The organism is Massilia sp. CFBP 13721 (genome assembly GCF_014842025.1).
In the GTDB taxonomy this organism is placed as follows: Bacteria; Pseudomonadota; Gammaproteobacteria; order Burkholderiales; family Burkholderiaceae_D; genus Telluria.
The window spans coordinates 171,722-287,064 of the sequence record NZ_JACYUY010000001.1 but is presented as its reverse complement, the minus strand read 5'-3'; the positions used below and the strand labels follow the sequence as shown (position 1 = coordinate 287,064).

85 protein-coding genes (2 of these 85 running past the window's edge) are annotated in these 115,343 nt (G+C 66.9%); 37 read left to right on the top strand and 48 right to left on the bottom strand.

Going from position 1 to position 115,343, the window contains the following annotated elements; all coding sequences use genetic code 11:
- The 6 genes from IFT60_RS01165 to IFT60_RS01140 all read left to right on the top strand — a co-directional run.
- Positions 1-171, top strand: partial view of an acetyl-CoA C-acyltransferase gene (locus IFT60_RS01165; protein ID WP_192048572.1) — the 3' end only. The gene continues 1,011 nt to the left of window position 1, outside the view; only the last 171 of its 1,182 coding nucleotides appear in the window; its start codon lies off the left edge, out of view; its stop codon occupies positions 169-171.
- Between the two features lie 23 nt (positions 172-194).
- Complete coding sequence (locus IFT60_RS01160; protein WP_192048570.1) at positions 195-1,403, top strand: acyl-CoA dehydrogenase family protein; 1,209 nt, start codon at positions 195-197, stop codon at positions 1,401-1,403.
- Positions 1,404-1,415: 12 nt separating this feature from the next.
- Positions 1,416-2,555: an acyl-CoA dehydrogenase family protein gene (locus tag IFT60_RS01155; RefSeq protein WP_192048568.1), complete on the top strand. Its 1,140-nt coding sequence runs from the start codon at positions 1,416-1,418 to the stop codon at positions 2,553-2,555.
- Positions 2,552-3,346 carry an oxepin-CoA hydrolase, alternative type gene (locus tag IFT60_RS01150; protein WP_192048566.1) on the top strand — a complete coding sequence of 265 codons (795 nt, stop codon included), beginning with the start codon at positions 2,552-2,554 and terminating at the stop codon, positions 3,344-3,346. The genes IFT60_RS01155 and IFT60_RS01150 overlap by 4 nt, the downstream gene beginning before the upstream one ends.
- Positions 3,347-3,392: 46 nt before the next feature.
- Positions 3,393-4,598, top strand: coding sequence for a CaiB/BaiF CoA transferase family protein (locus IFT60_RS01145; RefSeq protein ID WP_192048564.1), 1,206 nt, complete (start codon positions 3,393-3,395; stop codon positions 4,596-4,598).
- A gap of 200 nt (positions 4,599-4,798) precedes the next feature.
- Positions 4,799-5,188, top strand: coding sequence for a CzcE family metal-binding protein (locus IFT60_RS01140; RefSeq protein WP_229510624.1), 390 nt, complete (start codon positions 4,799-4,801; stop codon positions 5,186-5,188).
- Positions 5,189-5,197: 9 nt separating this feature from the next.
- On the opposite strand, the gene IFT60_RS01135 is transcribed toward IFT60_RS01140, so the two are convergent.
- The 5 genes from IFT60_RS01135 to IFT60_RS01115 form a co-directional block, all read right to left on the bottom strand.
- The gene (locus tag IFT60_RS01135) at positions 5,198-6,379 is read right to left on the bottom strand and encodes an ABC transporter substrate-binding protein (RefSeq protein ID WP_192048562.1); all 1,182 of its coding nucleotides are present in this window, start codon (positions 6,377-6,379) and stop codon (positions 5,198-5,200) included.
- 69 nt (positions 6,380-6,448) lie between these two features.
- Entirely contained in the window at positions 6,449-7,156 is a 708-nt protein-coding gene (locus IFT60_RS01130; protein ID WP_192048560.1) for an ABC transporter ATP-binding protein, read from the bottom strand.
- Positions 7,143-7,907, bottom strand: a complete 765-nt coding sequence (locus IFT60_RS01125) for an ABC transporter ATP-binding protein (protein ID WP_192048558.1) — start codon at positions 7,905-7,907, stop codon at positions 7,143-7,145. Before IFT60_RS01125 ends, IFT60_RS01130 begins: the two co-directional genes overlap by 14 nt.
- On the bottom strand, positions 7,900-8,913 hold the full coding sequence (locus tag IFT60_RS01120; RefSeq protein WP_192048556.1) for a branched-chain amino acid ABC transporter permease: 1,014 nt from the start codon (positions 8,911-8,913) through the stop codon (positions 7,900-7,902). The genes IFT60_RS01125 and IFT60_RS01120 overlap by 8 nt, the downstream gene beginning before the upstream one ends.
- Positions 8,913-9,776 carry a branched-chain amino acid ABC transporter permease gene (locus IFT60_RS01115; protein WP_192048554.1) on the bottom strand — a complete coding sequence of 288 codons (864 nt, stop codon included), beginning with the start codon at positions 9,774-9,776 and terminating at the stop codon, positions 8,913-8,915. The genes IFT60_RS01120 and IFT60_RS01115 overlap by 1 nt, the downstream gene beginning before the upstream one ends.
- 509 nt (positions 9,777-10,285) lie before the next feature.
- Here IFT60_RS01115 and IFT60_RS01110 point away from each other — a divergent pair.
- Both IFT60_RS01110 and IFT60_RS01105 read left to right on the top strand, forming a co-directional pair.
- Positions 10,286-11,104 carry an IclR family transcriptional regulator gene (locus IFT60_RS01110; RefSeq protein ID WP_192048552.1) on the top strand — a complete coding sequence of 273 codons (819 nt, stop codon included), beginning with the start codon at positions 10,286-10,288 and terminating at the stop codon, positions 11,102-11,104.
- A 131-nt stretch (positions 11,105-11,235) separates the two neighbouring features.
- Positions 11,236-11,715 (top strand): hypothetical protein, encoded by a 480-nt coding sequence (locus IFT60_RS01105; RefSeq protein ID WP_192048550.1) that lies wholly within the window; start codon positions 11,236-11,238, stop codon positions 11,713-11,715.
- A gap of 71 nt (positions 11,716-11,786) precedes the next feature.
- Here the strand turns inward: IFT60_RS01105 and IFT60_RS01100 are convergent, their stop codons facing one another.
- From IFT60_RS01100 to IFT60_RS01070, 7 genes are all read right to left on the bottom strand, one after another.
- The gene (locus tag IFT60_RS01100; protein WP_192048548.1) at positions 11,787-11,930 is read right to left on the bottom strand and encodes a hypothetical protein; all 144 of its coding nucleotides are present in this window, start codon (positions 11,928-11,930) and stop codon (positions 11,787-11,789) included.
- Positions 11,931-12,141: 211 nt separating this feature from the next.
- Positions 12,142-14,415 (bottom strand): putative bifunctional diguanylate cyclase/phosphodiesterase, encoded by a 2,274-nt coding sequence (locus IFT60_RS01095; protein WP_192048546.1) that lies wholly within the window; start codon positions 14,413-14,415, stop codon positions 12,142-12,144.
- A 150-nt stretch (positions 14,416-14,565) separates the two neighbouring features.
- A complete protein-coding gene (locus IFT60_RS01090; RefSeq protein ID WP_192048544.1) occupies positions 14,566-15,021 on the bottom strand; it encodes a PaaI family thioesterase in 456 nt (151 codons plus the stop codon).
- Between the two features lie 97 nt (positions 15,022-15,118).
- A complete protein-coding gene (locus tag IFT60_RS01085) occupies positions 15,119-16,240 on the bottom strand; it encodes a porin (protein WP_192048542.1) in 1,122 nt (373 codons plus the stop codon).
- A gap of 347 nt (positions 16,241-16,587) precedes the next feature.
- Positions 16,588-18,093: a tripartite tricarboxylate transporter permease gene (locus tag IFT60_RS01080; protein ID WP_192048540.1), complete on the bottom strand. Its 1,506-nt coding sequence runs from the start codon at positions 18,091-18,093 to the stop codon at positions 16,588-16,590.
- Between the two features lie 9 nt (positions 18,094-18,102).
- Positions 18,103-18,564, bottom strand: coding sequence for a tripartite tricarboxylate transporter TctB family protein (locus tag IFT60_RS01075; protein ID WP_192048538.1), 462 nt, complete (start codon positions 18,562-18,564; stop codon positions 18,103-18,105).
- A gap of 159 nt (positions 18,565-18,723) precedes the next feature.
- The gene (locus IFT60_RS01070; protein ID WP_192048536.1) at positions 18,724-19,698 is read right to left on the bottom strand and encodes a tripartite tricarboxylate transporter substrate binding protein BugD; all 975 of its coding nucleotides are present in this window, start codon (positions 19,696-19,698) and stop codon (positions 18,724-18,726) included.
- A 322-nt stretch (positions 19,699-20,020) separates the two neighbouring features.
- Between IFT60_RS01070 and IFT60_RS01065 the strand changes: the two genes are divergently transcribed.
- On the top strand, positions 20,021-21,274 hold the full coding sequence (locus IFT60_RS01065) for a sialidase family protein (RefSeq protein ID WP_192048534.1): 1,254 nt from the start codon (positions 20,021-20,023) through the stop codon (positions 21,272-21,274).
- 340 nt (positions 21,275-21,614) lie between these two features.
- Here the strand turns inward: IFT60_RS01065 and IFT60_RS01060 are convergent, their stop codons facing one another.
- Both IFT60_RS01060 and IFT60_RS01055 read right to left on the bottom strand, forming a co-directional pair.
- A complete protein-coding gene (locus IFT60_RS01060; RefSeq protein WP_192048532.1) occupies positions 21,615-22,754 on the bottom strand; it encodes an acetyltransferase domain-containing protein in 1,140 nt (379 codons plus the stop codon).
- A gap of 24 nt (positions 22,755-22,778) precedes the next feature.
- Positions 22,779-24,830, bottom strand: a complete 2,052-nt coding sequence (locus tag IFT60_RS01055; RefSeq protein ID WP_192048530.1) for a TonB-dependent receptor — start codon at positions 24,828-24,830, stop codon at positions 22,779-22,781.
- A gap of 273 nt (positions 24,831-25,103) precedes the next feature.
- On the opposite strand from IFT60_RS01055, the gene IFT60_RS01050 reads away from it, so the two are divergent.
- On the top strand, positions 25,104-26,504 hold the full coding sequence (locus IFT60_RS01050; protein WP_192048528.1) for a GntP family permease: 1,401 nt from the start codon (positions 25,104-25,106) through the stop codon (positions 26,502-26,504).
- Between the two features lie 153 nt (positions 26,505-26,657).
- Complete coding sequence (locus IFT60_RS01045) at positions 26,658-27,488, top strand: alpha/beta fold hydrolase (RefSeq protein ID WP_192048526.1); 831 nt, start codon at positions 26,658-26,660, stop codon at positions 27,486-27,488.
- 385 nt (positions 27,489-27,873) lie between these two features.
- Here the strand turns inward: IFT60_RS01045 and IFT60_RS01040 are convergent, their stop codons facing one another.
- From IFT60_RS01040 to IFT60_RS01005, 8 genes are all read right to left on the bottom strand, one after another.
- Complete coding sequence (locus IFT60_RS01040; RefSeq protein ID WP_192048524.1) at positions 27,874-30,081, bottom strand: NADP-dependent malic enzyme; 2,208 nt, start codon at positions 30,079-30,081, stop codon at positions 27,874-27,876.
- Between the two features lie 154 nt (positions 30,082-30,235).
- Positions 30,236-33,610, bottom strand: coding sequence for an EAL domain-containing protein (locus IFT60_RS01035; protein WP_192048522.1), 3,375 nt, complete (start codon positions 33,608-33,610; stop codon positions 30,236-30,238).
- Positions 33,611-33,787: 177 nt separating this feature from the next.
- Positions 33,788-34,381 carry a class I SAM-dependent methyltransferase gene (locus IFT60_RS01030; RefSeq protein ID WP_192048520.1) on the bottom strand — a complete coding sequence of 198 codons (594 nt, stop codon included), beginning with the start codon at positions 34,379-34,381 and terminating at the stop codon, positions 33,788-33,790.
- Between the two features lie 28 nt (positions 34,382-34,409).
- Positions 34,410-35,804: an APC family permease gene (locus tag IFT60_RS01025; RefSeq protein ID WP_192048518.1), complete on the bottom strand. Its 1,395-nt coding sequence runs from the start codon at positions 35,802-35,804 to the stop codon at positions 34,410-34,412.
- 380 nt (positions 35,805-36,184) lie between these two features.
- Positions 36,185-37,762 (bottom strand): aldehyde dehydrogenase (NADP(+)), encoded by a 1,578-nt coding sequence (locus IFT60_RS01020; protein WP_192048811.1) that lies wholly within the window; start codon positions 37,760-37,762, stop codon positions 36,185-36,187.
- 87 nt (positions 37,763-37,849) lie between these two features.
- Positions 37,850-38,764, bottom strand: coding sequence for a 5-dehydro-4-deoxyglucarate dehydratase (kdgD, locus tag IFT60_RS01015; RefSeq protein ID WP_192048516.1), 915 nt, complete (start codon positions 38,762-38,764; stop codon positions 37,850-37,852).
- Between the two features lie 282 nt (positions 38,765-39,046).
- On the bottom strand, positions 39,047-40,894 hold the full coding sequence (locus IFT60_RS01010; RefSeq protein ID WP_192048514.1) for a glycoside hydrolase family 28 protein: 1,848 nt from the start codon (positions 40,892-40,894) through the stop codon (positions 39,047-39,049).
- An 83-nt stretch (positions 40,895-40,977) separates the two neighbouring features.
- Entirely contained in the window at positions 40,978-41,709 is a 732-nt protein-coding gene (locus IFT60_RS01005; RefSeq protein WP_192048512.1) for a FadR/GntR family transcriptional regulator, read from the bottom strand.
- A 166-nt stretch (positions 41,710-41,875) separates the two neighbouring features.
- Between IFT60_RS01005 and garD the strand changes: the two genes are divergently transcribed.
- The 3 genes from garD to IFT60_RS00990 all read left to right on the top strand — a co-directional run bounded on the left by garD (position 41,876) and on the right by IFT60_RS00990 (position 45,884).
- A complete protein-coding gene (gene garD, locus IFT60_RS01000) occupies positions 41,876-43,465 on the top strand; it encodes a galactarate dehydratase (protein ID WP_192048510.1) in 1,590 nt (529 codons plus the stop codon).
- A 110-nt stretch (positions 43,466-43,575) separates the two neighbouring features.
- Positions 43,576-45,000, top strand: a complete 1,425-nt coding sequence (locus IFT60_RS00995; RefSeq protein ID WP_192048508.1) for an MFS transporter — start codon at positions 43,576-43,578, stop codon at positions 44,998-45,000.
- On the top strand, positions 45,000-45,884 hold the full coding sequence (locus IFT60_RS00990; RefSeq protein WP_229510622.1) for an SMP-30/gluconolactonase/LRE family protein: 885 nt from the start codon (positions 45,000-45,002) through the stop codon (positions 45,882-45,884). The genes IFT60_RS00995 and IFT60_RS00990 overlap by 1 nt, the downstream gene beginning before the upstream one ends.
- Before the next feature lie 409 nt (positions 45,885-46,293).
- Here IFT60_RS00990 and IFT60_RS00985 read toward each other — a convergent pair whose 3' ends face one another.
- The 3 genes from IFT60_RS00985 to IFT60_RS00975 form a co-directional block, all read right to left on the bottom strand.
- A complete protein-coding gene (locus IFT60_RS00985; RefSeq protein WP_192048506.1) occupies positions 46,294-46,941 on the bottom strand; it encodes an FMN-binding negative transcriptional regulator in 648 nt (215 codons plus the stop codon).
- A 96-nt stretch (positions 46,942-47,037) separates the two neighbouring features.
- The gene (locus IFT60_RS00980; RefSeq protein ID WP_192048504.1) at positions 47,038-48,264 is read right to left on the bottom strand and encodes a BT3233 family polysaccharide utilization protein; all 1,227 of its coding nucleotides are present in this window, start codon (positions 48,262-48,264) and stop codon (positions 47,038-47,040) included.
- A gap of 15 nt (positions 48,265-48,279) precedes the next feature.
- Positions 48,280-49,680, bottom strand: a complete 1,401-nt coding sequence (locus IFT60_RS00975; protein ID WP_192048502.1) for a glycoside hydrolase family 88/105 protein — start codon at positions 49,678-49,680, stop codon at positions 48,280-48,282.
- A 190-nt stretch (positions 49,681-49,870) separates the two neighbouring features.
- Between IFT60_RS00975 and IFT60_RS00970 the strand changes: the two genes are divergently transcribed.
- Genes IFT60_RS00970 through IFT60_RS00960 form a run of 3 tightly spaced genes read left to right on the top strand, consistent with a single transcriptional unit; the run spans position 49,871 to position 52,649 of the window.
- On the top strand, positions 49,871-50,719 hold the full coding sequence (locus IFT60_RS00970) for an NAD-dependent epimerase/dehydratase family protein (protein WP_192048500.1): 849 nt from the start codon (positions 49,871-49,873) through the stop codon (positions 50,717-50,719).
- Positions 50,720-50,727: 8 nt separating this feature from the next.
- Complete coding sequence (locus IFT60_RS00965) at positions 50,728-51,630, top strand: aldose 1-epimerase (RefSeq protein ID WP_192048498.1); 903 nt, start codon at positions 50,728-50,730, stop codon at positions 51,628-51,630.
- Positions 51,627-52,649 carry an alpha/beta hydrolase gene (locus IFT60_RS00960; protein ID WP_192048496.1) on the top strand — a complete coding sequence of 341 codons (1,023 nt, stop codon included), beginning with the start codon at positions 51,627-51,629 and terminating at the stop codon, positions 52,647-52,649. Before IFT60_RS00965 ends, IFT60_RS00960 begins: the two co-directional genes overlap by 4 nt.
- Before the next feature lie 292 nt (positions 52,650-52,941).
- On the opposite strand, the gene IFT60_RS27005 is transcribed toward IFT60_RS00960, so the two are convergent.
- The 4 genes from IFT60_RS27005 to IFT60_RS00940 all read right to left on the bottom strand — a co-directional run bounded on the left by IFT60_RS27005 (position 52,942) and on the right by IFT60_RS00940 (position 60,192).
- Entirely contained in the window at positions 52,942-54,030 is a 1,089-nt protein-coding gene (locus tag IFT60_RS27005) for a pectinesterase family protein (RefSeq protein WP_374011010.1), read from the bottom strand.
- Between the two features lie 285 nt (positions 54,031-54,315).
- The coding region (locus IFT60_RS27000) for a pectate lyase family protein (protein ID WP_374011008.1) at positions 54,316-56,344 on the bottom strand (2,029 nt) is incomplete at its 3' end.
- Positions 56,345-56,396: 52 nt separating this feature from the next.
- A complete protein-coding gene (locus IFT60_RS00945) occupies positions 56,397-57,197 on the bottom strand; it encodes a rhamnogalacturonan acetylesterase (protein WP_192048490.1) in 801 nt (266 codons plus the stop codon).
- Between the two features lie 166 nt (positions 57,198-57,363).
- Entirely contained in the window at positions 57,364-60,192 is a 2,829-nt protein-coding gene (locus tag IFT60_RS00940; RefSeq protein WP_192048488.1) for a TonB-dependent receptor, read from the bottom strand.
- Positions 60,193-60,762: 570 nt separating this feature from the next.
- On the opposite strand from IFT60_RS00940, the gene IFT60_RS00935 reads away from it, so the two are divergent.
- Positions 60,763-61,353 (top strand): PEP-CTERM sorting domain-containing protein, encoded by a 591-nt coding sequence (locus IFT60_RS00935; RefSeq protein WP_192048486.1) that lies wholly within the window; start codon positions 60,763-60,765, stop codon positions 61,351-61,353.
- 56 nt (positions 61,354-61,409) lie between these two features.
- Complete coding sequence (locus IFT60_RS00930) at positions 61,410-64,958, top strand: pectinesterase family protein (RefSeq protein ID WP_192048484.1); 3,549 nt, start codon at positions 61,410-61,412, stop codon at positions 64,956-64,958.
- Between the two features lie 298 nt (positions 64,959-65,256).
- On the opposite strand, the gene IFT60_RS00925 is transcribed toward IFT60_RS00930, so the two are convergent.
- Positions 65,257-65,955: a FadR/GntR family transcriptional regulator gene (locus tag IFT60_RS00925; RefSeq protein WP_192048482.1), complete on the bottom strand. Its 699-nt coding sequence runs from the start codon at positions 65,953-65,955 to the stop codon at positions 65,257-65,259.
- Positions 65,956-66,188: 233 nt separating this feature from the next.
- Entirely contained in the window at positions 66,189-66,926 is a 738-nt protein-coding gene (locus IFT60_RS00920; protein WP_192048480.1) for a FadR/GntR family transcriptional regulator, read from the bottom strand.
- Between the two features lie 269 nt (positions 66,927-67,195).
- On the opposite strand from IFT60_RS00920, the gene IFT60_RS00915 reads away from it, so the two are divergent.
- The 3 genes from IFT60_RS00915 (at position 67,196) to IFT60_RS00905 (ending at position 70,729) form a co-directional block, all read left to right on the top strand.
- On the top strand, positions 67,196-68,161 hold the full coding sequence (locus tag IFT60_RS00915) for a Bug family tripartite tricarboxylate transporter substrate binding protein (protein ID WP_374000171.1): 966 nt from the start codon (positions 67,196-67,198) through the stop codon (positions 68,159-68,161).
- A 93-nt stretch (positions 68,162-68,254) separates the two neighbouring features.
- Positions 68,255-69,607, top strand: coding sequence for a glucarate dehydratase (gene gudD / locus IFT60_RS00910; RefSeq protein WP_192048478.1), 1,353 nt, complete (start codon positions 68,255-68,257; stop codon positions 69,605-69,607).
- A 39-nt stretch (positions 69,608-69,646) separates the two neighbouring features.
- Positions 69,647-70,729: a porin gene (locus IFT60_RS00905; protein ID WP_192048476.1), complete on the top strand. Its 1,083-nt coding sequence runs from the start codon at positions 69,647-69,649 to the stop codon at positions 70,727-70,729.
- Between the two features lie 99 nt (positions 70,730-70,828).
- On the opposite strand, the gene IFT60_RS00900 is transcribed toward IFT60_RS00905, so the two are convergent.
- Both IFT60_RS00900 and IFT60_RS00895 read right to left on the bottom strand, forming a co-directional pair.
- Entirely contained in the window at positions 70,829-75,151 is a 4,323-nt protein-coding gene (locus IFT60_RS00900) for a DEAD/DEAH box helicase (RefSeq protein ID WP_192048474.1), read from the bottom strand.
- A gap of 276 nt (positions 75,152-75,427) precedes the next feature.
- Positions 75,428-76,336 carry an alpha/beta fold hydrolase gene (locus IFT60_RS00895; protein ID WP_192048472.1) on the bottom strand — a complete coding sequence of 303 codons (909 nt, stop codon included), beginning with the start codon at positions 76,334-76,336 and terminating at the stop codon, positions 75,428-75,430.
- A 281-nt stretch (positions 76,337-76,617) separates the two neighbouring features.
- Between IFT60_RS00895 and IFT60_RS00890 the strand changes: the two genes are divergently transcribed.
- From IFT60_RS00890 to IFT60_RS00875, 4 genes are all read left to right on the top strand, one after another.
- The gene (locus tag IFT60_RS00890) at positions 76,618-77,430 is read left to right on the top strand and encodes a creatininase family protein (protein WP_192048470.1); all 813 of its coding nucleotides are present in this window, start codon (positions 76,618-76,620) and stop codon (positions 77,428-77,430) included.
- 77 nt (positions 77,431-77,507) lie between these two features.
- Positions 77,508-78,689, top strand: coding sequence for a YncE family protein (locus IFT60_RS00885; protein WP_192048805.1), 1,182 nt, complete (start codon positions 77,508-77,510; stop codon positions 78,687-78,689).
- Between the two features lie 122 nt (positions 78,690-78,811).
- Positions 78,812-79,612, top strand: a complete 801-nt coding sequence (locus tag IFT60_RS00880; protein WP_192048467.1) for a ferritin-like domain-containing protein — start codon at positions 78,812-78,814, stop codon at positions 79,610-79,612.
- 88 nt (positions 79,613-79,700) lie between these two features.
- Entirely contained in the window at positions 79,701-79,895 is a 195-nt protein-coding gene (locus IFT60_RS00875; protein WP_192048465.1) for a YqaE/Pmp3 family membrane protein, read from the top strand.
- 14 nt (positions 79,896-79,909) lie between these two features.
- On the opposite strand, the gene IFT60_RS00870 is transcribed toward IFT60_RS00875, so the two are convergent.
- The gene (locus IFT60_RS00870; RefSeq protein ID WP_192048463.1) at positions 79,910-81,139 is read right to left on the bottom strand and encodes an MFS transporter; all 1,230 of its coding nucleotides are present in this window, start codon (positions 81,137-81,139) and stop codon (positions 79,910-79,912) included.
- A gap of 105 nt (positions 81,140-81,244) precedes the next feature.
- On the opposite strand from IFT60_RS00870, the gene IFT60_RS00865 reads away from it, so the two are divergent.
- The 3 genes from IFT60_RS00865 to IFT60_RS00855 all read left to right on the top strand — a co-directional run bounded on the left by IFT60_RS00865 (position 81,245) and on the right by IFT60_RS00855 (position 83,629).
- Positions 81,245-82,189, top strand: coding sequence for a LysR family transcriptional regulator (locus IFT60_RS00865; protein ID WP_192048461.1), 945 nt, complete (start codon positions 81,245-81,247; stop codon positions 82,187-82,189).
- Positions 82,186-82,770, top strand: a complete 585-nt coding sequence (locus IFT60_RS00860; protein WP_192048459.1) for a flavin reductase family protein — start codon at positions 82,186-82,188, stop codon at positions 82,768-82,770. Before IFT60_RS00865 ends, IFT60_RS00860 begins: the two co-directional genes overlap by 4 nt.
- A gap of 157 nt (positions 82,771-82,927) precedes the next feature.
- Positions 82,928-83,629 (top strand): pirin family protein, encoded by a 702-nt coding sequence (locus IFT60_RS00855; RefSeq protein WP_192048457.1) that lies wholly within the window; start codon positions 82,928-82,930, stop codon positions 83,627-83,629.
- A gap of 419 nt (positions 83,630-84,048) precedes the next feature.
- On the opposite strand, the gene IFT60_RS00850 is transcribed toward IFT60_RS00855, so the two are convergent.
- The 3 genes from IFT60_RS00850 to IFT60_RS00840 form a co-directional block, all read right to left on the bottom strand.
- Complete coding sequence (locus IFT60_RS00850) at positions 84,049-89,529, bottom strand: AAA domain-containing protein (protein ID WP_192048455.1); 5,481 nt, start codon at positions 89,527-89,529, stop codon at positions 84,049-84,051.
- Positions 89,526-90,710, bottom strand: a complete 1,185-nt coding sequence (locus IFT60_RS00845; RefSeq protein ID WP_192048453.1) for a M48 family metalloprotease — start codon at positions 90,708-90,710, stop codon at positions 89,526-89,528. Before IFT60_RS00845 ends, IFT60_RS00850 begins: the two co-directional genes overlap by 4 nt.
- 90 nt (positions 90,711-90,800) lie before the next feature.
- On the bottom strand, positions 90,801-91,712 hold the full coding sequence (locus IFT60_RS00840) for a LysR substrate-binding domain-containing protein (RefSeq protein ID WP_192048803.1): 912 nt from the start codon (positions 91,710-91,712) through the stop codon (positions 90,801-90,803).
- Between the two features lie 249 nt (positions 91,713-91,961).
- Here IFT60_RS00840 and IFT60_RS00835 point away from each other — a divergent pair, with 249 nt between their 5' ends.
- From IFT60_RS00835 to IFT60_RS00825, 3 genes are all read left to right on the top strand, one after another.
- Positions 91,962-93,113 carry a TRAP transporter substrate-binding protein gene (locus tag IFT60_RS00835; protein ID WP_192048451.1) on the top strand — a complete coding sequence of 384 codons (1,152 nt, stop codon included), beginning with the start codon at positions 91,962-91,964 and terminating at the stop codon, positions 93,111-93,113.
- A gap of 85 nt (positions 93,114-93,198) precedes the next feature.
- On the top strand, positions 93,199-93,783 hold the full coding sequence (locus IFT60_RS00830) for a TRAP transporter small permease subunit (protein ID WP_192048449.1): 585 nt from the start codon (positions 93,199-93,201) through the stop codon (positions 93,781-93,783).
- The gene (locus IFT60_RS00825) at positions 93,780-95,753 is read left to right on the top strand and encodes a TRAP transporter large permease subunit (protein ID WP_192048447.1); all 1,974 of its coding nucleotides are present in this window, start codon (positions 93,780-93,782) and stop codon (positions 95,751-95,753) included. Before IFT60_RS00830 ends, IFT60_RS00825 begins: the two co-directional genes overlap by 4 nt.
- Before the next feature lie 114 nt (positions 95,754-95,867).
- Here the strand turns inward: IFT60_RS00825 and IFT60_RS00820 are convergent, their stop codons facing one another.
- Positions 95,868-96,950, bottom strand: coding sequence for an AI-2E family transporter (locus IFT60_RS00820; protein ID WP_192048445.1), 1,083 nt, complete (start codon positions 96,948-96,950; stop codon positions 95,868-95,870).
- Positions 96,951-97,262: 312 nt separating this feature from the next.
- On the opposite strand from IFT60_RS00820, the gene IFT60_RS00815 reads away from it, so the two are divergent.
- Together IFT60_RS00815 and IFT60_RS00810 are read left to right on the top strand one after the other, a co-directional pair.
- On the top strand, positions 97,263-98,027 hold the full coding sequence (locus tag IFT60_RS00815; RefSeq protein WP_192048443.1) for a hypothetical protein: 765 nt from the start codon (positions 97,263-97,265) through the stop codon (positions 98,025-98,027).
- A 239-nt stretch (positions 98,028-98,266) separates the two neighbouring features.
- The gene (locus IFT60_RS00810; RefSeq protein WP_192048441.1) at positions 98,267-98,881 is read left to right on the top strand and encodes a PKD domain-containing protein; all 615 of its coding nucleotides are present in this window, start codon (positions 98,267-98,269) and stop codon (positions 98,879-98,881) included.
- 47 nt (positions 98,882-98,928) lie between these two features.
- Here IFT60_RS00810 and IFT60_RS00805 read toward each other — a convergent pair whose 3' ends face one another.
- The 3 genes from IFT60_RS00805 to IFT60_RS00795 all read right to left on the bottom strand — a co-directional run bounded on the left by IFT60_RS00805 (position 98,929) and on the right by IFT60_RS00795 (position 104,186).
- Positions 98,929-99,921 carry a tyrosine-type recombinase/integrase gene (locus tag IFT60_RS00805; protein WP_192048439.1) on the bottom strand — a complete coding sequence of 331 codons (993 nt, stop codon included), beginning with the start codon at positions 99,919-99,921 and terminating at the stop codon, positions 98,929-98,931.
- 2,370 nt (positions 99,922-102,291) lie between these two features.
- On the bottom strand, positions 102,292-102,891 hold the full coding sequence (gene wrbA, locus IFT60_RS00800) for an NAD(P)H:quinone oxidoreductase (RefSeq protein ID WP_192048437.1): 600 nt from the start codon (positions 102,889-102,891) through the stop codon (positions 102,292-102,294).
- Positions 102,892-103,016: 125 nt separating this feature from the next.
- On the bottom strand, positions 103,017-104,186 hold the full coding sequence (locus IFT60_RS00795; protein WP_192048435.1) for a tyrosine-type recombinase/integrase: 1,170 nt from the start codon (positions 104,184-104,186) through the stop codon (positions 103,017-103,019).
- A gap of 111 nt (positions 104,187-104,297) precedes the next feature.
- On the opposite strand from IFT60_RS00795, the gene IFT60_RS00790 reads away from it, so the two are divergent.
- On the top strand, positions 104,298-104,900 hold the full coding sequence (locus IFT60_RS00790; protein ID WP_192048433.1) for an isochorismatase family protein: 603 nt from the start codon (positions 104,298-104,300) through the stop codon (positions 104,898-104,900).
- A 63-nt stretch (positions 104,901-104,963) separates the two neighbouring features.
- On the opposite strand, the gene bcaP is transcribed toward IFT60_RS00790, so the two are convergent.
- From bcaP to IFT60_RS00775, 3 genes are all read right to left on the bottom strand, one after another.
- Complete coding sequence (gene bcaP, locus IFT60_RS00785; protein WP_374000179.1) at positions 104,964-106,361, bottom strand: branched-chain amino acid transporter BcaP; 1,398 nt, start codon at positions 106,359-106,361, stop codon at positions 104,964-104,966.
- Positions 106,362-106,715: 354 nt separating this feature from the next.
- On the bottom strand, positions 106,716-107,111 hold the full coding sequence (locus tag IFT60_RS00780) for a DUF2784 domain-containing protein (RefSeq protein ID WP_307729655.1): 396 nt from the start codon (positions 107,109-107,111) through the stop codon (positions 106,716-106,718).
- The gene (locus IFT60_RS00775; RefSeq protein ID WP_374000181.1) at positions 107,108-109,612 is read right to left on the bottom strand and encodes a flavin-containing monooxygenase; all 2,505 of its coding nucleotides are present in this window, start codon (positions 109,610-109,612) and stop codon (positions 107,108-107,110) included. Before IFT60_RS00775 ends, IFT60_RS00780 begins: the two co-directional genes overlap by 4 nt.
- A 235-nt stretch (positions 109,613-109,847) precedes the next feature.
- Between IFT60_RS00775 and IFT60_RS00770 the strand changes: the two genes are divergently transcribed.
- The gene (locus tag IFT60_RS00770; RefSeq protein ID WP_192048432.1) at positions 109,848-110,225 is read left to right on the top strand and encodes a hypothetical protein; all 378 of its coding nucleotides are present in this window, start codon (positions 109,848-109,850) and stop codon (positions 110,223-110,225) included.
- Positions 110,226-110,270: 45 nt separating this feature from the next.
- Here the strand turns inward: IFT60_RS00770 and IFT60_RS00765 are convergent, their stop codons facing one another.
- From IFT60_RS00765 to IFT60_RS00755, 3 genes are all read right to left on the bottom strand, one after another.
- The gene (locus IFT60_RS00765; protein WP_229510621.1) at positions 110,271-110,780 is read right to left on the bottom strand and encodes a pyridoxamine 5'-phosphate oxidase family protein; all 510 of its coding nucleotides are present in this window, start codon (positions 110,778-110,780) and stop codon (positions 110,271-110,273) included.
- Positions 110,781-110,882: 102 nt separating this feature from the next.
- Positions 110,883-112,550 (bottom strand): FAD-binding oxidoreductase, encoded by a 1,668-nt coding sequence (locus tag IFT60_RS00760; RefSeq protein ID WP_192048430.1) that lies wholly within the window; start codon positions 112,548-112,550, stop codon positions 110,883-110,885.
- The gene (locus tag IFT60_RS00755; protein WP_192048428.1) at positions 112,547-113,299 is read right to left on the bottom strand and encodes an N-acyl amino acid synthase FeeM domain-containing protein; all 753 of its coding nucleotides are present in this window, start codon (positions 113,297-113,299) and stop codon (positions 112,547-112,549) included. Before IFT60_RS00755 ends, IFT60_RS00760 begins: the two co-directional genes overlap by 4 nt.
- Before the next feature lie 452 nt (positions 113,300-113,751).
- Here IFT60_RS00755 and IFT60_RS00750 point away from each other — a divergent pair, with 452 nt between their 5' ends.
- Complete coding sequence (locus tag IFT60_RS00750; protein WP_192048426.1) at positions 113,752-114,942, top strand: glycosyltransferase; 1,191 nt, start codon at positions 113,752-113,754, stop codon at positions 114,940-114,942.
- Between the two features lie 208 nt (positions 114,943-115,150).
- Here IFT60_RS00750 and IFT60_RS00745 read toward each other — a convergent pair whose 3' ends face one another.
- Positions 115,151-115,343: the final stretch of an asparagine synthase-related protein gene (locus IFT60_RS00745; RefSeq protein ID WP_192048424.1), read on the bottom strand. 1,658 nt of this gene lie beyond the right edge of the window; the window shows 193 of its 1,851 coding nt (coding positions 1,659-1,851); its start codon lies beyond the right edge, outside the window — the gene reads right to left on this strand; the stop codon is at positions 115,151-115,153.

The following is a 115,343-nucleotide window of genomic DNA, read 5'->3' as shown; positions in this document are numbered from 1 at the left end:
CTGAACGTCAACGGCGGCGCGATTTCGATCGGCCACCCGTTCGGCATGACCGGCGCGCGCCTGGCGGGCCACATCCTGCTGGAAGGCCGGCGTCGTAAAGCGAAGTATGCCGTCGTCACGATGTGCATCGCCGGCGGCATGGGCGCGGCCGGCCTCTTCGAGATTTTCTAACAGGATCGCATTTAAGGAATCCCATGGACCTGAATTTCACCCCGCAAGAAGAAGCCTTCCGCGCCGAAGTGCGCGCCTTCCTGGCCGAGAAGCTGCCGGCGCGCCTGTCCAATAAAGTCGCTGAAGGCCAGCACCTGAGCAAGGCCGACATGGAAGAGTGGCACGCCATCCTCAACGAGCGTGGCTGGCTGGCGAACCACTGGCCCGAGGAATACGGCGGCCCGGGCTGGAGCGCCGTCGAAAAATTCATCTTCGAGAACGAGAGCGCCATTGCCCACGCGCCGCGTATCGTGCCCTTCGGCGTCAACATGCTCGGGCCGGTGCTGATTAAGTACGGCAATGAAGCGCAGAAGGCCTACTGGCTGCCGCGCATCCTGAACGGCGACGACTGGTGGTGCCAGGGTTATTCGGAACCGGGCGCCGGTTCGGACCTGGCGGCCGTGAAAACCACCGCCGTACGCGGCACCGACGCCCAGGGCGAGCACTACATCGTCAATGGCCAGAAGACCTGGACCACGCTCGGCCAGCATGCCAACATGATCTTCTGCCTGGTGCGCACCGACCGCGAAGCGAAGAAGCAGTCCGGCATCAGCTTCCTGCTGATCGACATGAACTCGCCCGGCATCGAGGTGCGTCCGATCATCACGCTCGACGGCGAGCATGAAGTCAACGAAGTGTTCTTCACCGACGTGCGCGTGCCGCTTGAGAACCTGGTGGGCGAGGAAAATGCCGGCTGGACCTGCGCCAAGTACCTGCTGACCTACGAGCGCACCAACATCGCCGGCGTCGGCTTCTCGGTGGCGGCGCTGGCGCGCTTGAAAAAGATCGCCGCGCGCCAGACGCGCAACGGCAAGCCGCTGCTGGAAGACCCGTCGTTCGCGTCGCGCCTGGCGCGCGTCGAGATCGACCTCGAGAACATGAAGACGACCAACCTGCGCGTGATCGCGGCGGTGGCCGGTGGCGGCGTGCCCGGTGCGGAAAGTTCGATGCTCAAGATCCGCGGCACCGAGATCCGCCAGGAGATCACTTCGCTGGCGCGCCGTGCGATGGGCGTGCATGCGCGGCCGTTCAGCCAGGACATGCTCGACGCCGACTACCAGGGCGAGCAGTTCGGCCCGGACTTCGCGGCCGCCGCTTCGGCCCAGTACTTCAACAACCGCAAGCTGTCGATCTTCGGCGGCTCCAACGAGATCCAGAAGAACATCATCTCGAAGATGATCCTGGGCCTGTAAGGGGTAGCAGATATGAACTTTGAACATACCGAAGAACGGCGCATGCTCGCCGACAGCCTGAACCGCTTCATCGCCGAGCGCTATGGCTTCGAAACCCGCAACAAGATCGCGGGCAGTGCCGAGGGTTATTCGCCCGAGATGTGGAACCACTTCGCCGAACTGGGCGCCATCGGCGTGCTGATGCGCGAGGAAGATGGCGGCTTCGGCGGGGCCGGTTTCGACATCGCCGTCGTCTTCGAAGCGCTGGGCCGCGGCCTGGTGGTCGAGCCGCTGCTGGCTTCCGCCGTGCTGGCGGGCGAAGCGATCGCCGCCGCCGGCAGCGAGGCGCAGCGCGGCCTGTTGGAAGGCATCGCCGACGGCAGCACGATCGCCAGCTTCGCCCACGACGAGCCGGATACGCATTACGAACTGGCGCGCGTTGGCCTGATGGCCACACGCCAGGGCGAGGGCTGGGTGCTGAATGGCGTGAAATCGACCGTGCCGCTGGGCGAACAGGCGGCGGTCTTCGTCGTCTCGGCGCGCACCGCCGGCGCGGTCGACGACGAAGCCGGCATCTCGCTGTTCCTGGTCCCGGCCGGTACGGCCGGCGTGACGGTACGCGGCACGCCGACCATCGACGGCGGCCACGTGGCCGAGCTGCGCTTCGAAGACGTGCTGCTGGAAGGCGGCGCGCTGCTGGGCGCCGAGGGCGAAGGCTTTGCCACGCTCGAACGCGCGACCGGGCGCGGCATCCTGGCGCTGTGCGCGGAGGCCCTGGGCGCGATGGAAGCGGCCAAGGCGGCCACGCTCGACTACCTGCGCACCCGCAAGCAGTTCGGCGTCCCGATCGGCAGCTTCCAGGCGCTGCAGCACCGCATGGCCGACCTGCTGCTGGAAATCGAGCAGGCGCGTTCCGCCGTCATCAACGCCGCCGCCGCGCTGGACGCGGACCGGATCACGCGCGAGCGCGCCCTGTCCGCCGCCAAGATGAGCATCGGCCGCATCGGCACGCTGGTGGCCGAGGAATGCATCCAGCTGCATGGCGGCATCGGCATGACCTGGGAACTGCCGCTGGCACACTACGCCAAGCGCCTGGTGATGATCGATCACCAGCTGGGCGATGAAGACCATCACCTCGAGCGCTACATTGCCTTGGGACGGCAGGCCGCATGAGCGGGCTGCTGATCCGCACTGAAGGCGCGGTGCGGGTGCTGGTCAACAGCAACCCGGCCGCACGCAATGCGATCACGCCGGCGCTGTACGACGCCTTGCCGGCGGCGCTGGAAGAAGCCGCTGCCGATCCGGCGGTCGGCGCCATCGTCTTCACCGGCGACGGCGACTTCTTTTGCGCCGGCGGCGATTTGCGCCAGCTGGCCACGCGGCGCGACCTGAGTGTGCCCGAACGGCTGGACAAGATCGGGCGCCTGCACGCGCAGATTCGCGCGCTCCAGGCCTGCCCGAAGCCGGTGATCGCGGCGGTCGAGGGCGGTGCGGCCGGCGCCGGCATGTCGCTGGCGCTGGCTTGCGACCTGGTCGTCGCTGCCGAGAATGCCTTCTTCACGATGGCGTATGTGAAGGTGGGCCTGAGTCCGGACGGCGGCGCCACGGCCTTCCTGTCCGAATTCCTGTCGCGCCAGCAGATGATGGAGCTGTGCCTGCTGGGCGAGCGGATTCCGGCCGAGCGCCTGCATGCGCTGGGCGTGGTGAACCGGCTGGTAGCGAAAGGCAGCGCGCTGGCCGAAGCCTTGACGCTGGCCGAACGCATCGCCGGCGGGCCAGCGAATGCCGCCGCGCGCATCAAGCGCCTGTGCGCCCATGCCGGCCACGCCAGCCTGGACCAGCAGCTCGACCTGGAAGCGCAGCTGATGGCCGAATCGCAGGGCGACGACGAGGCGCAGGAAGGCATCAACGCCTTTTTCGAGAAACGCGCGCCGGATTTCGCCGCCTTGCGCGGTAAGAAATAAGAATACGGCCGGGCGCCACGGTGCCCGGCGATACTGGAGACACATCGTGACAAACAAATCCTCCCTGCCGCTGGCCGGCGTGCGCGTCCTCGACCTGTCGCGGGTGCTGGCCGGACCCTGGTGCGCCATGGTGCTGGGCGACATGGGCGCCGAGGTGATCAAGGTCGAGCATCCGCAGCGCGGCGACGATACGCGCGACTGGGGTATGCGCGTCGGCGACACCGAGACGGCTTACTTCAACAGCGTCAACCGCAACAAGCGTTCGGTTTGCCTCGACCTCAAGACCCCGGAAGGCCAGCAGATCGCGCGCGATTTGATCCGCAAGAGCGACGTCGTCATCCAGAATTTCAAGTTCGGCGACATCGAGCGCCTCGGCCTCGGCTACGACGAACTGGTGAAAGAGCAGCCGGGCCTGATCTACTGTTCCATCACCGGCTACGACCGCACCGGACCGGAAGCGGCGCGTCCCGGCTACGACCTGGTGATCCAGGGCGAGGCCGGCCTGATGGCCCTGAACGGCGAGCCGACCCAGCCGCCGCTGAAGTTCGGCGTCGCCGCGGTCGACATGATGACCGGCATGTACGCGGCGCAGGGCGTGCTGGCGGCGCTGTTCGACCGCGAACGCACGGGACTGGGCCGCCACGTCGGCATGGCCCTGTTCGATTGCGGCCTGATGATCACGGCCTACTATGGCCTGGAAGCGCTCTTGCGCGGCAACGACCCGCCGCGCTACGGCAACGCGCACCCGTCGATCATGCCGTATGGAGTCTACGAAGCCGAGGACGGCCCGCTGGTGATCGCGGTCGGTAATAACAGCCAGTACCTGCGCTTTTGCACCGAGGTCATCGAACGGCCGGACCTGGCCAGCGACGAGCGCTTCAAGACCAATCTCGAGCGCACCAAACACCGCGAGGAACTGGCGCCGCAGCTGCGCGCGGCGGTCGCGGCGCGCAAGCGCAAGGACCTGCTCGAACGGATGAGCCAGGTCGGCATTCCCTGCGGCGAAGTGGCCGGCCTGCACGAGGCGATGACCTCGAAGCGCGCGGTCGATTCGGGGCTGGTGACGCAGATGGCGCATCCGGTGGCCGGGACGGTCGACGTGATGGCTTCGCCGTATCGCTTCAATGGCGAGCGCCTGCCGGTGCGCAGCGCGCCGCCGACGCTGGGGGAGGGGACGGGGCAGGTGCTGGCGGAGCTGCTGGGGCTGTCGGAAGAGAAGTTGCAGGGCTTGAAGGAACGCGGCGTCGTTTAACATCGAGGCCGCGTTGGTGTGGGCGGTGTATGGCGGGCATGCCCGCCGGTTCGCGCCGATGTGAACCGCGATACATGCGCCGTCGAAACGCCGCACATTCCGCCCGCCAACACCCCAAATTATTTGTTCCTGTCGCGCTTTAACTCCCGCGCACCGCGGCCTAGAGTGAATGGACGTCGTCCGTTCATGGGAGCCGCATCATGTCTTCACGTCCGTTTTTTCCGGCCGTCATCGTCACGCTGTTGACGGCCTGTATGTCGGCCACGGCGGTCCAACCGCGCGCCGATCTGCTCGGTACGGCGGTGCCGGCGAGCGCCGCGACCCGTGTCGTCAATCTCGGTGCGGATACGCATTATGTAAATGTCGTTGCCGGCGATACCATTCGCTTCGTGAACGGTTCCGGCGAGTTCGGCTGGAGCTTCAACGTCAGCCCGATCGTGCAAGTGTTCGACCTGAACCAGGTGGCGCCAAGCGGTGCGCTGGGCCACGAGGTGCGCGTGTATGTGCTGCCCGATCCGCGCTATTCCGAGCGGACCGAGTTCAACAGCCACGACCGCCAGGACGCGCGCGCCCCGGCGGTGATTCGCTGACGCTACCGCTTATTTACCCGCGTTCAAGGCACGCAAGAACTGCCCCTTGATCTTGCCGCCCTCGACCGTGCCCAGGATGACGTTGGCGATGGTGCCGCCCTTGCTGTCCAGGCCGTCGATGTCGTTCGGGTTGTACATCGCCGGCAGGGAAGTAAACGCCTTTTCCATCTGGCCGCGGATGGCGGTGGCGTCGGTCGTGGTGCCGGCCAGTTTCATGGCGGCCACGGTCGCGTGCACGGCCGAATAGTTCAGGCTGATCTCCGTGCTCGGGTCCTTGCCGGGATTCAGTTTGCGGTAGCGCTCGGTAAAGGCGACCGCTTCCGGACGGGTGTCGTTTGCCAGCGGCATCACGCCGATCGCGCCTTCCAGCGGTGCGATGCCGCCGACCACTTTCGCCATTTCATCGAGCTTGGCCTGGTCGAGCACGATGAAGCCGCCCTTGAAGCCCAGTTCGCGCGCCTGCTTGGCCACCAGCGCAGTCGGTTCCGAAGCGCCGCCGATGAACATGACGTCCGGCTTCGACTGCATCGCCCGCGAGACGCCGCTGTAGAAATCGGTCGCCTTGTTGTACGACATCGGGTTTTCCGCGACGATCTTGCCGCCGGCGGCTTCCCAGGCCGGCTTGAAGGCGGCCGACCAGGCTTTGGCGTAGTCGTGGTCGGCCTGGACCATGGCGACGTTCTTGCCGAAGCGTGTCATCATCGCCTTGGTGAACGGCGCGATGTAGCCGGTGAAGTCGGGCGGGATGCGGATGGTGAGCTTGTTGCCGCGCTCGGTCACCTGCGGCAGGCTGGTATAGGCCAGCAGCAGCAGGTTCGAGCGCTCGTTCATGCCCTGCACCGCGAACACGCCGCCCGAGTGCGGCACCAGCACGGCCGCGGTCTTGTGCTGCTGCACCAGGCGCTGGACGTTGATGCCGGTTTCGGCCGGGTTGTACTTGTCGTCGAGGGCCACGATCTCGACCTTGTAGTTCTTGCCGCCGATCTGCAGCGGCTTGGCATTGATCTCGGCGGCGGCCATTTCCATGCCACTGAGAACGTTCTTGCCATAGAGGGCGGCGCCGCCGGAGAGCGGACCGGAGTAGCCGATCTTGATGACTTCCTGGGCCTGGGCGGCGCCGGTGGCGAATGCCATGGCGGCGGCGGCCGCGGCCAGCAGGGTACGGCGGGTGAATTTGGCTTGCACTTTCATTTTTGCGTCTCCTAAGTTCTACTTGTTGTGGTTGCTACTGGGGTGGGTTGGCGTCTGTGCGCCACGGGTCTATGCCCCGATATACGCCTTGCGCACTTGCGCGTTATTCAATAACTCGTCGCGGCCACCTTCCATCACGATGTGACCCTGTTCGATCACATACGCGCGGCTGGCGATGTTCAGTGCTGCATACGCGTTCTGCTCGGCCAGCAGCACCGTGGTGCCGGCCTTGTTGATGCGCGCGATCACCTCGAACATCTGTTTCACCACCAGCGGCGCGAGACCCAGCGAGGGTTCGTCCAGTAGCAGCGCCTTCGGCCGGCCCATCAGCGCGCGGCCGATCGCCACCATCTGCTGCTGGCCGCCGGAGAGCGAGCCGGCCGGCATGTCCTTTTTCTCGTGCAGGATCGGGAACAGGCCGAACACTTCCTCGAGCGACTTTTTCGTCCCTGCCGCATCGCGCCGGTGCACGTAGGCGCCCAGCGTCAGGTTCTTCAGCACCGACATGCCGGGGAAGAGCTTGCGCCCTTCCGGGCAGTGCACCAGCCCGTCGGCCACGATCTGCGAAGGCTTGCGCCCGACCAGTTCGTGGTTGCCGAAGCGGATGCTGCCCGTGCTGGCGCGCTGCAAGCCGCTCATGGTAAGGAAGATCGAGCTTTTGCCGGCGCCGTTGGAGCCGAGCAGCACCACCAATTCGCCTTCGTCGGCATGGATCGAGACGTCGTGCAGGGCGCGGAAACTGCCGTAGGAGAGCGAGACCTTGTCAAGCCGCAACATGTTCGCTCCCCAGGTAGGCTTCGATCACGACCGGGTTAACGCGGATTTCGGCGGGCGTGCCGGCGGCGATCTTTTCGCCGTAGTTAAGGACCAGGATCTGGTCGGCGAGGTTCATGATCATGTCCATCTTGTGTTCGATCAGGCAGACGGTCAGCCCGCTGGCGGCCATCTTGCGGATCAGGTTCGCCAGGCCCACCGTCTCTTCGGGATTGACGCCGCCGGCCGGTTCGTCCAGCAGCAGCAGGGTCGGATCGGTCGACAGCGCCAGCGCAAAGGCGACGCGCTTCCTTTCCTCCTGCGAGATGTCGCCGGCGATGCGGTTTTCCACGTGGCCCAGGCCGACGAAATCGAGCGCCGCGCGCGCCTTGTCGCGGCAGATGCGCTCCTCTTCCTTCAGGCGTTTCGAGCCGAGGATGACGTCGAGCAGGCCAGATTGCGTGCGCAGGCGGTGGCCGACGATCAGGTTGTCGAGCACGGTCGCGGTATCGAACAGGGTCGTCGACTGGAAGGTGCGCGCCATGCCGAGCCGCGCCACCTGGTCGGCGCGCAATCCGGTGACATCGCGGCCGTCGAAGGTCACCTTGCCCGAGGTCGGGGCGATGGCGCCGCTGACCAGGTTGAAGAAGGTGGTTTTACCCGCGCCGTTCGGGCCGATGATGGCGTTGATCGTGCCGCGCTCAAAACGAACGCTGACGTCGTTGACGGCCGCCAGGCCGCCAAAGCGCTTGGTGAGCGAATCGATTTCAAGCATGGGTCGCTCCTTTCGCGGTGGTGAGCGGCGCGACGGCCGGCGCCGCAACAGGCGCCGCCGCTAATGCTTCCTTGCGACGTTTGCGGTTCATGTAGGTGCCGACGATCCCGTACGGCAGGAAGATCACCAGCAGCACCAAGAGCGGCCCGAAGACGACGAAGCGGTAATCCTGCAGCACCTGCAGGTACTGGGTCAGCCAGGGCACGCCGATCGCGCCGAGCAGCGGGCCGAGCAGGGTGCCGATGCCGCCGACCAGCATGTACATCGTCATGTCGAAGGTATGCTCGACGCTGGCCACGCCGGGGCCGATGAAGCGCACGAAGCCCGCGTACAGGCCGCCGGCCAGGCCCGAGAAGAACACCGAGAGCATGAACGCGAGCAGCTTGTTGCGCATCAGGTTGATGCCGAGCGCCTGCGCCAGGTCGTCGCCGTTGCGGATCGCCATGAAGGTGCGCCCCAACAGCGAGCGCACGATGCGGTGCATGATCCAGAGACTCAGTACGAGGAACAACAGCACCAGGTAGTACTGCGGGCGCGGCGCCGAAAAATCGATGCCGGCGATCGACTCCGGCGCCGGGATGCCGATGATGCCGACCGTGCCGTGGGTCAGGCTTTCCCATTTCTCGATCACGAGGTACATGATGTAGCCGACGCACAGGGTGAAGATCGAGAAGAAGTGGGTCTTCAGGCGCAAGGACACCAGGCCGACGAAAAAGCCGAGGAAGGCGGCGACCACGCCGGACAGGGCGAACGCGATCCAGAACGGCACCTGGTGGTCCACCGTCAGGATGCCGACCGTGTAGGCGCCGACGGCCATGAAGCCGCTGTGCGCCAGGTTGTACTGGCCGGTATAGCCGGTGATCAGGTTCAGGCCGATGGTGGCGATGGCGTAGATGTACGCCGTCGACATCACGGTCAGGTGGTAGTCGTTCCCGGCCAGGAAGGGAAACAGCAGGGCCAGCACCAGCAGCAGGCTCCAGCCGACGGTTGGGTTGAACAATTTCATCAGTGGGCCCCCTTGGCGAACAGGCCTTGCGGGCGCACCGACAGGATCAGCACCAGGATCGCGAAGGCGATGATGTCCTTGTAGTCGGTCGAGATGTAGAAGGCGCCGAAGGCTTCGGCAAAGCCGAGGATCAGGCCGCCGACGATCGCGCCCGGCACGCTGCCCATCCCACCGAGCACGATGATGACGAAGGCCTTGGTGATCACCAGGTTGCCCATCGAGGTGTAGACCAGGTTGATCGGCGCATACAGCACCGCGGCCACGCCGGCCAGCGCGCCGGCGATGGCGAAGGTGAGCATCGCCACGCGGGTGGCGTCGATGCCGACCAAGGCCGCGCCTTCGCGGTTCTGCGCCATGGCGACGATGGTCGCGCCGGTGATCGTCTTCTTCAGGAACAGCTGCAGCAGGGCGACCAGCAGGAACGCCGCGGCGATGATCAAGAGGCGCTGCGCCGGTAACGTAAGCCCGCCGAATTCGAGCAGCTGGTTGTACGGCGTCTCCATGCGGTGGAAGTCCGCACCCCAGATCGCCTGGGCGCCGGCTTCCAGGAACAGCAGGATGCCGATCGAGGCGATCATGTGGTGCAGGTAGGGGGCCTTGCGCAGCGGATGGAACACCAGGCGTTCGGACAGCACCGAGATCAGCGCGACCACGACGGCGGCGCCGAGCATGCCCCACCAGTAGCCGAGGCCCAGCTTGTTCATGATGAAAAAGGCCGAGTAGGCACCCGCCATGTAAAAGGCGCCGTGGGCGAAGTTCGGCACGTGCAGGATGCCGTAGACGAGCGTGAGCCCGAGTGCGACCAGGCTGTAGACCCCGCCCAGGGTCAGCCCGTTGAGGACTTGTTGCAGGAAAAGCTCCAAAATCGTGTCTCCATTATTGGTGTGATCGTTTTTTGATTTGGATGCTGCCGGCGAGGCACATAATTACCGCATGACGGCACCTCGTGGCATGGAACGGATGAGGGAGGAGAAGGCGGGGCCACAGTAGGTTGAGCTACAGGACAGGGCCGCACGGGCAAGGCTGCCCGCGTTTATATTCGCCAACACATGATGCGTGAACATGCGACTCCTCGGCAGTAGATGCGCACGCGGCGCACCAGGTGGATTCAGCGATTTGGTTTTGCTACGCGAAACTGCAGGGTGTAAAATGGAACGAAAAAAGGATACGATAATTTCAGGTGAGTAGCAACGTTTTGTTGTCTGTACACAATCGTGGCAAACATAAGGCGAAGTGCCGCGTGTTGATGATTGTGTATTGATACAGCTCATCTGCCAGTACGGCAAGGGCAGTGTGCCATGCCTTGCGTTCCGCGGCAAAGCCTCTTTCAGAAGGCAAGCCGGCTTCACAACGTCCACACCGGGATCCATCCATGCAAGCGAACGACACCAATACGGCCGGGTCCGATCCTGGAGGCGAAGACATCCTTGATCCTGCGCGCAAGAACGAGGAGCGCTATTTCATCACGGCGCTGGCGCGCGGGCTCGAGGTGCTGTCGTGCTTCCGCTCGGCCGACAAGGGCCTGACCAACCAGCAGATCGCCGAGCGCTGCGGCCTGCCGAAATCGACTGTCACCCGTTTTACTTATACGCTCACGCGCCTGGGCTACCTGGTGCAGGAAAGCGGCGGGCGCTTCGTGCTCGGCACCGCCACCCTGGGCCTGGGCAGCGCGATGCTGGCGCGCCTCGACATCCGCCAGATGGCGCGTCCGATGATGCAGGAACTGGCCGATTTTTCCGGCACCACGGTCTCGATCGCGGTGCGCGACCGGCTCTCGATGATCACCGTCGAAGTCTGCCGCAGCACGGCGGCGCTGGCGCTGTCGCTGCAGGTCGGCTCGCGCATGCCGCTGGCGGTGTCGGCGATCGGCCGCGCCTACCTGGTGCGGGCCAGCGAGCAGGAAAAGCGCGACATCCTGGCGCGCTACCAGGAACTCGACGAGATGGCCTATAAAGCGCTGGTCGAGGCGATCGCCCGCGGCACGCGCGACTACGCGCAATATGGCTGCACCACTTCCTTCGGCGAGTGGCAGAAGGACGTCAACGGCATCGCCGCCGGCTTCTATCCGATCGGCGGCAACCAGCTGATGTCGATCAACTGCGGCGGACCGTCCTCGAGCGTGTCGCAGGAATTCCTGCTCGACGAGGTACGCCCGCGCCTGATCGAGATTGCGGCAAGGCTGGAGTCCTAGGATGGCGTCGCAGGCGTTCGGGTGACCATGACTCCTTTCGCGGGCCGGCTTGCCTCATCCTGCAAAACGTTCTCGTCATTTTGGTGTCCAAGAGGGGAAGCTCCGACGACAAGGACGGTGGAGGACATGCCATGGCTGACGCTACCGATCATGAGAAGCAATTGCTCAAGCTTGAAATCGAAAAGCATGCGCACGAACGCTGGTGGCAAGAAGACGAACTGGTCAATCAGCGGACGACCTGGCTCCTGACCACGCAGGCAGTGCTCGGCACTGCCTACGGATTCCTGCTGTATCGAATTGCAGAGGTGAGATACAGTTTCGCGGATCCCCCCGTCGCCAATGCCGCGCATTACATCGATGTGCTGTTGATGCTGACGCATTTTTTGGCCGTGATCGGCATCGGAAGCGCGACCATGTCCATGGCGGGCATTTTCGCGGCTTGCCGCGCCCAATATGCCTTGCGCAACAATTCGCCCTTCCTGGGGGTGACGCCGGGGACGACGGCGGTAGGCCAGCTCGTCGCCGTCGGAACCCCCGTCCTGTTCATCATGGCATGGATTGGGAGCTTCCTGTTAACGTGGCTGGTTTCCGATTGGACGCCCGGTCGCTGAGCGCATCTACGGCCGTTACGCTATAGCCGGCCGGTCGTCATGCCCTGGCCGATCGCGCGGTAGTCCTGACCCTAGCGCCGGAGCCTCGCCAGCGGCGCCGCCAGCACGCGCCGCGCGACCGCGGCATCCACCCGCATGACACGCATGAAGATCCTGGCGGCGCTCTCTCCGAAGACGGCGCGGATGAGCTGCGCGCGGTAGACCAGCGTCGACATCCGCCCGTCGCACCGGGCATAGCGCTGCCCGGCGTCATAGGATGGGCTATCGGGCACCGGAAGGGTCCCGAGATTTCAATGTGGTCATGGGCGAACGGTTTTTCATGGCGTGGTCGTCGAGGAAGTGGGCCAGCGCGTCATTACAAATGAAACCCGCTCCCGTATCCAGTGCCGTCCCTGTAAGAATCGTTACCAAACGTCTCAATCCATCTCAGGCGGAGGCCATGCGCCCGGCATCCAGTTGCGCGACCAGCTGCGCCAGCGGCACCGGGCGGTGGTACAGGAAGCCCTGCATGCAGGCGTCGCCGTGCTCGGCCAGGTAGCGCGCCTGCGCCTGGGTTTCGATGCCTTCGGCCACCACGCGCAATCCCAGGTGGCCGGCCATCGACAGGATCGACTGCACGATCGCGGTATCGTTGCGGTCGCCAGGGGTATTGTCCATGAAGCCCTTGTCGATCTTGAGTTCGTGCAGCGGCATCTTGCTGAGGTAGGCCAGGTTCGAGTAGCCGGTGCCGAAGTCGTCGATCGAGAAGCGCACGCCCAGGCCGGCCAGTTCGTGCATGCGCGCGATGGTCTGGCCGATGTCTTCGATCAGCAGGCCTTCGGTGACTTCGAAGATGAACTGCTGCGGCGCGGCGCCGGTTTCCGCCAGGATGGCGCTCACTTGGCGCACGAAGTCGGGCTGGCGGAACTGCAGCGGACTGACGTTGATCGACAGCGGCAGCGGGTGGCCGGCGCGCTCCAGGGCGAGCGAGGCGGCGCAGGCCTGGCGCAGCGCCCAGGTGCCGAGCGCGACGATCATGCCGCTCGATTCCGCCACCGGGATGAACACGTCGGGCCGCACCCAGCTGCCGTCCGCGCGCTGCCAGCGCATCAGGAGCTCGGCGCCGACCGGCGCGCCGTCGCGGTCGACCTGCAACTGCAGGTGCATCGCCAGTTCGCCGCGTTCCAGCGCCTGCGCCAGGTCGCGCTCGAGCATCAGCTTGTGCTGGGCCTCGGCCAGCATGGCGCTTTCGTACAGGACGACGCCGTTGCGTCCGGCCGCCTTGGCGTGGTACATCGCGGTGTCGGCGGCGCGCAGCAGGTCGGGCGCGCTCGCTCCCGGATGGGGTGGCAGGGCGACGCCGATGCTGGCCGTGACCAGGCAGGGCTGGCCTTCCAGGTCGAGCGGCGCGGCCAGCGCGCGGCTGACCCGGCCGGCCACGTCCAGTGCGCGGCGGGTGGCGCCGGCGCTGTCGAGGTCGAGTCCCTCGAGCAGGACCACGAATTCGTCGCCGCCGATGCGCGCCACGGTGTCGCCCGGGCGCACTGCCTGCGCCAGGCGCGCCGCGGCATGCCCGAGCAGGGCGTCGCCCACCGCATGGCCGCGCGCATCGTTGACGTTCTTGAAGTTGTCGAGGTCGAGGTAGAGCACGGCGCCGGGCGCGCCTCCACTCCTGGCGGCGGCGAGGACGGTGTCGAGTCGCTCCATGAAGTAACGCCGGTTCGGCAGTCCGGTCAGGACGTCGTAGAAGGCGAGGCGGTGGATCGCGTCAGCCGCCGTGCGCCGTTCGGTGATGTCGCGGCCGACGACCACCCAGTGGCTGGCTTGCTCGCCGGCGTGCGCGAACGGCACCGCCTCGAGCTCGACCCAGAAGGCGTCGCCGTCGCCCGTATAGATCATCAGTTCGGCATTGCAGGGTTGGCCGGCGCCCATCGCCGCGAGAATGCGCGCCAGTACCGCCGGATCGGTGTCCGGCCCGCGCAGCAGGTGCAGGCTGCGCCCGACCACCTGGTCGCGGGCGTAGCCGGTGCGGCGCAGGAAGGCGTCGTTGACGAAGGTGATTGGCTGGAATGTGCCCGAACTTGTGCCCGAACTTGTACCCGCATGCGGACCCGGATTGCCGCTGGCCCGCGTGATCAGCACCATGTCGTTCAGGCGCGACACCGCCGCCGAAGTCAGCTCCAGTTCTCCCAGCGAGCGTGCCAGTCCCTTGAGGAGGGTGGTACAGGTGATCGTCAGCATCAGGCCGATGGTGGCGTAGTTCAGTGCCGCGACCACCGAGGATTTGAAGGGTTCATGCTCCCAGCCGGGCACGTTCAGGCCGACGTGGCCGACCGTGCCGAGCGCGACCAGCGAGACGGCGCCGAGCGCCAGCGCCAGCAGGGCCGGACGCAAGCTCAGCAGGATGGCCGCGATCAGCGGCGGCCCCAGCAGGTAGCTCAGGCTGGCCGGCCCGACGAACAGCATCAGCACGATTCCGAGCAGGTAGATCACCGCCAGGAAGTGAAACACCCGCGCTTCGTACGACAGGCGTTGCAGGCGCCAGATCGCGAAGATCCAGAGCAGGGCGACGGTGTCGGCAAGCACCACCGGCCACATCCCCACCTGGAGCAGGAAAGGGATGATCGTGAGCGTCGAGGCGGTGCCGCCGATCAGGACGACGACCAGCAGGGAAGAAAAAATGCGCTCGCGCCAGCCGGCGAAATCGTTGACAGTGACCATGCGTCGGTTGCAATGTACGCCACGAGAGCGCGGCGGTACTCGGTTCATTGGAACTGAGAATGATAAATTGCCTAGACGTAACTGTCACGACATTTCCGCCTGGCGCAGCGCATTGCGTCCACAGAAGATGCGTGGTGTTGTTTCGTGCTGCTAATATCCGGCGTCGAGCTGGGTTGCCGTCAGGGCCTTCATCACCGCGAACACGCCGCTCGCGCGCAGGATGCGCCGCTCGCCCACCACCAGGTCGCATTCGGCAAAAGCGACGCGCGCGCCGATGCGGCCGATGCGCACCCGGGCTTCGAGCCAGTCGCCGGGCCGGGCGGCGTCGAGGAAGTCGGTGCCGAGGTTGACCGTCACGAACGAGTTGCGCCCTTCGCAGGACATCTGCAAGCCCAGGCCGAGGGCGGAATCGGCCAGGCTGGCCAGCATGCCGCCGTGGACGATGCCGCGCATGTTGGCATGGCGTTCAGTCATCTGCATGGCGATCGTGATCGCCTCGCCGTCGCGCCGGCAGTACAGGTCGCCCAGGCTGGCCATGTAGGGGCCGCCCCGCTTGAGGCGTTCGAATCCTTGCGGCACACTGCCGCCGTTCTGTTGTGGTGTCATGTTCACTCGTGTTGCTGAAAAAGATACGGCGGCCCGAAGGCCGCCGTGCGTGCTGCATCTTACCCGCATCGTACCTGATGCGGGCCGGAGCCCGTCATCAGAACATGTGCATGATGCCGGCCGTGGCGCGGTTGGCCGAGTCGCTGCCCGGGGTGACGATGCCCTGCGCCAGGTTGATGATGCCGGCGCCGAAGCCCGCCGCCGTGCCCGAGGCCAGGTCGACCACGTTGCTGGTGTTGGCGCGGCTGTACGCGGTGTAGAACGTGGTGCGCTTGCTCAGCGCATAGCGCGCGATCAGGTGGTACTGCTGCGAATCTTCGTTGAGGCGGTCGCCGTAGCGCTTGGTGTGGTAGACCGCGCCGGTCAGGGTCAGGGCAGGGGCCACCGGCACGTCGACGCCGACGCCGAGCACGGCAATCGTGCGGTTGGTGCTGTCGACTTCGTTGCGGATGTAGGTGCCCTTGATCACGGCCGCCGGCATGCTGTACTTGGCGCCGACGCCGTAGGAAGTCAGCAGGTCGCTATCCAGGTTGTTCTTCATGCGCGCGTAGGCGCCGGCGGCGCCGAACGGGCCGGCGTTGTAGAACAGCGAGGCGCCCTGGTAGGAGCTGCGCTGGATGCCCTCGCCCTGCTCGCCGAAGGCGCGCATCAGGCCGACGCCGAAGCCGGCGAAGGTCGGCGACACGTACTTGATCGAATTGGTCTGGCGCAGGGCGCTGTTGCCGGCGCCGTTGGCGCCGAAGGTGCCATAGACCGCGCCGAAGTTCATCGCGCCGAACAGCACGTTCGGGCTGGTGGCCGCGAATGCCAGGCCCATCGGGTCGGCCAGGCCGACCGAACCGATACCGAGGATGTTCTGGCGGCCGATGTCGATCGAGCCGAAGGCGCCGGTCAGGCCAACGGTGGCTTCGCGGTCGAACAGCGAGGTGGTCGGCGGCGTGCCCGAGTTGACGCCGGCGGCGCCAGTATCGTTCAGCAGGGTGCCCTCGAGGGTGAAGCGGGCCTTGAGGCCGCCGCCCAGGTCTTCGGTACCCTTGAAGCCCCAGCGCGAGACCTGCATCTGGCCGGCTTCGACGGTGGTGCGGTCGCCCGTCGTGCCGTCGTTGGTGACGTGGGTGACGCCGGCATCGACGATGCCGTAGATGGTGACGCTGGTCTGCGCCGAAGCGGTCGACATGCAAGCGGCGAGCGCGGCCATTGCAAGGATGGTCTTCTTCATTAGTGCGGTCTCCTGGTTTTCGGTGTGCTCCGGCCCCGACGAGGCCGGATGGCAATGCTGCAGGGTATAGCGGCGGCGTTTCTCTTGGTGGAACTGTGCCATCTATAATGAAACTGTATTTTCTTGGATCAATATTGTCAACGACTTAATGCCGCCTGCGAAGGCTTTGTGCAATTTCGCACAGGAATAGTTGTTCAAGATGATAGAGATCATCCACGATTACGCGCAGCAATGACAGGGGCAGGCGCGCTCATCTTCGCCGAATGTACAAAAAAACAACGGGCAGCCACATAAGATGCGGCTGCCCGTCGGCTTGGATGCGGGGCGAGTAGCCCCGCGGGTCGGAATCAGTCTTCCTCGTGGAAGGCTTCCTCGCGCTTCTTGCGCAGCGACGGCGACAGCACCACCGCCATGGCCAGCGCGGCCAGGCCGAGCATGACGGCGCTGATCGGGCGCTGGACGAACACCAGCGGATCGCTGTGCGAGAGCAGCAGCGCGCGGCGCAGGTACTCTTCCATCATCGGACCGATGATGAAGCCCAGCAGCATCGGCGCCGGCTCGGCGCCCAGTTTTGCGCAGATGTAGCCGAACAGGCCGAAGATCGCCATCAGGTAGACGTCGAACTCGTTGTTGTTCAGGCTGAAGACGCCGATCGCGCAGAACATCAGGATCGCCGGATACAGGCGGTGGTAAGGCACCATGATCATCTTGACCCAGAGGCCGATCATCGGCAGGTTCAGCACCACCAGGAACAGGTTGCCGAACCACATCGACACGATCAGGCCCCAGAACAGCGCAGGCTGCTCGGTCATCACGGCCGGACCCGGCTGGATGCCCTGGATGATCATCGCGCCGATCATCAGCGCCATCACCGGGTTCGACGGAATGCCGAGGGTCAGCATCGGGATGAACGAGGTCTGGGCGCCGGCGTTGTTGGCCGATTCCGGCGCCGCCACGCCCTCGATCGCACCCTTGCCGAAATTGGCCGAGTTCTTCGAGATCTTCTTTTCGATCGAGTACGACGCGAACGAGGCGAGCATGGCGCCGCCGCCCGGCAGGATACCGAGGGCCGAGCCGAGCACGGTGCCGCGCAGGACCGGCGCGATGATGCGCTTGAAGTCGTCCTTGGTCAGCATCAGGCCCTGCACCTTCTTCATCATCACCGAGCGCGATTCGTCGTGCTCGAGGTTGCGGATGATCTCGCCGATACCGAACATGCCCATCGCCACGATCACGAAGTTGACGCCGTCGGCCAGTTCCGGCAGGTCGAAGGTGTAGCGCGCCAGGCCCGAGTTGACGTCGGTACCGATCAGGCCGAACAGCAGGCCGAGGATGACCATGCCGATCGCGTTCAGGAGCGAACCGCTGGCCAGCACGACCGACGCCACCAGGCCCAGCACCATCAGCGAGAAATACTCGGCCGGGCCGAATTTCAGCGCCAGTTCGGCCAGCGGCGGCGCGAACAGGGCCAGCAGCACGGTGGCGACCGAACCGGCGAAGAAGGAACCGATTGCGGCCGTGGCCAGCGCCTTGCCGGCCTGGCCATTGCGGGCCATCTGGTAGCCGTCGATGGCGGTCACGACCGAGGACGATTCCCCGGGCAGGTTGACCAGGATGGCGGTGGTCGAGCCCCCGTACTGGGCGCCGTAGTAAATGCCCGAGAGCATGATGAGTGCCGACACCGGCGGCAGGCCGAAGGTGGCCGGCAGCAGCATCGCGATGGTGGCGACCGGACCCAGGCCCGGCAGCACGCCGACGGCAGTGCCGACGAACACGCCGATCAGGCAGTAGGCGAGGTTGGTGAGGGTAAAGGCGGTTTCGAGACCCAGCCCGAGATTAGCAAAGATTTCCATGATGTCTTCTTAATTACCGAACCAGGGGCCGAGGATGGGCATCGGCAAGCCGAGCAGCTTGACGAACATGAGCACGGCGAACGCGGCCAGGCCAACGGCCAGCACGATGTTGGCTTTCCAGGTGAACTTGGGACTGGCGTACGCGGCCATCAGCACCAGCACCAGCACGGCCGGCACCAGGCCCGCTTTGCGCATCAGGAAGCCGAACAGCAGCACGGCGACCAGCACCAGCACCAGTTCCTTGATGTGGAACCTGCCGATCGCTTCGCCGTTGCGCACGAAGGAGCGGATCACGCCGACCAGGCCGACCAGGCTCAGCAGGGCGCCGAGGACGACCGGGAAATAGGCCGGACCCATGCGGCCGGCCGAGCCCATCGGGTAGTCGAGGCCGATGATGATGGCGGCCAGCCCGAAGAACAGGAAGATGATGCCGGTCCAAAAGTCTTTGGGGTGGCGGATGAAAGATGGCACTGCGCGCTCCTTTGCTTCTTATAAAAAAGCGTTACTTGATGAATGCGGTCGAGCTCGGCGTCGCGGCGGCAGGGGTGTCTCCATCCCGTCGCTGTACGCGCAGCGGACCGGCCGCGGGAAGTGATCCCGCGCGGCAGTCCGCCCCTGCTTCTTTACGGGTCAGTCGGCGTAGACGCCGGCCTTGGTGATGATCGGCGCCCAGCGCTCGATCTCGGACTTGACGTGGGCGCGCAGCGCTTCCGGCGTCGCGCGTTTTTCCGCCACCGGCTCGGTGCCGAGGTCGGCGAAACGCTGCTTGACGTTCGGATCCTTCAGGGCCGTCTGCAGGGCGCTGGCAAGGGTGTCGACGATCGGTTTCGGCGTGCCTTTCGGCGCGTACAGGCCGTGCCAGACCGCGACCTCGAAGTTCGGCAGGCCCGATTCGTTCAGGGTCGGCAGTTCCTTCATGAACGGCAGGCGCGCCTTGGTGGTCACGCCGTAGGCCTTGATCTTGCCGCTCTTGACCTGGCTGGTGGTGTTGGTGGTCTGGTCGCACATGAAGTCCACCTGGCCGCCGAGCAGGTCGTTCATCGCCGGGCCGGTGCCCTTGTAGGGCACGGTGGTGAGGTCGGTGCCGATCGCCGTCATGAACAGCATGCCGCACAGGTGCGAGGCCGAGCCGACGCCGGCGTTGGCGTAGGTGACCTTGTCCTTGTTCGCCTTGACGTAGGCCAGCAGTTCCTTCATGTCGCGCGCCGGGAAGTCCTTGCGTGCGACGATCATCATCGGCACGTCGGTCACCAGTCCGATCGGCTCGAAGTCGGTCTGCGCGTTATAGCTCAGCTTGCGGTAGAGCGAGGGCGCGGTCGAGTGGCCGATGTGGTGCAGGAACAGGGTGTAGCCGTCCGGAGCGGCCTTGGCGACGCGCGCGGCGCCGATCGTGCCGCCGGCGCCGCCGACGTTCTCGATGATGATCTGCTGCTTGAGCTTGGTGCCCATCGACTGGGCCACCAGGCGCGCGACGGTGTCGGTGGGGCCGCCGGCGGCGAACGGAACGATCATGGTGATCGTCTTGGTCGGGTAGTTCTGGGCATGCGCCAGTGCGCTGCCAAACAATGCCAGGCATGCGGCGGCGCGCATCAGGGTGATTTTCATGGTGTCTTCCTCGGTCTCTGTTTATAAGTTATGCCCAACCGTCCACCCGATTCACGCGATTCTCCGGCAGGCCGGGGCCCGCGCTCGGATCTTGTTGAACAGGTATGTACTCAGGCTTCGGTTGTACCAGTAAATAATCTTATTTGCAACTAAGGGAAAACCGCAATTGCATGCCATGCAACGCTCATCCATATTTGCCCGGCAAGCTGAAAACCCGGGGCGTGCGACACTCATCCATATTAGTGCGAAGGCGGTTTGAACGGCGCGCGGATTGTGCAGCGGCGCTGCGCCGGTGGTGCTAGCCTCGGGACGGGAGGTGATCATGAAAGCGCTGTTCCTGCTCGCATCGCTTGGCGCCGCCGCCGTCCCGGGGTGGGAAGCGCCGCTCGAGATCGCCGCCGGGCGCGGCGACAAGGGGCCATGGCGCCAGAACGCGTCGCGCTACGACTATGTCGACGACGCCACGGTCGCTGCCGCTGGCGCTGCGGCACCCGGCGGCGGACACCTCATGGCCTGGGCCGACCAGAAGGGCAAGGACGTCTGGCTGCGCCATATCGGTGCCGGCGGCAGGCCAGGTCCGGCCGTCAACGTCTCGCGCAGCCCGGCCACGTTTTCCTGGCTGCCGCGCATCGCCGTCGACCCGGCGCGCGCGGGCCGCGTCTACCTGCTGTGGCAGGAAATCATTTTCTCGGGCGGCTCGCACGGCGGCGACATCCTGTTCGCCGCCTCGCACGACGGCGGCCAGACCTTCGCGGCGCCGCGCAACCTGTCGCGTTCGATCGGCGGCGACGGCAAGGGACGGCTCGACCGCCGCACCTGGTCGAACGGCAGCCTCGATCTCGCCGTCGGCGCCGACGGCACGCTGTTCGCGGCCTGGACCGAATACCACGGCGCCCTGTGGCTGGCGCGCTCGCGCGATGGCGGCGCCGCGTTTTCGGCGCCGCGCCGGATCGCCGGCGACGGCGCGCGGCCGGCGCGCGGGCCGTCGCTGGCCGCCGGACCTGGCGGCGCCATCCACCTCGCCTGGAGCGTGGGCGAGGACCCGCAGGCGGCCATCCGCGTCGCCGCCTCGCGCGACAACGGCGCCAGCTTCGCCGCGCCGCAGCTGGTCGGCGCCGGCGAGGGCAGGCCCGATGCGCCGCGGCTGGCGTCCGCCGGCGGGCGCCTGCACCTGGTGTACGCGCGCCAGCGCGCGCCCGGCGCCCGGTCCGACATCCGCTACACGAGCGCCACCGGCGGCCGCTTCGGCGCCGCGCGCACGCTGTCGGCGGGCGGCGCGGCCTACCCGATGCTGGCGGGCGACGGCGGTACCGGACTGGCCGTCGCCTGGGAAAACCTGGGCGCGGACGGCCGCGCGCAATCGCTCGGTTTCGTGCGCTCGGTTGATGCCGGCCATCGCTTCAGCACGCCGTCCGTGGTTCCCGGCAGCGCCGCCCCAGCGGGTGGCAGCAACGGCAGCCAGCAGGGGCTGCTCGGACAGAAGCTCGCCCTCGGCCGCGATGGCCGCATTGCCATCGTCAACAGCAGCCTGCAGCCGGGCGTGCGCAGCCGGGTCTGGCTGATGCGTGGGCGTTGATTGAATGTAGGGTGGACCGCGCGGCGGACCGCTCCGTCCACGCGGTGCAAAGTATCCGGGCCACGTACGGCGTTTCGACCAAGGAACCGTGCGTAACGCGTGGACGAAGTCCACCCTACGTACGCGACTGTTCGGGGTAATGTAGGGTGGACTCCGTCCACGCGGTGCAAAGCGTCCGGGCCACGTACGGCGTTTCGACCAAGGAACCGTGCGTAACGCGTGGACGAAGTCCACCCTACGTACGCGACTGTTCGGGGTAATGTAGGGTGGACTTCGTCCACGCGCTGCAAAGTGTCTGAACCACGTACCGCGTTTTGACCAGGGAACCGGCCGGTGACTGTCAAAAATACCTGACCCACGCCTTGCCGCTCTCGCGCTTGTAGCGCCCGAAGCGCCGGGTCGGCCACCACAGCGCCGCGGCCAGCAGCGCGCTCAGCGCCCAGACCTGCCAGACCGTCGCGAGGTCGGCACGCGCCACGCCCAACATGCTTGCTGCGATCCGCTGCAGCACCAGCAGCGCGTACAGGTGCAGCAGGTAATAGAACAGCGGCGCGCCGCCGAACACGGCGGCCATGTGCGTGAATGCGTTGTCGACGGATTCTATCGCGGCCAGCACCAGCAGGCCGCAGCCGAGGGTCAGCAGCAGGAAGTCGAGCGAAGGCGGGTACTTGGTGAAGTTCAGGAACGACATCAACGTGCGCACGGCCTCGTCCTGCACCGACCACGGCACTGGTTCGCCGTACAGGTTCGCGCCGCGCAGGAGCACGAGCAGCAGCAGGCAGGCCACGCCGCCCCAGGCCAGGCGGCGCCGGCGCAGGTTTGCGGCATCGAGCCGCGTGCTGCGCGCATACAGCGGGCCGCAGGCATAGCCGAGCAGGATCACGCCGATCCAGGCCAGCACCGGATAGCTGACTTTGACCTTCAGGGCGCCATTCATCAGCAAGCCGCGGTTCTCCAGGATCGTCCATGCCGCGGCCTTGATGCCGCCTGGTTCGAACGACACGCCGGCCAGCGGATTATGGCCGCCGACGATGACGATGCCAGTTAGCGCCAGTAGCGGTAGCGGCAGACGGTGCAGCAGAGCCAATGCCAACATCGCCAGGCCGATGGCCCAGATCACCTGCAGGTACAGGATCGAGGGGGTGAGGCTGCCGCTCCAGGCGAAGTTCACGACCACCAGCTCGAGTCCGATCAGCAGCGCGCCGCGCTTGACGAGAAAGCCGGTGGCGTCGCGCGGCGCGCCTGGCGGATGCGCATACAGCCAGGCCGACAGGCCGGTGAGGAAGACGAACATCGGCGCGCAGAAATGGGCGGCCAGGCGCGTGAAGAACAGGGCGGGATCGACCGTGGCGGCGTCCATCGGGTCGCTCACCTGGTGCTGCAGGAAGAAAGTCTCGCGCACGTGGTCGACCGTCATCAAGAGCATGACGAGGCCGCGCACGACGTCGATCGAAGCGATGCGGTTACTGGGCTTTTGCATGGGATTCCAGGAGTGGCGTGATGACTACAGCTTGACGTTCAGCGCCAGGTGGACGGTGCGTCCCGGACCCGCCGAAAACATCGGCTGGTAAGCGTCGGCAGGCCAGAAAAAATGATCGTACCAGACGTACTCGACGTCGCGGCCGGTGACGTTCTTGACCTGGACGTCGATGCTGGTGCGTCTGGTGAGTGCGTAGCGCAGGCTGGCATCGAGCACGGCAAAGCCGCCGAACTTGCCTTCCCGGTTCGGGCTGTCGATGAAGTAATCGCCCTGCGCACGGCCCTGCAGGCCCAGGCGCAGGCTGTCGCTGGCGCGGTATTCCAGTCCGGCGTTGCTGATGAAGCGCGGCGTGGAGAACACTTCCTTGCCGGCCAGCGAAACGCCGTCGGCGCCGAAGGCGCTGATCACTTCGGCTTTTTGCAGCGAGTGCGACAGCCACAGGTTCAGCCTGGGCGTGGCTTGTCCGGAGACCTGGAAATCGACGCCCTGGCGCCGCGTTTCGCCCAGGCCGACGGTAGTGCCAGTGGCCGGCATGTTGGCCACTTCGCCGGTCGCATCCTGGCGCCAGGCGGCCAGGCGCAGGTCGGTACCGGGCACCAGCTTGAACTTGACGCCGAGCTCCTTGCCGGTATTGATCGACGGTGCAAAGGCAGCCTGGCCGGGCACCAGATAAGCAGGCGCGCCCGAGCCGGTCAGCACCTGGAAGGTACGGCCCCAGTTGCCATAGATGCTGACGCTCTTGAGCGGGTTGTAGACCATGCTCAGCTTCGGTTGGTCGATCCAGCCGTAGTCCTGCAAGGGCGCGCGCGCGCCGGTCAGGTTGGCGCGATTGCCGCCGCTGAACTTGTCGACCCGGAAGCCCGGAATGATTTTCAGGGTGGCGGACGGGCGCAGCACGGCTTGCAGGTAGGCGCCGGTATTGTCGAGACTGTAGGTATCGTCGTTCTGCGTGCCGGCAGGCGTGCTGAAATCGGTCGGGCTGGCAAACGTGAAGCGCTCGCGCCGGTAGCGATTGTCCTGCCGTTCGACGTTCACACCGCCCTCGAGCACCACGGTGTCGGCGAGGCGCCAGGTCAGCGTGGACAACAGGCCGCGTTGCTCCTCGTCCCAGCGGCGCCGCTGGCGCGGGGCGGTGCCGGCGGGATTGCTGGTGAAGGTCACGCGCCGGTCGTCGGCATAGCTGTTGAAGTAGGCTTTGCTGCTGAGGAAAGCGTCGGGCGTGATCTGCCAATCGACATGAAAGCCGGCATGGCGCATCGTGCGCGCGCTGGCGTCGTTGGCGTTTTTCGCCGGCGCCTGGCGCCGGTCGGCGCGCAGTTCGGCCGCCGTCAGGAAGCCCGGCTCGCCGGCATCGTGTTGATAGGTGCGCAGCACCAGGCCAGCCTTGAGCGTCTTGTCGGCGGAGGCGAGGAACCATTTGGCGCCGGCCGAACGCTTGTCGGAACCGCTGCCGCGGTACTCGTCGGATCGTTGTTTGGCGAAGAAGTAGTTTTGCGCCAGCGCGCCGCTTTCGCGGCCGAGCGCAAGCTGCAGCTCGCGCGTGTCGTAACTGCCGACACCCAGGCGGGCATCCGTATAGTTGCCGCCCTGGCGCGTGCCGAAATTGATATTGCCGCCGATGTTGTGCAAGCCGTAGCGCGGATCGTTGGTGCCGCGCACGACCTCGATATAGTCGATCTCGAGCGGGAAGATCATGTCGATGAAGCGCTGGTTGCCGCTGTTGACGTTGCTCGGAATGCCGTCGATCAGCACCTTGATGCCGTTGATGTAGCCCTCGCCGTTAAAGGCGCGGAAGGTGGCCTTGCCGGACTCGGCGCCCATGCGCGTTTCGGTCAGCTGGACGCCAGGCAGCTGGCCGATCAGCTCCCAGCTGTCCATGACGTTCTTGTCGTCGATCTTGTCGGCGCCGAGCACATCGACCGAGGTGAGCACGCGGTTGGTCAGCAGCGGACCGCCGCTGCGCTGCGCACTGACGCGCACCTCGCCCATCACGATGGCCGGGTCCTCGGCCAGCGCGAATCCAGCGACCAGCGACAGGACAGGGGCCAGCATGGTGGGCAGCAGCGGTTGTTTCATCTTCAGGAACCTTGTTTGTTGGGGACGGACGACATCGGACCGCACATGTTTGCCCGTTTTGCCACTCAGAAGATAATGATAGAGCATTATCATTAGCGAGCGCAAGAGCGCCGCTGTTCCATACGGTAGTTCTACGTATTTCATTTACAGCAACAATCGCCAATAATCATGCCGCCCCATGCGGCCCGACGCCCCACGCGCGCGTCGAAAAATGCAAGCCGCCGTCCCGCACCACGCGATCGGCCATCAAGTAAAAAGAGAAGAGGAGCACCCGTGTCATTCCTGATCGTTCTCGCCGCCCTGGCGTTCCTGATGTTTGCCGCCTACCGCGGCTACAGCGTCATCCTGTTCGCACCGATCGCCGCCCTTGGCGCCGTGCTGCTGACCGAACCGGCGGCCGTCGCGCCGGTGTTCTCCGGCATCTTCATGGAAAAGATGGTTGGCTTCGTCAAGCTGTACTTCCCGGTGTTCATGCTGGGCGCCGTGTTCGGCAAGCTGATCGAGCTGTCCGGCTTCAGTGAATCGATCGTGGCCGCCGCCATGCGCTACATCGGCCGCTCGCGTGCGAATGCCGTGATCGTCGCGGTATGCGCGCTGCTGACCTATGGGGGCGTGTCGCTGTTCGTGGTTGTATTCGCGGTGTACCCGTTCGCGGCCGAACTCTACCGCCAGAGCAACATCCCGAAACGCCTGATGCCGGGCGCGCTGGCCCTGGGCGCGTTCTCGTTCACGATGGATTCGCTGCCGGGGACGCCGCAAATCCAGAACATCATCCCGACCACCTTTTTCGAGACCACCTCGTGGGCCGCGCCGATCCTCGGCACGCTCGGCTCGCTGTTCATGATCGTGGTAGGCCTGAGTTACCTGGAATGGCGTCGCCGCGCGGCGATGGCCAGGGGCGAGGGCTACGGCACGGTACTGCAGAACGAGCCGGAGCGGACCGAGTCCGCCGCGCTGCCGAACCCGCTGCTGGCGCTGCTGCCGCTGATCCTGGTCGGCGTCGCCAACTTCGTGCTGACGAAGATGATCCCCGAATGGTATGGCGCCTCGTTCACGGTCGCGCCCGACATCCTGCCGGGCCTGAAGGCGCCGGTAACGACCCCGATTAAGACCGTGGTGGCGATCTGGGCGGTGCAGGGCGCGCTGCTGCTGGGCATCCTGCTGGTGGTGGCGACCGCCTTCGCGCGCCTCAAGGACCGCTTCGCGGCCGGCTCGAAAGCGGCCGTCGGCGGCGCGCTGCTGGCCGCGATGAACACGGCCTCGGAATACGGCTTCGGCGGCGTGATCGCCGCGCTGCCGGGTTTCGTGGTGGTCGGCAATGCCCTGAAAAGCATCCCCGACCCGCTGGTGAATGCCGCCGTCTCGGTCAGCTCGCTGGCCGGCATCACCGGTTCCGCCTCGGGCGGCATGAGCATCGCGCTGGCCGCCATGTCCGACCTGTTCATCCAGGGCGCGAATGCGGCGCAAATCCCGCTCGAAGTGCTGCACCGCGTGGTGGCCATGGCTAGCGGCGGCATGGACACGCTGCCGCACAACGGCGCCGTCATCACGCTGCTGGCGGTGACCGGGCTGACGCACAAGGAATCGTACAAGGAAATCTTCGCGGTGACCGTCATCAAGACGCTGGCGGTGTTTTTCGTGATCGCGGTGTATTACCTGACCGGGCTCGTGTAAAGGTATCCAAACAGCGCATGCAGTAAATCCGGCGCCGGCGCGGTCGAAGCAGAAGGCCTGCCGGCGGGCGCTTTCACCAGCAGCGGTCGGCAAGCCGACGACAGTTCAGTGCCACAGCAACATGGGCAGCTAACCTATCGAGGAGCAGCGATCATGGCATTTGTCACCACGCAGGATGGCGTCGATATCTTCTACAAGGACTGGGGGCCGCGCGGCGCCCCGGTCATCCACTTCCACCACGGCTGGCCGCTCACTGCGGACGACTGGGATGCGCAGATGCTGTTTTTCCTCGGCCAGGGCTTCCGGGTCGTGGCGCACGACCGGCGCGGCCATGGCCGATCCAGCCAGGTGTCGGAAGGCCACGACATGGACCATTATGCCGACGACGTGGCGGCGGTCGTGCGCCACCTGGGCACGCAGGGTGCGACCCACGTCGGCCATTCGACCGGCGGCGGCGAGGTGGTGCGCTACGTCGCCCGCCATGGCGAGGATCCGGTCGCCAGGGCGGTCCTGATCAGCGCGGTGCCACCCCTGATGCTCCAGACCGACGCCAATCCCGACGGTACGCCAAAGGAGGTGTTCGACGACTTCCAGGCGCAGACGGCGGCCAGGCGCGCGGCCTTCTACCACGAGATCGCGGCCGGCCCGTTCTATGGCTACAACCGCGCGCCCGAAACCGCCCTGGAGCCGGTCATCCTCAACTGGTGGCGCCAGGGCATGATGGGCGGCGCCAAGGCGCACTACGACGGCATCGTCGCCTTTTCGCAGACCGACTTTACGGAAGACTTGCGGCGCATCGCGATCCCGGTGCTGGTCCTCCATGGCGACGATGACCAGGTGGTGCCGTATAAAGCGTCGGCGCCGCGCACGGCGGAGCTGCTGCGCAATGGCGTGCTGAAGACCTATCCGGGCGCGCCGCATGGGCTGCCGACGACGCACGCGGAGCAGGTCAACGCCGATATCATGGCGTTTGTGCGGGGTTGAAGCCCGACTGCCGGTCGCTTGTGCTGCGCCAGCGTTTGCCAGCGCAGCCGGCGTTGACACGCGCGATGTCTTGTTGACCATCGCGTAACGTAGGGCGGGCTCCTGAGTCCACGCGTTACGTGCGCATGCCTTTACCGACTGCTGCAAATACCCACTCATAGACAATTCGACGCAGGCATCGCGAGTATTTGTAGCCACCGGAAACCATGTGAGCGAACATTCGGCGCCGCGTATTCTTGAGACGCACGTAACGCGTGGACTCGGGAGTCCACCCTACGCTATTAATCAAGTCAACGCCGTCGCCATGCCCATCTCCGCATCGCCAGGAGCGAAACGTCGGCGGGTAGTGGCCGGCCCCATCGACGTGGCCGGCCCATCACGGTGTCTACTGGCCCACGCCCGCCACCGCCAGCGCCGTCATGTTGACGATGCGGCGCACGGTCGCGCTTGGACTGAGGATGTGCACCGGCTTGGCCGCGCCCAGCAGGATCGGGCCGACCGTCACGCCCTTGCCCGACGAGACCTTCAGGATATTGAAGGTGATGTTGGCGGCGTCGAGCGAGGGCATCACCAGCAGGTTGGCGCTGCCGGCAAAGGCGCCGGTGCTCTGGTAGACCTGGCGGATGTCTTCGGACAGGGCGGCGTCGCCGTGCACTTCGCCGATCACGGCCAGCCCGGGGTCGGAGGCTTCGAGCAGGGCGCGGGCTTCGCGCATCTTGCGCGCCGACGGGCGTTCCGACGAGCCGGCGGTGGAGTGCGACAGCAGCGCGACCTTCGGCTCCAGGCCGAAATGGCGCAACTCGGTAGCCGCCAGGCGCGTAATCGCGGCCAGCTCGTCGGCCGACGGGCTGTCGTTGACGTAGGTGTCGGTGATGAACAGGGTCAGCTTGTCGAGCACGAGCGCGTTCATCGCCGCCAGCACGCCGGCGCCCGGCGCCATGCCGATGACCTCTTTCACATGCGCCAGGTGGCTGTCGTAGCTGCCGCGCATGCCGCAGATGAGGGCGTCGACGTCGCCGGACGCCAGCAATTGCGTGCCCTGCAGGGTCGTGTCGCCTTCGGCCGCGACCAGCGTGTAGTCGACGCCTTCGCGCAGGCGCAGGCCGTTCTGCTTGATCGCGGCCGCGATCTCGGCGGCGCTGCCGATCAGCACCGGCTGCGCCAGTGCGCTGTCGACCACGGTCTGCACGGCGCGCAGCACGCGCGCATCGTTCGCTTCGGCATAGGCCACGCGGCGCGGATTGGCCTTGGCCTTGGCGAACACCGGCTTCATGAAGAAGCCGGTGTGATAGATCATCTCGGCCAGGCGCTCGCGGTAGGCTGCCATGTCGGTGATCGGGCGCGCGGCCACCCCCGACTGTTCGGCGGCGATGGCCACCGCCGGTGCGATGGCGGCCATCAGGCGCGGATCGAAGGGTTTCGGGATGATGTAGTCGGGCCCGAAGCTGAGGTCTTCGCCGGCATAGGCGGCGGCCACGGCGTCGTTGGCTTCGGCTTCGGCCAGGTCGGCGATCGCCGACACGCAGGCCAGCTTCATCTCGTCGGTGATGCGCGTGGCGCCGCAGTCGAGCGCGCCGCGGAAGATGTAGGGGAAGCAGAGCACGTTGTTGACCTGGTTCGGATAGTCCGAGCGGCCGGTGGCGATGATGCAGTCGGGCCGCGCCGCGCGCGCCACTTCGGGACGGATTTCCGGTTCCGGGTTGGCCAGCGCCAGGATCACCGGCTTGTCGGCCATGGTCTTGACCATCTCGGCCGAGAGCACGCCCGCGGTCGAGCAACCGAGGAAGACGTCGGCGTCCTGCACGATGTCGGCCAGCGTGCGCGCGCCGGTCTCCTGCGCGAAGCGCGCCTTGTTCTCTTCCATTTTCGCGTCGCGGCCCACGTAGATGACGCCTTTCGAGTCGGCCACGTAGATATTCTCGCGCTTGACGCCCATGCTGACCATCATGTCGAGGCAGGCGATCGCCGCCGCGCCGGCGCCGCTGGCGGCCAGTTTGACGCTGCCGATGTCCTTGCCCACGACCTTCAAGGCATTCAGCAGGGCGGCGCTGGAGATAATCGCGGTGCCGTGCTGGTCGTCGTGGAAGACCGGGATGTTCATCCGTTCGCGCAGCTTCTTCTCGATGTAGAAGCATTCCGGCGCCTTGATGTCTTCCAGGTTGATGCCGCCGACGGTGGGTTCCAGCATGGCGATGGCGTCGACCAGCTTGTCCGGATCGAGTTCGTCGAGTTCGAGGTCGAACACGTCGACCCCGGCGAATTTCTTGAACAGGCAGCCTTTGCCTTCCATGACCGGCTTCGATGCCAGCGGTCCGATATTGCCCAGGCCGAGCACGGCGGTGCCGTTGGAAATGACGGCGACCAGGTTGCCGCGCGACGTGTACTCGGCGGCCTTGGCCGGGTCGGCCGCGATTTCCTCGCAGGCGTAGGCCACGCCCGGCGAATACGCCAGGGAGAGGTCGCGCTGGTTCGACAGCGGCTTGGTGGCGACCACCTCGATCTTGCCGCGCACGGGGCTGCGGTGGTATTCGAGTGCGTCGGCACGCAATTGGGTGTCGCGGGATTCGTCCTGGTTGCTGCTTTCGGTGCTCATGTGGTCTCCTTGTCGGGGCCTGAGCGCGCTCGCGCGCACAGGAATCATGCGGCGCGCATGGGGCGGCCCCTGGTCGTTGGCGAAATGCTCATCATACGTGAATGGGCAAAATTCTGCGCATGGCAAGGCCGGCAGGACAGTGACCTTGCCACGCTTAGTGCACCATCTGCCGCTCCAGGAAACGCTCGAAGGCGTCGCGCGGCACCGCCGGCGAACAGTGCCAGCCCTGGATGTAGTCGCAGCCCAACGCCGCCAGGATGTCGCGCTGGGCGCCGGTCTCGACGCCTTCGGCGATCGCCTCGATGCCGAGCCGGTGCGCCAGGTCGACGATGGCCTCGGTCAGGGCGCGGTCGCTGCCGTCGCTGCTCAGGTTGTCGATGAAGGACTTGTCGATTTTCAGGTAGTCGACGTCGAAATGCTTCAGGTAGGAGAGCGAGGAAAAGCCGGTGCCGAAGTCGTCGATCGAGACGCGCGCGCCGGCCGCGTGCAGGGCGTCGAGGCAGCGCGTGACCTGGCCGGCGTCGCTCACCAGCACGCCTTCGGTGATCTCGATCGTGATGCTGTTGGGCGGCAGCCCGGCGTTTACGACCCGGTTCAGCCAGGTCAGGCGCGCATGCTGCTCGAACTGGACCGGTGACACGTTCACGGACAATTCCACGTGGACGCCGTACACGCGTTGCCAGCGCTCGATGCTGGCGATGGCTTCGTCGAGCACCCAGGCGCCGATCTCGTGGATCAGGCCCGCTTCCTCGGCCAGCGGGATGAAGCGCGCCGGGCTGACCATGCCATGCTCGGGGTGCTGCCAGCGCAGCAGGGCTTCGGCCTTGCGGATGCGCCCGCTGTCGGTCTCGACGATCGGCTGGTAGTGCACCTGCAGCTGGTTGCGCGCCAGCGCCGCGCGCAGGTCGTTGGTCAGGCTCAGCTTGTCGCGCGCGTGTTGCTGCAGCGCCGGCGTGAAATACTGGAAGCGGCCGCGCCCGGCGCTCTTGGCCAGGTATACCGCCTGTTCGGCGTTGCGCACCAGTTCCGCCGCGTCCGCCCCGTCGTCCGGGAACACGCTGATGCCGATGCTGGCCGACACGTAGGCCACGGCATCGGAACCGGGTCCGAGTTCGAGCGGCGCGGCGATCGCGCCGATGATGGCGTCGGCCGTCATCTCGAGGTGGCGGCGGCCATCGAATTCTTCGGCCACCAGCGCGAACATGTTGCTCCCGAGGCGGGCAATGGTCGCGTCCGGCGCGACGCAGCGGCCCAGGCGCCGCGTCAGTTCGACCAGCGCGGCATCGCCCTGCGCATGGCCATAGCTGTCGTTGATGTCCTTGAAGCGGTCGAGGTCGAGCAGCAGGACACCGAGACCCTGGCCCGCGCCCTGCGCCTTTTTCAGATCCTGGGCCAGGCGGTCGAGGAACAGGCGCCGGTTCGGCAGGCCGGTAAGGGCGTCGAAATTGGTCTGCCGCCAGATCAGCTCGTCCTTTTCCTTTTGCTCGCTGATGTCGTGGAACTGCAGCACGTGGCGGTGCACACGTCCGTCGGGATGGCGGATCACGCGCATGTCGACGTAGCTCGCGGCGAAGCTGCCGTCGCGGTTGCGGTCGAGGATTTCGCCTTCCCAGTGGTCGTTGGCCAGCAGGTCCTGCCACAGGCGCGCGTAAAAGCACTTGTCGTGGACGCTCGACTCGAACAGGGCCGGCCGGGTGCCGAGCACCTCGGGCAAGGCGGCGCCGGTCTGCCGGCAGAATGCCGGGTTGGCGTCGACGATGCGGTTGTCCTCGTCGGTGACGGCGATCGCTTCCAGACTGGTCTGGTAGATGAGGTTAGCCATGCGCATCGATTCCTCGAGGTCGCGCCGCTGCGTCACGTCCTGGACCGTGCCGCGCAGCTTCACCGGGCGGCCGTCCTCCATCACGGCGCTGCAGACCGAGCGCACCCACTTGCGCCTGCCGGCGCCGCTGACCATCTCGAGTTCGATCGTGAACGGCCGGCCCTCGCTGGCGGCGGCGTCGAGCGTGCGGCCGATGAGCGCGCGGTCGTCGTCGTTGTAGCAGGCGGTGCAGGTGGCCGGCGTGACCGGCAGGCCGGCCGGGATCTCGTAGATCCGCATCAGCTCGGCGGTATAGTGGAAGCTGCCGTCGGCAAGATCGATTTCCCAGGCGCCGACCTGCGCCAGGCTGCTCATTTCGGTGAGCAGGCGCTCCTGCTCGCGGATCGTGCGCTCCTGCTGGCGCCGTTCGCTGATGTCGCGCGCCACGCCGAGCACGCCGATCACGCTGCCGTCGGGCCGGGTCACCGGGGTCTTGATGGTTTCGAACACCTGCCGCTCGAAGTCGCCGGGCGGCGCCGTCTCTTCGAACGTGAGCGAACCGCCCGCGCGCAGGGTGGCCTTGTCGTCGCGGTTGAAGTGGTCCGCGGTCTCGGCGTCGAACAGGTCGATGTCGCGCTTGCCCAGGATGGCCTCGCGCGGCCTGCCGAATACCGTCGCGGTCTGCGCATTGCATGCCAGGTAGACGCCGTCGAGGTCCTTCAGCCAGACGGCGTCCGGGCTGTTTTCCAGCAGCGTGCGCAGCTGCGCCTGTTCGCGCTCGAGTTCGGCGGTGCGGCTGCGTACCGCGCGCCGCACCGAGGTCAACCAGGCGCCCAGCAGCAGCACCAGCGCGCCGAGTACGACCAGGACCTGCACCAGGCGCTCGGCGTAGCGCGTGGGCACCAGCGGACGGCCCATCCATTTGTCGTGCAGGGCATCGCGCTCGGCGGCCGTCACCTGCGCCATACCGCGCTCGACCAGCGCCAGCGTGGCGGCGTCGCCCTTGCGCACCGCGCGCCGCAAGGGGTCGCGCGTGACCTCGAAAGCCTGTACGTAGCTGCGATGCAGGCCGAGCCGGTACAAGTGGTAATCGGCCGAGTTCTCGTCCATGCACAGCAGCTTGAGTTCATGGCGCACGGCCGCGGCCATCAGCGTGTCGTAGCTGGGAAACACGCGGACGTGCTTGATGCCTGCGCGCGCCAGCTGCTCGGCGCAGGCGTCGCCCTGCTGGACGCCGACCTCGAAGCCGCGCAGGCTGCCCATGTCGTGGATGCCGCCGATCGATGCCTCGGCGTAGATGCCGGTCGAGACGGCGCCATACGGCGGCGAAAAATCGAAGCGCGCCAGGCGCGCCGGGGTCAGGAAGATCGGGTCGATCACGTCGGCGCGGCCGCTCTCGAGCATCGGCTGCACCTGCGCCCAGTTGGCCGGCACCAGTTCGACGGCCCGCCCGGTCTTTTGCTGCCACAGGCGCCACAGGTCGACCGTGTACCCCTCCAGCTTGCCTTGCGCGTTGCGGGAGGAGTAGGGCGGGTAGTTCTGGTCCATTCCTACACGCAAGGGCGGTAAAGGCGCGCGTTGGGGCTTGTGATCGGGCGCACCCGATGGCGCACCGGACTGCACGTTCAGCTGCGCACCTGGTGGCGCGTGCGGCGGCGCTGCCGGCGCGGCGTGGGCGGGCAGGGCCAGACAGGCGATCAGCAGTGTGCGGACGAGTGTCCCCGACATATCGTCTCCGGAAACGCCGGCGCCGCACCTTGCGGCCGCGCCCGCTCCAGGCGCAGTCCGGCACGCCGGCCAGTTGTCATGACGATAGCATAATGCCCGATATGACGACGCAACGGTCCGCTTGCATGCACTGCACCGCCAGCGTCGGGCACCGGAGAACAATTGTCCGCAGCCAGCTCAGGCCTTGGCCGCCGCGCGCTTGTGCGCCTCCTTGATGGTCCAGTAATAAATGGTGCGGCCCTCGACGCTCTCGGTTTTTTCGGGCGGCCATTCCGGACCCATGTCGAAGGCGTGCGACACGACGCGCGCGCCGACCTTCAGCTGTTTCCATAACTGGGGGCGCAGCCGGGTGTTGATGTTCGGCAGCAGGTAGAGCGTGACGACCGACGCCGGCGACACGTCGGTCTCGAACAGGTCGGCCACCTTGAAATTCACCTGCTTGGTCACCCCGGCCTGCTCGGCGTTCTTGCGCGCCTCGCTGATGCGCTCGGGGTCGATGTCGATGCCGGTGCCGCGCGCGCCGTGCGCCTTGGCCGCGGTGACCACGATGCGCCCGTCGCCGCAGCCGAGGTCGAACAGGACGTCGTTCTTGCCCACCTTGGCCATCTGCAGCATGCGCTCGACCACTTCCTGCGGCGTGGGCACGTAGGGAACGTCGAGCGCCGGCGGCGTGGCGGTCGGCTGGGCCAGCAGGGGTGCGGCGGGCAGGAGCAGACCGGCGGCACTGGCGCCGAGGCGGGCCAGGGTGTGGCGGCGTGGTAGCGAAGTCATCGAGGGTCTCCTTGGTAGGTGAGTGGGGTCACTGTCTGGATTCAGGATCCGGTTGCGTGCGCAGCCAGGGCAGCAGCAGCAGGCCGATCGCCAGCACCGCCACGCCGATCCAGGCGGCATTCATGCCGCCGAGCGACTGGCTGCTGACGTACGACAGGCTCGAGTACAGCATCCAGGCGCAGGTGCCGCAGAACAGCAGCGGCAGCAAGGGGAAGAGCGGCACCTTGTACGGACGCGCCAGCGCCGGTTCGCGCCGCCGCAGCACGAACAGCGACAGGCCGGCCAGGAGAAAGAAAAGCCAGAACACCGGCGCCGTGAATTCGACCATCGACTTGAAACCGCCGCCGAAGGCCGTGCCCAGGCCGACCAGGAGCAGGGCGGCGACGCCCTGCACCAGCATCGCCGGCGCCGGGGTGCCGCGCTCGCCGTCCCAGCGCCCGAAGCGGCGCAGGCGCTGCCAGTCGCAGCCCATGGCGTAGCCCGAACGGGCGCCGACGATCATCGTCGCATTGATCGAAGTGAGGGCGGACACGGCCACCAGCAGCGAAATCGCCTTTTCGCCGCCCGCGCCCACGGTCTGGCGCATGACGTCGGCGGCGAGCGTCTCGGACGCGGCCATGCCGCCCAGTCCCAGGGTTTTCCAGCATGCCCAGGTGACGAGCAGGTAGAGGGTGGTGATGATCAGGATCGAGAGCATGAGCGCGCGCACCATGTTGCGCGGCCCGTCGCGCACCTCGGCGCTGATATACGCGGCCTCGTTCCAGCCGCCGTAGGTGAGCAGCACGAAGACCATCGCCATGCCGAAGGAGACGCTGCTGTCGCTTGCCGGCGGCGGCTGGGCCGGACCGGGGCCGGCGAACAGCAGGGCGGCGGCTGCGACCAGCAGCAAGCCGCCGACCTCGACCAGCGTCAGCCAGTTCTGCGTGGCCGCGCCGCTGCGCAAGCCGCGCAGGTTGACCAGCGAGAGGATGGCGATCACCGCGCAGGCGTAGGCGGCCGTGCCGAACGCCGGCGCCAGGCCGGGCAGGGGCCAGGCCTGCTGCATGTAGTCGCCGAACACGAAGGCGAGCAGGGCGATGGAGCCGGTGGTGATCACGGAAAAGCGCGCCCAGCCGAAGAGGAAGGCGACCGGGCGCCCGTAGGCACGGCGCAGGAAGTGGTAGTCGCCACCCGGATGGGCGCAGGACGTGGCCAGTTCCGCATAGCACAGCGCCCCGGCCAGCGACACCAGGCCGCCCAGCAGCCACATGCCGAACATGCCGCCGGCGCTGCCGGACAGGCCGGCGACGATCGACGGCGCCTTGAAGATGCCGGCGCCGATGACGACACCGACGATCAGGGCGATCGCTTCGCGCAGGCCGAGCAGCGGACGCGGGCCTGCGGCGCTGGTTTCGATAATCGGCTCTGCTGCGTTGCGGTCCATGGCGCGCGATCGTAGTGACGGCTGCTGCCCGTCGATGGAGGTTCGACGCTGTTGAGCGTGATTGGTTCCGTATTTAGCCGGCCGGTGTGTGCGTGTTTGCCAAGGTGCGCATTACCCGTAAGGTGGGCGGCTACACCTGGGCGGCTGTTCGGCCGCTGCCTGAACGCCGCCCACGCGTTCAACCGCATCCTGAAACTTCGCGACGATGCAACGGCTGGTTGAACGCGTGGGCGGCGCAAACGCTGCGGCCGCACAAACTGAAAGGTGTAGCCGCCCACCTTACGTGTCCGTGCATCGTTATCGAACGGAATTGTTCGCACAAACCAAAACGCCCGGTCGAAAGACCGGGCGTCGGATACAAACAAGACTAGCCTAAGGTCTTAACCCTTGACCAGCTCGCCGTCCTTAATGCGATGCAAGCCCAGTGGATTCGCATCCTGCAGCGCTTCCGGCAGCAGCCAGGCCGGCAGGTCCTGGTAGCTGACCGGACGCAGGAAGCGGTCGATCGCGCCGGCGCCGACCGAGGTGCTGCGGCTGTCCGAGGTGGCCGGGAACGGGCCACCGTGCACCATGGCGTGCGAGACTTCGACGCCGGTCGGGTAGCCGTTGATCAGGATACGGCCGGCCTTGCGTTCCAGCACAGGCAGCAGCGCCAGCGCGGCGTCGCGGTCGTTTTCGGTCAGGAACACGGTGGCGGTCAGCTGGCCGTCCAGGTGCTCGGCGACTTCGCGGAACTGTTCCAGGCTGGCGCAGCGCACGATCAGCGACGAGGCGCCGAAGATTTCGTCTTCCAGCGCCGGGTTGGCGATGAAGTTGGCGGCGTCGGTTTCGAACAGCGCGGCCTGGCCGGCGCACACGGTGGTGCCGCACTGGCCGCGTGCGACCAGGGTGACGCCCGCTTCCTTGCGCAGCTTCTCGACGCCGCTGTTGAAGGCGGAGTGGATGCCTGGCGTCAGCATGGTGCTGCCGACCTTGCTTTGCAGGGCAGTCGCGGCGGCTTCACGGAAGGCGTCGAGCTCGGCGCCTTCGAGGGCGATGACCAGGCCCGGGTTGGTGCAGAACTGGCCGGAGCCGAGCACCAGCGAGTCGATGAAGCCGGTGCCGATCTGGGCGGCGCGGGTCGCCATGGCGTCCGGCAGCAGGAACAGCGGGTTGATGCTGCTCATCTCGGCATAGACCGGGATCGGTTCGACGCGGGCGGCTGCCGTGCGCACCAGTGCCAGGCCACCCTGGCGCGAACCGGTGAAGCCGACTGCCTTGATGGCCGGATGGCTGACCAGGGCCTGGCCGATGGTGCGGCCGTCGCCGTGCAGCATCGAGAACACGCCTTCCGGCAGGCCGCTGGCAGCGACTGCCGCTTGCACGGCCTTGCCGACCAGTTCCGAGGTGCCTGGATGGGCGCCGTGGGCTTTCACAACGACCGGGCAGCCCGCGGCCAGTGCCGAGGCGGTATCGCCGCCGGCGACCGAGAATGCCAGCGGAAAATTGCTGGCGCCGAAGACGGCGACCGGGCCCAGGCCGATCTTGCGCAGGCGCAGGTCAGGACGTGGCGGCGTGCGTTCCGGCAGCGCCGAATCCAACGCGGTGGCCAGGAAGCGGCCGTCGCGCACGACTTTGGCGAACAGGCGCAGCTGGCCCACGGTGCGGCCGCGTTCGCCTTCGAGGCGGGCTTGCGGCAGGCCGGATTCCTGCATGGCGCGTTCGATCAGTTGCGGGCCGAGGTCGAGGATGTTCTGGGCGGCCAGTTCCAGGAAGGCGGCACGCGCTTCCAGGGTGGTGTTGCGGTAGGTGTCGAAGGCTTGTTCGGCCAGCTCGCAGGCGCGCTCGACGTCGGCGACGGTGCCGCTGCCGAAGCTCGGCTCGAACTGTTCGCCGGTGGCCGGGTTGACGGCGCGGAAGCTGCCTGCGCTGCCCTTGAGGGCGGTGGAACCGATCAGCAGTTCGCCATTGATGGTGATGGTCAAGATAATTCTCCTCGTCGATGCGGAAAAGCGCGCCAGGGCTTGTTGCCAGCCGTGGCGCGCCGATAACTAAATTAAATCAATTTACTGTGGGCCCAGCTTTGCCATCAGGGCGGCCAGTTGCTCGACTTCTTCGCCGGTCAGGTCGGTCAGCGGTGCGCGCACCGGGCCGGCCGGGTGGCCTGCGATGGTGGCGCCGGCCTTGACGATGCTCACTGCGTAGCCGGCCTTGCGGTTGCGGATTTCCAGGTATGGCAGGAAGAAGTCGTCGATCAGGCGGCCCTGGGTTTCGAAGTCGTCGGTGCGCACGGCTTCGTAGAATTCGATGGCGGTCTTCGGGATGAAGTTGAACACGGCCGACGAGTAGACCGGCACGCCCAGTGCCTTGTAAGCGGCTGCATACACTTCCGCGGTCGGCAGGCCGCCCAGGTAGGTGAAGCGATCGCCCAGCTTGCGGCGGATGGTGACCATCGATTCGATTTCGCCGTTGCCGTCCTTGAAGCCGATCAGGTTAGGGCAGCGGTCGGCCAGCTTCAGCAGCGAAGCGGCGTTCAGCTTGCAACGGTCGCGGTTGTAGACGACGACGCCGAACTTCACCGACGCGCAGACGGCGGCGACGTGCTCGACCAGGCCATCCTGGCTCGCTTCGGTCAGGTAGTGCGGCATCAGGAGCACGCCGTGGGCGCCCAGGCGCTCGGCTTCCTGTGCGTATTTGATGGCCATGCGGGTCGGGCCGCCGGCGCCGGCCAGGATCGGCACCTTGCCGCGGCAGGTCTCGACGGCGACCTTGACGACCTGGGTGTAGTCTTCAGGCGTCAGCGAGAAGAATTCGCCCGTGCCACCGGCGACGAACAGCGCGGTCGCGCCGTACGGGGCCAGCCACTCCAGGCGCTCGGCGTAGGTGTCCGCCTTGAATTCGCCGTTGGCGTCGAAGTCGGTGATCGGGAACGACAGCAGGCCGGAGGAGAGGATTTGTTTGACGTCTTGTGGAGTGAACATGGTCATTGCCTTCAGGTGGGGGTGAAGGTGGGGCTGTCTCGTGCCTCACCAGTTATCAGTCATCGTACAACTTAAAATCATGTCTTGCAAGCGGTCTGGCCAGTTTATTTTTATTGTTTGGACCTGGTCGTGTAGGGTGGGCACTCGTGCCCACGCGGTCGAACGGATGAGCATCGAATCGCATCCAGGAAAAGTAGGTGCGATTATTCACGTGGTGTACCGCGTGGGCACAAGTGCCCACCCTACGAACAGCGTCACGCGTGGGCGGGGAACCCGACCACCCTACGTCGCCAGCGTGGTATTGATCAATTTGCCCGCAATCGTCACATTGGTCAATTCCACGTTCTTCACGTTATAGACATACCAGGGCTGCGCCGCGTTCCGTGGCGTGCCGAAATCGCAGTCGGTGATGGTCACGTCGCGGATCGGCAGGATCTCGGCGCCGGCCGGGCCGTTGTAGTCGAATGCCACCGGTCCCAGCAGCAAGAGCGCCTGGTAGCACGAGAATTCGCCATCCTTGGTCTTGACGTTGCTCACTTTCACGCCCGAGATGTGGACGTGCTCGACGATCGGCGGGCGGGTGCGCACGTTGTCGGCGTTCGGGTCGTAGTCGCAGTCGATGGTCACCACCGCGCCGGACGAGGAGCCCACCGACTGCGGCGCGATCGGCGAGCCGGGCAGGGGCTTGTAGTAGCCCGGCTTGAGGTTGACGCCGTTCGGCATCGTCACGTTGCGCACGTAGAAATGGCGCAGGAAGCCGCCGCGGTTCATGTTGGTCTTCATGCGGATCGCGGTGTTGAGCGGGTCGGTGGCCCAGTGCGTGTTGCGGAACTCGATGTTCTGCGCATACACGTGCTGGATCCCGCCCGACATCTCGCTGCCCAGCGTCACGCCGCCGTGACCGCTGTTCATGATGCTGTTCTGGATCACCACGTTCTGGGTCGGGCCGAACTGGGTGTCGCGGTTCTTGCCGGCCTTGATGGCGATGCAGTCGTCGCCGTTGTTGAAGGTGCAGCCGTCGACCAGGATGGTGTTACAGGCGTCCGGATCGAAGCCGTCGCTGTTCGGGCCCAGGCTGTCCATGTGCACGTTGCGGAATTCCAGCTTGCTGCAGTTGACCGGGTGGTGTACCCAGAACGGCGACTGGCGGATCTCGTAACCCTGCAGCAGCACGTCGGTGCAGCCGATGAATTCGACCATGCACGGACGCAGGTAGTGGCCGCGCCCGAAGATGCGCTTGCCGGCCGGGACGCCCGCTTCCGACAGCGTCGGCAGGTAGACTTCGTCGGTGCGCCACTTGTCGTCCTTGCCTTCCATCAGCGCGACCTGGGCCGCGTCCAGGCCCGGCGCCACCGCGCGCACCGAGGTCGGGTTGCGCGGATTGACGACCGTCTGCGCCTGCTGCTGGTTCGGGCCGGGTTTGCGTTTACCCTTCCAGTCCCACCAGGTGTCGCCGTTCAGCAGCGGCACGCCGCCCTGGCCGTCGAGGATGCTGGTCCAGTCTTCGCCGGTGAGGGCGATGTTGTTCTGGCCGTAGGCATAGATCAGCGGCGAATAGTTCAGGCAATCGTTGCTCTGCCAGCGCGAGATCACCAGCTTGCCGTTGGCGCCGCAGTCGTAGTCGCCGTATTTGGCGAAGTCGTCGGGATCGTTGCTGAAGTAGACGTGGGCGCCCTTGGCCAGGTGCACGTTGACGTTCGATTTCAGGACGATCGGACCCTTCACCAGCCAGTTCCCGGCCGGGATCACGACACGTCCGCCGCCGGCGGCGGCGCAGGCAGCAATCGCCGCAGCAATGGCCGCGTAGCAGTCGGGCGCGCCCGGCGCCGGCGTATTGACCTGGCCTGGCTCGTGGTGGGCGACGTAGCCGCTGACTTTCACGGTGCTGCAGGGCGCCGCGCCGTAGGCCGTGATCAGGAAATCCTGCTTGCGGAAGGCGAGCGGCGTTTTGAAGGTGTCGATGATGTTCTGGGCGCGCGCCCAGGCATCGGCGGCGGGGCCGGCGGCGTCGCTGCTCTTGCCGGCGACGGCGCAGCCGCCCAGGCCGAGGCCGGCGGCCGACATCGATGCGGCGCGCAGCAGCGAGCGGCGTTGCGGATTAATTTGAGTCAATTTCAACTTCGGGGTCATCTCGTCTCCAGAATCGTGGTGCTTATCATGTCCGGCGCGGCTGCGAGGCCGGCGGCGGTTGTGGCAACTTCGCTACTACATTCTCAGCCGCGCGAAAAAGTCCGGGTCACGCGTTCCAGGTGGGCGCGCATCGCCGTGCGCGCGCCGGCCGCATCGTGGGCGGCGATCGCGGCAAAGATGCGGCGGTGGTCGAGCAGCGTCTCCTGGCGCAGCTGCTCGGTCTGGAAGTGTTCCTTGAGGCGGTGCCAGAGGCGTCCGCGCTGCTCCCACAGGTAATCGAAGGTGCCGACTAGGGCGCTGTTGCCGCTGGCGCGGGCGATCGAGAGGTGGAATTCGCGGTCGGCCAGCTCGTTGCTGGCGTAGATGTCGTGGTTGCGTTCCATCGCTTCCACCGCGCGCAGGATGGCGTCGATGGCGCCGTCGGTGGCGACGCGCGCCGCCATGGCGCACACTTCGGGTTCGATCAGGCGCCGCGCGGCCAGCACTTCGAAGGGGCCGGGGCCGATCTCGACTGGCTGGACCGGAGCCGCCGCACAGATATACACGCCGGAGCCGCCGCGCACCTCCACGCGCCCACCCAGCTCGAGTGCGATCAGCGCTTCGCGCAGGGAAGCGCGGCTGACGCCAAGCCGGGTCGCCAGTTCGCGCTCGGGCGGCAGGCGCGTGCCGGCCGCCAGGTTTTCACCGCGGATGAGGGCGTCGATGCGGTCGGCGACCACTCTATATAGACGTGGTTCGGGATGATGGATGCCGGGAGCGCCGGTATCCGCTTTCGTCTCCAGCAGGTGCTGTGCAGTCGGTACGCGTTTCAGCATTGCCGTCCCATCTAGTTTTTGGTCAGGCCATTCTAAATTGGTTTGACCAATTGCGCAATGCGGACTAGCCAGATCGATTTTTTGCTGGCATACTCGCTTCAACTTATGAGGCTTTGGTGCGCACCTGCGCGCCGCAGGCCACAGTCACTTCACTGGGCAGGTCACTATGCAAACCATCCAAATCGTACGTTCCGGCCAGGCCGAACAGGCGAACAGCCAGGATACGCCGCGCCATATCCGCATGCACGCCAACGACAACGTGGCCATCGTCGTCAACGACGGCGGCCTGAAGCCCGGCGCCGTGTTCGCCGACGGCCTGGCGCTGATCGAAGCCGTGCCGCAGGGGCACAAGGTCGCGCTCACGGCGATTGCCGCCGGCGCGCCGGTCACGCGCTACAACGTCACCATCGGCTTCGCCCTGCGCGACATCGCCGCCGGCAGCTGGATCGCGGAACACAACCTGCGCATGCCCGAGGCGCTCGATCTCGCCGGCCTGCCGATCGCCACCCGCGCCGCGCCCGTCATGGAGCCGCTCGACGGCTTCACCTTCGAGGGCTACCGCAATGCCGACGGTTCAGTCGGCACGCGCAACATCCTGGCGATCACCACCACCGTGCAGTGCGTCGCCGGCGTGGTCGACTTCGCCGTCAAGCGCATCAAGGACGAGCTGCTGCCCCTGTACCCGAACGTCGACGACGTCGTCGGCCTGGAGCACTCCTACGGCTGCGGCGTCGCCATCGAAGCGCCGAACGCCGACGTGCCGATCCGCACGCTGCGCAACATCAGCCAGAACCCGAACTTCGGCGGCCAGGCCATGGTCGTCAGCCTCGGCTGCGAAAAGCTGCAGCCGGCGCGCCTGTTCCCGAAGGGCTCGATCCCGATCCTCGGCGGGCGCGAACCAGCCAACGTCTGCCTGCAGGACGCCGGCCACGTCGGCTTCATGTCGATGATCGATTCGATCGTGAACACCGCGCACGAACAGCTGAAGGTGCTGAACGCACGCCGCCGCGAGACCTGTTCCGCAGCCGACCTGGTGGTCGGCGTGCAGTGCGGCGGCAGCGATGCCTTCTCGGGCGTGACCGCCAATCCGGCCGTCGGCTATGCGACCGACCTGCTGGTGCGCGCCGGCGCCACCGTGATGTTCTCGGAAGTGACCGAAGTGCGCGACGGGATCGACCAGTTGACGGCGCGCGCCTCCGATCCGGAAGTGGCGGCCGCCATGATCCGCGAGATGGAGTGGTACGACAGCTACCTGAAACGCGGCGGCGTCGACCGCAGCGCGAACACCACGCCGGGCAACAAGGCGGGCGGGCTGTCGAACATCGTCGAAAAGGCGATGGGTTCGATCGTCAAGTCGGGTTCCGCGGCGATCACGGGCGTGCTGTCGCCGGGCGAAAAGCTGAAACAGAAGGGCCTGATCTACGCCGCCACGCCGGCCAGCGATTTCATCTGCGGCACGCTGCAGGTGGCGGCCGGCATGAACCTGCACATCTTCACCACCGGCCGCGGCACGCCGTATGGTTTGGCGCCGGTCCCGGTGATCAAGGTCGCAACGCGCAACGACCTGGCGCGCCGCTGGCACGACCTGATGGACGTGAACGCGGGCCGCATCGCCAGCGGCGAAGCCACCATCGAAGACGTCGGCTGGGAGCTGTTCCGCCTGATGCTCGACGTGGCGAGCGGACGCAAGACCTGGGCCGAGCACTGGAAGCTGCACAACGCGCTGACGCTGTTCAACCCGGCGCCGGTGACCTGATTTCGCTGGTCAGGGATTACTTCATCCATTACGATGACCGATGAGCTGCCGCGAAGACCGCAAGAGTCTTCCGGCAGGCTGGTAGACGATAACCATAACGACGAGACATCATGCGAACCGACACCATCAAGCAGGCCGCCACGGCCGGCCGCGCCAACCCAGCCGCCAGCGGCGCCATCGGCACCTACCGCTGGACCATCTGCGCACTCCTGTTCTTCGCCACCACGGTCAACTACCTCGACCGCCAGGTGCTGTCGCTGCTGGCGCCTGAGCTGACGAAAGAATTCGGCTGGTCGAACACCGACTACGCCAACATCACCGCCGCCTTCCAGTTCGTCTACGCGATCTCGATGCTGTTCGCCGGCCGCGTGGTCGACCGCCTCGGCACCAAGGCCGCCTTCGCGCTGGCGATCGTGGTCTGGTCGATCGGCGCCATCATGCATGCCGGCGCGATCGGCCTGGGCAACGGCGCCAATTCGGTGCTGGGCATGCTCGGCATCGCGGCCGTGCCGGTCTCGGTGATCGGCTTCATGATCGCCCGCGCCGTGCTGGCGGTGGGCGAGGCGGGCAACTTCCCGGCCGCGATCAAGGCCACCGCCGAATACTTCCCGAAGAAGGACCGCGCATTCGCGACCGGCATCTTCAATTCGGGCGCCAACGTCGGCGCCGTGCTGGCGCCGATCAGCGTGCCCTTCATCGCCGCCCATTGGGGCTGGCAGGCCGCCTTCGTCATCATCGGCGCAATCGGCTTCGTCTGGCTCGGCCTGTGGACCATCTTCTACGAGAAGCCGGCCAGGCAGAAGCGTTTGAATGCCGCCGAACTGGCCTACATCACCGCCGACGACGCGCCTGCCGCCGCCGACGGCAAGCCCACCGGCCGTGCCCTCTCCTGGTGGGAACTGCTCGGCTACCGCCAGACCTGGGCCTTCGCCTTCGGTAAATTCATGACCGACGGCGTCTGGTGGTTCTTCCTGTTCTGGCTGCCGAAATACCTGGCCGCGCAATATGGCATGACCAGCACCGAGATCCAGTGGCCGCTCGCCATCCTGTACAGCATGACCATGATCGGCAGTATCGGCGGCGGCTGGTTCCCGACCTACTTCATCAACAAGGGCGCCTCGCCGTACGATGGCCGCATGAAGGCCATGCTCTTGATCGCCCTGTGCCCGCTGGTGGTGCTGCTGTCGCAACCCTTCGGCTACATCAGCTTCTGGGTGCCCGTGATCCTGATCGGTATCGGCGCCGCGGCGCACCAGGCCTGGTCGGCCAACCTGTTCACCACCGTCTCGGACATGTTCCCGAAACGCTCGGTCGGCTCGGTGGTCGGCATCGGCGGCCTGGCCGGCGGTATCGGCGGCGTGCTGGTGACCAAGGTCGGCGGCTGGCTGTTCGACTACTACGGCGCGCTGGGCCAGATCCAGACCGGCTACACCATCATGTTCGGATTCTGCGCCGTGGCTTACCTGCTGGCCTGGGGCGTCATGAAGACGCTGGTGCCGCGCTACGACGAAATCCGCGAACCGCAGGAAGCCTGATGAGCATGCACATCGAACGCGTCAGCGCCAAGCACGCCCTGGTCGGCGAATGCCCGGTCTGGAGCGTGGGCCAGCAAAGCTGGTACTGGGTCGACATTCCGGCGAAGACCATCTGGCGCATGGATGGCGCCGGCGAGTTGCGCAGCTGGACCTGCGCCGAGATGGTCGCCTGCATCGCCCCGGCGCGCGACGGCAGCATCCTGGCCGGGATGGAAACCGGCGTGTTCCGCCTGGCCTTGCACGACGACGGCAGCGTCGAGGCGACGCGCCTGGCCGCACCCGAGGCACTGGGCGAGGGCATGCGCTTCAACGACGGCCGCTGCGACCGCCAGGGCCGCTTCTGGAGCGGCACCATGTTCATGGACATGGCGGCGGAACGGGCGGTCGGGCAGTTGTACCGGTATTCAAATGACGAAGGCTTGTCGGCGCCGGTGGTGTCGAACCTGCTGACGCAGAACGGCCTGGCCTTCTCGCCGGATGGCCGCACGATGTATTTGTCCGACTCGCATCCAAAGAGCCAGCAGGTCTGGGCCTTCGATTACGACATCGACGCCGGCCTGCCTTCGAACCAGCGCCCCTTCGTCGACATGCGTGCCCATCCGGGCCGCCCGGACGGCGCCGCGGTCGACGCCGATGGCTGCTACTGGACCTGCGGGAACGATGCCGGCGTGCTGCTGCGCTTCACGTCCGACGGCCGCCTGGACCGCACGATCGAGGTGCCGATGGCCAAGCCGTCGATGTGCAGCTTCGGCGGGCCGGGTCTCGATACGCTGCTGGTGACCTCGATCAGTGCCGGGCAGGATCCGGCCGATCCGTGGGCGGGGGCGACGATCACGCTGCGGCCTGGCGTGCAGGGTGTGGCGGAGACGCCGTTCGGCGGCTAATTCTCGCTGTTGGTAGCGGTGTACCGGATGGGTCATTTCGGCCAATGGCCTGATGCCTGCTAGTTAAGCCGCATTTTCAGGAAAGAGTGCCCGGACCCGTAAGGTGGGCGGCTATACCTGAGCGCGTGAATGCCTGCTGGCTGGATGCCGCCCACGCGTTCAACCACACGCTGAAACTTCGCGACGAATCACCCGCTGGTTGAACGCGTGGGCGGCGCAAGCGTTCTTGGTCCGCAAGCTGAGAAGGTGGAGCCGCCCACCTTACGGGTCTGAGCATCGTTCTTGAAACGAAGGCTGGCTTGACTGACTGGCATTGGTACCCACGCGTTACGTGCGCATTCTTTCGTGCATGCGGTGGATATTCGGTTGTACGGCTTTGTGAAACGCACGTAACGCGGGCATGCCCGCCCTACGCCTCGCGGTCTGCCTCGATCGCGTTCGCTACCAGCTCCGCCATCGCCCCCTTCGGCCGCACCAGGCCACGCAAGCCTTCTACCGTTCCCAGCCGGTCACGCACCGCCTCGTCCTGGCTCGCCTTCAGCTTGCCCTCGAGCCGGTCGATCGGGATCTCGATGCCGACGATCGCGCGCAGCAGCTTGTCGATGTAGCCGCGCGGCGCGTCGCTCACTTTCCACGGCGCCGGCTGCGCCGCTTCCTGCGCGTTGGTCAGGCGATCGAGCATGTCCATCAGCCAGGCCGGGTCCTCGACAGCACGCGCCACGCCATGGGCGTGGACCACGGCGTAATCCCAGGTCGGCACCACTTTCCCATGCTCGGCCTTGCCCGGATACCAGTTCGGCGTGATGTAGGCTTGCGGCCCCTGGAACATGACGAGCGACGGCGAGCCGGCGGCGAGCGCGCGCCAGACCGGGTTGGCGCGCGCGACGTGGCCGACCAGCGTGCCGTGCGGGCCGCGCTCGCGGTCGAGCAGGAAGGGGATGTGGTTGGCCAGCAGGCCGTCCGCGCCGCCAAGGACCCAGGCGCCGAGGGCGTGTTCTTCGATCAGCGCGAACAGCGCATTCGGGTCGTCGAAGCGGTGGTCGGGGCGGATGTACATGGTGTTCCTGGGCGCGGTGAAGGGGGCGCGCACAGCATGGCGCAGGCAGCGGCCATGGTCAAGGGGGAAGGGGTGGCCACGGCCACCCCAATTTCGTTAACGCGAACCCAGGCTTACCTTCACCGGATTCTTCGCGCGCGCCGCGGCCTGCGCCACGTACGCGGTCCAGGCTTCCTGCGACGTGATGTGCCCGGCCCGGTCCCAGGCGGCGCCGGCGTAGTAGCGCAACGGTTTACCCGATTCCACCTTGGCCAGCACCAGGTGGTTCAGCGCGTCGTCGGCGAAGCCGCTGGCGCCCGGCAGCACGATGGCGGTGCCGATCGACCCGTTGCTGGCCTGCTGTACCCACTGCAGCAGCGATGGATCGGATTCGCTGCGCACCACCGCGATCTTCGGATCCTGCTTCTTGTCCGACGGCGTCTTGTTCAGGCCGACGGCGACGGTGAGCTGTTGCGGGCCGCTGAAGGTGAAGGTGCTGTCGATCTGGTCGAGCTGGTGGCCGGCGTCGACCGTGAAGCGCTTGACTTCCGAAACCTTCGTGCCGGCGGCGTCCCAGGCGTCGTAGCTGAGTTCGAAGACGGCGCGCACCGGGCCGTTGGCCAGCACTTTCCAGGTAGCGTAGTTGGTGCTGGTGGCGAGGGCGGTGCCGTCCCAGACGCCGGTGCCGCCGGCACCGCGCGACTTGCCGACGTTGTACATGTCCATGCCTTCGCCCTCGTCCTTGTGGTAGTGGTCGTGGCCCTTGTTGTACCAGCGGTCGACGATCGGATAATCGACGCGCTTGAACCACAGGTCGAGGCCACTGGTCACCAGCACTTCCTTGCCGCTGCCGGCCGGGGCGGGGGCGGCTAGCGCCGGGCCGTAGGTGCGGTGCGCAACGCGGTCGTTCTCCCACGCGAAGTCGTCCAGCCGTTCCGGCACGTAGCGGGCGAACGCCCTGGCCGGGAACACCGGATTGAGCGTGTCGCTCTTTTCGACCGTGAAGCTGGCGCGCTTTTCGCCGGCGGCAAAGTCGTGCTGGAAGATCAGTTCGCCGTAGGCCGCGCCCTCGTTCTTCGGGTCCTTGGCCAGCGGCGCCACGTTGGTCACCTGGTGCGGCAGGACGCGTCCCTTCGCATCCTTGACCACCAGGCGCTGGATCAGGGCGCCGGGCAGGGCGCGATTGACCTCGCTCCAGGGAATGGTGATGGTCTCGGAAGGCCGCGCCAGCGCCAGGTCATGGCTGACGGTGACGGTCAGCGCGTCGGCGGCGAAAGCAATGGAAGGTACAAGCGCGGACGCAAACAGGGCGGCCAGCGAAAAACGTAAAACGGTCGATTGCATGAGGCTCCCCTGGAATCAGTGGTGTTCGCGGTAGTTGGTCTGGCCACCCTTGGGCACGAAGTGATAGGTGCGCACGCGGTGTTCGATGGCGAAGGCCGGGTTGTTCACCAGCTTGATGATCTCGGCGCCGGCCAGCAGCGTCGGGCCGTAGCCGTGCAACGCGTCGACGCTGGTCGGACGGTTGTAGTAGTACACCTGGTCGCTGGCGAAGGTGGTGCCGACGCAGGTGCCTTCGACCTGGCCCTTGTCGTTGATCTTGGTCGACAGGCCCGCCCAGCCGGCCACGGCGATCGAGCCATAGGTGGTCGGGCTGACCCAGCCCTGGTTGACGGCGTGCGCGAACACATAGGTGAACATGGCGCTGGCCGAGGTTTCCAGGTAGGAGTCGTTCCGGTCCAGCATCTGGTGCCACAGGCCGGTGCCCGACTGCAGCTGGGCGATGCCTTTCAGGGTTTTACGCAGCTGTTCCAGCACCTTCGGGTAGCCCGGGTGGTCCTTCGGCAGCACGTCGAGCAGGTCGGACATGGTCAGCACCGCCCAGCCGTTGGCGCGGCCCCAGTAGAACTGCGGCGCGTCCGGGTTGTTGGCGTTCCAGCCGTGGGTATAGATGTTCAGCTGCGGGTTGAACATGTAGGCCGACATCTGCAGCACGTTCTTCACCGCGTCGTCGAAATAGGCGCGCTCGCCGGTCATGCGGCCCAGTTCGGCCAGCGCCGGCACGCCCATGTACATGTCGTCGGCCCACAGCGACACGGCTTGCGGACGCTGGCGCGCCAGGGTGCCGTCGGGCAGGCGGAACTGCTGCTTGGCGACCCAGTTGCCGCACACCGCGATCTGCTTCGACAGGTCCGGACCGATCTTCGCCGCACGCGCGCGCATCATGGCCGCGCACATCGAGCCGGCGTCGTCCAGCGAGCGCGGGTCGATGAAGCGCGAGAAGGCGTTGGCGCGTTCGAGCTTGAAGCGTTCTTCCTGGGCGCGGAAGTAGGGCAGCTTGTCGGCGAAGAACTGCAGGTGGCGATTGGTCATCTCGGTGAAACGCTTGTCGCCGGTGACTTCGGCGGCTTTCAGCATACCGGCGTGGACCACGCCCATCTCGTAGACCTGCAGGCCGAAGTCGGCCTCGCTCTCGGCCATGACCGCGTCCTTGACCGGCGTCCTGAAGTCGGTGATCGGGGCCTTGGTCGACTTGTTGACCACGGTTGAGGGCGTATGCGCATCCATGTAGCCGCGGATGCGGTGCAGGGCGGCCGTGATCTCGGCCGGGACCGGCTTCTTGTACGGGACCGGGTAGGTGCCTTCGCCGGCATCCTTGGCGCTCTTGTTGTCGGGATTGCGGTAGGGACCTTCGGCGGCGGCGGTGCCGAGGACGGAGAGGGTAACGAGGGCGGCAAGCAGCTTGGTCGGCAGGTTCAAGGTCGTCTCATCGAGTGGATTATTGTGGAGCAGTCCGGTCGGCGCCAGGAATGGGTGACGGATTGCTTTTTTGGTCAGGCCATTCTAATGTGGTCTGACCGCATGCGCAAGGCGGACTAGCCGCTTACCGAAAGTTCATGGCATACTGCCAGCAGAGACAGTTTTTTTCGACACCAACAGGAAGAATGGCATGACCCAATCCGCACCGACCGCACCGACTGCACCATCGCAGCCAATCAAACCTTTCAAACGCATCCTGCTCACCGGCGCCGCGGGCGGCCTCGGACGCATCCTGCGCGAGCGCATCAAGCCATGGGCGGACGTCGTGCGCCTGTCCGACCTGGCCGAGATGGGCGAGGCCGGCCCGAACGAAGAGACCGTCCAATGCGACCTGGCCGACAAGGCGGCGGTGCTGGCCCTGCTCGAAGGCGTGGACGCGATCCTGCACTTCGGCGGCATCTCGACCGAAGCCCCGTTCGAAGCCATCATGCAGGCCAACATCCTCGGTGTGGCCAATTTGTACGAAGCGGCGCACAAGCATGGCGTCAAGCGCATCATTTTCGCCAGCTCGAACCACGCGGTCGGCTATTACAAGACCACCGACATGCTGGACGCCAGCATGCCCGTGCGCGCCGACAGCATGTACGGCATCAGCAAGTGCTTCGGCGAGACCATGTCGCGCTACTACTACGACCGCTTCGGCCTCGAGACCGTCTGCATCCGCATCGGTTCGAGCTTCCCGGAGCCGGCCAACAAGCGCATGATGACGACCTATTTCAGCTACGACGACCTGACCGAAATGCTGCGTTGCTCGCTGTTCGCGCCGCGCGTCGGCCACACCATCGTGTTCGGCATGTCCGACAACGACAGCCTGTGGTGGGACAACCGCTATGCGCGCCACCTCGGCTACAAGGCCAAGGACAGCTCGTCGCAATTTGCGGACAAGTTCCCCGACACCGCCGAGTTCCCGGCGCCGGACGACGTCACGACCATCTACCAGGGCGGCAAATTCCTGCTCGACGGCCCGATGTTCAAATAAGCCGCACGATGGAGACGCTTCACCTGCGCTGCGGCGCGCTGCACGCCGAGGTGCTGCCCGGCGCCGCCGGCGGCCTGGGGCGCCTCGACTGGCGCCGCGGCGCCGACACCCACGCGCTGCTGCGCCCCTACGTGCACACGCCCGGGGCGCCGGCGCCGAGCACTTCGCAGCTGGCATGTTTCCCGCTGGTGCCGTGGTCGAACCGGATCGACCCGGCCGGCTTCATGTTCGAAGGCCGCAGCATCGCGCCGGCGCCGAACCGCGCCGGCGAGCCGTGCCCGATCCATGGCGACGGCTGGCAGCACCCGTGGACGGTGGAAGCGCGCTCCGCGACCGGCCTCACGCTGCTGCTGGACCGGCGCGGCGGCGCCCCATTCTCTTACGTGGCGCGCCTGCGCTACACCCTGAGCGAGGCCGCGTTGCAGGTGACGCTGGAAGTCACGAATACGGGGGCGATACGGCTGCCGTTCGGGCTCGGCCTGCACCCGTGGCTGGAACGGCGCCCAGGCGTAACGCTGCGCGCCCGTGCGCGCGGCACCTGGACCCGCGACGCGCGCGGCCTGCCCGAAGAGAGCATCGACCTGCCGCCGGAATGGGATTTCGCGGCAGCGAAGGCGCTGCCGGACGGCCAGGTCGACCATGTGTTTCGCGGCTGGGATGGCCAGGCCGAGGTGCACTGGCCCGACAGCGGCGTCTCGCTGGCGATCGAGGCCGATATGGCGTACTACATCCTGTACGCGCCGGTTGGACGCGACTTCTTTTGCTTCGAACCGGTCGACCACGCGATCAATGCCCACAACCTGCCCGAGGGCGCCGTACGCAATGGCTTGACGGTGCTGGCGCCGGGACAGATGCTGCGCCGCCGCGTCGTGTTCCGCGTGCACGAGGGGGCATCGAAGGAAACTGCATGAAATCCCTGCGCCTGAAACTGATGGCGGCCGCGCTGGCCGGCTTGGCGGCCGGCGCCTGCGCCCAGCCCGCACCCGAGAGCTATACCGCCGAGACCACGTACACCAAACTGGTCAAGCAATATCCCTTCATCGCGGTCGCCAGCCGCGAGGTGCCGGCCACGGTGGAGGCGCTGCGCGACATCACCTACATCAGCCATGGCACCCGCGCGCTGCAGTTGGACCTTTACCTGCCCAAAGCACGCGCCGGCAAACAGCTGCCCGGCATCGTGCTGGTGCACGGCGGCGGCTGGCGCACCGGCGTGCGCGCCAACTTCGCGCCGATGGCGATCCGCATGGCCGAACGCGGCTATGCGGCGGCCACGGTGAGCTACCGCCTGTCGCCGGAAGCGCCGTATCCGGCCGCGATCCACGACGTCAAGGCGGCGCTGCGCTGGATGCGCGCGCATGCGGCGCAGTACGGCATCGACCCGCAACGCATCGCGGTGGGCGGCGGTTCGGCCGGCGGGCAGATTGCGAGCCTGGTCGGCGTGACCGGTGGGCTCGGGCGCTTCGATCCGGGTGCAGCATCAGGCACCAGCGCGGGTACGGCGTCCAGTGCGGCGCAGGCCATCGTGAACATCGACGGCCTGTCCGATTTCACTTCGGAGGCGGCGCGCAAGTACGAGGACGCCCCGGCCAAGCAGCCGTCGTCGGCCGGCGCCTGGTTCGGCGGGCGCTACGCGGAAAAAGCAGCGCTGTGGCGCGACGCCTCGCCAACCTTTTACGTGAACGCACACACGCCGCCGATCCTGTTCATCGGCAGCGCCCAGACCCGCTTCGCGGTGGGGCGCGAAGCGATGATCGCGAAAATGGATGCGGCCGGGGTGCCGAGCAGGGTGCTGCTGCTGCCGGAGACGCCGCACAGTTTCTGGCTGTTCGACCCGTGGCTGGCGCCGACGGTGGAGGCGACCGTGCGGTTTTTGGATGAACACATGCGGGGAGGTGAGGGCAAGCAGGACGCCGGTTCGCCGGCTCCGTAGCCGTCATCCAATTTGCCAAGACGCGGGCGGTGATCCGCGTGGAGTCAGGACTCCACCCTACGAATCGCGAAAACCGTAGGGTGGGCTCCGCCCACGGCCGTTTTTCGTGCCTATGCACACCCGGCAAGCGTTGCGGCCGTGCGAAGGTGTACCGCGTAGGCGGAGCGGTTCCCCGCCCGGGCCACCCTACGTTACGCGCCAAAAACTTGGTTAATCGTAGGGTGGACTCCCGAGTCCACGCGTCTACACAGCTCGATCAAACGCAAAGCATCTGTTGGCCGCATCGGCGCCATCACGGCGCCGGATCCCATCCTTCTCCACCATTGAACCCGCTGAAAATCACCTTCCTGCTGCCAAACCGCGCCGCCGCTTCCGTCGCCGTCAGCATATAACCGCCAGCCCGGCGCGACAGGTCCAGCGGCTTGCCCGCCAAATCCATCGAACCATATTCGCGCCAGCCGCGCGCCGCATCGGCCAGGGCCGGATTCGGCGCCGGCTCGCGGTTCACGCCGGCCCCGGCCCACCCTGCGGGCGCCACGTGCTCGCCCATCCGGCAATTGATGTAGGCGACGTTGTCCCAGGTCGATGCCGTCCCCGGGCTGCGCGCCAGCCAGGTGGCCCCGGGCGGCACGTCGTTCCCCTTGGGGCCCGGCCCATGCGTGAGCGCGCTGTTCAGGCACACGAACCCGGGGTCGCTGCTGGCGACTGTGCGCGCCTGCACAACATAGCCGCCCGATTGTGCGTCCTTGCTGTCGCCGACCGAGCGCAGCTCGCTTTCCTCGAACACGGCGGCGCGGTTGGCGCCCCAGATGAAGTCGACGTTGCCCTCGATGAGGGTGCGCCAGAACCAGGCATAACCCTTCACCTGGATCGTGTCCTGCTCGCTGAAGAAGCTGGCGTTCTTCGCCACCAGGCGGCCGCCCTCGACGTTGAAGTACAGCGTCTCGGCCTGGCCGGAACGGGTATTCGCGCGCAGGGTGGTATTGCGCAGCGTGAGGTTCTCGAGCGTGAGCAGGTCGGACTCTTCGACCGCCAGCAGCGCGCGCCCGCCCGAGAACGAGGGCGCGCCAAGCCCCTGGCTGGCGCCCGAACCCGGGTTCAGGCCGTCGTTGTTGGTGGCGTAAATGACGACGCCGTCGCGGCTCTCGCCGCGCAGGCGCAGCTTGTCCTTGCCGAGGATGAAGAGCAGCTCGCGGTAGCGGCCATTGCGGATGTCGACCGTGACCGGCGTCGCCTTGTCGACAGCGCGCATCGCGTGGTTCAGCGCGCCCTGCACGGTGCGGAAGTCGGCGCGGCCATCGTCGTCGACGCTGAGCGTGGTGCCGCTCGGGGCGGCGTCCGCCGTGCGGAAAGTCCAGCGGCCGACCGCGCTGCCCGGCACCACGCCGGCGTCGACCAGCACATAGTAGTCGGTTGCGTAATCGAGCTTGCCGAGATGCGGCTGCACCAGCAGCGTGCTGCCCTCGACCGTGACCGGCGTGAAGCGCACGTGGCGTGCGCGCGGCTGGCCGGGGTAGCCGATGGCGCGCACTTCCTCGCCCAGCGGGATGCTGTCGACCAGCGCGTCGTCGCGCACGCGGTGGATGCGGATGGCGCCACCGCTACCCAGCACCGGCGCCTGCGCGAAGCCGATGCGCAGGGGCGTATCGACCGGGACGGCGCGCGNCCGACGCCACCTTGAACGGCGTGCCGATGGTCGCCTCGATCGTGCTGTGCAGCGCCGGATCGTCCTCGGCGCTGACGACGATGCGCGCCGTGCCGGGCGCGCGCGGCGTGATCGTGATGCCGGCCGCGGTAACGGCAACCGCGGCCACCGCCGGATCGCTCGAACGCGCGCCATAGGCCAGGCGCGTGACGCCATCGCTGCCGACCGCGCTGATGGCGAGCGGCTGCGCCGGGTCGCCGGCCTGGGCGCGGAGAACCGGCCCGGCCAGCGACGGGGCGATGCGCGCGGGCTGCATGCCGGGCACGCCGGCGCGCAGGTCGTCGAGTTCGAACATGCCGCCCTGGACCAGGATGCCGGCGCGGGTGGCCGTCGCACCGAAAGCCGGTTGCGGCGCGGTGGTGATCTTTTCGCCGTCGAGGTAGACGGCGAGCATGGCCGGCGCCATTTCCAGGCGCAGCGTGGCGAAGCGGCCGCCCGGCAGGCGTGCGCGCGGCACCGATTTCAGGCGGGTGAGGACGCCATCCTGCATCCGCACCAGCTGGATCGCCATGGTGTCGCCGCTCGCCGGCAGGACGATGCCGGCGCCGACCCAGTTACGCGCGTCGAGGTAGCGGCCGACCAGGAACAGCGAACGCGCCGGACCGCCGGCGCCGCTGCGCACCTGTGCCTCGATAAAGGCTTGCTGTGCGCCGGCCGCCGTCATGCGCGCATCCTTCGACAGCGCCAGCAGGCGGCCGGCACCGCCCGCCTGCAAAACGCGGTTGTGTGCATCGGCACGGACAGTCAGCGCCGCTGCGCCCTCGCGCGCCAGGTCCCAGCCCGTAACGCCACCGTCGAATGCTTCGCAGGCAAGGAAGTCGGCCGTCGGGCAGCCGGCAACCACAGGACGCTGCACGATCCTGCCGGCGCCGGCCTGCGCGCGCACGTGCGCCGCCACCGCTTCGGCCGGGCGCGGCGTGAACGGATAGGGGACGGTCCAGGCCGGCGTCGCTGCCTGGCCGCAGGGTGCGAGCGCGGCGCCGTTCAGGAGCGAGCCGGTATCGGTCAGCAGGCCCGGATTCGCGCCGTCATCGAAAGCCTTGATGGCGTCCTTGCAGGCGCGGGCGCCGGCGATCTCGAAGGCATTGGCATGCGAAACGATGCGCGCGCCGTGGGCCACGCCGACGCCGTACTCGTGCGGGTAGGCCGGATGCCTGCGGTCGCCCACGTGATAGTTGTTGAACAGGTGGACCTGGCCGAAGCGCACGCGCGGCGCGCGGCTGGCGATGTTCTCGAACAGGTTGTTGCTGATGGTGACGCGCAAGTGGCCGGCATCGCCCGTGGCCTTGTCGCTGGCGCCGATCAGCATGTTCTTCTGGTGCAGCGCGAAGTGGTTGTAGGAGATGCTCACGAAGTCGGACGCGTCGCGCACGTCGAGCGCGCCGTCGTGGCATTGCCGGTGCTTGCCGTTCTCGACCGGCAGCAGCTCGTCGGTATGCGGCGCATCGGTGAAGCTGTTGTGGTCGACCCAGACGTGGTGCGAACCGACGATCGAGATGGCGTCGAACTGCGCATTCCAGTTGCCGCTGGCGCTGTCGTTCGGGTCCCATACCGGCGCGACGTCGCAAGGGTTGCGCAGGCGCAGGTTGCGAATGATGACTTGCGAGACCCGCGTCACGTCGATATGCGCGTTGACGAAGCCGGCATCGGCGCCGACGCCGACCAGGGTGGTATTCGCCGGCAGCGCGACGCGCCCACGCTTGGCCTGGTCGGCCGTGCCGGCGAACGGGCGGCCTTCGCTCATGTCGATGATGCCTTCGACCTGGACGATGCGGCTGCCCGCGCTGCGCTTGTCGAGCGCGCGCCGCAGCGCGGCGGCGTCGCGCACGGTGACGATGGTCGTCGCATCGGCGCCGCCGCGCGTGCCGCCTTCCTGCGCGGCCCAGCCGTCGAGCGGGGCGTGCTGGCGAACGAAGGAAAGGGGCGAGGGCGCCGCGATGGCGAGGCTGGTGAAGGCGGCGAGGACCGGCAGGAGATAAATGTGCTTCATGGGCTTCCGGATGCGTTGGCGGCGCAATCCGAAAGGCGCGCCGCAAGAAAAATCAGGGACGCGCGCCGGCGTAGGCGGACGGTGCGGCGAACTGTCCCTTCAAATCGGGGAACAGGCGCACCAGCTCGGCCGCGACCATGCCTGAGAAGACTTCCGAGCCCTTGGCGCCGACGTGGGTGCGGTCGAAGGCGCTTTTCGGGGCGCCTTGCGGCTCGACGCTGGCCGTACCGGCCGGGGCGCCATAGTTGGCGGGGCGCGGCGCCTGCGCCAGCGTATCGGCTTCGTCCTGGCCCATGCGCTGGACGGCGGCGGCGCTGATGGCGTTCAGGTCGATCAGGGCGAGCTTGCGTTCGTCCGCGACGCGGCGCGTGGCGGCGGCCCAGGGCGCCAGGTCGTCCTTCAGGTACTCGCCCTTGAAGCTGCGCCGGGTGAGCGGGGTGACCAGCACCGGCACGCCGCCCAGGACAAGGGTTTCGGTGGCGTAGCGCGCGATATTCTGCGGGAACTGCGTCACCAGGTCGGTCGAGCGGCCGGGTTTGCCCGGCTGGTCGTTGTGGCCGAACTGGACCAGCACGTAACTGGCCGAGAATGCGGCGCCGTCTTTCAGCAATGCCTGCACCTCGTCCCAGCGGCGTTCGGCGCGGAAGCTGCCCGAACTGCGGCCGCCGCGCGCCAGGTTGACGCAGCTAACGCCCGGCTTGAAGCGCGCGCACAGGGCGTCGCCGTAGCCGGTTCGCGTCGCCATGGTGGAATCGCCGACGAGGATGATGCGCACGGGTTTGGAGGGAGCGTCGGCGGCCAGCGCCGGAAGCGCGAACATCGAGAAGGACAAGAGAGCAAGTGGAAGCTTCATTCAGGACCTTGAAAGAAGAAAAAGGACGTAGAGCGGACCGGGCCACGAGAGGCGGGTCTCCCGTCCACGCGTCAATAGTTGGCGGTTGCGTCATCCGGCCGGATGATCTCGCCGCTACGTATCACCGCGTGGACGGCCGAGCCGTCCACCCTACGGAGCGAAGCGATTAAAACGTGTAGTCAGCCCGCACCGTGAACGCCCGGCCGATCGGCTTGGCGATGTTGCGCGCGAAGACCACGCGCGACGACAGGCGCTGGTTCGACAGCGGCGGATCGGTGTCGAACAGGTTGTTCACGCCGGCGCCGAGCTTGAAGTTCTTCGAGACCTTGTAGCTGGTCGACAGGTTGTACACGCGGTACGGGTCGATCACATTGTAGAACGGCTGGCCCGGCTTCTGGGTCGCGAGCACGTTGGTGTCTTCGTAGCTCGACGAGTACTGCTGCGTCAGCTGGGCAAAGAACGGACCCATGCTCCAGTTCACGCGCGCCGTGTGCTTCCACTTGAAGATGTAGGTGTTCGACGCGGTCGAGCCGGTCGCCAGCGCGCCGACGCGGCCGACGAAATCGACCCAAGGGCTGCCCACTTCGTTCTGGCCCTGGTACTTGTCGGTGAAGGTGCCGTCCAGCGACGCGCCGAAGCGGCCGTAGTCGGCGGTCGGCAGCGAGTAGCTCAGGCCGATGTCGACGCCTTGCGTCTTCAGGCCGCCCATGTTCAGGCGGGTCTTCGTGATGTACTGCAGGGTGCCGTCCGGATTACGCACGAACAGGTCCTCGTATTGGCCGAGGTTTCTGAAGATCGTCGGTTCGTCGATCTGGGCGATGGTGCCCTTCATGTCGATCTTCCAGAAGTCGACGGTGGCCATGAAGTTCTTGAACGGCTCGACCACGAATCCGACCGAATAGGTCTTCGCCTTTTCCGGCTGCAGTTCCGGATTGGCGCCGGTGAGCGTGGTCAGGCGCGTGTTGCAGACACGCGACGGGTCCAGGTTCAGGCCGGCGAAGCGCGGATCGGTGGTGACGCTGCCGGTGCCTGCGGCGGCAGGGGTGGCGCTCGGGCAGAGCAGCGGGTCGTCCCAGCTGAACTGCGACGGCGTCAGCGTGCGCGGCGTGCCGTACAGTTCCGGCAGGGTCGGCGCGCGGAAGCCGGTGCTGACCGTACCGCGCAACATCAGCTGCTTCAGCGGCTGGTAGCGGAAGCTGGCTTTCGGGTTCCAGGTCGAGCCGAAGTCGCTGAAATGGTCGCCACGGACGGCGAAGTTCAGGTTCAGTTCCTTGGTGACCGGCGCATCGAGTTCGACGTACATGCCGGCGACCTTGCGCGAACCGCTCGGGTTGCGGCCCGGCGTGCCCGAGATGTTGTAGACCACTTCGTTGCCGAGCATGCTCGAGTTTTCCTCGAAGGTCTCGCGGTGCCAGTCGCCGCCGATCGCCACGCCCAGGGCGCCGCCGCCCAGCTGCATGAAGGTGCGCGACAGGTTGAAGTCGGCGCCGTAGTAGCGAACGTCGGCTTCGCGGTAGGTCTGGCCATCCACCGAGATGCTCTCGAGGTAGTCGCGGCCGGCCTGGTCCTGCGGACCGAACGGGTTCAGGATGCCGTTGGCGACACCGGTGTAGATGCCCGGCGTCTTGACGTAGCCGCTCTTGAAGCCGACGTCGCGGTGGCTGTAGGCATACGAAATGCCGGTACGGTAATCCCAGCCCTTGAACTCGCCTTCGTCGGCGACCACCAGGCGGTGGTTGGTCTGCACGTCGTGGCCGACCACGCCGCCCAGTTCGTCCAGGCTCCAGTTCAGCGCCAGGTCGGCGCCGTTCAGGCCGGCCACGGCCGGCACGCCGCCGCTGTTGCCCGGGTAGTACTTGCTGGCGCGGGTGATCAGGAGCGGACGGCGCGAAGCGGTCAGGCGGTCGTAGTCGACGTTGGCGCCGAATGGCTGCGGCGCGTCGGCGGCGTCGATGTAGGAGCGCGCCAGCTGCAGTTCGACAGTGAGGACCTTGCCGTCGCCGTGCGCCAGGCTGCCCTTGGTGAACAGGGTGGTCTGCGACGCTTCCGGCAGCAGCTCGGGGTACAGGGTCGGATCGGTGACGCAGACGCGGCTGCCGGCGCCCGAGGCGCGGGTCGACGGAATCGTGGTCTGGGTCGGGAACGGGCTGGCGCAGCCGGCGGCGAAGTACGGGTTGCCGGTGGTGGTGGTGGCCTTGCCGCCCGAGTACACGGTGTAGTTGGCCGGGGAGGCCGCGCCCACGCTCGACGAATTCGGCACGAAGGCGGTGCCGCCCAGCGCCACGATGGTGGCCGGGTCGGTGATCTTCGGACGGTCCTTCTGCAGCAGCGACTTGCGCTTCTGGGTATCGAAGGCGGTATAGATGTTCCAGCCGTCGCTCGCCAGGTCGCCCTTGCCGGCGACGATGCCGAAGCGGCGCTGCTGGCCGCCGCCCGAGTGTTCCGGCTCGACGGCGCTGGCGCTCAGCGAGACGTCCTTGACCGAACGCTTGGTGATGAAGTTGACCACGCCGGCGATCGCATCGGTGCCGTACAGGCTCGAGGCGCCGTCGCGCAGCACTTCGACGCGCTCGATGGCGGCCATCGGGATGACGTCGACGTTGACCGAACTGTCGCCCAGCGCTTCGTTGGCCAGGCGGCGGCCGTTGAGCAGGACCAGCGTGCGGTTGGTGTTCAGGCCGCGCATGTTGATCATGGTGCCGCCGCCACCGCCGCCGACCGGCTCGTTGGTCGAGGCGACCGTCAGCGCGGTCGCGACTTCCGACATCGTGGTCAGGCCGCGTGCCGTCAGTTCTTCGGCCTTGATGGTGGTCAGGGGCAGGGCGTTTTCGGTCGCGAGGCGCTTGATCGACGAGCCGGTGACTTCGACGCGCTGCATCGGCGCTTCCTGCGCGGTTGCAGCGTTCGTCAGGGTCAGCACGGCGACGGCGACGGCCGACAAAAGGAAGCGTGGTTCGGCCAAGCGGGCCCGGGTGTTGGTGCTCTGGTGTTTCACTACGTGTCTCCTGCGTGTGATCATCAATCGCGTCCAGGTGTATCCCTGGCTCGCTCGAATGGATACCTCGCGTATCCGTGCCGTGGTGACGGGACCCTGGCGGCCGGGTCAGCACGGTTGAATGACAATCGCTCCTGCCATTTTGTTTCTACGGGCATTCAGCGTGCCAGGAGGAAATTCCCCTAGCATAAATTAGTCTGCGGACAATTGTACTTTGGTCGGACCAGTTTCGCAATCTGGACATGCCAGTTATTTTTCCGGTCTGAACACGGCCCGAAAGCGGCCATGCCAGTATTTACACAGGCGCGCCTGGAGCAGCGGCATGGCCGGTCGAGTGTGGTGCGCGTTAAACATTTTATATTTAAGTGCGCATACCAATTGCATCACTGGTTAGACCAATTTAGAATCAGTTCGGCAATATCCGTAGGAATACCGTCTGCGACCCGCCCGCCACTTCGGGTTCTCGTCGCAGCGGCACCGGACACGCAAGGTGTCCACAACACGGCCAGCGCCCTATGCGTCAATGCCATGGCATGGCTGAATTCCAAAAAAAACATCCGGAGACCTTCTTTGAAAACCAAACACATCCTTCAGGCACTGGCCCTCGCGACCTGCGCCGCCACTGTGCACGCCACGCCGCTTCCTTTGCAGGACGCCGTCATCACCGCCAGCTACAACGGCGCCGCCGATGGCATGCTTGGGCTCGACCATAATTTCGCGCAGGAGCCCGGTTCCAACACCAGCCGCCTCGACCCGACCGAGACCGGCGTCGAATTCTTCACGTCCGACTACCTGTTCGGCATCGATTTTTCGGCGAGCGGCGCGCTGACCGTGATCGCCAACGGCGCCAACCCGCCTGGCGCCTACAGCATGCGCTTCGATTTCGGCAGCAGCCTGCCGGGCGCGATCAGGGCGTTCAGCTTCGTCGGCACCAATGGTGCGAGCGGCGTGCCGGGGCTGTCGATCGTCGACGCGCACACCATCGCGCTCGACCTGAGCGGGGTTTCGTGGGAAGAGTTCGGTTCGCTGACCGCGCAGGTCGACGTCGCGCTCGGCGCCGAGGTGCCGGAGCCGGCCAGCACGGCCATTCTGCTGGGTGGATTCGCCGCCATGGCGCTTGCATCGCGTGCCCGCTCGCGTTCACGTTCGCGTCTGCAGTAAGACGCCAGAACGCGGCAACGGCCGACTCACCTCTTTCCTGCACACAGGAGTACACCATGCGAAACAACAGTTTCAAGGCAGCGCTCTGCCTTGCATTCATAGCGACTGCCGGCCAGGCTGCGGCTGCGGCCGCGATCGATCCGGCGCGCCAGGTCGCCCCGGCCGATGGCTGGGCCAGCCAGGCCGGCGGCACCGTCGGCGGTTCCGCCGCCATCGAATCCCAGATCTATACCGTCACCACGCGCGCGCAATTGCTGGCGGCCATCACCAACGGCGGCACGGCGAGCAAGATCATCAAGCTGTCCGGCGTGCTCGACATGAGCGAGGGCAAGCCCTACACCAGCAGCGCCGACCAGTCCGCGCGCGGCGCGGTGCGCCTGAAAAGCAACACGACCCTGATCGGCGACCGCAATTCCGGCCTGGTCAACGGCCACATCGTGCTGTCGAACGTGTCGCAAATCATCATCCGCAACCTGAAGTTCGTCAATCCCTGCGACGTGGGCCCGGTCTGGGACCCGCTTGACGGCGCCACCGGCAACTGGAACAGCGCTTTTGACGCGATTTCGGTGTCCGGTTCCGACCACGTCTGGATAGACCGCAACAGCTTCACCGACCTGCCCGTGACCGACAATTTCCTGCCGGTCGAGAACGGCCACGTGAAGCAATGCCACGACGGCGCGCTCGACATCACCAATGCGTCGGACTACGTGACCGTTTCCTATAACGAATTCGGCGAGCACAACAAGAACAACCTGGTCGGCGGCGGCGACGGTGCCACTGCCGACGAAGGCAAGCTGCGTGTCACCTTCAGCAACAACGTGTTCCGCGACGTCGCCAGCCGCGCACCGCGCGTGCGCTACGGTCAGGTACACCTGTTCAATAACTACTACAGCGGCTCGCGCACGCACCCGGTCTACCGCACCAGCTATTACGTCGGCGTGGGCCATGCGGCAAAAATCCTGTCGTCGAACAACGTCTTCGAAGTCGCCGGCGCCACCGCTTGCAGCAACGTGGTCCAGAGCTTCGGCGGCACCATCCCGGGCGCCTTCAAGGACAGCGGTTCGCTGCTGAACGCCAAGCCGCTGGGCGACTGCGGCGTGTCGGGCGCCGTGACCTGGACGCCGCCGTATGCGTTTTCCGCACGCCCGATCGCGCTGGTCAAGGCGAATGCGCTGGCGCAGGCCGGCGGCGGCAAGCTCACCACGACCATTTCCGGCACCGGCAAGGTCATCGTCGACACCGGCCCGAGCCTGAGCTGTCCGGCGAGCGGCCTGTACGTCTGCGACGATTTCCAGGGCGGTAACGCCGCGAAATGGGACTTGCTGCCTGTACCCGGCCCGAACGGCGCCTTCAGCGTGGTCGACGAGGTGGCGGGCGGCGCCAACAAGGTGCTGCAATACACGGCGGCCAGCACCGGCGGCGTGCTGGCGCTGCTGAAGACGAGCACCATGGACGCGGTTCCCTCGGGCGACTATTTCGTCGAGGCGCGGATTCGCCCGATGACCAACGGCACCACCGGCAACAAGCACCTGTTCCTGGTGACGCGCTACCAGGATGCCAGCAACTGGTATGGCGCCGGGCTGAACGTGCAGAACAGCACCGCCAGCACCCAGGTCGAGATCGCCAAGATGCTGGCCGGGACGCTCAGCCGCCCGCGCCAGGTGCGCAAACCAATCGCGATGGATGCGCAGTTCTATACGGTGCGCTTCGAGATGATCGGCAGCACCTTGACCGTCTACCTCGACGGCGAAAACCTCGGTTCGGTCACCGACACCAGCTTTGCCGCACGCGGACGGGTCGGCCTGTACACCGCCAACAAGAGCTTCCAGATCGACGACGTGCGCATCGGCGACCCGCGCCTGAAACCCGTGCAGCTGACGCTCGATCCCGGCACGCCCACCTGGGCCGCCGAAGCGGGCGACGCGCCACTGCAGGTCAAGGTGACTTCGGTCGCCGCCGACGGCACGGCCGACAGCTTCAGTGCGGAATCGAACAATCCGGCGGTCGCCACGGTCACGAAAGAGGGCAACACGGTCTCGATCGCACCGGTCGGCGCCGGCACGGCGAACGTCGTGTTCCGCTCGGGTTCGGATTCGACCGTAGTGCGGTCGATCTCCGTGACGATCGCACCGCAATTCGTGCAGCCGACCCAGACCTACGCCTTGCAGGGCGTGGCGATGCCGGCAGCAGGTTCCAGCGCTGGCCAGGTCGACGCCACCTTGAGACTCGTGTTCGACAATGCCCCGACGCTGGGCAGCGGCGGCACCATCCGCGTGTTCCGCAAGCGCGACGATGCATTGGTCGACGTGATCCGCCTGAGCGGCGAAACCGACATGCTTGGCTATCCGGGCCAGGACCAGGTGCGCAAGGTCAACGTCGCGCCGATCCGGATCGTCGGCAATACGGTGACCATCAAGCCGCACAGCAACAAGCTGGATTACGGCACCGAGTATTACGTGGCGATCGCCGACGGCGTCTTCACCGGCGCCAGCCTGAACGGGACGCCCTTCGCCGGCATCGGCAAGGCGGCCGGCTGGACGTTTACCACGCGCGCCGACCAGCCAACCGGCTCGGAACTCTCGGTCGACGACGACGGTCCGGCGCATTTCTCCACGGTGCAGGGCGCGCTCAGCTACGCGATGAAAAGCTTCGGCAAGGCCGAGCCGGTGACCATCCGCGTGAAGAACGGCAGCTATGAAGAGTTGCTGTTCTTGCGTGGCAAGGACAACGTCAGCATCGTCGGCGAGAGCCGCGACGGCGTGGTGATCCGCTACACCAACCACGAGACCTTCAATGGCGGCACCGGCGCCAGCCAGCCGGCCAGCGCCACGGCCAGTCCGGCAGGCGGGCGCTCGGTGATGCTGGTCGAGACCTCGGACATGCTCAGCCTCGAATCGCTGACCTTGAAGAACACGACGCTGCGCTCGCCCGCGATTTCGGGGCAGGCGGAGACGATCTACTTTAACAGCGACGGACGCCTGGTGGTGAAGAACGCCAGCTTCTTCAGCGAGCAGGACACGCTCAACCTCAAGGGCTGGGCCTGGTTCTACCGCTCGCTGGTGGCCGGCAACGTCGACTTCATCTGGGGCAGCAGCCGCGCCGCCCTGTTCGAGGAAAGCGAGATCCGCTCGGTGGGCGACACCAACAGCCCGACCAGCGGCGGCTACGTGCTGCAGGCGCGCGTACCGGCGGCGACCGACAAGGGCTACGTCTTCCTCAACAGCAGCCTGACCCACGGTCCGGGACCGGGCCCGCTGGCCGGCGACGTGCCGGCAGGCGCCACCTGGCTCGCGCGCAGCCCCGGCGGCACCACGAGCTGGGACAACATCGCCTTCATCAACTGCCGCATGGACAATCACGTGGCGCCCGCCGGCTGGGCCGGGCAGGGCGTGAACGGCCAGCCGGCGCCGAATCCGGTAACGCCGAACGCGACCAGCGGCTGGCGCGAGTACGGCAGCACCGACCTGGCCGGCAATCCGCTCGACCTGAGCCGCCGTGTGGGTGGCTACCTCCTGCGCGCCAGCGACGTCGACGCCGATTTCGCGACGCGGGCCAAGGTGTTTTCGGCCTACGGTAACGGGATCGGATGGAATCCGCAGCCGTAATGTGCTGAAGCAGTGACGCAATGACAAAAGCCCCCGCGGATGCGGGGGCTTTTTCGTCGGCGGCAGTGCACCGTAGGGTGGGCACCTGTGCCCACGCGTTACGTGCGTATGCTTTTAACGGCTGCTGTGAATATTCGGTGGTACATAAGCCGTAGTCGCTATGGCGAGTATTCGCGGTCACCGACTACCATGTGAGCGAACAGCCAACGCCGCGTATTCGTGAGATGCACGTAACGCGTGGGCACGGGTGCCCACCCTACGTTACGCCGCTGTCAACCATAAAGCCGGCTACGCCGGCTCACCCGCGTGAGAACGTACGCGTCACGCGATCCAGGTGCGCCCGCATCGCGGTGCGTGCGCCGGCGACGTCGTGGTCGGCGATGGCGGCGAAGATGGCGCGGTGGTCGAGCAGGGTTTGCTGGCGCAGTTCCTCGGTCTGGAAGTGTTCCTTCAGCTTGTGCCAGAGCGAGCCGCGCTGGCTCCACAGGTATTCGATCACGCCGACCATGGCGCTGTTGCCGGTGGCGCGTGCGATCGCCAGGTGGAAGTTGCGGTCGGCCGACTCGTTGCCGCTGCGTTCTTCGTGGTGCTGTTCCATCTCGAGCACGGCCACCAGGATGGCGTCGATCGCCGAATCGCTGGCGTGCTTGGCGGCCAGTGCCGCCATCTCGACCTCGATCAGGCGGCGCGCGGCCAGTACCTCGAACGGGCCCGGGCCGGCGGTCGGCACCTCGGCCACCGGCGTCGCCTGCTCGCTGACGTACACGCCCGAGCCGCCGCGCACCTCGACCGTGCCGCCCAGTTCAAGGGCGATCAGCGCTTCGCGCAGCGAGGTGCGCGAGACGCCGAGCTTGGTGGCGAGGTCGCGTTCGGAGGGCAGGCGCTCGCCCGGGCGGATGTTCTCGGCGCGGATCAGCTCCTCGATCTTGCCCGATACCACCCGGTACAGTCGCGGTTCAATGGCGCCGGCTTCGGCCGGGGCGGGGGTCTTCTTCATGGTGCGGGCTCGTCCTGAGTGGGTGGCGTGATCAAAAACTACAGGATCTTAGTTAAGTCCGCTGAATGTTGCAAGTGGACCAACGAAATAATGCGGAAAGGGGGCGTGCGGTATTTGAACGACAACCCCCGTGGAGTCATGGCTCCACCCTACGAATAGCGACGAATCGTAGGGTCGAGTCCTGACTCCACGCGTTACAGCATCCGAGCAGCGGCAAGCGCCATTGGCACCCGTCAGCCCGCAACCCCGCTCGCCTCCTGCGCCCGCCGCAAGCGCTCGCGGCTGTTGCTCAAATGCGTACGCATCGCCGCGCGCGCCCCCTCGGCGTCGCGGCGGGCGATCGCGCTGAAGATGTTCTCGTGCTCGTGGATCACGCGTTCGATGAACGGGCCCGGCTCGTCGTCCGAGAAATGCGCCGAATTCAGGCGCGCGCGCGGGATGATGTTGCTGCCCAGGTGGGTCAGGATGTCGTGGAAATAGCGGTTGCCGGACGCCTGCGCGATCAAGAGGTGGAAGGCCATGTCCGGCGCCACCGTCTCGCCGCCGCGGCGCGCGCACTCCTCGAAACTGTCGACGGCGGCGCGCAGTTGCGCCAGCTGCTCGTCGCTGCGGCGGGTGGCGGCCAGGCCGACGGCCTCGGTTTCCAGGCTGATGCGCAGTTCCAGCAGGTCGAGCACGTCGCGCATCGTCACGATGGTTGCCGGGTCCAGGCCCATCGGCGCGTTCGTCGGCTCGAGCACGAAGGTGCCGATCCCGTGCCGGGTTTCGACCAGGCCTGCCGCCTGCAGGTGCGAAATCGCCTCGCGCACCACGGTGCGGCTGACGCCGAGGATGCGCATGATCTCGGACTCGGTCGGCAGCTTGTCGCCGGGGTTCAGGCTGCCGCCCTTGATGCGGTCGCTCAGGTGGGCGACCACACCCTGGGCCAGGTTGCGGTGTTTTTTCAGCGGTGCCGTTGCGGTAGGGGTCATGATTGTTGAAGATTGGTCGGACCGCTTGCTGCGGATGCTGCGATTATACGCCGAGTGCGGGTCAGATGTCTGACAAGTGCATGCGAGCACGACTGGAACGGTGGTAGAAAATGCAAATGAGCAAGAATTCAGGCGGACTGCATGGCGGTTTCACAGACGCCACAATCTGGTTAAAGGAAGGATTGCGAACTTCGCCAAAATCGTTATACTAAAAAACAGTCGTCAGACGACTGACGACATGATCGCAGCGGAAATTCAGGAGACAGAGGATGAATGCCAAAAAATTGCTGTTGGGCTTAGCCGTAGGAATGTCGGTCGCGCTCGGTGCGCAGGCTGCCTGGCCGGAAAAGACGATTACCGTCATCGTGCCGTTCCCGGCCGGCGGGTCGACCGATGCGATCGCCCGTGCCATCGGCCCGAAGATCACGGCCCGCTTCGGCCAGCCGTGGATCATCGATAACCGTCCGGGCGCCACCGGCGCCATCGGCGCCGGCATGGTCAAGCGCGCGGCGCCCGACGGCTACACGCTGATGGCCGCCTCGATCGGCGTGTACGCCATGAATCCGTGGCTGCAAAAGCGCCTGGCCTACGATCCGGCCAAGGACTTCGACCTGCTGACCGTGGCCGTGCGCGCGCCCAACGTGCTGGTGGCCAGCCCCAACGTCAAGGCGAACACGGTGCAGGAACTGATCGCCACGCTCAAGCAGAATCCGGGCAAGGTCACCTTCGCCTCCTCGGGCAACGGCAGTTCGGACCACCTGACGGCCGAGCTGTTCTGGCAGAAGACCGGCACCAGCGGCCTGCACGTGCCGTATAAAGGCGGCGCGCCGGCGATCACCGACCTGCTGGGCGGCCAGACCGACGTCTCGTTCGTGAACATCAATACCGCGCTGCCGCACATCAAGGCCGGCAAACTCAAGGTGCTGGCCGTCACCGGCGAGCGCCGCGCCGCGATCCTGCCGAAAGTGCCGACCCTGGCCGAGTCGGGCATCCAGGGCGTGGACATCTACTCGTGGCAGGCCTTCGCGGCGCCGAAAGGACTGCCGAAGGACGTCAAGGCCAAGCTGCACGGCGCCATCGTCGCCGCGATCAACGAGCCGGACATCAAGGCCAAGCTGGTCGAGCAGGGCTTCGAAATCGTCGCCAACACGCCGGAACAGTTCGAACAATTCCAGAAACTGGAATCGGCGCGCTGGAAGAACGTGATCGAGGTCGGCAAGATCACCGCCGACTAAGCTCCCGGCTGCGCTAAACAATACGCAACACGGAAGAGGGCGCAGCCGCTCTTCCCGCAAACACCCCAAGAAGACCGAACGGAGATCCATATCATGTCCAGCACCAACCAGCAAGGGGCGCAGAACGCGCCGATCGTCACCGACATGCGCGTCGTCCCGGTGGCGGGCCGCGACGGCATGCTGCTCAACCTGAGCGGTGCGCACGCGCCTTACTTCACCCGCAACATCGTGATCCTGACCGACAACGCCGGCAATACCGGGGTGGGCGAGGTACCGGGCGGCGAACCGATCCGCCAGACGCTGGAAGACGCGCGCGAGCTGATCGTCGGCCAGTCGATCGGCAACTACCAGGGCGTGCTGAACAAGATGCGCGCCACCTTCGCCGACCGCGATGCCGGTGGCCGCGGCCTGCAGACCTTCGACCTGCGCATCGCGGTGCACGCCGTCACCGCCGTCGAATCGGCGCTGCTCGACCTGCTCGGCAAATTCCTCGGCGTGCCGGTGTGCGCGCTGCTCGGCGAAGGGCAGCAGCGCGAGCGCGTCGAGATGCTCGGCTACCTGTTCTACGTCGGCGACCGCAACGTCACGAACCTGGAGTACGCGAGCGAGCCGGAGCAGGCAGACGACTGGCTGCGCCTGCGCCACGAAAAGGCGATGACGCCGGAAGCGGTGGTGCGACTGGCCGAAGCGGCCTATGCGCGCTACGGCTTCAAGGATTTCAAACTGAAGGGCGGCGTACTGCAGGGCGACGCCGAAATCGAGGCGGTCACCGCGCTGGCCGAGCGCTTCCCGGAAGCGCGCGTCACGCTCGACCCGAACGGCGCCTGGTCGCTGCAGGAAGCGATCCGCCTGTGCCGCGGCATGGACCACGTACTCGCCTACGCGGAAGACCCGTGCGGCGCCGAGAACGGCTATTCGGGCCGTGAAGTCATGGCCGAGTTCCGCCGCGCCACCGGCCTGCCGACCGCGACCAACATGATCGCCACCGACTGGCGCCAGATGGGCCACGCGATCCAGCTGCAATCGGTCGACATCCCGCTGGCCGACCCGCACTTCTGGACCATGGCCGGTTCCGTGCGCGTGGCGCAGATGTGCAACGACTGGGGCCTGACCTGGGGCTCGCATTCGAACAACCACTTCGACATCTCGCTGGCCATGTTCACGCAAGTGGGCGCCGCCGCGCCGGGCAAGATCACGGCGCTCGACACCCACTGGATCTGGCAGGACGGCCAGCGCCTGACGAAAGAGCCGCTGCAGATCGTCGACGGCATGATCGACGTGCCGGCGAAACCGGGCCTGGGCGTCGAGATCGACATGGAAGCGCTGGAAGCCGCGCATCAGCTCTACCTGGCCAAGGGCCTGGGCGTGCGCGACGACGCGCAAGCGATGCAGTTCATTTACCCGGGCTGGAAATTCGATAACAAGCGCCCGAGCTTCGTGCGCTGAATGCTGCCCGTCCGATCCTGAAAACCGAGGAGACACGCAATGAAGAAGACCCTGATTGCGGCAGCGGCGTTGGCGCTGGCCGCCGGTGCTGTCCACGCCCAGACCACCGTTACCATCTACGGCATCGCCGATGCCGGCTTCCTGCGCGAAAGCGGCGGTTCGGCGGGCACCGTCAACAAGATCGGCAGCGGCATGGGCTCGTACTCGCGCATCGGTTTCCGCGGCAGCGAGGACCTCGGCGGCGGCATGACGGCCGTGTTCACGCTCGAGAATGGCCACCGCCTCGACACCGGCGAGGTCGACAGCGCCGGTTCCATGTTCAACCGCCAGGCCTGGGTCGGCATCAAGGGCAAGGCCGGCATGGTGAGCTTCGGGCGCCAGTACACGCCATGGCACCAGGCGCTGGCGCAGGTCGGCGACCCTTTCTCGACCGGCTATGCCGGCGGCTCGAAGAACGTGTTCCCGGACTTCGGCGCCAATGTCCGCACCAGCAATACGGTGATGTATACGTCGCCGACGATCAAGGGCTTCACCGGCGACGTCGCCTACGCCTTTGGCGAGCAATCCGGCAGCAGCGTGGCCGGCCGTAACATGGGCGCCTCGATCGGTTACGCCAACGGCCCGCTCAACCTGCGTCTGGCCTACAACCACAAGAACTCGGACGTGGCGGCCGCGCCCGGCGTCACCCCAAGCGTGCGCGGCAACGCCAGCAACAAGCTGCTGGCAGCAAACTACGACTTCAAGGTGGTGAAAGCCTACCTGGCGGTCAGCATCGACAAGGGCTTCAACGCCGCCCCGCTGGGTAACAACAACAACCCGTACGGCTTCCGCCGCCCGACGGCGTCGACCGACGGCAACGAGGTCTTGCTGGGCGTGGTGGCGCCGATCGGCCCGGGCAACGTGATCGCGACCCTGATGCGCAAGGATGACCGGACCAGCTTCGACCAGGACGCGCGTTCGTGGGGCATCGGCTACCTGTACGCGCTGTCGAAGCGCTCGACCATTTATACGGTGTACGGGCATACGGTCAACAAGAACGGGGCTGGCTATACGGTGGCGAACAATACCGATGCCGGGACCGGCGATCGGGCGTTCAACCTGGGCGTGCGGCATACGTTCTGATTGTCGTGCCCGCGGCAGTAGCGTACCGTAGGGCGGGCATGCCCGCCTACGTGCATCTCGTCGCCCGCGCCGCATCCAATGGCCACGTCCTGTGTAACCCTAGTACCTGCCGACCAGCCGCCCGTGCAGCAACTCGCGCTCCGTCCCCGGATCGACGAGGTAGTTGATCTTCCCCGCTACCACCGTCGCCACCGGCACCCCGTCGCGGAACAGGATGCGGTTGGCGCCCAGCGCCGGTACCTTGTCGCCGGGCAGCAGGGTGCCGCACAAATTCAGCGGATCGACGCCCGAGATGCAGACCAGCCCACCGTCGAGCGGCCGGCGGCGCACTTCGCGCAGCAGCGGGATCGCCTCGGGCAGCGCGAACTGTTCGCCCGAGAAGCCGGCGACGAATCGGCCGCCGCGGATTTCGCCGCGCGCCTCTAACCGGTGGTAGACCGGCAGCAGTTCGCGCCAGGAGGGCATCCAGGCGGCTTCGCGTTCGAGCAGGCGCCAGAACATCACGCCGTAGCGGCGCAGCAGGGTCATGGCGACGTACTCGAGCGTCTCGGGGTCGAGCTTGCGCCGGCGTGCCGGTTCCGTTTCCTCGGGCTCGCTGCGCCGCACCAGCGCCCAGCGGCCGGCTTCTTCCATCGTCGGCCCGGCGCCGCGGCGGCGTTTTTTATCGTTGCTGGCACGCTTGGCCGCCGGCAGCAGCATGGCGCGCAAGCCGACGAAACTGTCCGCATTCGCCAGGCCGGTCGCCACCAGTTCGCCCAGCGCCGCCTCCAGTTCGACCGGCATCATGCGCGCGTCGAACTGCAGTTCGTCGAAGAACATGGCGCCGTCGCGGCGCAGCGCGTCCAGCACTTTCGCGGCGCGCGGCGAAACCTCGGGCGGGCCGGCCGGCAGCGGCAGCGTGTGCCAGCGCGCCACCTGGCGCCGCGGCAGCAGCACGATCGGCGTCGCCCGCACCGGTCCGCCGGCGGCAGCGCGCGGGGCATCGATCCTGGTCCAGACGATCTTGCCGGCGCGGCACAGCTCATCCAGCCACAGCAGCGAATAGTCGCGCAGGCGCAGCCCCAGCAGGTCGGCCTCCCAGGCGCCGGCGGCGGCTTCGTAGCCTTCTATTTGCGCCAGCAGCAGGGGCAGCGCATCCTCGCCGCGCCACTGCGTGTCTTCGGTCAGGTGCTGCCAGTCGAACAGGAAGCGCAGGAAGTCGCGCACCTCGACCGGCTCGATCTCGCGCCGCAGCCGCTTGATGGTGTAGCGGTGGATGCGCGCCAGCAGGTGCCGCTCGCACCATTCTTCTTCCTCGGCGCCGGGCGTGAAGCGCCCGCGCATGACGTAGCCCTCGGCTTCGAGCGCGCCGAGGGCGATCGCCACCGTGCTCTCGGGCAGCGCCAGGGCGACGGCAATCGCGGTCAAGGGCTGCGGCCCGAACCCCGTCAGGCGCGCGCGCACCAGTTCGACCAGCGCGGCGTCGCGCGTCCAAGGCACGCCGTCGTTGCCGCGGTGGCTGTCGGGGATCGTCAGCACCGGATTCGTCTCGGCTCCGGGATAGGCGGCCAGCACCAGGTCGAGCCGTTCCAGCGCCACCCAGGCCTGCAAGCCATCGGTGCGCACGCGCGTCGCGCGCCCGGCTTCGGTCAGGTCTTCCAGCCACAGCGCCCAGCCTTCGCGAGCGCGCGCTTCGCCCTGCGTGATCAGCGCCAGGGCCACCAGCGCTTCCTGCACCTCGTCGCTGTTGCGCGCCGCCGGCCAGGCTTCCTCGGCCACGCCGGCGATCGCGTCGAGGTCGAGCGCGCCCATGTCATCGGCGCTGGCCGGGTCGCTCCAGCGGCGGTTGATCACAGCCTGGGTGCGCCGTTCTTCCAGCGGCGCGTCGTCCAGAAAAGCGTAGGGGCGGGCATTGAGGATCTCGGCGGCGAGCGGCGAGGGCGCCGGCAGGTCGCGCGCGACCAGGCGAATGGCGTCCGTCTCGATGCGGCGCAAGAGCGCCAGCCAGCCTTCGCTGTCCATCGCCTCGTGCAGGCAATCGTCCAGCGTTTGCGCCACCAGCGGATGGTCGGGCAACTCGCGGTCGCCGGCGATGTTTTCCAGGCAGGCGGCGCCGTCCGGGAAGATCGAGGCCAGTAAATCGTCGCTCTTCATGCGCTGCAGCTGGGGCGCCACCTTGCGCCCGCCGGCAAAGCGCGGCAGCGCCAGCGCCGTGGTCGCATTCCAGCGCCAGCGCACGTTGAACAGCGGCGCGTCGAGCAGCGCCTGCACCAGGATCGGTTCGGCCGTGGCCGATTTCAGGTAGCGCCAGACTTCGTCGAGCGGAAAGCTGTGGCTGGTCGAAAGCGAGAGGATGATCGCATCCTCGGTGGCGGCGGCCTGCAGTTCGAAGTTGAAGGTGCGGCAAAAGCGCTTGCGCAGCGCCAGGCCCCAGGCGCGGTTGATGCGGCTGCCGAAGGGGCTGTGCAGCACCAGCTGCATGCCGCCCGATTCGTCGAAGAAGCGTTCCATCACCAGCGTGTCGTGGGTCGGCAGCGCGCCCAGGGCCGCGCGCGAACGGGCCAGGTAATCGACGATCTGGCGCGCCGCGTCCTCGTTCAGGCCCAGGTGTTCATCCAGCCAGTCGACCGCGCGGTCGAGCGCAGCCTCGCCGCTGCTGGATGCCAGCTGCGCCTCGATCTCGGCGCGCAGCCGGGCCACGCCCATCGACAATTCGTCGCTGCGACCCGGCGCCTCGCCGTGCCAGAACGGGATGTTGGGCGCGGCGCCGCCGGCGTCTTCGACGCGCACCTTGCCGGCTTCGACCTTCATGATGCGATACGAGGTATTCCCGAGCTGGAAGACGTCGCCGGCCAGGCTCTCCACCGCGAAGTCTTCGTTCACCGTGCCCACCGACAGGCCGGCCGGTTCCAGCAGCACCGTGTAGTCGGCGTTTTCCGGGATCGTGCCGCCCGAGGTGACGGCGGCCAGCTTGCCGCCGCGCCGTCCGCGCAGCGACTGGGTGGCGGCGTCGCGGTGGATGTAGGCGCCGCGCACGCCGTTGCGCGTGGTGTAGCCCTCGGCCAGCATGCGCAGCAGCGCGTCGTAGCGGGAACGTTCCAGGTCCGCATACGGCGCGGCGCCGCGCAGCTGGTCGAACAGGGCGGTTTCTCCCCATTCCTGGCAGGCCACTTCGGCCACGATCTGCTGGGCCAGCACGTCGAGCGGCGCGCGCGGGATGCGCAGGACATCGAGTTCGCCGCGCCGCACGCAGTCGAGCAGGGCGGTGCATTCGATCAGGTCGTCGCGCGAGGTCGGGAACAGCCGGCCTTTCGGCGTGCCGCCGACCTGGTGGCCCGAGCGGCCAACGCGCTGCAGGAATGCCGCGATGTTGCGCGGCGAGCCGACCTGGCAGACGAGATCGACGTCGCCGATGTCGATGCCCAGTTCCAGCGAGGCGGTGGCCACCAGTACCTGCAGCTCGCCGCGCTTCAGGCGCTGTTCGGCGTCCAGCCGGTATTCCTTGGCCAGGCTGCCGTGGTGGGCGGCGACGTGTTCGCTGCCCAGGCGGTCGCCCAGGTGGCGCGCCACGCGCTCGGCCATGCGCCGCGTGTTGACGAAGATGAGCGTGGTCCGGTGCAGCACCACCAGCTCGCGCATGCGGTCGTAGACGCGCTCCCAGACTTCGTTCGGCATCACCGCATCCAATGGCACCGGCGGCAGTTCCAGCGCCAGGTCGCGCGCACGCACGTGGCCGACGTCCACTACTGCACATTCGCCGCCGGCGCGGCCCACGAGGAAGTCGGCGACGAGGGACAGCGGCCGTTGCGTGGCCGACAGGCCGATGCGCACCGTGCGCCGCCCGCACAGCGCGTCGAGCCGCTCCAGGCTGAGCGCCAGGTGGCTGCCGCGCTTGCTGCCGGCGACGGCGTGGATTTCGTCGACGATCACGGTGCGCACGGTCGATAGCATCGCGCGGCCGCTGGTCGAGCCGAGCAGCACGTACAGCGACTCGGGGGTGGAGACCAGTATGTGCGGCGCGCGCTTCCTCATCGCGTTGCGCTCGGCCGTGGTGGTGTCGCCGGTGCGCACGGCGGTGCGGATGCCGTGCGGCGGCAGTCCCATCGCCTGCAATTGGGCGCCGATGCCCTCGAGCGGGCCTTGCAGGTTGACGCGGATGTCGTTCGACAGCGCCTTCAGCGGCGACACGTACAGCACCTGGGTTTCGTCCGGCAGCGCGCCGTCTTCGCTCTCGCGCACCAGGGCGTCGATCGCGGCGAGGAAGGCGGTCAGCGTCTTGCCCGAGCCGGTCGGCGCCGCGACCAGGGTCGGACGCCCGGCCTGGATCAGCGGCCAGGCGCGCAGCTGGGCCTCGGTGGCGCCGGGGAAGCTGGCGGCGAACCAGGCGGCGACGGCGGGGTGGAAGTCGTGGCGGAGGTGTTCGGAATGGGTGCGGTCGTTCATCGGTCGTAGATGGGGGCGAGTGCGGTGATGGCAAGGCGAGAAAGAGTGCTCAGACCCGTAAGGTGGGCGGCTAAACCCTGAACGCATGCTTACTCGAGGCCTGAATGCCGCCCACGCGTTCAAACACACTTTGAAACCTCGCGACGGATCATCGGCTGCCCGGATCATCGGCTGCCTGAACGCGTGGGCGGCGCAAATGCCTCTGGTCCGCAAACTGAAGAGGTACAGCCGCCCACCTTACAGGTCTGGGCTCAACTTACCGGCATTCGATTACCCTTATTTGACGAATCCCTGCACCGCCGCCATGGTCGGTTCCGGCGCTTCCTCCATCAGCCAGTGCCCCGCCTCGGGAATCACCAGCTCGGTCACATTGACCGCCGCATTGCGCATCACCACCGCTTCGCTGGTCCCGAACGACTTGGCTCCGCCGATGGCCAGCACCGGCATGGCCAGCTTCCGGCGCGCGACCGCCTTGCGGTTGTCCTCGACGTCGGTCGGGATGCTGAGGAACTGGGCAAAGGCCGAGCGCATCGCGCCGGGGCGCGCGTAAAGGGCGGCGTAGTAGGCGCGGGTCGGCTCGTCGATCTTCTTCGGATCGCCGGCGAATTCGTTCCAGAAGCGGTCGAGGTAGATGCGCTCGCGCCCGGCCACCAGGCGTTCGGCATCCGGCCCGCCGAACGAAAAATGCCACAGCTGCGGACTGCGCACGATCTGGTCCCAGGGAGGAATGCCCGGTACCGGGGCATCCATCACCACCAGGCGCCGCGTCTTGTCCGGGTAGCGCGCCGCATAGGCAAAGGCGACCATGGTGCCGATGTCATGGCCGACGATCGCGGCCGCGTCGATGCCGAGCTTGACCAGCACCGCGCGCACGTCCGCCGCCTGGGTCCACTTGTCGTAGCCGCCGGCCGGATGCGAGGACAGGCCCATGCCGCGCAGGTCGGGCACGACCACGGTGTGCGTGGCGGCCAGCCTCGCGGCCAGCGGCGACCACATCGCGCCAGTGTCGCCGAAGCCGTGCAGCAGCACGACGGCAGGACCCTTGCCGCCCACCATGACATGCAGCGTGGCCCCGTCGACCTGGATCGTGCGCGCCTGGAACGAGGCGGGGAAGGGCTGCACGTCGGCCGATGCCGGCAAGGCCAGTGCGGCGGCAAGCGCCGCCGTGAGGAGAAGTTTGCGCATGATGGAATCCTCGTCCGGGGCGAGTGCCTCGGCCATCCACCGAGTGTGCGTCCGGATACTCGAATAGGGTAGCCACCAAGTTCTGTATGAAGCTTCGGAAAAGTCCGAACTGGCGGCGACTGTCGCCCGTGGCGCGGCAGGTTTGCAACAACTTGCGCGAAGTTTCGCTGACCACCTGCCGGCGCACGGCAGCGCCGGCCTGCTTGCTCTACAATCGCGTCGAGCGGACACGGCAGGTATTTCGTCCGCAGCGCAGCCACCCTTTCGGGAAACGAATCACGATGCATTTTCTGCAAAACGCCTGGCGCCACGCGCTGTTTGGGGCTGCCACGCTGGCCGCGCCGCTGCTGGCGCTGGCCGGCCCGTCCACCAGCGTCTACGTCGAAGACCTGACCTCGCCCGAACTGCGCGCGCGCATCGCCGCCGGCGCCACCACGGTACTGGTGCCGATCGGCGGCACCGAACAGAGCGGGCCGCATATCGCCCTCGGCAAGCACAATGTGCGCGCCCGCGTGCTGGCGGGCCGGATCGCGCGCAGCCTGGGCGACGCGGTGGTGGCGCCGACGGTCGCCTACGTGCCCGAGGGGGCGATTGCGCCGCCGCGCGGGCACATGCGCTTCGCCGGGACGATCTCGATTCCGGAGGCCGCCTTCGAAGCGGTGCTGGAAGGGGCGGCGCGCAGCTTTTGCCGGCATGGCGTGCGCGACGTTTTCTTCCTGGGCGACCATGGCGGCTACCAGCGCAACGAAGAGAAGGCCGCCGCCCGCGTCAACCGCGACGGCGCCTGCCGCGTTCATGCGCTGCCCGAGTATTACCGGGTGACGCAGATGGACTATGTCGCCGACCTCCAGCGCCGCGGTGTCGGCGCCGCGGAGATCGGCATGCACGGCGGCCTTGCCGATACCGCGCTGATGCTGGCGATCGATCCGGCGCTGGTGCGCGCCGACCTGCTCGGCGCCGGCGCGGCCGGCGAGGGCGTCGATGGCGATCCACGCCGCGCCACGGCTGCGCTCGGCCAGGCGGGCGTCGCGCGCATCGTCGCGGCGTCGGTCGCCGCCATCCGCGCCGTCCAACACTCAACCAGGCAACCTTGAAGACCCCCATCGTGCACTACAAAAAAACCGTTGCTGCCGTCGTCGTTCTCTCCTTGATTGCCGGCGCCGCCTTGCTCATGCGCGCCAACAAGGCGCCGTTGCCCGCACCGCTGCCCTTCGTGACTGTCGCCGGCATGCCGCCGGTGCCGGACCCGCACAACCTGTACAGCGAAATCGGCGCCGGCCACTTGAGCGCCGCAGTGCGCGGCGACCTGGCGCGCATCTACGTGCCGAACCTGCGCTCGAACGACGTCAGCGTGATCGATCCGGCGACCATGAAGGTGGTCGACCGCTTCAAGGTCGGCATCAGTCCGCAGCACGTGATCCCGTCCTGGGACCTGCGCACGCTGTGGGTGGCCAACAATGCCGAGCGCCAGGATACCGGCAGCCTGACGCCGATCGACCCGATCACCGGCAAGCCGGGACAGGCGATCGCTGTCGACGACCCCTACAACATGTATTTCACGCCGGACGGCAAATCGGCCATCGTGGTGGCCGAGGCACGGCGCCGGCTCGACTTCCGCGATCCGCACACGATGGCGCTGCAGTACGCGATCGACGTGCCGAAATGCGGCGGCATCAACCACGCCGAGTTCTCGATCGATGGCCGCTATGCGCTGTTCACCTGCGAGTTCGACGGCGCGGTCGCAAAGATCGACCTCACCGCGCGCACCGTACTGGGTTACCTGAAGCTGTCGATGCCGAAGACGCGCGTGCGCGAGGGCTTCGATCCGCGCAATCCGGGCGCTTCCGAAATCTGCACCACCAGGAAGGGCATGCCGCAGGACGTGCGCGTGTCCCCGGACGGCAAGCGCTTCTACATCGCCGACATGATGGCCGACGGCGTCCACATCGTCGACGGCGTCACCTTCACCCAGGTGGGCTTTCTCGCCTCGGGTCCTGGTACGCACGGCCTGTACCCGAGCCGCGACGGCAAATTCCTGTTCATCACCAACCGCGGCACGCACCGCATCCACGGCAAGCGACGCGGACCGGGCAGTGTCGACGTGATGGAGTTCGCCAGCGAAAAGATCGTCGCGCACTGGGTCATCCCGAATGGCGGCAGCCCGGACATGGGCAACGTCAGCGCCGACGGCAACTGGCTCTGGCTGGCGGGCCGCTTCGACGACGTGGTGTATCGCATCGACACGCGCGACGGCGCCGTGCGCCAGGTGAAGGTGGGCGGCGAGCCGCACGGGTTGACGGTCTGGCCGCAGCCGGGGCGGTATTCGCTGGGGCATACGGGGAATTTGCGCTAGGTTCGGGGAAGCGAGCGGGACGCTACGGTTACGCGTGGACGGGAGACCCGTCCACCCTACAGCCGGGGTCCCGACGGTGCGACATTTGCTACACTGCCGCCTTTGACCGCCGAAGAACCACGATGCAAAGCGTACCCGAACTGCGCGCCGCAGCGCTCGCCTGCCTGATCGAGACCGACCCGCAGCGTAAAACGGCGGGCGTCGCCGCACTCGCGCAGGCTTTTGCAGCCGGCGCAATTACGCTCGACAACGCCGCCATGCTCGATGAAACGGGCGCGATCCCCGGCCGTCCGGCGCGGCCTGAACTGGTGCCGCCGCGCCTGGTCGGGCGCCGTTCGATGGCGAGCGTCGAGGGCCGCGCCATGCTGGTGCATGCCCTGGCCCACATCGAATTCAATGCCATGAACCTGGCGCTGGACGCGCTGTGGCGCTTTCCCGGCATGCCCGCCGCCTATTACGCCGACTGGCTGCAGGTGTCACAGGAAGAGGCTTACCACTTTTCGCTGCTGGCCCAGCACCTGACCACGCTGGGCTATGCCTACGGCGACTTCGCCGGCCACGACAGCCTGTGGGAGATGGTCGAGAAAACCAAGGGCGACGGACTGGCGCGCATGGCGCTGGTGCCGCGCACGCTGGAAGCGCGCGGGTTAGACGCGATTCCGCCGCTGCGCGCCAAGCTGGCCCAGGCCGGCGACGCGGCGGTGGCCGCCATCCTCGACATCATCCTGCGCGACGAAGTCGGGCACGTCGAGATCGGCAACCGCTGGTATGGCTTCCTGTGCCAGGCGCGCGGCCTGCCGCTGCGCGCCACCTACGACGAACTGGTGCTGCGCTACAAGGCGCCAGTCCTGAAAGGCCCGTTCAACCTGGAAGCGCGCCGGCGCGCCGGTTTTACGGAAGAGGAGCTGGCGCGCTTCGCGTGATGCAGTGCTCGGCAGCTGCGGGATACGTGATAAGGTCACCACGAACGGATCTTTTACCGTTTCACCGACCAGGCCGAAAGGAGCCCCCATGCGTTTTCTGATTGCACTCATTCTTCCGTGGCTCACCTTCTTCACGATCGGCCGTCCGATGGCCGGCATCATCTGCCTGATCCTGCAGGTGACCCTGATCGGCTGGTTGCCCGCCGCGATCTGGGCCGTGTACGCGCTCAGCCAGTACAACACCGACAAGAAGATCAGGGAAGCCGGGCTCGATCGGGGCTGAGGTGAAGCGCGCCTTTACCGAAGGGGCACACGGGCACTTCGCGTGATTCGGCGCGCGCCGGCCCATTCGCTGACCCAGTACGCCAGTGCCAGCGCCGGGAAGGCCATCCCCGCCAGCAGCGCCGCGTTCCAGCCGTGGTGCGCATAGACCCAGCCGCCGAGCGCCGAACCGAGCGCGCCGCCGGCGAAGAACAGGGCAAAGAAAATCCCGTTCAAGCGGCTGCGCACTTCCGCGCCAAGGGCGAAGATGGCGCGCTGGCCCAGCACGAGGTTGGCCGCCACGCCCATGTCGAGCACGATCGACGCGATCACCAGCAGGCCAAGCGCCACGGCGCGCGAATCCGGGTTCACCAGCGGCAGCGCGAAGCCGGCCACGCCCAGCAACAGCGCGGCGGCGGTGGCGACCAGCGTGTGGCCCCCGTCGGCCAGGCGTCCGGCGACCGGCGAGGCCACCGCGCCGGCCATGCCGACCAGTGCGAAGATGGCGATGCCGGTCTGCGACAGCCCGAACAGCGGGCTGGCCAGCACCAAAGGCGCCACGGTCCAGAACAGGCTGAACGAGGCGAACATGGCCGCGTGGTAGGCCGCGCGCCGGCGCAGCACTGGCGTGGTGGTGAGCAGTTGCCACATCGAACCGATCAGGCGGCGATACGGCAGGGCGGAATCGGGCCGGCGCTGCGGCAGGCGCGCGCGCAGCACGAAGGCAAGCGCCGCGACGGCGACTGCGGCGCCGCCGTACACGGCATGCCAGCTGAAGTGATCCGCGACCAGGCTTGCCGCCGGCCGCGCCAGCATGATCCCCAGCAGCAGGCCGCTGACGACCTTGCCGACGGTTTGGCCGCGGGTCGCTTCTTTCGACAGGTGCGCGGCGAAGGGCACCAGCACCTGGGCCGCCACCGAACCGAGCCCGATGCCGAGCGAGGTCGCCAGGAACAGCCAGGCGCTGCTGCTGAACGCCGCGGCGGCCAGCATGATGGAGGTCGCCAGCAGCAGGACGAAGACCAGCTTGCGGTTTTCCAGCAGGTCGCCGAGCGGCACGATGAACAGCAGGCCGAGCGCATAGCCGACCTGCGTCAGCGTGACGATCAGGCCGGCCGCGTCGAGCGACAGGCCGGTGCTGGCCGCGATCGGGCCGACCAGGGTCTGGGCGTAGTACAGGCTGGCGACGATCAGGCCGGCGGCAACGGCCAGCAGGCGGGTCATGCCGGGAGCGATGTCAGTAATGGATTCGGTGGTGGGCGTCATGGCGATTCCTTGTTCAGATGTGGCCATTCTAGAGCAGGTGATTGGAAAGATAATTACTCTGAGTCCTGCTATACAATTCGCTTTTCATGAACAATCGAGGCGCCGATGGACCGCATCAAAGCCATGCAGACCTTTGTCCGCATCGTCGAGGCCGGCAGTTTCACACGCGCCGCCGAAACGCTGGACCTGCCACGCGCCTCGTTGACGGCCACCATGCAGAACCTGGAAGCCTATCTCGGCACCCAGCTGCTGCTGCGCACGACGCGCTCGATTTCGCTCACCACCGACGGCGCCGCCTATTATGCGCAGTGCCTGGAAATCCTGGCGGCGGTCGAGGCGGCCGAGGCGCCATACCGCGGCACGGCGGGCAGTCCGCAAGGGCGCCTGCGCGTGGCGCTCCCCGGCGCCGTCGGCCGCCGGGTGGTGGTGCCGCGCATCGGCGAATTCCACGCGCAATATCCGGGCATCGAACTGGTGGTGTCGCTCAGCGACCGCGTGGCCGACCTGACGCGCGAAGGCATCGATTGCGCGCTGCGCGTGGGCGAACTCGATGATTCCGCCCTGATCGGACGCCAGATCGGCAGCATGTCCTTCGTCACCTGCGCGGCGCCGGCCTACCTCGCGCGCCACGGCACGCCGTTGAACCTCGACGATCTGGAACGGCACACGGGCGTGGTCCACTTCTCGGGACGTACCGGCCGCCCCTTCGACTGGGATTTCATGGTCGACGGCCAACCGGTGCGGCGGCGCCTGGCGGGAGCGATCGCCGTCAACGACGCCGACGCCTACGTCAGCTGCGGCCTGCAGGGCCTGGGGCTGATCCAGGCTGCCGCCTACATGGTGCAGGCGCACCTGGCGAGCGGCGCGCTGGTCGCGGTGCTGGCACACTTGCCGTCCGTGCCGATGCCGGTGTCGCTGGTCTACCCGCGCGGACGCATCGCCAATCCGCGCTTGCGCGTGTTCGCGCAGTGGATCGAGGCGCTGTTCGCGCTTGAACTGCACCTGGAGCCACACCTGGCCAGGCACACCCCTTTTTTGGAGAACCCATGAACCCGCACATCCAACCGGTCCCGTTAGAAAAAGCCTACCGCCTGTTGAACCATGGCCCGACGGTGCTGGTCTCGAGCCGCTTCGACGGCATCGACAACGTCATGGCCGCCGCCTGGGCCTGCGCCCTCGACTTCGCGCCGCCCAAGCTGACCGTGGTGCTCGACAAGGCGGTCAGGACGCGCGCCCTGGTCGAGGCCAGCGGCCGCTTCGTGGTGCAGGTGCCGACCGTGGCGCTGCTCGACCTGACCAACGAAGTGGGCAACCGCAGCCTGGCCGAGCATCCGGACAAGCTGCCGGAGGCCGGCGTCGAACTGTTGCGCCTGGCCGGCGACACGCTGCCTTTCGTCGCCGGCTGCGCGGCCTGGCTCGAATGCCGCCTGGTGCCCGAACCGCACAACCAGGCCAGCTACGACCTGTTCATCGGCGAAGTGATGGCCGCCTGGGCCGACGAGCGGGTGTTTCGCGACGGGCACTGGCATTTCGAAGATGCCGGTCCCGAATGGCGCAGCATCCACCACGTGGCCGGCGGCCACTTCTATGCGATCGGCGAACCGATGCGGGCACACGGGGCCGACGAATAAGCCGTTCGAAAATTTCGATGATAGGTCTGCAAACTACTCGCTTTTTGTTCGCCGGACGGGCGCGCATAATTCAACACATGCACAACACGGCACGGCCAGACCTGACAGGCGCCGAGGTTCGAATCGTTCGAACGGCCGATAACAAAAGGAGCGCATCATGTTGAAAGTACGTAAAAGCGAAGACCGCGGCGTCGCCAATTTCGGCTGGCTCGATTCGAAACACACCTTTTCGTTCGGCCATTACCAGGACCCGGCCCACATGGGCGTCGGCCCGCTGCGCGTCATCAACGAGGACCGCGTGTCCGCCGGCCGCGGCTTCGACTCGCACGGCCACCGCGACATGGAAATCATCTCGTACGTGCTCGACGGCGCGCTGGAACACAAGGACAGCATGGGTAACGGTTCCGTGCTGCGCTACGGCGACGTCCAGCGCATGAGCGCCGGCAAGGGCGTGGTGCACAGCGAATTCAATCACTCGAAGACCGAGCCGGTCCACTTCCTGCAGATCTGGATCCAGCCGAATGAACTCGGCGCCCCGGCCGGCTACGAAGAAAAACACTTCGACGCCGCCTCGAAAACCGGCCGCCTGCGCGTGGTGGCATCGAACGATGGCCGCGAAGGTTCGGTCTCGATCCGCCAGGATGCGTCGATCTACGCGGCGATCCTGGATGGGGACGACACGGTGAGTTTCCCGCTGCAGCCGGGGCGGATCGGCTACATCCACGTGGCGCGCGGCGCGCTGAACGTGAATGGCGTGGCGCTCAAGGCCGGGGATGCGGTGCGGATCGATGACGAGGCGCAGGTCAGCCTGGATGGCGCGGCGGATGCCGAGGTCTTGTTGTTCGACCTGCCGCGTTAAGAGCGTAGGTGGGCTCCACCCACCTACGAACCGCGCGGTCGTTGGTCAACGCTGGCATTGAAGTTGTAGGGTGGGCTCCGCCCACGCGTTACGCACGGATCCGGGTCGAAACACGGTACGTAGCCTGCATGCATTGCAACGCGTGGGCGGAGCCCACCCTACGGTCGGGACATTCGTCGGGCAACGATGTCGTTGGCGTGGTAAAGCTTGCCGAACCAGCCAGCAAGGCGCAAATCGTAGGGTGGGCTCTGCCCACGCGTTACGCACGGATCCGGGGCGAAACGCGGTACGTGGCCGGTACGCGTCGCCACGCGTGGGCGGAGCCCACCCTACGGTCGCGACACTCGTCGGCCAACGATATTATTGGCGTGGTGGAGCTGGCCGAACCAGCCGGCATGATCCCATACCGTGCACTGCCGTTATTGGTGAAGCTCGGTGTACCCCTTGCGCAGCTTTTCCGCCACCAGCTTTTCCATCTCGCGCGCGGCGCGGTCGCTGCTCTCGAAGTTCTTCGCCAGCGTCTGGCCGGCACTGCCGACGCGGCCGTAGCTGACCGTCAGTTCCGTGCCGCGCAACGCGGCGCGCCAGAACTTGTGCGAGCTGCCGGCCTGGAAGACGAGCGAACGTTCCAGGTCGGGCGTGCCGGTATCCGCAGCCGCAGCCTCGACCTCGACTGGCGCCGGTTCCATCACCCATGCACGCGGCAGCAGCGGCACTGCGGCGACTTCAACGCCAAGCGCAGTGTCTTCGCCGCTGGCCAGCATCGCCTCGATGCGCGCGATCACGGCCTCCGGATCGTCGAGCCAGTCCTTGCCCGGCAGGTCGAGCACGCGCCAGCCGAAGCTGCGCAGGATCCCCGGACGGAACACATAACGTTCCGCGCTGTCGTGCACCGTTTCGCCCGGATTGTCGAGCAGCAGGGCGAGGGCGTAGCCACCCTTGGATGGGGCGGCGATCGCGAGGTCGCAGCGGAACTGCGAGCGGCCGACGTTCACGTGCACGTCGTGGCCGCGCTCGCGCAGCGCTTGCGCCAGGGCGTCGCGGATGCTGTCGGCGCCGGCCTGGCGCTCGAAGGCGTCGCGTGCACCGGCATTCAGGGCGCCGAGGACGGCCTGGGCGCGCTCGAACTGGCCGGCGCTGCTGGCTTGGGCGAACTGGAGGAAGGCGCGCAGCGCGGCGGCGCCGTCGTTGTGGGTGTTGGTGATCGCTTCCGGCGCAATCGTCGACACCACCGCCATCCGGTGGCGCGCACGGCTGAAGATGACGTTCAGGCGCTTTTCGCCGCCGCGCCCGTTGATCGGCCCGAAAGTCATCAGCATCTTGCCGTCCGGCCCGGGGGCATAGCAGATGCTGAGGATGATCACGTCGCGCTCGTCGCCCTGCACGTTTTCCAGGTTCTTGACGAACAGGCCGTTGAACCCGTCGTCGTCCTCGCGCACATATTCGCGTTCCAGGCGCGTGGCGAAGTCGGCGTCCTCCGCTGCGAGGGCGTCGAGCGCCGCCTCGATCGCGCCTTGCTGGGCTTCCGAAAAGGCGACGATGCCCAGGCTGTGCGGCGTTTCGCGGCGCAGCAGTTCGCGCACCATCCGCGCGATGTACTGCGCCTCGGGCAGGTTGCGGCGCTCGCTGTAGACGCCGTCCGCCACCAGGTGATAGCTGACCGGCCGCGCCACGAGGCTGTCGGCGGCCACCGCGCCGACGTCAGGCGCATCCGAGCGCACCGGCGCCGCCGCCTCGCCCGCCTGCTCGATGGCGCGGTCGGGAATCGTCACCAGGCGCCCCTCGTAGAAGGCGGCATTGGAGAAGCTGATCAAGGCTTCGTGGCGGCTGCGGTAGTGCCAGGCCAGCAGCGTGGCCGGCAGGTTGCGCGCGGCCTGGCTCAGCAGGCTGTCGGAATCGAGGTGGATCGCGATGCGTTCGCCTTCTTCCTCGACTTCGATTTCGTCGATCTCGCCCGCGCTGCCACTGGCGAAGAAGCTGGTCGGCGGCAGCTGCATCTCGTCGCCGACCACCACCACCTGGCGCGCGCGGCTCAGGGCCGGTACCGATTCCTCGACCGGGATCTGGCTCGCTTCGTCGAAGATGACGACGTCGAACAGGTCGGCCGCGAGCGGCAACGTGTCCGACACCGACAGGGGGCTCATCAGCCAGACCGGCTTGAGGTCGTTGATGACGGCGCCGGAATCGCCGCTGCTCAGTTCGCGGATGGCGCGGTGGCGCATGCTCTTGCCGAATTCGTGTTCGAGTTCGCGCCGCCCGCCCGCATAGCGCTTTTTAAACGCCTTGGCGGCGTCGTCGAGCCCCGCGGCCGAGGCGGCGGAGACAGCGACGTTGCGGGCAAAACGCGCGTGCTGGCTGGCGCGCACCACCTGGGCATTCAGGGCCAGCAGCTCGCGCTGGCCGGCGGCGAGCGCGCGTGCCGCCTGGGCCAGCGCGGCGCCGCCAAAGGCTTGCAGCACGGGCGCGGCCCGCTCGGCGCGGCGCAGCGCTTCGTCGGCCAGCAGCGCGTCGAATTCTTCCGGAGAATGGTCGAGACGGCGCAGCGCCATCGCGCAGGCGGGGTCGCCCGCGTGCACGGCGCGCAGGGGCGGCAGCAGGTCGGGCAGGTCGTCCAGGCCCTCGCGCAGGTCGCGCAGCAGTTCGGCGATCTCACCCAGCGGCGCGGCCGGTGCCAGGTCGAGCGTGTCGTGCGTGAGCCCGGCCAGGCGTTCGATGACGGGGGCGGCGCGCGCCAGCAGCGCGGCGGCGGCGATTGGATCGGCCGCCGCACGCAGCCAGGCCACCAATGCCTGCGGTCCGGCGCCGGCTTGCAGGCGCGCCTCCAGTTCGCCCAGCGCGCGCAGGAAGGCATTCATGTCGTCCACGCCGTAGCGTTGGCGGCTGTCTGCTTCGGCGGCGTCAAGGGCGCCGGCGGCCTGCTGTTCCGCGGCCAGCGCGGCCAGTACCTGGCGATAATCCGGCTGCACCGCATGCTTGCCGAAGTCGTAGCGACGCTGCAGTTCGCCGCGCAGGCGCCACCAGCGCGGCTGCAGCCAGCGCAGGGGCGACGGTTCGAGTTCCTGCGCCAGCGCGAGCGCGGCGGCGGTGTCGGCCGGGGCGAGCTTGTCGCGCCAGTGGGCAGTCGCGGCCGTCGCCTCGGCCAGTGCGGCGGTGCGCGCCGCCAGCTCGGTGCGCGTCGCCTGCAGCGTGGCGCGCGCGCCGGACGACGCGTCGAGCAGGTCGAGGTGCGCGGCCAGGCCGGCTCCCATCAGGCGCGCGGCCTCCTGGGCAAGGGCGCGCGCCTGCGCCAGCGGCGTCGCCGTGCCGATCGGGCCGGCTTCGTTTGCGAACAATGGGTCGAGCTGTTCGAATAGCGCGTCGGTATCGCGGCACAGCCCTTCGACGCGTGCGTACGCGCCATCGTCCGTAACGAGACCCGGCGCCAGGCGCGCGAATGCGTGCGCCGCCAGGCTGTCGAGGCCGAAGCGCTCGCGCATGGCGCGGTGCAGGCGCATGGCCAGCTCGCGCTGGGCGTCCCAGCTTGCCAGTTCCGGCAATGCCGCGCGCACGGCGGGAGATGCAACGGGCGGCGCCGCCAGCGAGGCCACGCGCCGCAGCAGCGCACGCACGCTGGTGCCCAGCGAATCGGGCGCGGCGGCGAGGGCGGCCTCGAAGGCATTGATGCGCGCCTGGTGCGCGTCGAGTTCGGATACGAGCGCCGCGCGCTGCGCCGCCAGTGCCTGGCCGTCGTTCGGCTGGGCGATCCAGGCTTCGTAGCAGGACTTCAGGTCGGCGATGAAGGCCTTCTTGTCGGTTTGCGAATCGTGGATCAGGCAGCACAACGGATCGAGGGCGCTCTGGCGCAGGCGGCTGAAGACGACGTCGAGCGCGGCGCGCTTTTCGCAGACGAACAGCACGCGCTTGCCGCGGCCGGCGTAGTCGGCGATCAGGTTGGTGATCGTCTGAGACTTGCCGGTGCCGGGCGGCCCCTGGATGATGAAACTGCGCTCGCTGCGCGCCAGGCTGACGGCGGCGTTCTGGGTGGCGTCGGATGCCACCACGTTCCAGCGCTCGCTTTGCGCCAGCGGCGCCGGGCTGCCGGTGTCGACGGCGCGCGGCTCGATCGAGAACACGCGGTCGAAGGCCGGATTCGCGTCCGGCGTGTCGAGCAGCTGGGCGTAGTCGCGTACCAGCGACATCTTCTTGTAGTTGAAGTTCGCGAGCGTGACCTGGGTCAGGTCGACGTCCCAGGCGTAGCGGTGGCCGCTGGATTCTTCCAGCACGTAGCCCTCGCGGGCCTCGGCACCTTCCGCCATCTGCGGCTGGCGCGGTGCCGCCAGGGGTGGCGCGCCGGCCTCGAAGCGCTGCGGCAGCGGACTTGGGCGCACCCATCGCTCGAACAGGGCCTGGCCGAGCGGCCGGTAATCGTCGCGCGCATAGCTGTAGGGCGGCAGCGCACTGTTCGCCGTGCGCTGCGCGGCCGCAGGTTTACGCCGCTGGTATTGCTGCATGCGCTGCATGGCCTTCTGGCGCACGAGGCGGATCGCCGGCTTGTCGACCAGGCGCAGCTCGACTGCCGGTTCGGTGCGGCGGATTTGCGCCAGCAGGCCGGCGTGGATCTCGGCCAGCGAGGTTGTCTCGAGGTCGACCTTTTCCGGCAGCCGGATGTCGTACAGCTGGCTCAGTTGATGGCGCAGCACCGGATTGAATTCGGCGTCGGCATCCGCGCACTGCAGCACGTAATGGTCGCGCACGCCCTTGCGCTTGACCAGCTCGACGGGCAGCCACAGCAGCGGCGTGACGATGCGCTCGTCCGGGTCTTCCTTCAGGTTGTGCCAGCGCAGGAAAGCGACCACCAGGCGCAGGTTGCTGAAGCCGAATTCGGCGCGGTCGCGGCGGGTGTCGGACAGCAGCTGGTCGAGCGCGCCGGGCAGATACGGCTGGTCGTCGAAGCGCAGCCATTGCTGCAGCGAGACCGGCTTGCCGGCCACCACGTCGGCGGCAAAGGCGCCGTTCCAGGTGCAGATGTCGTCCGCGCGGATGCTGTCGACCTGCAGCACCAGCGGCACGCTGGCGACAGTCAGGTTGACGGTGGCTGCCGTCGGGCGGAAGTGCAGCAGGCGGTTGTGGCGCGACAGGTCGAACAGGCGGTCGCGCAGATGGGTCAGCACCGCGGCGCGGCGGCCGGTGGCGCCGGATGTGCCGGCCAGCGCGCGGCCGACGTCGAGCGCGAGCGGCTGGTCGCGCCAGGTGCGCAGGCGCGTGGCCAGCGCGGCGACGCCGGTGGCGCGCTCGTGGCGGTTGACCTCGGTCATCTCGACGACCAGCGCGGCCAGGATCGGGTGCAGGCGCGGGTTCAGCGCGAACAGGTTGCGGCGCTGGGTGACGAACTGGCGCAGGTCGTCCTCCATCGCGAAATCGAGGCCGGTGGCCAGCGCCGCCAGGGTCATCCCGAGCGCGAACACGTCGGTCAGTTCGTCGTGGTGGCCGAGCAGGCGTTCCCAGCTCAGTGGTCCCGGCAGGTAGACGGGACGCGCGATCGGCGCGCCGGCGTCGCTTTGCAGGGCCAGGTCCTGCGTCTCCGGCAGGCTGTCGTCGCCGCTGCGGCCGCGTTCGAGCGCGCCGATGATGTTCAGGCTGGACGCGGCATGCGGCTGGATGCGGGCGATGGCCGCCGGCGCCAGGCTGGGCACCAGGCCCTGCGGGCGGCGCAGGGCGAGCACGCCTGCGGCCAGCACGATCTCGTCGGCGTCGAGGCCGGCCACCTTGCCGTCGGCGTGCAATGCCGCGACCTGCGCGAACAGCGGCAGCATCAGGCGCACGATGTCGTCCGGTGGTAGCGGCATGCCGGCTTGGGCCTCGATGAGGGCGCGCAGGTCGGCAGCGGGCGGCGCCAGGTTGGCGTCGATAGGGTCGTTCATGCGGATTCCTTCGCCAGGCGGCGTTTGTAGCGGTCCAGTTCGCGCTTGCCGAAGCCGGCGTCGCGGCGCAGGCGCAGTATCAAGTCATCGAGGCTGCCGAGGGTGGTTGCGACTTCGCCGGCGCGCAGCAGCGCGGCGTCCTGCTGGTCGGGGTCGCGCAGGGCCAGGTCGAGCATCAGGGCGTTCAGGTAGGCGTGAATGCTGGCGTCGGCGCCATCAAACTGCGCCGGATCGAGCCCCGGTTCGTCGTCGCGCCAGTCGGGGAACATGCTGCGCAGTTGGGCCAGTACGGCATCGCTGGCGAGCGCCGTGCCGGCCAGGTAGTGCGCCAGGAAGCCGCGCGTAAGCATCTGCAGGCGCGCCTGGCCCGGCAGGTCGAGCCGCTCCAGCGCGAGTGGGCCGAGCAGGCGCTTCTCGAGCCAGGCTTCGAGATCGGGCGCGCCGTCCCACCAATGCGCCAGTGCCCGCGCGCGAACGAACGTTTCGGGGTGCGTATGCGCGGCGCTGGCGCCGGCCTCGTTCGATTCGACCTCGGCGGCCTGGCGCAGGTAGGCGGCGGCGTCGACCGTGCCGATCCCGGTCTCCACCTTCACCAGTGCCGCCACCGCCGGCGCCACGCCATCCGCCGCCAGCGCCCCGCCGCGGTCGGCGAACAATTCGGTGTGCAGCGCGTACCTGCGCCAGGTCTCGCGCTGGCTGCTTGACGCCTGGCCGGTAACCACCGCGTCGTGCAGGATGCGGTCGGCCACGAACAGGCTGCCGCCATCCCGCGACCACAACAGGTAATGCGCCAGCTCGTGGCCGAACACCGCGCGCAGCTCGTCCGCCGTCATGCGCTCGAACAGCGGGCCCTGGACGACGATGTGGACTTCGCTCGCCACGTAGTACAGGGCGGCATTCATTTCCTGGCCGGGCATCTGGTACAGCGTGGCCGGCGCGTCGATGCCGAGGCGCGCCATGGCGGTCGCCAGGTGGCCGTGGACCCCGGGATGCGCTTCCGGCTCGATGCGGTAGGTACCGCGCAGCAGCGCCGCGCGCAGGGCCTCGCGCTGCTGGGCATCGGTGGTGCGCTCGCTGGCCCAGCGCCAGACGTCGGGCTCGTGGCAGCGCAGGTAGTCGATGACGGCGGTGTGGTAAGCCAGGGGGGCGAGGACGGAACGTGCTGGTGTGGGGGAATCCATGAGACGGTGCTGTCGAATAGGTGCGGAAGGTGGATGCTGCTGAGTTTACAGGGAAAGCGCAGCGGGCGTCCACGCCAGCCGCCGGAGTACTCAGGCCGGGTTCAGCATGCGCTCGACCAGCACGCCGTCGCGCACCCGTTCCTTCCACCAGTCGAGCGCCGCGCCCGATTCGCCGGTGCGCCAGGCCAGGTACAGGGTTTCGTCGGGCTTGGGCTCCTCGACCGCCTTGACCACCAGGCGGCCGGCCGCGACGTCCTCGCGAACCCAGGGTTCGGGCAGGAAGCCGAAACCGAGGCCGGCGCGCTGGAAGGCGTACTTGGTTTGCATGTCGGGCACGGCCAGCGTGTTCTGGCCGAACAGCAGGCCGACGGTGCGCGCCTGCAGCTGGCGCGCCGAGTCCGATACGGATACGGCGCGGTGCGCAGCCAGGTCGGCCTTGGCCAGCGGCGCGGTGATGGCAGCGAGCGGATGACCGGGCGTGGTCACGAACAGGAAGCGCACCGTCGCCAGCGGCAGCGCGGTGTAGCCGCCGCCCGAAGGACCGGCGCCGGCCGCGCCCACCAGCAGGTCGGCGCGGCGGTCGAGCAGCGCTTCCCAGGTGCCGGACAGGGCTTCCTTCAGCAGGCGCAGGCGGGTCTGGTCGGCCACGGCGCAAAAGCTTTCGACCGCTTCCATCAGCGGGTTCGGGCACAGCATCGAATCGATGGCGATGGTGAACTCGGTTTCCCAGCCCGAGGCCACGCGCCGCACGCGCCGTTCGAGGTCGCCCGCGGCTTTCAACAGGTAGCGCCCCTCCTTGAGCAGTTCGGCGCCGGCTGGCGTGAGTTCGACGCGCGGGCCAAAGCGCTCGAACAGCTGCACGCCCAGGTCTTCCTCGAGCTTGGCCACAGTGTAGGAAATCGTGGAGGGTACCCGGAACAGTTCTTTGGCGGCGGCGGCAAAAGAGCCGCGGCGGGCAATGGTGTCGACGGTGAGCAGGGCGTCCAGGCTGAGTTTGAGCATGCTTTCGGTGGGGGCGATTGCTGATGGCGGCATGATAACCCGGCATCTGCTTCGGTCAGCAATTGCATTAGGCAATTGACCACAATCAGCTTACCCAGCCGACGATTCGACCAAGTTTTGACCTATCACAAACCAACCACATCCATATCCGGCCCGGCGCGCGAAAGCCGTAGGAAAATCGGCAGCATCTGCGAATGGATGTGCCGGCTGATCCGATCAGTCCTCATAAAACCAGACAGGAGACATATCATGAAGAAGGATGGCAACGCGTCGAAACAATCTCAGTCGGCCCCAGGGCGCAGGAAATTCCTGGGCAGCGCCGCCGCCGGCGCCACGCTCGCGGTGCCCATGATCGCCACTGCGCAAACGCCGACGAAAATGCGCTTCCAGAGCACCTGGCCGAGCAAGGACATCTTCCACGAGTACGCGCTCGACTTCGCCAGGAAGGTGAACGACATGACCGGCGGCGAGCTGCGCATCGAGGTGCTGCCCGCCGGCGCCGTGGTGCCGGCATTCGGCCTGCTTGACGCCGTCTCGAAAGGCACCCTCGACGGCGGCCACGGCGTGATGGGCTACAACTACGGCAAGCAGGCGGCGATCGCCTTGTGGACCTCGGGGCCGGCCTACGGCATGGACGCCAATATGGTGCTGGCCTGGCACAAGTACGGCGGCGGCAAGGAACTCCTCGCCGAGCTGTACAACGGCATCGGCGCCAACATCGTTTCCTTTCTCACCGGCCCGATGCCGACCCAGCCGCTGGGCTGGTTCAAGAAGCCGATCAGCAAGAAGGAAGACTTGAAGGGCATGAAGTTCCGCACCAACGGCCTGGCGATCGACCTGTTCACCGCCATGGGGGCGGCAGTGAACGCGCTGCCGGGCGGCGAGATCGTGCCGGCAATGGACCGCGGCCTGCTCGACGGCGCCGAATTCAACAACGCCAGCTCGGACCGCCTGCTCGGCTTTCCCGACGTCTCCAAGGTGTGCATGCTGCAAAGCTTTCACCAGAGCTCGGAACAATTCGAGATCACCTTCAACAAGACCAAATACAACGCGCTGCCGCCGAAACTGAAATCGATCATCGAGAACGCGGTCGAGGCATCGTCGTCCGACATGGCCTGGAAGGCGGTCGACCGCTACTCCAAGGATTACCGCGAGATGCAGGCCAAGCAGGGCGTCAAGTTCTACAAGACGCCGGACGCGGTACTGCAGGCGCAGCTGGCGGTGTGGGACGAAGTGGTGGCGAAAAAGGGGGCCAACAACCCGCTGTTCAGGAAGGTGGAGGCGTCGATGCGCACCTTTGCCGAGCGCGCCATGAAGTGGGACATGGACACCAACAATCCGCGCCGCATGGCCTACAACCACTACTTCGGCAAAAAAGCGGCGGCGCCGACCAAGGCCTGAGCCACTGGCCTGCAGGCGCGTTGGATGCCACGCCGGTTGCCGGGGTGGCCCCGGGGTGGATTTATTGGGCGACCGGAGGGGCTTCATGCAGAGAGTCTTGTTGTTCGTCGACCGCATCAGCAGCTGGGTGGGCCAGGCGTTTTCGTGGCTGATCGTGGCGCTCACTTTCCTCATCACCTGGGAAGTATTCGCGCGCTATGCCCTGAACACGCCCAACCCCTGGGCCTTCGACCTGATGATCATGATGTACGGCAGCGCCTTCATGATGGCCGGGGCCTATACGCTGGCCAAGAACGGCCACGTGCGCGGCGACGTGCTGTACACCTTCTTTCCGCCGCGCCTGCAGGCTGGCCTCGACCTGCTGCTGTATGTCGTCTTCTTCATTCCCGGCGTGATCGCCCTGGTCTGGGCCGGCACTACCTATGCGGCCGAGTCGCTCGCCATCCAGGAGCACTCGACGCTCACCGCCAACGGCCCGCCGCTGTATCCGTTCAAGATGGTCATTCCCCTGGCCGGCATCCTGCTCCTGCTGCAGGGGGCGGTCGAGATCGTGCGCTGCGTGGTCTGCCTGCGCGACGGCGCCTGGCCCTCGCGCGAGGCCGACGTTGAGGAAGTCGACGTCGACAAGCTCAAGGCGATGGTGCATGCGGACGAGCCGGGGACCACATGAGAAAGGAGACCTGGTTCGGGCTGTCGATCCTGGTCGCGATCGTCGCCGCCCTGTTCTGGCTGATGCCGGCCCCGGACGAGATGACCAACGGCCACCTGGGCCTCCTGATGCTGGCGCTGGTGGTGGTCGCCATCATGCTCGGTTTTCCGACGGCGTTCACGCTGATGGGCATGGGGGTGATCTTCGCCTGGTTCGCCTTCCACAGCCAGGACCCGGGCCAGGCGGTGCAGCTGACGCTCGACCTGATGGTGCAGCGCGCCTATTCGGTGATGGCCAACGACGTGCTGATCTCGATCCCGCTGTTCATCTTCATGGGTTACCTGGTCGAGCGCGCCAACCTGATCGAACGCCTGTTCAAGAGCCTGCACATCGCCATGGCGCGCGTGCCCGGCTCGCTGGCGGTGGCGACCATCGTCACCTGCGCCATCTTCGCCACCGCCACCGGCATCGTCGGTGCTGTCGTCACGCTGATGGGGCTGCTGGCGCTGCCGGCCATGCTGAAAGCCGGCTACAGCACGCAATTGTCGGCCGGCTGCATTACGGCGGGCGGCTGCCTGGGCATCCTGATTCCGCCCTCGGTACTGCTGATTGTGTACGGGGCGACGGCCGGGGTATCGGTGGTCAAGCTGTATGCGGGCGCCTTATTTCCCGGCATCATGCTGGCGGCGCTGTACGTCGGCTATGTCCTGCTGGTAGCCAGGCTCAAACCGTCGGCGGCACCGCCGCTGCCGGCCGCGGAGCGTGTGGTCGAACTGCCGGCTTTCACCCGCGCGATTCCGAATGCCTACAACAAGATGGCGCTGTCCGGCCTGGTGCAGGCCTTCACGGGCGCGCGCCTGCCGCGCGGTATGCTCGCCTCGAACCTGTTCGTGGCGCTGCTGCCCGCGCTTGCTTTCATCCTCGTCATGGGCGCCAGTTACCGCATCGTCACCGCGCCCGAAGCGGCGCCCACCGAGCTGGTCGAGATGAGCGCCGCGCAGGATTTGAGCGCCCCGTCCGCCGGCGACAGCGGCGGCCTGCAGGAACCGCCCGCGGAAGGCGGCCTGGCCGAACCACCGGTCGAGGGTGGGCTGGCCGAGCCGCCGCTGGAAGGGGCGCCGCCCGCTACGCCGGCGACTTCGGGTGCAGGCAGCGGTACGGCCCTGTCGGCAGCCTCTGTCGCGCCGTCGAACGCCGGCGCCGGGCCGACTTCGGTCGCGGCCGATCCAGTCGCCAAACCGGCCACGCAGACGTTTTGGATCGTGCTCGCCGTCGGCGCGGCCGCGCTGGCCGTGTTCTACCTGTTCTTCAGCTTTGCGCGCCTGGAAATCTTCAAGATGCTGCTCGGCTCGCTGTTCCCGCTGGCGATCATGATCCTGGCGGTCCTCGGCAGCATCGTGTTCGGGCTGGCGACGCCGACCGAGGCGGCGGCAATGGGCGCCTTCGGCGGCCTGATCCTGGCGATTGCCTACCGTCGCTTCAATTTCAACCTGCTGCGCGAGTCGGCCCACCTCACCACCAAGACCACGGCCATGGTGTGCTGGCTGTTCGTTGGTTCCAGCATCTTCTCGGCCGCGTTCGCCCTGCTGGGCGGGCAGGAAATCATCAATGCCTGGGTGCTGGGGATGGAACTGACACCGGTGCAGTTCATGGTGCTGGCGCAGGTGGTGATTTTCCTGCTCGGCTGGCCGCTCGAGTGGACCGAGATCATCGTCATCTTCATGCCGATCTTCGTGCCGCTCCTGGCCCACTTCAACATCGATCCGCTGTTTTTCGGCCTGCTGGTGGCGATGAACCTGCAAACCGCCTTCCTGTCGCCGCCGGTGGCGATGTCGGCCTTTTACCTGAAGGGCGTGGCGCCGCCGCACGTGACGCTGAACCAGATCTTCATGGGCATGCTGCCCTTCATGGGCATCCAGGTGTTGGGGATCGCGCTGCTATATGCCTTTCCGGCGATCGGGCTGTGGCTGCCGGGGGTGTTGTACAAATAAGAGAAATCCTGCTTCAGGAAACGCAGTAGCGCCTGCTCGCTGGAAGTGGCTGGGTGCGGGTGCGCCCTTGATTGTAGTCCACCCGACGCCGGCGCGAGCGGGTGCGGGATTACTCTACGACTCTTGCTCGACCTTGACGTCGGCGACTGCACGGCGTTCTTCCAGTACACGGTCGTAACCGCCGCGCAGCCAGACGAACAGCACGGCCATGATGAACGGGCCCACGAACAGGCCGATCACGCCCATCGTCGACACACCGCCCAGCAGGCCGAACAGCACGGCCAGGAAGGGCAGGTTGACCTTGCGGCCGATCAGCTTAGGCCGGACAAATTTGTCGACCAGGAACAGTTCGATCGTGCCCCACATGAACAGGCCAAGCGCCGCGCCCGAATGTCCCTGGCCCAGCAACAGCAGCGACACCATCGTGAACGACAGCGGCGCGCCGCCCGGAATCAGCGCCAGGTAGCCGGTGATGACGCCGAGCAGGACCGGCGCCGGCGCGCCGGCGACCGCATAGGCCAGGCCCAGCACGATGCCCTCCAGGATGGCGATCGAGAACAGGCCGAGCGCCGTGCCGCGCACCGACAGCGGCAGCACGCGGCGCAGCATGCCGTAGTGCGCCGGCAGCAGGCGCATGCCGGTCTGGTCGACGTAGCGCACCACGGTCGGGCCGTGCAGGTAGAGCACGAACAGGGTCAACAAGGTAAGGAACAGGTACAGCGCATTGGCCAGGATGGTCGAGCCCCAGGTGCGCGCCGCGCCGGTCAAGTGCGGCATGAAGTCGCCCACGGTGGTCTGGATCAGGGTATTCAGGCCGCCGGGCACGGCGAGGTGCTTTTCCCACCATTCGTGGGCGGAGGTCGCGATGATCGGCAGGTCCGCCAGCCAGGCCGGCATCGGCACGCCGGTCTCGTTGAGCTTGTTCACCAGACGGTGCACGCTGGCGACTTCGCCGCCCAGGGTATCGAGCAGCAGCAACGCCGGCCCGATGAAGCTGACGACCAGCGCGCCGAGCAGGGTGCTGGCCGAGAGCACGCGTGGCCAGCCGCGCGCAATCAGGCGCATATGCAGCGGCCAGGTGATGATCGCCAGCAGCGCCGCCCAGGCGAGCGAGCCGAGGAAGTGCTGCAGCAACAGCGCCAGAACGACGGCGAACCCGATCGGAAGGAGGAGCCTGGAATAGCGCGTGCCGGTCATGGCTGGAACCGGGTCGCCGCCGGGTATTGCATCGTAGTCGGCGCGGCCGCGCGTTCAAAAGATTGGTTCCCGCTGGCGGGAGGCGTCGGTTGTCTCATCGGCAAGTCGCATGCGGGTGGGCCGGCGCGCGGCCGGGTCCCCGGTAGTATAGATCAGTGGGCTTGGAGAAAAGATTGGCTTAAGCGAAGCATAAGTTCGGGAATTGGAAGCGTGCGGTTCGTGCACCGGCATTGAGCTACCTCCACCCGGCTGCTTTCGCCGCGCCTAGATTAGTCAGAACATGCAATCTGCATGATGACCAAGGGGACAATCATGGAAATCCGATGGATGCGGGCTGCTACGCAGGCCGCCGGGACCCTGCTGGCGGCAGGGACTTTGTGGGGCGTGGCGGCAGAGGCCGCTCCGCCTGCCCAGGCAAAGGTCCAGGCACCGAGGGACGTGTACGGCATCGTCAACCTGGCGCCGCCGCCGGTGTATCGCGCCTTTATCAACGCGCGCAGCCAGGTCGCCTTCGAATACACCGGACCGGACAATTCGCCGCACGTCGGCTTCTTCGACGGCCAGCGGGTCGTCAATGCCGAACCAGCCGGCGCCCTGGGCAGCCTCGTGGCCAACCTGAACGACCGCGGCGAGGTCGCCGCCCACGCGGTGCTGCCCGACGTCACTACCTTCATGCCTTACCGCTGGACGCAGGCGGGCGGGCCGACCCTGCTGCCCGATCCGCATCCCAACGCCGACACGTTTACCAGCGACATCAACAACCGCGGCCAGATCGTCGGCTTTTCCCAGCAAGTCGACCTTGCCGCCCGCTGGGACGGCGCCAACCGCCTGGTGCCGCTGCAAATGCCGGCCGGCTACGCGCAAGCGATCGCCTACGACATCAACGAGTCGAACATAGCGGCCGGCGTGGCCGTGGCGCCGGACGGCAACAACCATTCGGTATTGTGGGATGCCGCCGGCCGCCTGGTCGACCTCGGCACATTTGGCGCGAGCTCGTCGTTCGCACTCCAGATCAACGACCGCAACGAGGTCGGGGCGACCGCGGTGACGGCCGACGCAGCCGGCAACCAGTATTAGCGCTCCCTGCTGTGGAACCGCCGCGCCGGCGCCGCCTTCGTCTCGCGGCCTGGATCGCAGTCCGTCATCGCCGCGCTGAACGAACGCAGCGAAGCGGTGGGGCGTCTGCTGCCGCCCGATCCTGGCCGTATCCACGCCTTCTATTTCTCGCGCCCGCGCGGCCTGGTCGACCTGCACCGGCGCCGTTCGTCGAGTCGGGTGCCGCAGACATCAACGATACGGGGACGATCGTCGGCTCGATGACGCGCGCCAACCCCGACGGCAGCGAGACCGAACTGGCCTACCGCTGGTCGAACTTTTCCCCGGTTAACCTGAACACCCGCCTGCTCGATGCGCCCGCCGGCCTGGTCCTGACCCAGGCCCTGCACATTGCGCCGTCGGGCGACATTGTCGCCAATTCGAACGCCGGGCTGGTGCTGCTGCGCCAGGGCCGGGCGGGAACGGACGCGCCGGTGCTGGGGCCGGTGGCGCTGGGCGAGCCGATCCGTCCGACCGTGGCGACCACGCTCACGCAAACCTTCAGCGACCGCAACCCGCGCGATACCCATAGCGCCACAGTGGACTGGGGCGACGGCAGCGGCCCGCAGCCCGCGATCGTCGACGAAACCCGCGGCAGAGGCAGCATCAGCGCCACCCACACCTACGCGGGCGCGGGCGACTTCACGATCGTGGTGAACGTGACCGATTCGACCGGCAGGACGACGTCGACGTTCCGGCTCGTGACCGTGGAACCGCCCAGGCCGTTTGGCGCCGCGGAAAACGCGGCAGCTGCCGTCCAGCCGACGCGCTCGCTGTTGGGGCCGGAAACGCCGGCCGCTGTGCAGGCCAGGTTGAAAGGGCTGCCGAAGAAATAGCCGAATGATCGCCGCGGCCGCCCGGCTGACGCCATCGACGAACCGTTTTACTCCGTCGGATCGGGTTTTACGCGCGCCAGCTTGTAGTCCGCCGCCGAACGCTCGAGCGCCAGGCCAAGCACGTCCTTCAGCTCGCCGGCGCTCGCACCCTCGTCGAGCTGGCGCTTGGCGAAGGTATTGCGCAAGGTACGCCCGCCGGAACGCGCCAGGTCCATTCCCGCGCGCTCGAAGGTGGCGCGGATCTGCACATACACGGTTTTCTTGGTCAGCTTGTCGCCGGCGACATTCGCCGGAAACACGAACTCGCCCGGAATTCCCATCTTCGCGCGTTCCTCCAGCCAGGGCCGCAACTCCTCGACGCCGCGGCGCGGCAGGGTGGTCGTGTGCTCGTGGCTGGTGTCGTGCTTCTCGTCGGGTGTGATGGTCAGCTCGATCGAACCGTCGATGGCCACCTGCTGGCCAACCTCGTGGACCAGCAATCCGGTCGCTTCGGAAACGCGCAGGCCCGCCAGCGCAATGACCACCTGCATGGCGCGGTCGCGCCGGCGCTTCCAGCCGTCGAAGGGCGTCACGCGGCGCCGCCGTGGCGGATGCGAGGGCAGGGCATCGAAGAAGCGCTCCAGCTGTTCCTCGGACAGGGCGCGGCTGGCATCGTCCCTGGCAAGGTCGGTGTAATTGGTCGCCAGGATCGCCTGTTCGGCTGGATTCGGCGTGACCTGCAGGTATTCGAAACAGCGCTCCAGCAGGCGCAGGTAGCGGTAAGCGATCTTGCTGTTGAGGACACGCTTGCCGTGCTCGGTGCGATTCACGAACCCGATGAGGTCGGCATGGGTAAGGGTGAACAGGGTCTTGCCCTGTTCGGCCAGCCAACGCGCGAAGTTGCCGAACATGAAGATGTAGATCTTGGCCGATTCCCGCGACACCATCCGCGGCGTGCCGTCGGCGCGCAGGCGGCGGCCGGTGTTCGCAAAATCGATCGTGAACACGAAATCGGTGAAGGCTTTGAGGGGAGCGGTTCCCCAGGCAGTCAAGTCGGGCATGGTGTCTATCATATACCGTAACTAACCCACAAGTGTTTTCAAATACTCGATAAAACAAAACCCAGCCATCAGAAAATGGGGCCGGAGTGGTGCGCGGGCGACAAGATCGGCAGTGAAACGTGGGCGTATCAGGCTGAGGAGGGTGCTGGACCTGCCGTTGACGATGACACCACAGGATTTCGTTGGCCAGCTCCCGGAAAGGCTGCGGAGCGAAGCTGTATGCAAGCCAGACTGGTACGGATCGGGACGACCGCGCTGCGTCGCGGTTGCCTGCGCAGCCGCCGCGGTCTCCGCCGGAAATGGGACTGGCCAAGGCAAGGTCGCAGCGCACATAGCACCGGAAATGCGCGGGCCTGAATGCGGTAGGCGCGTCTCATCGAGGGTAGTCCGGACGCCAAGGTCCAGACAGGTATTGCACCAAACAGCGAGCGTCGCGTCGGGCCGCGGAAGGACAAGGTCGTGCTTTGGGTTGGGCCGGTCGGCACGAGCATGTCAAGTTGGAGAAATGCATGGCCAGGCTGGCCATTAACGCGTCCGGCATAAATAATCTGCGCAAAGTGATAGCGTGCTGGATGACGGGTTGCACTGGTCCGACGTCGAAAGCTTAACCGACGCCAGCGCGCGGTTCGCATCGGCGAGACGATCGAACCGCGCCAGGACGCGACCGACGAGTGTGGACGCTTGCTTCAGGTGAATGATTCCGGTGGCCGATGTCATGGACAACTGTCGAATGGGGTACCTGTAGAATTGCTGCGGAATGATTTGGTGGCGTCATTAGGGTACGGAAAGTGCCGAGTTCGAGAATAAACGGCGAGGTTCACAGTCAAACTGGAACTTCGCATAATCTATATTATGTCAAATGCGCTCTCGACGCAGGGACATTGGCAGCGGTAGGAGTCTCCAAAATCCCTCTCCCCGGACGTCCGGCGAAGTAAATGTGGTCGTTTAAGCGAAGTAAATTTGAGACACGCCGAACGAGCGACAGTAAATTTGAGACACTCGTTCATTTTCTTCCTATGAAAATCCGCATGGACGTTGCCAAAAACCGAGTGAAATCTTCTGCGAAGCTTCGGTTTGAAGAGGATACACAAGAACGCTGCAATCGTCAGCCAACCGCGGCCACACTCAAAGCTAGACGGACGTTTGTAGAGTCTGGAATTTGAACCGCTAACCTTAGGTCAGTCTCTTGTTGAGACGACTGTCCTGGAAAACTGGCATTGCTCGCCAAGAGCAACCGTCGATAACTGAAGGGCCGTTGAGGTCGCGGCTGGATGCAGTCGTGAAAGAAGAGCCAGACGGGCTGGGAGCGCGCCCCGTGTCATCCGAATCGCCAGCGAAGTAAGCGAAGCGATCGCCCCAGTGTCGGCGTGCCGGCGCGGCTGCAGCCACTGCTGCCGCCAAGGGTTTATTGTTTTTGGACATGAGGCTGTGTTGCTTGCTTAGGTCAGCGGACGTGAAATGGTTCGCCAGTTATGGCGGCGTCAGCAGGACGTTGATGTGGACCTCGACAGCACGATCGGTACGGCCTGTCCACTCCTCGTCGATGATTCTTGCTCGGTTTACGAGCGTCGCCCCCCTGTTCTGTCGGTTGAGGCATTCCCTCAGCGAAGATAATGATTGCGCGGTCGACAGTATTCGGCACAATGAAATAGCGATGTTCGCCGTCGATGAAACGTTCGTAGATCCATACCTTGAACTGAGCCTTAGAACAAATCGGGTCGAACTGATGGCGTCAATTCATCGATATTTTTCTGAGTGATGACAGTCGGGCTTGCAGCGCTCTTCGCCGCTGACCCGCTGTCAGCGCTACGTGCATTGGCCCATTTCGATCGCACTGCAGGACCAATTACTAATTTCCAAGCCAAAGAAAGGCGAACTCGACAATATAATGCGTAATGTCGAGTTGCTGATGTGGACGGAATTCTCAGGCCAATGGCGTTTTTGACTGCTCCGGCGACTGACAGTCGAGCATCGATGCGCCTGAGTTTGCACGTTTGGTACGGGCAGCAGCAACTGCCGGACTTTTCCTGGCGCTGCAAATATCCGTTACGGCCGGTTTTCCCCGCTGTCGTGCGCAAGCTGCATCTACCCCGTAATCCTTGCGTCCTCGCGCTGCACCGGGCCCCGCGTCCCACGATCACGTCGTGCCGATGCAAACGCGGATGACCCTTCCGACGCAGCCGCGCCGCTGCATCCCGGGCTATGCCAGGGGCCGATCACATTGCAGTGCCCTTCCCTGGCGCGACCGTTCGACTCCATCAACCGACGCAGTCGAGGCGCTCCTCGTATTCAGCGGTACCACGAAACAGCGTGCCGCCTTGGCTCCCGAACAGCGCCTGGCGCCGGAGCCGCCTGGAAGCCACTTTCCGTTCAGCCGAACAGCTTGACCGCCGTCTTCGCCACCAGCTCGCCCTGGTGCCGCGCCCCTTCCAGTTCGTTCTGGCTGGGCTGGCGCTGCCCCTGCCCGCCGGCGATCGTGCTGGCGCCGTAGGGGCTGGCGCCGGTGATTTCGTCGAGCGTCATCTGGCCGGCGAAGCTGTACGGCAAGCCGACCACGACCATCCCGAAGTGCAGCAGGTTCGTGATGATCGAGAACAGCGTCGTTTCCTGGCCGCCGTGCTGGGTCGCGGTCGAGGTGAAGGCGGCGCCGACCTTCCCGTGCAGGGCGCCGCGCGCCCACAGGCCGCCGGTCTGGTCGAGGAAGGCGGCCATTTGCGCGGGCATGCGGCCATAGCGGGTCGGCGCGCCGATGACGATCGCGTCGTAATTGGGCAGTTCGTCGACGGTCGCGACCGGTGCCTGCTGGTCGAGCTTGAAATGGGCGCCGCGCGCGATCGCCTCGGGCACCGTCTCCGGCACCCGCTTGACCACCACGTCGGCGCCGCCGGCGCGTACGCCTTCGGCCATGGCGTTCGCCATCTGCTCGATGTGACCATAGGTGGAGTAATACAGAACCAGTACCTTTGCCATGCGATTCTCCTTCGCAAATGAATGACATGAAGCTGGAATGGATGTGCAGGCGTCCTATGCTACCCCGATCGTGATTCGCATACGGTCCCGTTGGCGCGAGGCCCGCAACCGCCTGGCCCAGCGGGTCAGTCCGTCCCCTTCCCTTTCCTGGCGGCATTCGACGCGATGATCTCGTCGTGGCGCTCGTTGTCGGTCTTGTGCAGGTAGCCGGCCGTGGTGGCGATGTTGGCGTGGCCGGCCGTATCCTGCAGGGTTTTCAATTGCACGCCATTGTTGGCGTGGTTGGTCAGCATGCTGTGGCGCAGCCAGTGGGCCGATGCGTGGCGCAGGCTGGCGGCAATGTCAGCCTGGCCGGCGCGCGCGGCGGCCGATGCCGCTTCGGCGAACACGCCCTTGATCGCTTCCGACGCCGCCTCGTCGGTCAGGCGCGTCACCGCCTTGCTGCGGCTCGACAGCACCAGCGGCATGCGGTCGGCGCGCGCCGTATGTGGCGGCAGTCCGAAGGCTTCGCGGTAGCGGCGGTACGCATCAAGCATTTCCTCGGGCACCGGCAGGCGGCGCGGCTTGTTGCCCTTGCCGATCACGTCGAGCCACCAGCGGTCGTTCCCTTCCGCATAGATGGCGCCCATGTTCGCACTGACCAGTTCATTCAGGCGTGCACCGGTATGGGCGAACGCGACTAGCAGGAAACGGTCGCGCTCGCGCCGGCGCAGGGCCGCGGGCGAATCGGGCACGCGCTGCGAGACGGTCTCGACCGCCAGTGCGATCGCCTCAGGCGTCAGGTAGCGCGTGATGCGGCTGGCGATCGGCGTGCGCACGTTGCGCACCAGCGCGGCCGGATTGCGCCGCAGGTAGCCGGTCTGCTCGGCAAAGGAGAGCAGACCCTTTACGGCGATCATCGCCTGGCGCCGGCTGGGGTCGGACAAGGGACCGGTAAATGGGCGGTAGCGCGGGTCGCTGCGCGGCCACTTGGTGGTCGAGACCCAGTCCGGCGGCGGATTGCGCAGGAATTCCTTGTAGGCGTTGAGGTCGGCCACGTTCAGCTGGGACAAGGTCTTCTTCGCTTCTTCCCGGCACCATGTCAGGAAGCGAAACAGTTCTTTCTGGCTGTTGGCGATCGATTTGGCGCTGAGTTCGCCATTGCCGATGAACTCGCGGGCGATTTCGGCGTCGGTCTGGGCTTCGGTGATCGGGTCGTCGGCGACGCGGAACATCTTGACGTCGAGCCGGGCGCTGGGCGCGTCGGAATCGCCGGCAAGGCGTGGTGCGAGGTCGATGGGGACGAACTTGGTCATATTGTCCTCATGTAATACTGTGTTTTTATACAGTATAGCACGACGTACCTGCAGCGCCCGCGCTCGGAGCGTGCTAACCTGTTTCGATCAAATGATTCAATAGGACAACATATGAACCCGATCGAACTCAACTCCGGCGACGCCTTCCTGATCATCGACATGCAGCTTGATTTCCTCCCCGGCGGCGCGCTCGGCGTGCCCAACGGCGACCAGGTGATCGCGCCGATCAACCGCCTCACGGAACTGTTCGCCCGCCAGGGCTTGCCGGTGGTTGCCTCGCGTGACTGGCATCCCGACAACCATTGTTCGTTCGCCGCGCGCGGCGGGCCGTGGCCGCCGCATTGCGTGGCCGATACCGAAGGGGCGGCGTTTTCCGCCGAGCTCAAGCTGCCCGCCGGCACAACGGTCGTTTCCAAGGCGGACACGGCGGACGCCGACGCCTACTCTGCATTCAATGGTACGGACCTGGCACAGCAACTGCGCGGGCGCGGCGTGCGCCGTGTGGTCGTCGGTGGACTCGCAACCGATTACTGCGTACTGAACACAGTGCTCGACGCCCGTGAGCTCGGGTTCGAGGTGATCATCGTCGAGGAAGCGATGCGGGCGGTCGACGTTGCGCCTGGCGACGGCGAACGCGCGATCGAGCGCATGGCTGGACTCGGCGCGCGCGTGGCCCGTCTCGACGAATTCGCCGGGCTCGCAGCGCACGCCTGATTTGCCCTAGGGGCAAAAACAAAAAAACCTGGCCGCGGCCAGGTTTTTTTATGCCGCAGGAGCTCAGCCCTGCTTGTGCAGCAGCGAGCGCGAACGGGCGTAGCCGAAATACACCGCCAGGCCGATCGCCAGCCAGACGATGAAGGCGACCCAGGTATGCCAGCTCAGGAAGGACATCAGCGCCAGGCAGAAGATGATGGCCAGGGCCGGGACCACCGGCACGCCCGGGCAGCGGAAGGCGCGGTGCAGGTCCGGACGCTTCTTGCGCAGGATGATGACGGCCAGCGAGACCAGCGAGAACGCGGCCAGCGTGCCGATGTTGACCAGTTCGGCCAGCACGCCCAGCGGCACGACTGCGGCGATCAGGCCGAAGATGATGCCGACCAGCCAGGTGGCGAAGTACGGGGTGCCGTATTTCGGGTGCACGGTCGAGAGTTTCTTCGGCAGCAGGCCGTCGCGCGACATTGCGTACAGAATGCGGGTCTGGCCGTAAGCCATGACCAGGATCACGGTGCTCATGCCCAGGATGGCGGCGAGGTCGACGAAGCCGGCGACCCAGTCCTGGCCGGCATACTGCAGCGCCAGCGAGACCGGGTGATCGACGCCCTTGAAGTTCATGAACGGGACGATGCCGGTCATGATGGCGGCGACCGCCACGTACAGGATGGTGCAGACGGCCAGCGAACCGATGATACCGATCGGCAGGTCCTTGCTCGGATTCTTGACTTCTTCCGCGGCGGAGGTAACGGCGTCGAAGCCGATGAAGGCGAAGAACACCAGGGCCGCGGCGCTCATCACGCTGCCGGCACCGAAGGGCATGAAGGGCTGCCAGTTTTCAGGCTTGACGTAATTCACGCCGACGAAGATGAACAGCAGCACGACGCCGGTCTTGATCAGCACCATGATGTTATTGACGCGGGCCGACTCGCGCACGCCCAGCGAGAGCATGAAGGTCAGCAGGATCATGATCAGGAAGGCCGGCAGGTTGAACACCGTGTCGACGCCGGGAATGGCGCCGGGGGCGGCGCGCAAGGCTTCCGGCAGGACGACGCCGATGCCCTTGAGCAGCGACTGGAAGTAGCCCGACCAGCCGACCGCCACGGTGGACGTGGCCAGGCCGTATTCGAGCAGCAGGTCCCAGCCGATCATCCAGGCCACGAGTTCGCCCAGGGTGACGTAGGAATAGGTGTAGATCGAACCGGCCACCGGCACGCTCGACGCGAATTCGGCGTAGCAGAGCGCGGCGAAACCGCAGGCCACGGCGGCGATGATGAAGGACAGGGTCAATGCTGGCCCGGCCGTGACGGCGCCGGTACCGGTCAACACGAAGATGCCCGTGCCGACAATCGCCCCGATACCCATCAGGATCAGGTCCATCGGTCCGAGGACCTTTTTCAGTCCGCCAGGGGTGCGGCTGTCCGCCACCATGGTATCGAGGTTTTTCGTTCTAAAAAGACTCACTACGTGCTCTCCTGTTATGCATTGTCTGTCTCCTGTCGGAAGCCACCGGTACGTGCCGAATGCCTTTCCGCTGTCTTTTCCGCTGTATCGCCGGCGAATGTTACGCATACACGAACCGGCCCGCTTGCCTTGAAGGCAAACAGGCAGGTCCGGTAGTCACCACGAGGGAAAGCGCCTGGTGATATCCGGAGACATCGCCAGGCGCGAATCGACTCGCCATGTCCGCAGCGCGGCGTGTCCTTATAAGCGGCACGCGCGTGCGAAAAGCGATCACAATCAGCCAGCACATTGCATTATTGCTCCGGCAACCCCTGTTGAGCAAGCGCTGGCCGCGCCAACCGGACGCCCTCCCCTTTATTTTTGGGTGCGGCGGCGCCAAACCCGTGCGTACAGCACGAGATTCACGGCGCCGACCAGGGCGGCCAGCATGAACTGGATCTCGCGCGTGAGGCCGTCCGGGTACAGCAGCCACAGGATATGGTGCTCGATGAAGCCTCCGGCGTAGCCGCCCAGGCCGGCGCGCAGGCGCAGCAGGTTTTCCAGCGCGGTCAGGGGGCAGCCGCGCCCGCTGACTTCGACGAAGATGCCCCAGGCGGCCGCCGGCAGGTGCAGCCAGATCAGGCGCGGCCAGCGCGGCACCAGCGCCGCGCCGAACACGACGAACAGCACGAAGCCGAGGTGGGCGAGGAGGACGAGCGTGGCTGCGGCGGCGTAGAACATGGCGTATTGTGCGCCACCTTCGCTGTTCAAGACCGGGCCGCTTCGCTGCTTGCCGCCTGCGCCGCCCCGATCTGCTCGCGCGCGAACTGGCCGAGCGCGCCGATGGCGTTCGCCGCCGAGCGCAGGTAAAACGCCTGCAGGTGGAAGACGTGCCAGCGCGCGCGGTGGAGTTCAAACCGGCACGGCGCGCCGCAGGCGGCGGCATGTTCGGCCAGGCGTAGCGAATCGGGCAGCAGGATTTCCTGGTCGCCCACCTGCACCAGCATCGGCGGCAGCCCGCGCAGGTCGCAGCGCAGCGGCTGGTGGACGCCGGCTTCCGGCGGGCAGGCGTACCAGGCGGCGCCTTGCCGGGCCCATGCGGCGCGCACCATCGGATCGGCCGCCGCGTTGGCGGGGTGTTCGGCGGGCGGCAATTGCGTCAGCGGCGAGATCAGCGCTAGCGCGGCCGGCATCGGCGTGCCGCTGTCGCGCAGCCTGATGGCGGCCGCCAGCGCCAGCGATGCGCCGGCCGAATCGCCGGCCAGCACGATGCGCGCGGCCGGGATGCCGGCGGCCAGCATGGCGGCGTGGCAGGCCAGCGCATCCTCGAGCGCCGCCGGGTAAGGATGTTCGGGGGCGAGACGGTAGTCGGGCACCCAGACCGGCACCCCGGCCGCGCGCGCCAGGCGCGTGGTGATGCTGCGGTGCGTCCGCGGGCTGCCCAGGCAGAAGGCGCCGCCGTGCAGGTACAGGATCGCGCCCTCGCCTGTTACTGCGGGCGTCACGACTTCCACGCCGAGTGCGCCCACCTGCACCCGGCGGTAGCCGACGCCGCCCACGCCGGGCATCAGCGGCGCCAGCATCGCGACGATGCGGCGCTGCGTCCTTGCGCTGAACGGCGGGCCGATGAAAGGTTTGAAGCAGGTGCGCAGGAAGGCGCGCTGGAAGGCGGCCGCACCGCGTTCGGACAGCGCGCACGGTGCGGCGACCTCGACGCCGTCCGGATGGCCCGCGAGGGGCGTGGTAAACCGGTAGGCGAGCAGGCTGGCATGGCGCGTCAGGAAGCGGTAAGTGAACGTGAAGCCGGGCCAGTTGGCGCTGTTGCGGCCGTGGCGGTCGAGATACCAGCTGCGGCAGCCCTGCCAGACCGTGGCACCCAGGCGCCGCCGCAGCATGGCACTGAAACGGGCGTGCGGCATGGCCTCGACTTCGATCGCAGCCGCACCCGCCGCCCGCAGCGCGCGGCGGCAGCGCATGATGTGCCCGACCTGGCTCTCCAGCATGTAGACGATGGAATTGTGGCCCAGGTTCGTGTTCGGCCCGTACAGCATGAAAAAATTCGGAAAGCCCGGCACCGTCATGCCGAGATAGGCTTCGGCGCCGCCCTGCCAGGCATCGTGCAACAGGCGCCCGCCCCGCCCGCGGATCGCCAGCGGCGCCAGGAAGTCGGTGGCGGCAAAGCCGGTGCCGTAGATGATGACGTCGAGTTCGTGCCGCTCGCCGTCGGCGGTCTCGATGCCGGTGGGCGTGACGCGGGCGATGGCCTCGGTGACCAGGCGCACCGCGGGGCGGGCGAAGACGGCCAGGTAATCGTCGCTGAGCAGGATGCGTTTGCAGCCGATCGGGTAGTCCGGCGTCAGGCGCGCGCGCAAGGCGGGATCCAGCACCTCGCGCGCCAGCATGGCCTGGAACGGCTTGCCGACAGCCAGCCACATCATGCTTTTCATGCGCGTGAAGGCCAGCGCCCGGGTTTCGTATTTGGCATAGATAAAGGCGCGGTGCAGGCGCATCAGGATCGGCAGGCGCCGAAACAGCTGCTGTTGCCAGTGCGGGTATGGCCGGTCGGCGCGCGCCTTGATATACGCGGCCGAGCGCTGGAAAACGGTCAGGTGGGCTGCCTGGCGCGCGACGACGGGAATGAACTGCGCCGCCGAGGCGCCGGTGCCGATCACCCCGATCCGTTTGCCGGCCAGCGTACACGTGTGGTCCCACTGGGCCGAGTGAAAGGCGTGGCCGCGAAACACCTCGATGCCGGGAAACCGCGGCGGCACGGGCCGGCCCAGCAGGCCGGCGGCGCTGACCAGCAAATGCGCCAGCAGGCGCTCGCCGCTTCCAAGCTGCACCTCCCACAGTGCGCGCGTCTCGTCGTAGCCGGCGCCCTGCACGATGCAGCCAGTGCGAATGTGACTGGCCAGGGCGAAGCGGCGCACGCAATCGTGCAGGTAGGCGTGGATCTCGGCCTGGCCGGCAAAGGTATGCGACCAGTCAGGGTTGGGCGCGAACGAAAACGAGTACAGGTGCGAGGGCACGTCGCAGGCGGCGCCGGGATAGGTATTGTCGCGCCAGACGCCACCCAGGTCGGCGCTCTTTTCCAGGATCAGGAAGTTGTCGACGCCCGCGCGGCGCAGCGCCACGCCCATGCAGATGCCGCCGAAACCGGCGCCGATGATGATGGCTTCGTGGATCGTCGCTGAGGTGGGCTGCAATGCGGGCGGCAAGCGGGCGAGAATGTGGACAATAAAGCGGTCATGGGCAGTCTCCTCGGCACTCACGCTGATTTGTTCTCAGCTGCAACAATACACGAGGCGAAGCGCCCTGGCTTGATGCCGGGCCGAAGTCTTTTGGCGTTTCAGGCAGCGTGCATGGTTCCCATGCGCAGCGGGTAAACCAGGGAGGGCGGCACACGATGGGCTGCCGTCCTACAGCGACGCGCTGCCCGCACCGATGGTGCGGAAAAAGGCCGCAGGCATAATCGGCTCACTGATCACGCATCAACAGGAGAGCACCATGGCGACAAATCCTTCGAACGAATCGGCCTCGACCACGGCCACGACATCGGCCTCGACCTCGGTAGGCATCGGCGGCACCACCAGCGGCCAGGCCGGCGCCACGCCCAGCCACGAAACCCAGCAGGAAACCGGCGGCAGCGGCGGCGCCCAGCTGACCCATAGTACGGGCGAAGCGGATGCGGCTCCTGGCACGACGCCGGCAGGCAGCGCCGCCGCCCCCGAACAGCCGCCGGAGGCACAGGACAGCGCCGTGCAGACTGGCGCGCGCGGCCACCTCGACACCACCTCGCAGCAGGCGGGCGGCACCGGCACCGGCATCGGATCGCGCGAGTCCGGCGCCAACCAGTCGCAGGAAGATTTACCGCCCCAGCCTTGATGGCGGCGGCAGCGGCGGCCATCGCTGGCCGCCGCAAGGCCTTACTTAATTATCGAGCCTGATCGTGCCGTGTTCGCCCGGATCGACGTCCGGCGTCGTGCCCGTCATGGCGGCCTTGGCCATCTGGAACAGGCGCACCATCTTGCTGTCGTTCGAATCCCAGTATTCGGCGCTGTGCGGGGCGACGCGTACCAGCACCACGTGTTCGTCGTCCGGGCCGTGCGGGAACCAGGCCTGCACCATCGGGTTCCACAGCGCGCGGATGCGTTCACGGTCGACCACGCGCTCGGCGGTGCCGCTGATCGAGACGTACAGGCTGTCGTCCGGCTGGGCGAAGCTGACGTTCACTTCCGGCTGCAGGGCGATGTTCTGCCACAGCGGCGCATGGATCGAAGTGTAGAACCAGAGGCCGCCCTGCTCGTCGGTCTCCTGGTTGGTCATCGGGTGGCTGATCAGGTGGCCGTGCTCGTCGACGGTGGTAAACATTGCAAAGCGCATCGAGCGGATCTTGTCCGCCAGCGCGGCCGCTTGTGCCGAAGCGTTCGTCATGGACATGGCGTTTCCTTGGATATTAAGTGAACCGCCATCCTAAGCCGAGCTGGCGCCGCGTTCCGTGCGGCGCCGAACGCTGCCACACGCAGCGCGCGGCATTCTCCCTTATATCAATCCCGGGGCCACGTCCGGCTGGTAGCGTCCCGGCGCCAGGATGCCGGCCGGGTCGAGCGCCGCCTTGATGGCGCCCACCGTGCGCCAGTAGCTGTCGCCCTGCGGATCGAGCCGGCCCATCGCATGGTTGCCGACGCGGTAAGGAATGTAGCCGGCCTCGAACATGGTGGCGAACACCTCGTCGTGGCAGGCGCGCGCACGGGCCGCCTCGTCCGGGTCGTCCTTGTCGTAGGCCACCGTCAACACGCCGCCGAGCGCGCGCTCGTTGATCATGCTGAAGGTGGCGAACAGGTCGAAGCCGTATTTGTCGAAGCTGGCCCGGGCCAGTTCGTGCACGGCCAGCATGTCGGCGCCGCGCAGCGGCAGTACCGGAGACACCCACAGCAAGCCGCAATTGTCCTGCGCCGGATTGGCCTGGACCGGAAAGGTGACCGGTACGCCGCCGCGGCGGCGCCAGTAAGCACCGGACAGGAAGCGGCCGTCGGGTACGCCGCGGTTCATCGCGAACAGCGACTCGCCCAGCGCAACCCGGGTGCGCAGGCGTTTTCCCGCCTCGGTATTGCCGAGCAGGCGCGCGGCAAAGGCGCCGGCGCGCAGGCTGCGTTCGCTCACGAAACGCGTGCGCCCTTTGGTGCCGCGCAGCGCGCGCCGCACGGCAGCGCGCGCCGCCGCCACCTGGGCGTGCGAGCCGTAGAGCGCGCCGGACACGGTCCAGGCGCCCACGCCGCCCTTGGCGCGCATCTGCTGGCGCAGCGCCTCGGGCAGGCGCGCACCCTGTGGCACGGCCGCGCGCGGAAAGGCGCCGGAACCGGAAAAGACGCGCATGTCGTTTCCGATGTGCAGGATGCTGCGCAGGGTGCCGTCCAGGCGCAGCGGCCGCAGGGCGTCGACCACGTCGGCGATGTCGGCATGCGCCGGGACGCTGCACAGGAAGTGGTTCACGCATTCGGCTTGCGGCATCAGCCAGATGCCCAGGCGCGTGACGATCCCCATGTTCGACTGGGTGAACAGGCCGTCCAGGAAGGGGCCGACGCCATACGGGAACAGGTGCGCCGCGCGCGCCTGGCGATAGTGGCCGAAGCCGGTTTCGAGCAGTTCGCCGCTGGCCAGCACCACCTGCATGCCGGCCACGTGCTGCAGGCGGTTGCCGTAGGGCGAATGGCCGAAACCGCGCTCCATGATGTTGCCGATGTAGCTCGTGTCCGGCCCGGCGCCGGTGCAGTCGGCCCAGAGCGGATAGCCGCGCTGCAGCAGGTGGTCCGACAGCTGGCGCTGGGTCACGCCCGGTTCGATCACCGCATACGCCAGTTCCGGGTCGACGTGGATGATGCGGTTCATGCGCGACAGGTCGAGGATCACCTGGCCGGCGCCGACCGCGCAGGCGTCGCCATAGCCCCAGTTCTTGCCGGTGCTGATCGGGTAGACGGCAACGCCCGCACCGGCGGCGATCTTGACCAATTGCGCCACCTCGTCGGCGTTTGCCGGGCGCACCAGGGCCAGCGGGTGCACCGGACGCGCCGCCGTGCTGCGTGCATAGCGTTCGCGCGTGGCGCCGTCGGCGAGCACGTTGGCGGCGCCCACCACGGCGGCCATCGCAGCCAGGGCGGCGTCCAGACCGGTACTGTCGGCGCCCCCGTGCAGGTCGTTCAGGCGGCTCATGCGCGTTCTCCACCGCGGCACAGGGCCGCCAGGCGCGCCCTGATGTCGGGGACGTCCCACGTCGGGAAGAACCAGGAATAGAAGGAGCGCTCGCCGGCGCCCTGCTCGAAGCTGCCGCCCCACTTGCGGATCTGCGCGCCCATCTGGTCGAGCGTCAGGCGCAGCAGCACGGCGGGGGCGCCGACGCGGCTGCACGGCCGTTCGCCGCCGAAGTCGCTGAAGCCGAGCATGCGCTTGTAGAAGGCAACGTGGCGCGGATTGACCTCGATGACGTAATCGGTGAAGCCATGCAGTTCGCTGGCGTACAGGTAAGAGATATGGATCAGCGCGGCGAACACGCGCTTGGACATGCCGGCGTCGATCGCCAGGCGCGAGGGTTCGCACAGGCGCCGGTTGTCGGCGCGCAGGATGTTGAGGCGGTCGCCGAAGTTCTCGTCGGCCGGCAGGCGATTGTCGCGGTCCAGGCACAGGCTCATCGTGCCGACCAGCTCGCCGCCGGTTTCGGCGTACAAGGTCACCTTGTCGTAGCTGCCCTCGCCCGCTTCGAACGCATAGCCGCGCCAGGCGTACATGCGCCGTACCAGTGCGCCGCTGTCGGCGTGGCAGCCGGCCGACAGCGCCACGCGGATGTTGAATACCTGGGAATCGAGGCGCGCCGGCGCCTGGCCTGCGGGGCTGGCGCCCTGGGTGCGCGGCGACTGGATCGGTGCTGCCTGGAACGTTGCGATCGGCAATTCATCTACCAACATACTTGTCTCCCTGAAGTAGCGTTCCGCCTTCATTGGCGAAACGACATGACTGCCATTCAGACAAGGTCAGCAGTAACGGGTTCCCGGGGTTTTGCGCGAATCTTTGCTAGCTGGACATAGATCAATCACGGAGGAAATTAATCACAAGCACATGATGGAAACATGATGGAAAGATGTGTCGACAAGGAAATTTTGCATGTGCACAGATCCCGTTTGACCGGCATCAACGGGAAAAAGGGTTACGCAGTGCGCGCCGCGCGCAGCCATATAATCGACAGGGTTGCAGGCAGGGTTGCAAGCAGGGCTGGAAGTGAGCGCACCTGCGCGTTGCCCTGGCCTTCACCGGAGACCATCCAATGTCCCTCGCCTGTCGTCATTGTCCGGCGCGGCTGCAAACACCGTTTTTCTTCCCGGCACACTCATGAGAGCACTCCAGGTCGAGGTCGAATGCCATGGGTAATCGTCCCGTCGCCGCACTGGCGCCGGCGTTCGCGCCGCCGCGGCTGATCGCGCACGTCGTCAACCGCCTCGATGCCGGTGGCGCCGGCAACGGCCTGCTCGACCTGATCGCGCACATGCCGGGCGACCGCTACCGCCATGTGGTGTTATGCCTGCGCGACCATGCCCTGCTGCACACCCACCTGCGCGAACAAGGCGTCGAGGTGATCGACCTGCACAAGCGCGACGGCCCCGACCCGGGCCATTTCCTGCGCATGGTGCGCGCCCTGCGCGCGCTGCGGCCGGACCTGGTGCACACCCGCAATCTCGGTGGCCTGGAGGGGCAACTGGCGGCGGCGCTGGCGGGGGTGCGGCTGCGGGTGCATGGCGAATACGGACGCGAGTCCGGGCCTGGCAAGGAGCGCGCCGGCCCTGGCCGCAAGCGTGCGCCCGGCTTCCTGCGCCGCGCACTGCGCCCGCTGGTGGGCCACTACATTGCCGTCAGCGCCGAGCAGGAACGCTGGCTGATCGAGCAGGTCGGCGCCGAGCCCTCGCGCGTGTCGCACATTTCGAACGGCGTCGACAGCCTCGAGTTCCACCCGCGCCTGGGGCCGCACGCCGCAGTCGGTCCCGACGGCTTCATGCGCGACGACGCCTTCGTGATCGGCAGCGTCGGGCGCATGGACGACGCCAAGAACGACACCACCCTGGTCGAAGCCTTCCTGCGCCTGATCTCCTCGCCCCACGCGGCGCACAGCCGCCTGCGCCTGCTGATCGTGGGCGATGGCCCGATGCGCGCCGAATGCCAGGCGATGCTCGAGCGCGCCGGCGCCGGCGCGCGCGCCTGGCTGCCGGGCGAGCGTCCCGACACCGCGCAGCTGATGCGGGCGATGGACCTGATGGTGTTGCCGGCGCTGGCCGAAGGCAGCGGCAACGTGCTGCTCGAGGCGATGGCGACCGGGCTGCCGGTGGTCGCCACCGCGGTCGGGGTGCACAAGGAACTGGTACAGCCGGGCCTGACCGGCATCCTGGTGCCGCCGATGTCGCCGGACGTCATGGCGGCGGCGATCGCCGACTATTGCCGCATCCCCGAAATGGGCGCCCGCCACGGCGCGCGTGCGCGCGGCCAGGTGATCGCCCACCACAGCCTGCCGGCGATGGCGCGCAGCTATCTGGCGGTGTACGACGCGCTGGCTGGTGGGTGAGTGTGCTCGGACATGTAAGGTGGGCGGCTACACCCAGGTGTGTGCTTGCCTACTGCCTGAACGCCGCCCACGCGTTCAACACACTTCGAAAATTCGCGACGAATCACCGGCTGGTTGAACGCGTGGGCGGCGCAAACGCCGCCGGTCCTCAAACTGATGAGGTGGAGCCGCCCACCTTACGAAGCCGTGCAACCGTTGGATCTCACGCCTAGCCCGGCACAAGCGCCAACGCGTCCCCACGCGCTTCGGCAGCCAACCCATCGCGCCGCCCGCGTGCCAGCCACTGTTCCAGCATCAGCAGGCGCCAGACGGTCTGGCCGTGCGCGGTCGGGTCTTGCGGCAGGCGCCGCGCCAGCAGCAGGTCGATGAACTCGCGGCGCAGGATGCGGCGCTTCGCCAGC

Excerpts from the sequence above, each read along its gene's own strand:
- IFT60_RS00875 (WP_192048465.1), top strand. The coding sequence starts at position 79,701 with ATGCGTTTTCTGATTGCACTCATTCTTCCGTGGCTCACCTTCTTCACG.
- IFT60_RS01045 (WP_192048526.1), top strand. The coding sequence starts at position 26,658 with ATGGCATTTGTCACCACGCAGGATGGCGTCGATATCTTCTACAAGGAC.
- IFT60_RS00990 (WP_229510622.1), top strand. The coding sequence starts at position 45,000 with ATGAGCATGCACATCGAACGCGTCAGCGCCAAGCACGCCCTGGTCGGC.
- IFT60_RS00860 (WP_192048459.1), top strand. The coding sequence starts at position 82,186 with ATGAACCCGCACATCCAACCGGTCCCGTTAGAAAAAGCCTACCGCCTG.
- IFT60_RS00915 (WP_374000171.1), top strand. The coding sequence starts at position 67,196 with ATGAATGCCAAAAAATTGCTGTTGGGCTTAGCCGTAGGAATGTCGGTC.
- IFT60_RS01080 (WP_192048540.1), bottom strand. The coding sequence starts at position 18,093 with ATGGAAATCTTTGCTAATCTCGGGCTGGGTCTCGAAACCGCCTTTACC.
- IFT60_RS00840 (WP_192048803.1), bottom strand. The coding sequence starts at position 91,712 with ATGCTCAAACTCAGCCTGGACGCCCTGCTCACCGTCGACACCATTGCC.
- IFT60_RS01030 (WP_192048520.1), bottom strand. The coding sequence starts at position 34,381 with ATGACTTCGCTACCACGCCGCCACACCCTGGCCCGCCTCGGCGCCAGT.
- IFT60_RS00855 (WP_192048457.1), top strand. The coding sequence starts at position 82,928 with ATGTTGAAAGTACGTAAAAGCGAAGACCGCGGCGTCGCCAATTTCGGC.
- IFT60_RS01160 (WP_192048570.1), top strand. The coding sequence starts at position 195 with ATGGACCTGAATTTCACCCCGCAAGAAGAAGCCTTCCGCGCCGAAGTG.
- IFT60_RS00985 (WP_192048506.1), bottom strand. The coding sequence starts at position 46,941 with ATGTACATCCGCCCCGACCACCGCTTCGACGACCCGAATGCGCTGTTC.
- IFT60_RS00805 (WP_192048439.1), bottom strand. The coding sequence starts at position 99,921 with ATGCCCGACTTGACTGCCTGGGGAACCGCTCCCCTCAAAGCCTTCACC.
- IFT60_RS00965 (WP_192048498.1), top strand. The coding sequence starts at position 50,728 with ATGGAGACGCTTCACCTGCGCTGCGGCGCGCTGCACGCCGAGGTGCTG.
- IFT60_RS00980 (WP_192048504.1), bottom strand. The coding sequence starts at position 48,264 with ATGCAATCGACCGTTTTACGTTTTTCGCTGGCCGCCCTGTTTGCGTCC.
- IFT60_RS01040 (WP_192048524.1), bottom strand. The coding sequence starts at position 30,081 with ATGAGCACCGAAAGCAGCAACCAGGACGAATCCCGCGACACCCAATTG.
- IFT60_RS00960 (WP_192048496.1), top strand. The coding sequence starts at position 51,627 with ATGAAATCCCTGCGCCTGAAACTGATGGCGGCCGCGCTGGCCGGCTTG.
- gudD (WP_192048478.1), top strand. The coding sequence starts at position 68,255 with ATGTCCAGCACCAACCAGCAAGGGGCGCAGAACGCGCCGATCGTCACC.
- IFT60_RS00870 (WP_192048463.1), bottom strand. The coding sequence starts at position 81,139 with ATGACGCCCACCACCGAATCCATTACTGACATCGCTCCCGGCATGACC.
- IFT60_RS01095 (WP_192048546.1), bottom strand. The coding sequence starts at position 14,415 with ATGGTCACTGTCAACGATTTCGCCGGCTGGCGCGAGCGCATTTTTTCT.
- IFT60_RS00765 (WP_229510621.1), bottom strand. The coding sequence starts at position 110,780 with ATGTCCATGACGAACGCTTCGGCACAAGCGGCCGCGCTGGCGGACAAG.
- IFT60_RS01120 (WP_192048556.1), bottom strand. The coding sequence starts at position 8,913 with ATGAAATTGTTCAACCCAACCGTCGGCTGGAGCCTGCTGCTGGTGCTG.
- IFT60_RS00890 (WP_192048470.1), top strand. The coding sequence starts at position 76,618 with ATGCATTTTCTGCAAAACGCCTGGCGCCACGCGCTGTTTGGGGCTGCC.
- IFT60_RS01065 (WP_192048534.1), top strand. The coding sequence starts at position 20,021 with ATGAAAGCGCTGTTCCTGCTCGCATCGCTTGGCGCCGCCGCCGTCCCG.
- IFT60_RS00795 (WP_192048435.1), bottom strand. The coding sequence starts at position 104,186 with ATGACCAAGTTCGTCCCCATCGACCTCGCACCACGCCTTGCCGGCGAT.
- IFT60_RS00865 (WP_192048461.1), top strand. The coding sequence starts at position 81,245 with ATGGACCGCATCAAAGCCATGCAGACCTTTGTCCGCATCGTCGAGGCC.
- IFT60_RS01130 (WP_192048560.1), bottom strand. The coding sequence starts at position 7,156 with ATGTTGCGGCTTGACAAGGTCTCGCTCTCCTACGGCAGTTTCCGCGCC.
- IFT60_RS00900 (WP_192048474.1), bottom strand. The coding sequence starts at position 75,151 with ATGAACGACCGCACCCATTCCGAACACCTCCGCCACGACTTCCACCCC.
- IFT60_RS00995 (WP_192048508.1), top strand. The coding sequence starts at position 43,576 with ATGCGAACCGACACCATCAAGCAGGCCGCCACGGCCGGCCGCGCCAAC.
- IFT60_RS01070 (WP_192048536.1), bottom strand. The coding sequence starts at position 19,698 with ATGAAAATCACCCTGATGCGCGCCGCCGCATGCCTGGCATTGTTTGGC.
- IFT60_RS00790 (WP_192048433.1), top strand. The coding sequence starts at position 104,298 with ATGAACCCGATCGAACTCAACTCCGGCGACGCCTTCCTGATCATCGAC.
- IFT60_RS01140 (WP_229510624.1), top strand. The coding sequence starts at position 4,799 with ATGTCTTCACGTCCGTTTTTTCCGGCCGTCATCGTCACGCTGTTGACG.
- IFT60_RS00880 (WP_192048467.1), top strand. The coding sequence starts at position 78,812 with ATGCAAAGCGTACCCGAACTGCGCGCCGCAGCGCTCGCCTGCCTGATC.
- IFT60_RS00895 (WP_192048472.1), bottom strand. The coding sequence starts at position 76,336 with ATGCGCAAACTTCTCCTCACGGCGGCGCTTGCCGCCGCACTGGCCTTG.
- IFT60_RS01035 (WP_192048522.1), bottom strand. The coding sequence starts at position 33,610 with ATGTCGGGGACACTCGTCCGCACACTGCTGATCGCCTGTCTGGCCCTG.
- IFT60_RS01085 (WP_192048542.1), bottom strand. The coding sequence starts at position 16,240 with ATGAAGAAGACCATCCTTGCAATGGCCGCGCTCGCCGCTTGCATGTCG.
- IFT60_RS00830 (WP_192048449.1), top strand. The coding sequence starts at position 93,199 with ATGCAGAGAGTCTTGTTGTTCGTCGACCGCATCAGCAGCTGGGTGGGC.
- IFT60_RS00970 (WP_192048500.1), top strand. The coding sequence starts at position 49,871 with ATGACCCAATCCGCACCGACCGCACCGACTGCACCATCGCAGCCAATC.
- garD (WP_192048510.1), top strand. The coding sequence starts at position 41,876 with ATGCAAACCATCCAAATCGTACGTTCCGGCCAGGCCGAACAGGCGAAC.
- IFT60_RS01125 (WP_192048558.1), bottom strand. The coding sequence starts at position 7,907 with ATGCTTGAAATCGATTCGCTCACCAAGCGCTTTGGCGGCCTGGCGGCC.
- IFT60_RS00925 (WP_192048482.1), bottom strand. The coding sequence starts at position 65,955 with ATGAAGAAGACCCCCGCCCCGGCCGAAGCCGGCGCCATTGAACCGCGA.
- IFT60_RS01110 (WP_192048552.1), top strand. The coding sequence starts at position 10,286 with ATGCAAGCGAACGACACCAATACGGCCGGGTCCGATCCTGGAGGCGAA.
- IFT60_RS00945 (WP_192048490.1), bottom strand. The coding sequence starts at position 57,197 with ATGAAGCTTCCACTTGCTCTCTTGTCCTTCTCGATGTTCGCGCTTCCG.
- IFT60_RS00845 (WP_192048453.1), bottom strand. The coding sequence starts at position 90,710 with ATGGATTCCCCCACACCAGCACGTTCCGTCCTCGCCCCCCTGGCTTAC.
- IFT60_RS01060 (WP_192048532.1), bottom strand. The coding sequence starts at position 22,754 with ATGCAAAAGCCCAGTAACCGCATCGCTTCGATCGACGTCGTGCGCGGC.
- IFT60_RS00825 (WP_192048447.1), top strand. The coding sequence starts at position 93,780 with ATGAGAAAGGAGACCTGGTTCGGGCTGTCGATCCTGGTCGCGATCGTC.
- IFT60_RS00835 (WP_192048451.1), top strand. The coding sequence starts at position 91,962 with ATGAAGAAGGATGGCAACGCGTCGAAACAATCTCAGTCGGCCCCAGGG.
- IFT60_RS00920 (WP_192048480.1), bottom strand. The coding sequence starts at position 66,926 with ATGACCCCTACCGCAACGGCACCGCTGAAAAAACACCGCAACCTGGCC.
- IFT60_RS00755 (WP_192048428.1), bottom strand. The coding sequence starts at position 113,299 with ATGTTGGTAGATGAATTGCCGATCGCAACGTTCCAGGCAGCACCGATC.
- IFT60_RS01150 (WP_192048566.1), top strand. The coding sequence starts at position 2,552 with ATGAGCGGGCTGCTGATCCGCACTGAAGGCGCGGTGCGGGTGCTGGTC.
- IFT60_RS01135 (WP_192048562.1), bottom strand. The coding sequence starts at position 6,379 with ATGAAAGTGCAAGCCAAATTCACCCGCCGTACCCTGCTGGCCGCGGCC.
- IFT60_RS00815 (WP_192048443.1), top strand. The coding sequence starts at position 97,263 with ATGGAAATCCGATGGATGCGGGCTGCTACGCAGGCCGCCGGGACCCTG.
- IFT60_RS01025 (WP_192048518.1), bottom strand. The coding sequence starts at position 35,804 with ATGGACCGCAACGCAGCAGAGCCGATTATCGAAACCAGCGCCGCAGGC.
- IFT60_RS00930 (WP_192048484.1), top strand. The coding sequence starts at position 61,410 with ATGCGAAACAACAGTTTCAAGGCAGCGCTCTGCCTTGCATTCATAGCG.
- IFT60_RS00760 (WP_192048430.1), bottom strand. The coding sequence starts at position 112,550 with ATGAGCCGCCTGAACGACCTGCACGGGGGCGCCGACAGTACCGGTCTG.
- IFT60_RS01155 (WP_192048568.1), top strand. The coding sequence starts at position 1,416 with ATGAACTTTGAACATACCGAAGAACGGCGCATGCTCGCCGACAGCCTG.
- IFT60_RS01105 (WP_192048550.1), top strand. The coding sequence starts at position 11,236 with ATGGCTGACGCTACCGATCATGAGAAGCAATTGCTCAAGCTTGAAATC.
- IFT60_RS00820 (WP_192048445.1), bottom strand. The coding sequence starts at position 96,950 with ATGACCGGCACGCGCTATTCCAGGCTCCTCCTTCCGATCGGGTTCGCC.
- IFT60_RS00905 (WP_192048476.1), top strand. The coding sequence starts at position 69,647 with ATGAAGAAGACCCTGATTGCGGCAGCGGCGTTGGCGCTGGCCGCCGGT.
- IFT60_RS01005 (WP_192048512.1), bottom strand. The coding sequence starts at position 41,709 with ATGCTGAAACGCGTACCGACTGCACAGCACCTGCTGGAGACGAAAGCG.
- IFT60_RS00750 (WP_192048426.1), top strand. The coding sequence starts at position 113,752 with ATGGGTAATCGTCCCGTCGCCGCACTGGCGCCGGCGTTCGCGCCGCCG.
- IFT60_RS01010 (WP_192048514.1), bottom strand. The coding sequence starts at position 40,894 with ATGACCCCGAAGTTGAAATTGACTCAAATTAATCCGCAACGCCGCTCG.
- IFT60_RS00850 (WP_192048455.1), bottom strand. The coding sequence starts at position 89,529 with ATGAACGACCCTATCGACGCCAACCTGGCGCCGCCCGCTGCCGACCTG.
- IFT60_RS01100 (WP_192048548.1), bottom strand. The coding sequence starts at position 11,930 with ATGTCGACGCTGGTCTACCGCGCGCAGCTCATCCGCGCCGTCTTCGGA.
- kdgD (WP_192048516.1), bottom strand. The coding sequence starts at position 38,764 with ATGTTCACTCCACAAGACGTCAAACAAATCCTCTCCTCCGGCCTGCTG.
- IFT60_RS00810 (WP_192048441.1), top strand. The coding sequence starts at position 98,267 with ATGACGCGCGCCAACCCCGACGGCAGCGAGACCGAACTGGCCTACCGC.
- wrbA (WP_192048437.1), bottom strand. The coding sequence starts at position 102,891 with ATGGCAAAGGTACTGGTTCTGTATTACTCCACCTATGGTCACATCGAG.
- IFT60_RS01090 (WP_192048544.1), bottom strand. The coding sequence starts at position 15,021 with ATGACACCACAACAGAACGGCGGCAGTGTGCCGCAAGGATTCGAACGC.
- IFT60_RS00885 (WP_192048805.1), top strand. The coding sequence starts at position 77,508 with ATGCGCGCCAACAAGGCGCCGTTGCCCGCACCGCTGCCCTTCGTGACT.
- IFT60_RS00770 (WP_192048432.1), top strand. The coding sequence starts at position 109,848 with ATGGCGACAAATCCTTCGAACGAATCGGCCTCGACCACGGCCACGACA.
- IFT60_RS01055 (WP_192048530.1), bottom strand. The coding sequence starts at position 24,830 with ATGAAACAACCGCTGCTGCCCACCATGCTGGCCCCTGTCCTGTCGCTG.